Below are 115,343 nucleotides of genomic sequence, written 5' to 3'. Positions count from 1 at the left end.
TTTTTCAGACATCTTTTCCGCACCGATGACAAGAATCCTCTTTGCATCACCCGATTTGATGAGCGATGATGCTGCAAGAATTGCGCCGCCTCCGCTGCCGCTAGTATTGTCTACGCGCATTGATGGCGTGTCGTCAATCGAAAGGTAGGTTGTTGCCAGATTGTTAAGCCCCGACACGCCGTTGAATTCTCCCGAATAGGAGTTCGACAATATGACAAAATCTATCTCATCCCTGTATTTCCTCACAATCGGAAGCGCCGACTCTGAAATGATGCTCAGTATGCTGTCTTCCCTCTTTCCAAATCTGGAAAAACCCGCTGAAACTATTGCCGGCATGATATTCCCTCGGGTCTATGGGATGATATTATTTCAATCAGCAGGTAGCTATGGGATGATATTATTTCAATCAGCAGGTAGAACAAGGCTGGACCAGACAGGAACCCGGGACCTGCCAGGTCAGGCTGTGCTGCCATAACGGAAGGTGCAGGATTCTGCAACCCGGCAGTGCAGGCAGTTTGCAGCGGACGGTCTGGGAACGAAATTACGCGACGCATATGAATTAAGCGCTTCCGCAAGGAATGCGTCGAACGTTCTGATATCTTCTCCGGTAACGGTATAGTTTTCAACCTCCTTCTCCCTGTCAAGATAAAAGTTGAACAGTTCAATGTCGCAGGGACCGTAAATCTTTGCAGCCGCGGATGCGTAAATCATCAGCTGATATCTGTTTTCCGCCTCGCCGCCTTCGAGATTTCCGCTCTTGTAGTCTATTATCAGTCTCCGTCCATCCGTTTCCGCCAGCATGTCTATCTTTCCGTTCAGTATGAAACGGCCGTACCTGGAGCTGAACTGCACTTCTCTCCTCAATCTGCCTTCAGCTGCGGCCTTTCCGGCAAGTGCTCCGAGCCGGGAATCGATGAATTTCATAGACACTCTGAGCGCCTCTCCGTAAAGATCGCCGGATACCTTCTTCAGATATTCCGGCATTGTACCTTTAATGTAGTCGTAATGTTCGAGAAAGAGGTGTATCATACTCCCTCTCTCCTTCGCCTTCATACTGTCTTTGCTGTCTCTGCTCCCTCCTGACTTTCCGGCTGAAAGTGCTATGCGGTAGGGGCAGGTGAGGAAGTTTGCAACTTCGGACGGCGTCAGGCGCAGCCATTCCTGTTCCCTGAGGCGTTCGATATCCAGCGTCAGCGAACTTTCATTCAGAATCGGCATGCCGGCGAGATTATACCCTCTGGTTTCCCGGATACTCTCTCTCCTTTCCGGGCTCCTGACCACGCGCAGTGTGATATCTCCCTGTCTCACCTCAGCATCATGACCAGCGGGAATTGTGAAATTCCGCGACTTCAGGAATCCCAGGACGAGTGTGGCCCAGCTTCCGTTTCTTGCTGTGCCCTCCGGAATGGAAATATAGAGTCTGTCCCTGGCCCTTGTCATCGCCACATACAGTATTCTCCTCTCTTCGCTGTCAACCCTTTCAGTCTCCGCCGCATTCACGTCGCTCATTATGTCTACGGACAGTTCATGGAGGGGGTTGAAACCGTCGTCACGGACTCTGAATACCAGGCCGTACATTTTGTGTATCAGCATGTCTCCGAATCTCGAGCTGTTTGAGCGGATCGAATCCGCTATGAATACCACCGGGAATTCCAGCCCTTTGGACGCATGGACCGTCATCAGTCTGACTGCGTCGCTTCTGTCGTCGTTCAGTGGTGCTTCTTCGCTGCCGCCTGCCTCCTCCAACGAGAGGAGAAAGTCGATTACACCCTTTCTGTCGGGAATTTCCCTCTCTGCTTCCAGGACCATGTCCATGAATTTCAGCACGTTGGCATATGCCTGGACGCCGCCGGCCGAGGAAAGCACCAGCAGGCCGTATCCGCAATTGTCGACCGCAAAATGCATCAGTTCCGAAATTCCGGCATTTTCCCTGCTGTTCAGAATGGCATGAAATTCCCGGAAATACATCAGCCCCGGTGATTTCTGCAGCTCTTCCTCTCCGAACACGCTCCCGGGTTCGAAGCCGTTCATGCTGAGCCGGAGCAGTACATCGTCGTCAACATCGAAAACAGGGGAGCGCAGGACAGCTATCAGGTTCGCCGGATCCCGGGGGCGCTGAACAAATCTTACCAGATCCATCATTATCCTGATTTCGGGCTTTTCAAAAAACTGCCTGCTGTGGAAATGTATGTACGGTATGTTGCGCTCTCTCAGAGCCTCTTCGTACAGATCCATGCTTTTCCTGCTCCTGAAGAGAATTGATATGTCCGAGTAACTCACCCTTCCCACTTCGTCGGCCGGCGCATTTCCGGGCAGTGATGGGCGGACGGCGGATGATGCGAGTCCCGCAATCTCCTCTGCAATCATTGCCGCCTCTTCCCTTCTGATATTGTCCATTCCATCTCCACGCGGGACAAGAACGGTCACCAGGCCGTCCCCACCTGAATTTTTCCCCCTGCTGTCTTTCCTTGACGGAATCATTTCGGCGTACCTGCTGCCGCCTGAAACAGGGAAACTCGAAAAGAATGCATTGATAAAGCGTATGATGTTCGTACCGCTCCTGAAGTTTTCATTCAGGCTGACGATCTCAGTCTCATGATCTTCGGCATAGGCAGTGTTCTCCTCCGTTGTGAGTATGGACGGATCCGCGCTTCGCCATTCATAGATGGACTGCTGCGGATCACCGACAAAAAACTGTTTTTCCTTTTCAGAAATCATATTGATTATGCTGTACTGAAGGAAGTCGGTATCCTGAAATTCATCCACCAGGACGCAGTAAAATCTCTTTCTGTATTCTGCCCTTATCGCGTCAGAATCCCTGAGCAGTCTGTAGGTGTAATAGACAATGTCGCTGTATCCTATGCTCCCTTCCTGCCTCTTCAGCTGCTCGATTTTATGCCAGAAAAGGGATACATATCTGCTGATGACATCGCGTGCCCTCCACTGCATGCTGATGTATGAATGCAGACCGTCGCTGTCTCCGAATTTAGTCCTGAGATGCTGTTCGAAAAGATCCCTTCCTTTATCCAGCTCTGCAAGCCCCTCTCCCAGTTCCAGACCGTGGTCCCTCATCCACCCGTAGACTTCAAAAACCATCTCCCTGAAACCGTAACCACCGCTGTTGCTTCCGTCACGCAATCCGTATGCCGTCAAAAATTCCCGCAGTTCCGTGTCTGAGGATATGTGTCCGAACACTACAGTATTCAGAGCCCGCTCCATCATGTTCCTGATATGATTCTCTTCGACTATCTGATAATCGGAAGTCATTCCGGCTTCGGCAGCATTCTCATGGAGGATGGAGTTGCATAAGGAGTGGATGGTCGATATATTCGAGGTGGTTAAGCTCCTGATGTCGTAGCCGGAGGATTCAAACACCTCTTTCCTCAGTTTTGTTGCCGCTTCGTTCGTGAAAGTTATCGCCAGCATCCTGCCGTACGGATTTTCATCGGGGTGCATTGTTCTGATGGCCTCAAGTTTCATCATATAGGCTGCGATGAGTGTAGTGGTCTTGCCGCTTCCGGCACATGCGTTTACAACGACCTTTCTGTTTTCGCGTATTGCACGCACAGCCTTTCTCTGCAGTTCGGTGAGCCTGTTTTCATTCATCTGAAGTAAGCCCCCTCCAGTTTCTGCATATCGTCATGAAACTACAGTTGCCGCATTCCCCCTTTGCAGGTCTGACCGGAAAGCGGTTTGACCTGATTTCCGACGCAAGCGAAATTATATTCCTCCTGAACTTCTCAATTTCCGCATCAAGTTCCCTTTCTGGCATAACGCGCAGCTGAACGGTTTTTCTGCGTGGTAAATCCGGAAATACTTTTCCGGCCGACTCCTGAACCACTATGCCTGCACGATCGGGCAGGCCGTTCGATTTGAGAATCGAATAATATAAAGCAGCACGGATTTTGTATCCGAGTTCATCCCTGAGGTAAATGGAATAGACGGGTATCTCGAAATCAAGCGGCAGGTCTGCATCTGTTCTGAAATAGCTTTTCAGCCTCGCGGGCGTGGTGAATTTATAATCCAGCAGGATTGCACCGTGATCTTCCAGCGGTACGGTATCTACCCTGTCGATGATACCCCTGAACTCAAATTCTCCAATCCTGAATATACCGCCGGGTGTGCCGAAACTGTGTTCCGTAAGTTCTATTGTGCTGCATGTCAGCTTCTGCAGCTCCCGTTCCCTGCTGAGGAACAGGAAGAGTGCCGATTTAACCCTGTCAGTTCCGGTAATGGCCACTGGCTCACTGAGATAATCATCCGTGTACTGGCGTGAATAGTAGGCGTCAACTGCCGCTTCAATCGCGCGTTTAAGCATCCGGGCATCCATGTCTCCGATGCTCTCCCTGTCCGGCAACTTTAAAAAAGTCTTGAGTATGGCATGAACGTCTCTCCCGATTCCGATTTGTTCGAAATCGCCGTAAGCAGCGGAAAGTTTCATAAGTCTTGTCAGGACGAATCTGAAAGGGCATTTCGCATACTGGTTCAGATCTGTCGGTGAAAGGATTCTGTCTGATGTAAGGGGTGCTATACTGGCGGCGGAAAAATTCCATTCGAGATATTTTGAGTCGAATCTTGAAAGCCTCCGGCTGAATTCACTGAATGGGACTTTGCATGCGCGTTTCCACATTTCGGCGAAGAAATCCTCCTCCGCATACCGACGGCTGCAGCCAAACCGGTACGCGAGCATCTGCCCGATCTCCGCAGGCGCGAGAATTTCCTCGCCGGGATCCTGAATATATTTTCCTGCCGGCAGGTTGCTGTCATATGCGATAGAAATTGGATCTCCATCGTTCCCCCTCTTTTTGATCTCCTCGATTATGAACGGCGATGGAATTCCGTAACCAGCAACCTCCGGGTTGGAGATGAATGAAACCGTAAGTCTGTCGGTCAATCCCCTTGCCTTCAGGTAATACCATCTCTCTGCAGAATCAACCACTCTCGTGCATCTTCTTGTCTCTATGCCGCTTCGTTCGAGACAATCAAGTATTTTCACTGGCAGGAATGAATTCTGTTCCGCACCCCTCGGAAATATTTCGAAATTTGCTCCTACTATGAAGGTGCCTGCCGCCCTTCTGAAATATGTGATTCCGACGTCTGTGAGTAAAATACCGCTCCTTTCGCTGCGACCTTCACCGGTGTCACTCTTCCCCAGGCTGCGGAAAAGCGTCAGGAAATCACCGAGGGTGAGTTTTTCCAGTCCAGTCAAATTGCAGACTGCAGACCAGGAAACTGCAGCGGACATGAGTTCCGGAATAAACCTGGAGGACTCCGCTGAACCATTCGCTGCAGTAATTCTGTTTGCCGTCTCTTCCACTACTTCAACCCATTCGCCAACAGAGTGGGGAGTGCTCGACTTCAGTTTCAGGTCTGAGAGTACTGTTGCAAGTTCAGATGTGCGGGACCAGCAGCCATCAATATCATATCCGTTCCGTCTGAATGTTTCTCTTCGCCAGGATCTTAACATGGAAGGCAATCTCTCCAGCGACTTGGAGAGCCTGCTGTCCGACAGCAGTATCCTGTAGTCGGCCTCTGGTATTATGCGGAGAAAATCTTCCTTTGTTGCGTCCTCCTCCAGGCATCTGAAAAAATTTTCCACTCCGGCAAAGACCGGATCGTCCTCCAGCAGTCTTCTCCTCCCCCTTTCCACCGCAAGACCGTACTCATTCAGTATGTCCCTGGCCGCGCTGTCGTAATCGTCTATGTTCCTGGCCAGTATCTTGAAATCAGACTCTCTGCATCCACCTTCGGAAATCCTCCTCCTTATCGTCCTTGCGATCTGAATTATTTCTCTTCTCCTGTCCGGTGCGCCGAAGAATTCAATCTCAGGAGGCTGCCGGCAGCCTTTGATATTTTCTCCGTCCTCGTCTTTACGGACTACCACACCTTCAATGGAACGGAATCTGGAAAGGGCGGGGGACGACGATTCTGCCTGATCCATGCCGGCTACTAGTCTCACTTCAGCTGTCACTGCGAAGCCGAGTATGAAGGAGAGAACGGCAGGATCCGCAAAGTGCAGAAAGAAAAAATTCACCTTTCCGATGCGACAGGAATCTGCCGATTTGAGAAGTTCCGTGGCCTTCCTTATCAGACCGGTTCTATCGTATATTCCGTTTTCGGCAAGCACTTTCAGTCTTTCTTCAATCAGGGCTGAGAATTCATCAAGAACAGAAATCCTGAAATCAAATTTTCCTTTGTCAAATTCGGCCTCCGATCCTTCGAGGAGTGTTCTTATCCACTCCTTCCTGTCGGTCTGCAACGGACGAAGTGTTTCGTAATCCCTCACCAGGATATCCGAGTACTCCTCCGGGAGTCTCGTTCCGGCTGTTTTCATCCCCCTGAACACATACCTTGCGAGCAGTGCCTTCAGATCATCGGTCAGAAGCAGCGGCTGCTCACCGGTCACCTCCCTGACTACGTGGGAAGCGAGTCCCTCCAGCGTCATGAAGAGGGAGGAATCTATGGCGTCATGATGCCGGAGGAGCAAATCCCTGGCTTCGGAAATCGCGATGGTGTCCGGAAAGACGTAGACGGACCTTCCGGTTTGCAGACCGCGATCACTGTAATCTGCCAGGAGATACTTCTCAGGATCAGTTTCAAGAATGTGGATGCTTTTCATTTATCCTGTACCGCTCTTTTTTATTTTCCGGAATCCTGTCTATTGCGTCTATGCTGCAATCAATAAAAAAGATTTGGCACTTCGCTTAGCCGAGTCAATGAAATTTCCAGGCAGGCATATTGCTCAATGTTTATAACCATGGCTGCAATTCCGTTGTAAAAAAGGCGGTCTGCATATGAAAGAAGAACGCATGCCACTTAACGGCGTTGATCCTAAGCAGCTTTATGAGGATGTCAAGCAGCATCTTACCTCCGAGGGTCTCAAGATTCTTCTCGACGAGGGGAGGGAAGGCTTCTATGAAATTAAGGCTCACAAGGGTTCAACGCTCTCGGTCGCGGTAGGAGCAATACGTGACGTGGACGTCATGATCACGGGAAACAGTACTGTGTGCGATGTGACCCTGAGAACAGGCGCGTGGGGCAGGGATGTTGCCGTTCCGGCAGTGGAGGGTTTTATCATCTTCGGTGTTATCGGCGGGGCCGTCGCGGGTGGAGCAAGTTATTACATGGCCCATGAATTTGAAAAGAAATTCTGGGATTGGCTCAGGGCGGATGCTCACAGGCTGAGCCAGGGCACAGCTACTGCCGGGACTCCGTTCACTCCGCCGATGCTTCCTCATGACCAGAGGGCTTATGCCAATCTCAATCCTGCAGTCAGCTCAGCCCCGTCGCAGTACTGTTCCAGATGTGGCTCGAAACTGGTGGAAGGTGCCTCTTTCTGCGCATCCTGCGGTGCAAAGGTTTCCTGATAGTGCTGCAGGCAAAATACATGCGTCACCGCCGCGTGACCTCATTGCAGTTCAGTGCCGATGCCGGTTTTAATCGCGCTGTCGTAGACGTATTTGCCTATGGCCACATCCTCAAGCGCGATTCCAAGCGATTTGAAAATTGTTATTCCGTTTTCTCTCCCCTTGATCTTTTTTGCATGCCCGGATACTAATTCATGCACCTCTGTAATGTCCCGCCAGTCCAGGCAGGAAGAGGAAACGGCATCCACAATATCCCTGGCTTCTTGTTTAGCCTGTTCTATGGAATCCACAACGATTCTGCCTGCCGAGCAAACAGTCTCCGTTTCAAGCTCTTTCGATTCCATTCTGTTTGCACCGATCGCATTTATGTGGCACGTATCCGGAACGTCCGATGCTGATATCACCGGAGTCCTGGAGGAGGTAGCGGTTATCAGCACGTCGCACCGTTTCAGTTCAGAAACGCTTTCTGCGTGGATGGTATCAATTCCCAGTTTCTCCCGCATTCTGTCAGCGAATTTCCTCCTGTTTTCTGCTGTCCTGCTCCAGACTATTATCTTATTGATATCACGCACAGCAGCAACAGCTTCCACCTGCGTTTCAGCCTGGTAACCTGTCCCTATGCATCCGAGCAGGTGGGCATCCCTGACTGCCATGATGTCTGTTACAAGCCCGGACATTGCTCCGGTCCTGATCTGTCCGAGTCTTCCTGCTTCTATCACCGCAAGTGTCCTGCATTCCTTCGTCGAAAAAAGTATCACAACAAAACTCACTCCTCCCCTTCCGCCGAAGTAAGCCTTGAGTCCGGAAACGGAGAGGTCGTCTATGGTAGATGCCATGACATTGAGGGTGCCGTCGACGGATCTGATTCTGCTCCTGGGCAATATCCTGGCACGGCCTTCGGATTCCATCCTGAACGAGTCCCTGAGAATATCAATTGCTTCCCTGATGCCTACAAGCCGGTCGACATCGCTCTCTCTGAGAAAGACGGCCAAAAATTACACCTGCTTCCTGTTTTTCAGCGCCGATCTCCCCATCTGATCCCTCAAGGCATACAGTGTCTGCCTGCTGAGCTTGTTTGCGTCAACACTTCTGAATGCCTTTGTTATTCTTCCATCGGTGTTCACTACGCAGGCATATTTCCGAGGTTTCTTCACCAGAAGACCATCGAGTGATTTGAATTTCCTGAAAATCTCACCCGTCTTGTCCGAGAATATGGGGAAGGGCAGCTCATGTTCGCTGTGCAGCCTGCCGACATCCTCATCGGGTGCCCTGATTACTGTTATGACACTGGCTCGCAGCGCCTTGAACTCATTGAAGTCATCCCTGAAGTTTTCTACCACCGATATGGAGTCCTGGTGAGTTATGTCCGGAAGCAGAACAACGACTGCCGGACCGGCAGCCAGAGCTGTTTTCAGATTAACCAGCACTCCATCGGGCGATTTCAGCGTAAAATCCGGTGCATCGGATCCACTTGTCAGCGGTTTCATTATTTTTGCCTCGTTTAAATTGCCCAAATCCCGGGCACAAATCGGGTCGTTTCTAAACTGTAGGACGGAAAGACTTAATATCAATTTCGGATAGTTCAGCAGTCCCGCACATTAGGTGTCGCAACGGGCCGGAGCATGATGATGCCTGTGACTTTGCAGATTTCAGAACATGTTTCAGCATGAACATTGTGAAGCATGGGCTGAACGGTTGCGTCGTGCAACGGAGTTCAGCCGTCTGATTCCTGCATTATGCGGTCATGAAGCGTTTCACGTATCATTGTTAATGGCATATCAGGGAAGGCTGTACGCCGTCGTCCATTCGATATGCCTGAAACGGGGGCCAGGTGCCGCATTCACCTCCCGTTCTATTCTGTCATCTGTTTTTATGGGCATCAGGTAGTAGACTGACATTGGTATGATTTCAGGTGTCGGAGTAGCGTCGTCAACTACAAAATGTTTAAATTAAACAGCTCAATTCGAAAGGTCGGGCTGAATATGGCTACAATAATGGAACATGTAATTGCCTCCGAAGAGGAAGATATACCTGACTTTGAATTAAGTCCGAATGCAAGGTTCAATTCCAGGTCTGAGGCCTGGAGTGCACTCAAGCATCTCCTCACGGGGGACATGAGGCCGCTCAGGGTAACGATGAGCCTGTGCCCAGAATGCACAGCCGACAAGAAATGGGATACCATGAAGGTACCGGCTGTTGTTTATGCACAGAACGGCCTTGTCAACATGGTCAAAGAATGCAGGGAACATGGCGTAGTCCAGGACAAGTACTGGGAGGACTTCGACATGTATATTTCGGCTGAGAGGCACAAGGATCCCGGCATAAAACTGCTCAATCCGCAGGTTGATTTCAAAGCATCCAAGATCGACTGCCCGAAGCACTGCGGTCTGTGTGTAAAGCATAAATCACACACCGGACTGGGCAACATAGTGGTCACCAACAGGTGCGATCTTGCCTGCTGGTATTGTTTCTTTTACGCAAAAGAGGGCGAACCCATCTACGAGCCGACCCTTGACCAGATCAGGAAAATGCTTCTGAAAATGAGAAATGAGAAGCCGATTGGCGCAAACGCAGTTCAGATTACAGGCGGCGAACCTACGCTCAGGGAAGACATAATCGACATCATCAAGATTGCCAGAGAAATCGGTTACGAGCATGTCCAGCTGAACACAGATTCGGTGAATTTCTCCAGGAAGCCGGAGCTTGTAAAGGCGGTCAGGGAAGCGGGCTCGAACGTCGTTTACATGAGCTTTGACGGTGTAACGCCTGAAGTCAACAGAAAGAACTACTACGAGGCACCTCTGGCTCTCGACAACTGCAGGAAGGCAGATCTGGGCGTCGTTCTGGTTCCCACAGTCATAGGCGGTGTGAACGACCATCAGCTTGGATCGATAGTGAGATTCGGCGCAAAGAACAGCGATGTCGTCAGGGCAGTAAATTTCCAGCCTGTTTCTCTTGTCGGCAGAATGCCGAAGAAACAGAGAGAAATGCAGAGAATCACGATCCCCGGATGTATCAAAAAGATCGAGGAGCAGACAAACGGCGAAATCGGGAAGGAGGATTTCTTCACAGTTCCGTCGACAACCAAACTGACAAATTTCATCGAGGCATTTACCGGTGAGGACAAGTACAGACTGTCGATACACTTTGCCTGCGGTGCAGGGACATACGTGTTCAGGCAGGATGACGGCAAACTCGTCCCGGTCACAAGATTCATCGATGTGGACGGACTGTTCGATTACCTGCAGGAAAGGGCGGACGACATAAATAATGCAAAGAACAAGAAGATTGCAAGGGCAAAGGCAGGATTGCAGGTCATCTCAAAGATCAACTCGTTCATAGATTACGACAAGGTACCTCCCGAACTGCACATCAGGCGGATGCTCGTCAAGGCACTTATGAGCGGAAACTATGACGGCCTTAAGGATTTCCACAAGAAATCGATCTTCCTGGGCTTCATGCACTTTATGGACCCGTACAACTACGATGTCGACAGGGTTGAGAAGTGTGACATACACTATGCAATGCCGGACGGCAGGGTTGTTCCCTTCTGCGCTTTCAATGTGATTCCGGAGATGTACAGGGACAAAGTGCAGAGGAAATACTCGATACCTGCAAAGGAATACGAGGATAAAACGGGCAAGAAACTCAGGTTCGACAAATTCAGGAGAGACTACACAGAAGAGTACAAGAAACAGATAGCACAGAAGTATTACATTGATGTGCTCGGCAAGGAAAACATTCCGACTGCCCTGCCTGTTATCAGGGCAAAGTAGTCCCTGCCCCGGAACCTCAAACCATTTTTAAAAATCCATTTCCATCTATCTTTTCAATAAATTCAGTTTTTAGGGCGCATAACATTGAAGTGCCGTTGCCTGAGACATTCCTGTATTCCGCTATTCTAATGGCTTTCCTGTGTATCGGCGAATCGAGGACGAATGTTTCGTATTCTCCACCCTCACCGCAGAGATTCACGCCGTATCTGTCATGGATGGCTGCCAGTTCTGTAATCATCCTGTTGTCTATTGTCCGTCCGAGGAATCGCCAGTCAAGTCCCTCCGCACCCGTGGAGACGATAATTGCCTTTATTCCCGAGGCAACGATATCGTTGAGCAGCATAAGCTCGTCTTTCCTCCAGAGAGGCGAAAAGCATCTGACCCCGGTGTCGTGACAGATTTCATCTATTCTGGTATACTGGTAATCTGACTGAATCGCGCCCGTGATTATGCCTTCCGCTCCACTGTCGCAAGCATTCTCTATGAGTTTCCGTAGTGAGGAAAGCTCCCGGTCGGATCGCGCCTTCACCGTCAGGTGCCGTATTCCCATGCATTCCGCAGAAGCGGACGCGAGTCCGATATTGGGTGTGTGAAACATCATCGAAGCAGGATCGGAAGGAATGACCGTCAGCAAAGAATCTATATCGTGTCCCTTCTGCAGCATTATGTACATTGCGTACAGCGAGTCTTTTCCCCCGGAAAACAACGCAGCTAGCTTCATGCCGACGGTACATTTATGCGCTGCAGGTTTAAAAACAATGCATTTATCAATGAGTGAACAAATCAGGTAACAATGTACTGCCCCAGGTGCAACAAGAGCATCCAGGATGACAGACTGGATGAACTGAAAAAATCATTGAAGGAAATCGGCAACGAGCATCTTATGCATGGCAGGTGTCCTGTGTGCGGCACAGAGCTATTGAGCGTGGGCGTAAGGAAAGTGGCGGCCGAAAGCGGCAGCAGGCCGGTATGAATCGGGCTGTGTGATTTCCATGACTATGCTGTATGAGGAATTGAATCTAAAGTCATTTGCAGAGAGGGTGAAGGAAGATCCCGTTGTCTTCCTGCCAGTAGGGGCAACAGAGGAACACGGCAGCCATCTTCCCCTGGGTTCCGACACAATCCAGGCAAGGGAGGTATGCAATCTTGTAGCCCAGAGGGTCAATGGCATAGTACTTCCGGCACTCCCTTACGGTGTTTCAACGTCACTGCGTGATTATCCCGGAACGATTTCGATAAGTTACCAAGCACTCTATGCCGTTGCAAAAGACATATTGAGCGAACTCGTCAGGAACGGGATACGGAAGATCGTTGTCCTCTCGGGGCATGGCGCCCAGACACATATGTCAGCCCTGAGGTCGGCCTGTGAAGAAGTTGCCGAATCAGGCGACACGAAGATTATCCTTCTCTGTGATTATGATATTGCCTACAGACTGAGAGGCAAGCAGGACATTCCTCCCGACGACGGCCATGGCGGCGTAATTGAAACTAGCAGGGTGCTTGCATTCAGGCCCTCCCTTGTATCGGACAGCCGGCCAAAGGGAAAGGACCAGACGCCTGATTTTTTTATCCCCAGGCATAAGAGCAGATACATGACCGAAGGGATAATCGGAGACAGTTCAAAGGCGACAGCCAACCTGGGCAGCCAGATTAACATGTATGTTGTAGAGGAACTCGTAAAGGCCGTCAATGCGGTGATGTAGACGGAATCGTCGCAGATTGAAAAACAGAGGAGAATTGCCGCTGAAACAGCCGTCGGTGAATTTGTAAGGAGCGGAATGGTCGTCGGCCTCGGTACTGGCAGAACCGCAAACTACGCAACAACTGCCATTTCAAAACTTGTTTCGGAAGGCATGGAAATAATCGCCATCCCGACTTCAGATGCCACGGCGGATCTCGCACGCAAACTCGGAATCACGCTGAGCTCACTGGATGAACATGACGACATTGAGGTGACTATTGATGGAGCGGATGAGGTTGACAGATCTCTCAACCTGATAAAGGGAAGAGGCGGTGCACTGGTCAGGGAGAAGATCGTTGCAGCCTCAACCCGGAAGGAGATAATAGTTGTCGATGAACAGAAAATTGTCGACATCCTGGGGCATGGCCAGCCCGTCCCGGTGGAAATACTGAAATTCGGAAGCAGGTGCACATTGAATCATTTATCGGAACTGGGTGCTGATGCAGTGCTCAGGGAATCAGGCCGGGCAGTATATGTAACGGACAACGGAAATTACATCGCAGACTGCAAGTTTGACAGTATAGCCGATCCGCTCAAGCTGGAAAGGGACATTGACAGCATACCGGGAACAGTTGAATGCGGTCTCTTTGTAGGCATTGCGCACGCTGTAGTCGTCGGCTCGGAGAGCGGTGCAAAAATCTTGAGGAGGAACGCTTCCTGAGCGCTCACCTGGAGCTGTAGTCGCGGAGGCTCTTCAGGTTCAATTCAATTTTCTGAATACGCCTGGCCTCTTCGTCTTCTATTTGTTTTATGATGGATTCAAACGGTAATGCGAGTCTGTATGAGTGAACCGGTCTCCCCTTTCCTTCCTTCTTGATATCCCTTTTCACGACCCACTTCCTTCTCCTCAGATCCTGCATTGCTATGGATACTTCGGGCTGCCTGAGGGCAGTGGATGTCTCTATCTCCACAGAGGTGGTTTCGTTTTTCTTTTTCAGGAAAACAAGCGTCTTTGCAATGTTTTTTGCCATTCCGGTGTTAATCAGATACTCAACGAGCATTTCATCCTGCTTTGTAAAACCCCTGCTTGGCATCAGACTCATTCTGATTTAAACAGTCGCGGATATAAATTTCTTTCTATATTCATGTGTATTTATATATTCGGCGGCCCGGACTAAGACAATTGCAGTATCGTGCCATGGGCTGATGGCAGGACAGGACGCAGAGTGCGACTGACAGGCAGCCGATATGAACCGTCCTTGAATCGATAATCATTTTATATGTGGTGAATCTTTGAAATGACAAAGTTAGATGGAGCTGTAACAGTTGAAGATGCCAAAGATCATACAGGCTTATTGCCCTTACTGCAAGGGTCACACGCCTCATGACGTCGAGAGGGTCAGAAAGAGAAAAGCTTCCGAACTCAGGGCAGGCCAGAGAAGGTTCCGGAGAGTCACAAGCGGTTATGGCGGTTTTCCCAGGCCGAAGCCGGAGGGGAGGGAAAAGCCGACCAAGAGGGTGGCGCTGAGATACAGATGCAAGACCTGCAAGAAGGCGTATCCCGTGTCCGGATTCAGGGCAAGAAAATTCGAACTTACGGAGTGAGACAGCAATGCCCGGTAACAGAAAGAGAGCAAGATTCGTTGTCATAAAATGCCCGGACTGCAGTTCCGAGCAGATTGCATTCGAAAGAGCGACCACTGTAGTTACCTGCAGGATATGCGGAAGCACGCTTGCAACGCCTACCGGAGGAACAGCTAATTTTCGCGGAGAGGTTTTGAGGGCCGTGGACGATGCCGTCAGTTCCTGAATATCCGGAAGAAGGCGAGCTGGTAGTCTGCACTGTTCAGAGCGTCAAGAACTTCGGTGCCTTTGTTTCCCTTGACGAATACGGTTCCAGGGAGGGCTTCATCCATGTGAGCGAAATCGCCACCGGCTGGGTGAAGTACATCCGGGATTACGTGAAGGAGGGGCAGAAGACCGTATGCAAGGTCATCGAGGTGGATCGCAGCAAAGGGCATGTGAATCTTAGCCTGAAGCAGGTGAACGACCACCAGAGAAGAGAGAAGATACAGCAGTGGAAGAACGAGAACAAAGCCAGGAAGATACTGGATATACTGGCCGAAAAGCTGGGCAGAGAACCAGCAGCATTCTACCAGGAGACCGGCCTCAAGCTGATCGAAGAATTCGGAACACTGTATGCGGCATATGAGGCTGCCGCAGGCGAAAAGGCTGCCCTGAAGAAGGCCGGTTTCAGCGGTGACTGGGTCGAGCCGTTTGAAAAGATAGCCAAGGAAAACATAACCCCCCCTTCAGTGACAATAGACGGCCTGCTTGAGCTCACGACACAGAAACCCGAAGGTGTTGAGGATATAAAGAGCGCCCTCAAAGAAGCGCTGAACAGCGGTGAAAATTTTGAGGTCACAGTCCAGTACATCGGTGCCCCGAAATACAGGCTGCTCGTTACCGCATCAGACTACAAGAAAGCCGAGGAAGAGATCAGAAAGAGTTCTGAGAAAGCGGTAAAGACAATGACAAAGCTGGGCGGTGCAGCCAAATTCACAAGAAGTCAGTAGATCCCTCAGCTTGCAGGATCATCCGGCAGCGGGAAAAATGCTGGACCGCTTTGACTACAGCTAGATTAAAATAGTTATACCCGGGTTAATAGAAAATGCCCCGGAAATAAGCACGCCCCGATGGGAGAATGAGCTGATCGGTTTGAGAAGCCTGATATTCAAGTGTCCGAAATGCGGTGCATATACAATGTCAGAAAAATGTCCTGTGGACGGTAACGTTACGAGGACCACTATCCCGATGAGATATTCCCCCGGGGACAAGTACGCTGCCTACAGAAGGGCGCTCATTGAGAAGGTAAGCAGAGAAACGGTTGAGAAGGAGGAATGAGTCTTGGACGATATACATTTAAAACTCATTGAAAAGCCTAAATTGAAAAATCCGATTTTCATAGAAGGACTTCCAGGCGTCGGGAACGTTGGAAAGCTGGCGGCAGAGCACCTGATTGACCAGCTCAAGGCAGTTAAATTTGCTGAAATCTTCTCGAAATATTTTCCCCCCCAGGTACTGGTCCATGACGACGGTCTGGTTAAACTGGTTTCAAACGAATTTTACTATGTGACAAGGCCGGACAGTGCCAATGACATTGTTTTCCTTGTAGGCGATTACCAGGGAATTTCTCCCGAAGGACAGTATCTGCTTTCCGACAGGGTTCTCGCATTTATAAGCGAACTCGGTGTCCAGAAAGTATTCACGCTTGGCGGATATGGAGTCGGAAAGATGATAGAGAAACCCAGGGTCCTCGGGGCAGCTACAGATCTCGACCTCGTGGAGGAAATGAGGAATCTTGGCGTCGTTTTCTCCAAGGGGGAGCCCGGAAGCGGCATAGTCGGAGCGAGCGGACTTCTTCTTGGCCTTGGAATTAATTACGGGATGAGGAGTGTCTGCCTTATGGGTGAGACTTCCGGTTATCTTGCGGATCCCAGGGCTGCCGAAGCAGTTCTGAATATACTGGTGAAGGTCGTCGGCGTAAAGATAGACTACGAGGCATTGAGACACAAGGCTCAGCAGATAGACCAGCTCACTGCGAGAATCAGGGATTTCGAAACGCAGCAGGGCCAGGAACCGGGAACAGAGCGGAAGGAAGATCTGGGCTACATCGGCTGAGCATCAGAGAACCATCGAAGCATCGAGGGCGAATAAAAAAATAAAGAGGGTTCTGAACTGTAATCTGAGTCCCTCAGAGCGCATCCCATCCATCAGGGCTCAAACTTCCCTCCTTTGGGTTCCCTTTCTCACTTGTTGAGAAATTTTCTTTCAAACTCCTCAAGTTCAGCAAGTGTCCTGTCAGCTTCGGATAGTTTCTTCAGCTTATCCATTACAGTCTCTACACGCTGATATATCAGGTCTCTGACCGCACTCCTGATGGCTTCAGAACGGGACGGAAAGTCGTCTACCTTGACCAGGAAGTCAAGCGCCTGAAGATAGCGGGGCGGCAACCTTATTGTTACTTTCTCAAGATCCTGTTCGTCCACTACAATCACTCGCAGGTCTATTAGACCTCTTATGTCAGACAAATACGAAAGGCATATTTAATATTTCACTTGCAAAAGGCTTTGTGAAAAAACTCTCATTTGTGGAATACGCTCAGTGCGATGAATTTGCCCGGGTTGATGTGAAATGAGTCTTTCCGGGGAATGCCTCTTTCATCGTGCGGCCACTGCATGCTTCACCTCCTAAGTTTCCAGCGGTTAAATGTTTCTCCCCACCGCGATGTCCACTCCGCTTCTTATGGCACCAGACAGATGCTGCTGTTTCAGCAAAGCAGCAGAAGCGTGATACGCCTCTACACCATGCTGAAATCTTTTGAGAGCAGCAGCATGTATTGGCAGGAGTAACCTGTCGGGAGACAGCCGGCGTTCCACAATCCACTGACACGCAATCTCCGCGGTTACCCGTGTTCCTTCCTCGGACCGATATTGCCTCTCTGTCTTGAACGCAGACAGCGGTCACGTCGATATGAAACGGAAACCATCAGATATCACTGCATTCCGGTGTTATGGAGTGTGTGGCTGAATTTTGCCGGCATGAGTGATTTCAGCAAATTGTTCAGGCATATTTTGCCGTCCCGCTGTCTCCCAAATGAGTCTGGCAGAAATTCCGCGTTCCCAAGGTGTGCAGAGAGTTCTTTCGCTACATTTCAACTGAAAAGCCGCTTTGTTACACAATAAATAATTAATATTAATTGCAATTCCTTCTGACCCGACTTAGCTTAGACTGGAAGAGCGGCTGACTGTAGTTGTGTTGTCGGCAAGTCCGATTTTAGCCGCTGATATCAGCAGGTCCCCGGTTCAAATCCGGGAGTCGGGACTTTATGCTCACGATGGCTGTCGCTATTGGCATATGCAGACGTTTCCGGCCCGAGTTTAAGCGCGAGTTTAAGCGCATTTGATGTCTGCCTGTTTCGGTCTGTGGCAGTGTTGCAGGATGATGAATAAGTCATGGAAGGGCATTTGTAAAAACATCAATCAGATTTTTATTAGATGAGCTCATTTGAAACTGCGGTGATAACTTTTCACGCAGTGTGTGCCGGACATGCTTACGCCAAAGCACGAGTCGATAGCACGCACAGGAATGTAAAGCCACCGTTCAACTCCATGTACAGGCTGCAGTTCACCCCGGAATTCGGATTCGCAGATGCCGCGATTCTTGTGGATTATTTCTCAGGATTGGGAATCTCCGCAATTTACGCTTCACCGATTTTTGAGTCAAGGAGATTGAGCAGTCATGGCTATGATGTAACCAATCACAGCAGGGTAAGAGAAGAGCTAGGCGGAGAACGTTCATTGCGCAGACTCATTGATGCGCTGCAAGACAATGGGATAGTCTGGGTTCAGGACATCGTTCCGAACCATATGGCTTTCGATCCTGCAAACGAGATTCTTACCGATGTCCTGATCCATGGCAGAAAGTCCGTGTATCGGAATTTCTTTGACATTGAGTGGAATCATCCGAATGCTGTCATTCGCGACAAGCTCATCGCTCCTTTTTTCAACCGCTCAGTGGACGATTTGATCAGGCACAGGCAGGTGAAGTTGTGTGCATCCTATCCCATGCTCGTTGATATCGGAGGATTCAAACTGCCCGCCTCCTCTCTGACATATTCAATAGTTACAGGAGCAATGAAAGGCTACAACATCCCTGCTCTCTGCAGTATTCCTCTGGATGAGCTTTCTTCAGAAACTGGCGTGTCTGTCAGCTTAATTTCGAGTCTGATTCCGGGAGGCATGGAATACGCTGCTTTTGAAAATGCCGTCAAGAAAATAAATTCAGACGTTAATGCCATAAGACGTCTGATGCAGCTGCAGAATTTTGTGCCACGTCACTGGCAAAGTTCGAGAAGCGAAATCAATTACAGACGTTTCTTTGCTGTCAACGACCTGATATGCTGCCGCATAGAGGATGAGGAGAATTTCGCCACCGTAAACAGCCGGCTGGCCGAACTGTGCAGGGACGGATTGTTCGCCGGCACAAGGGTGGACCATATCGACGGAATATCCGAACCTGCCGAATACCTCGGAAGACTCAGGAAGGCTACCGGTAACAGGTACATCGTGGTGGAAAAGATCCTTTCAGGCAATGAAGTGCTGCCGCATGACTGGAACGCAGAGGGAACTACCGGATATGATTTCCTGAACTGGTCAAACCTGCTTTTGCACAAAAGCGACGGTGTTCGCAGGATTCGCAAATTCTACCGTTATCTGACTAAATCGCGGCCGGGCGGAGACGAGGAGACTGTGTCGCTGAAGAAGGAAATAATGGCGAGGTATTTTCAGGGTGATATAGAAGTAATTTCAGCCAGAATGCTGTCTCAGGCCAGGGCTGCAGGTATTTCTGATTACCCTACAGGCACGGAAATGGGGGAGGCTGTTGTGGAAATGCTTGCCAGAATACCGGTATACCGGACGTACGTTGCTCTTTCTTCCGCCGAGGATGTTAATGAAAACGGGAAGTCACGCATGAACGTGGCAATCAGGGCTGCCGCCAGGCACCGCCCCTGTCTCTTGCCTGCACTTAGCTGCATTGAACGGGTGCTGCAGAAGTCCCCCCTGGACAGTGGCTGCCTCTCGGCCGTAAGCCGTCTCCAGCAATTTATGCCGGCAGTTTATGCAAAGGGCATCGAGGACACTCTTTTTTACAGGGAGATTGCTCTTCTTTCCGTCAATGCCATTGGTCACTCGCCTGATGGAGATGCAATGACCGTAAGCGCATTTCATGAAAAGGTGCTCAGGCGCTTTCGCGAATCCCCTTATTCGATAAACGCAACCTCCACGCACGATACAAAAATCGGAGAGGACCTCAGGATGAGGATCAGCGTGCTCTCCGAACTGCCGGACCTCTGGATAAGGAATGTAATAAAATGGTCTGCCCGGAATAGAAAGTTCAGAAGGAAGGCGAACGGAGCGATCGCACCGGATAGAAATGACGAGTACCGGATATATCAGGCAATAGCAGGCTCCTTTCCGTTCACGAAAAATGAACGCAGGCAGTACAGCAGGAGACTTTCAGCCTATCTTGTGAAGGCAATGAGGGAAGCATCGGTCAATACTTCATGGGATTCGCCATGTCCCGCTTATGAGAAGGCGTGCATTGAATTTGCCCGTCGTGCTCTGAAGGAGTTTGATGCAGATCGCAGCAACGGAGTCTCCGGCTTTCATGAAAGGATAGCTTTCAGGGGTTATCTCAAATCGCTGTCCCTCGCTGTTCTAAAGCTAACCTGTCCGGGTATACCGGACATCTACCGCGGAAGTGAATCTTGGAATTTCAGTTTCGTCGATCCCGACAACAGGAGGCCCGCTGATTTCAGAACCCTCCGCAGGCACATGTCACGCTACAGAAAGCTCGTCGACTCGGGAAAACAGCCATCGTGTTCACGCTCCGATTTTACGAGCGGTTTTATCAAATTTTACACTACTGCCCGTCTGCTCTCTCTGAGGAAGAACAATCAGGACTTGTTCGTCGAGGGCGAATACATGCCGGTGAAGCTCACACGTAATAACGACAGTTTCATTTCGTTCTGCAGGCGAACCGGGAAAAAATGGATCGCCGTATGTTTGCCTCTCTTTTCATATGATTTGGAATTCACGGGAGCGCCCAGGTTTCTGCCGGGCCACATGAAGAAATGCAGCCTAATTCTTCCTGAAAACCATCCTTCATCTGTAATCAGCATATTTGGAGACGGAACGGAGATCACGATAAACCGGGGAACCGAAGACACCGTGGATATTGCAGACATGTTCCGCAGTTTCCCCGTTGCAGTGTTAGCCAGTGAAGAAGTGGAGGGTCTGGTCAATGACTGAATACAATTTTTCAATGGGACCGCAAGCTACTGCGGAAAGAACTGTCTTCAGAACGTGGGCTCCGTTCAGAAGCAGTGTGTTCCTGATTCTGGGCGACGGAAAAAAATTCGAAATGCACGCACTGGACGACGGTTTCTGGGAGTACGCGCTGGAGGGGAAGCACTTCGGAGCGAGATACGCATATGTGCTGGATGGGGATGGTCCGTTTCCTGATCCATCTTCGAGATACCAGCCAGACGGTGTCCTTGGTTTCTCCCAGGTGGTTGACACCGGTTCACTGAAGGCGGAATTCAGATCGCCAGGTTTGGATCTGGGGGAAATGGTTATTGAGGAAATACATGTCGGCACATTCACCGGTGAAGGCACATTCAGATCTGCCGAAGAGAAGATACCTCATCTTGTGGACATGGGTATCAACGCAGTCGAACTTATGCCGGTCGCCCAGTTCTACGGCAGTAGAAACTGGGGATACGACGGTGTCTATCTCTACGCCCCCCAGAACAGCTACGGGAGGCCGGAGGATCTTGTGCATCTGGTGTCTGAGATGCACAAATCCGGCATATCTGTAATACTGGATGTCGTGTACAACCATCTGGGTCCTGTCGGAAACTACTTTTCAAAGTTCGGGCCGTTCTACAGTGAAAGGTACACCACACCCTGGGGCAGGGCCATAAATTACGACGGTCCGTACTCGGATCCTGTCAGAAATTTCATGCTTGAAAACGCATCCTACTGGCTTACACATTATTGTTTTGACGGTCTGCGTCTCGATGCAATTCATGGTATAATCGACAACTCGCCGAAACACATACTTGCGGAATTGTCTGAGAAAGTGGAGAAGATTTCAATTGCGACAGGCAGACGCCTGCTGCTGATCGCCGAAAGCGACCTGAATGATCCGCGCGTCGTAAACGATATAAAACACTGCGGTTACGGACTGACGGCGCAGTGGAACGACGATTATCACCACTCCATACACACCATGCTGACCGGTGAGCACCTGGGCTATTACGGGGACTACACGGGCGCGCATATGGTCTTAAGAGCACTTCGCAATGGTTATGTCTATACGGGCCAGTATTCCCGTTATCTGCACAGGCTTAGGGGATCTGAATGGGGGAATCGTTCATTTTCCAGGCTGATAGTCTTTTCTCAGAACCATGATCAGGTAGGAAACAGGGCGTTTGGCGAACGTCTTTCGTCGCTTGTGGATGAAGAGAGGCTGAAGACAGCGGCAGGACTTGTGCTGCTCTCCCCGTTCACGCCGATGCTGTTCATGGGGGAGGAATACGGTGAGACGGCGCCGTTCCTGTTTTTCGTCGATACAGATGACGCTGCCTTTGCAGCTGCGATCAGGGAGGGCAGAAGAATGGAATTCAGCAGGTTTGGCTGGGAGCAGACGCCTGATCCGAATGCCTTATCCACGTTTGAGGCATCAAAGCTAAAATGGAATACTGGCGGGGATGCAAATCTTCGAATAATGCAGCATTACAGGGCGCTCATAGATATACGCAGGAAGTTCATCATCGGGCACACAGAGAATGTCAAATCCTCCCTTTCTGACGAGGGCATGCTCGAAATAACCTATTCAAGCGGTCTGAAAGTGCTGGTCAATACGGGCAGCAGGGAAACTAAGGTTCATGGAGGGTTCAGAAGGATGCTTCTGGATTCCGGCCGTAACGCATTCGGCGGCCTGAATGCGGAAGAAAACTATGATATGTTTTCCCTGAAGCCGTTCTCACTTGCAGCGCTTCTTCTCTAGCTTCTCCTTCCGCGCAGTACGGCTGCTCCCCCTTCCCTGATGGTGATCTTCTTCCAGTCCATGGGGATGGGATACCTCCCGGCGTTGTTCTTTTCGCTGTCGATGAGTATCTCCTGTGAAAACCAGTCGGCGGGAACATTGAATTCAACCGGCTTCCTTTCTGGATTGAAGAGTATGAAAAGATCATCCTCCGACACTTCCTCGCCTTCGTAGCCTATGTCCTCAATCCCTTTTCCGGATAGCAGTACACCGATTGCCGCCCTTCCCGAATTCCAGTCCTCCGTTCTCATCTCCGTTCCGTCAGGTCTTATCCATGTCACATCCTTGATGTTTGTGCCCGGCATGAGTTCCCCACGCAGGAAATTTCTCCTCCTGAGCACATGGTAATGAAGCCTGATTTTAATCATCCTTTTAGTAAATTCAAGCAGTGCGGCCTTCTCCCTGTCCAGATTCCAGTCATACCAGCTTATTTCGTTATCCTGGCAGTAGGCGTTGTTGTTTCCCCTCTGTGTCCTTCCTATTTCGTCCCCCCCGAGCAGCATCGGCGCTCCCTGAGAAGTGAAAAGCGTGATCAGGAAGCTCCTTATCCGCCTCTGCCGCTGTTCGTTTATGACCGGGTCGTCAGATGAGCCTTCGACCCCGAAATTCTCGCTTATGTTGTCGTCCATGCCGTCTCTGTTTCCCTCCTGATTGGCTTCGTTGTGCTTGACGGAATAGCTTACGAGATCATTCAGTGTGAAGCCGTCGTGCGAGGTGATGTAGTTGATGCTTGCATGAGGCGTCCTGCCGTTGTCCTTGTAAAGATCCGGAGATCCGGATAGCCTTGTTGCAAACTCCCCGAGGTTGTTTCGGTCATGTTTCCAGTAGTGCCTGACTGCATCCCTGTATTTGCCGTTCCATTCGGCCCACAGTATGGGGAAGTTTCCTACCTGGTATCCTCCGGGACCGACATCCCACGGTTCGGCTATCAGTTTCACCTGCGAGACAACAGGATCCTGGTGGATGACATCAAAGAACGAAGACAGCCTGTCGACTTCGTAAAACTCCCGGGCAAGCGTAGACGCGAGATCGAATCTGAAACCGTCGACCTGCATTTCTGTCACCCAGTACCTCAGGCTGTCCATAATGAGCTGCAGAACCTGCGGGTGGCTGGCATTCAGGCTGTTTCCCGTGCCTGTGAAGTCTATGTAGTATCTCGGATTGTCCGGATTCAGCCTGTAGTAAGTGGGATTGTCTATGCCTCTGAAGCTGAGCGTCGGTCCCAGATGGTTGCCCTCGGCGGTGTGATTGTAGACGACATCGAGTATCACCTCGATGTTGTTTTCATGCAGGGTCCTCACCATTTCCTTGAACTCTGTTATCTGGGCTGCTGCTTCAGTTCCGGAAGCGTACCTGATGTCAGGCGCAAAGAATCCGATGGTGCTGTACCCCCAGTAGTTCACCAGTCCACTGTCCACAAGATGCTTTGAATCAACCTTGTGGTGCACCGGCATCAGTTCAATCGCCGAAATGCCGAGGTCTCTGAAATAAGCTATCATCTGGGGGGAAGAAATGCCTCTGTATGTTCCTCTCAGGCTTCTGTCAAGATCCGTTCTCCGGAACGTCAGGCCCTTTGTGTGCGTTTCGTATATCACTGTACGGTTCCACGGCAGAGACGGTTTCTCCGTACCCTTCCAGTCAAAATCATCGCGGCAGACAATGCATTTCGGGATGAATGACGCGTCATCGCTGGCGTTGAAGGTAAGATCTTCTTCCTTCGCGCCCATCTGGTATCCGAATATGTCGTTATTCCAGTTTATGACGCCGGTAAGCGCCTTCGCGTACGGGTCTATCAGCAGCTTGTTCCTGTTGAATCGAAGCCCGGCTTCGGGCCTGAAGGGTCCTTCAACCCTGTAGCCGTAGAGATCACCGGCACTGATTCCGGGCACATAGACATGCCAGACGTAACCGTCAACAGCCTTCAGCTCTATGGATTCCTTCGGAGAGGATGCATCGTGCCTGTCGAACAGTTCGAGCGTAACTCCCGTTGCATGTTCCGAATAAACGGCAAAGTTGGCGCCATGTTCGTCAAGCGTCACGCCCTGAGGATATGGCCTCCCTTTCCCAGCCCTGACCATGCTGATTCTCCACCTATTCGATCAGAATCTGTATTTAACAGTTCCCTGTTCCGGCTTCGGCATTCGATAATATTGCGTTCAGCGGTATGCCGGCCCAACCGGGCCTGTTGTTAAGTTCGTAGCTGAGCTCATAGTATGCTTTCTCCAGCATGAAGAAGCCGATTGCCCGGGCAGCCTCACTCCCGGTGTCCGGCAGATATTCGCATACGGGAGAATAATTCTTCCAGTAGGCATCGATGAAAATCTTCTGGCAGAGGAGCGACATCTCAGCCACTGCCGACGCATCCTTTCCTTCTGCCATCGCTGCATACGAGAAGGCGTAATCTATGGACCTCAGCATTCCGCTTACGTCCCTGAGGGCGCAGTGTCTTTTCCTCCTTTCCTCGAGACTCCTCATCGGCTCGCCTTCAAAATCTATCACAATGAAGCTCTTTCCTGATTTCAGGACCTGTCCGAGGTGATAATCCCCATGTATCCTTATCTTGTATTTCCGTCCCTTCAACAGGGAGGCAATCGCATCTCTCATGTCACCGGCCCGACGACTCCCCTCTGCGTATAAGGCGGCTACCTTCCCCGCAAGAATGCTGGTCTCCCCGTCAGGAAGCGGCATCGCAGCCCTGAGTGTTGCAAGCGCATCCGCCCTGACGGACTCAAACTCGCTCATCCAGAGGCCGATATCCTGCTCCGTTATCGGCTCGGGCTCAAAATCGGCCTTTCCCGTACCGGCTGAGAGGGTGTTATGGAGGTCGGATGTTACTGCGGCGAGTTCTTCAACGGCGCCTGCCATCTCCGAATCAGGCGTGCTGGCCCCTTCGCCAACAAGCGAAGCGATTCTGGAGGTGAGGTATGACCAGCAGTCGCCCTCGTTTTCAACAAACTCCGAAAGGCAGCCCAGCGAGTACTCACCGCCGCCGACGTATCGGCAGTAAACCAGCGGTGCGGGAACGATTTTCCTCTTCGACCTCTCCGCAACAAACCGCGGCACCTCGAAATCAGGGTTGACGCCACTGTTCAGCTTCCTGAAGCTCTTGTAGACAGCCCTCCTTCCGATGAGGAATGAGGAATTGCTCTGCTCTCTCCCCATCGGATTTATTTCGTCGTTAAGATCGATATTAAGCTGTTCAAATTCGGGAGTTGTCTCGAATTCAACTCTTCCGGAAATGAAACCGATCCTGCCGCTGTGTTTTGCCGCTTCGAGCCAACTTCTTATGTAACCGGCATGGCCCAGTGCGTCCCCCACGCTGTATTTTTTGCCTTCCTTCGAGAAAGTCAGCCAGGAGTTATTTTCATTTTCACTGTTTTCGCTTATGGCGATGGGCACGTGGTACAGTTCAGTGCCGCCGTCGCTGAACGTGAATCTCAGTATTGCGGGAATGAAGAGGTTGTCGCCGGGCATTCCAAAGGCGCAATCGTAGAAATCAACATTTTCCAGCTGCCTGGTCTTGCTTCCAAACCATCTTTCCCTTGTAATTGCTTTCTGCAGCTGCTGGAGCTGTTCCCTGTCCAGGATATCCGTGCAGCGCAGGGTCACTGCTGACCATCCCTGTCTTCTTTTTTGAGGCTGAGCCAGAAGAAGGATCTGGGATGGAGTGTAAAGAAATAAGGCAATTCGCCGATTGCAGGGAACGGCACATCTGTTATGATTTCGACAGGGGTGTAGCCGCTGTATTCCTTCAGTGAAAGCTCCAGGAATGTCGGCTTCCTTGAAATGTTGAATATGCAGAGTATCTTTTCCTCTTCGTACTTTCTCAGATAGGCGAGGACATGGCGGTTGCCATTCTCAAGAAACTGAATCTCTCCCCTGCCGAACGCCTTCGAGTACTTCTGCCTCACGCGTATGATCTTCCTGACCCAGTGCAGGAGGGAGGTATTCAGCCTGCTCTCAGACTCCACGTTCACGCTCTCGTAATGGTAGTTGGGGTTTGTTATCGGAGGGGAAAAGAGCTGTTCCGTATCGGCCCTTGAAAAACCGGCATTCCTGTCGTATGACCATTGCATCGGTGTCCGGACGCCGTTCCTGTCTCCCAGGAAGATGTTGTCGCCCATTCCTATTTCGTCACCGTAGTACAGTATCGGTGAGCCGGGCAGTGAAAAGATCAGCGCATGCAGCAGCTCAAGCGTTGCCCTGTCGTTGTCGACAAGCGGCGCAAGCCTCCTCCTTATGCCGAGGTTTAGACGCATCTTCGGATGCCGTGCATATTCTGAATACATAACGTCCCTTTCTTCGTCAGTGACCATTTCGAGCGTAAGTTCGTCATGGTTTCTCAGGAATATGCCCCAGTCGCACTTTTCAGGAATGGGAAGCGTCTGCTTCACTATGTTTACAATGGGGAAATAATCCTCCTTTGCCAGCGCAATGAATATCCTGGGCATAAGAGGGAAGTTGAATGCCATGTGGCATTCATCCATGTCGCCAAAATACTGCTTTGCCTCGGTGGGCCACTGGTTTGCCTCTGCAAGCAGTATCCTGCCGGGATAATCTGTGTCAATCATCCTGCGTATCTCCTTCAGGTATGCATGCGTCTCGGGCAGATTTTCGCAGTTTGTCCCTTCACGTTCGAAGAGATAGGGTACTGCGTCGCACCTGAAGCCGTCAAGTCCCCTGTCGAGCCAGAAGCGCATAACCTTCTTGATTTCCTCCCTGACCTCGGGGTTGTCGTAGTTGAGGTCCGGCTGATGGCTGTAAAATCTGTGCCAGTAATACTGTTTTGTCCTGGGTTCCCATGCCCAGTTTGATGTTTCGGTATCGACGAATATTATCCTCACGCCTTTGTATCTGGTGTCGGTGTCGCTCCATACAAACCAGTTCCTCTTCGGGCCGTGAATGTCCGAAATCGCCTCCCTGAACCACGGATTCTGGTCCGAACAGTGGTTAAGAACAAGGTCAGCTATTATCCTGATGCCCTTTGAGTGCGCATCGCCTACAAGCCTGTCAAAATCCTGAAGCGTTCCGTACTCCGGCTGTATCGAATAGTAGTCGGAGATGTCGTAGCCGTCGTCCTTCATAGGCGATTTGTAGAACGGGAGGAGCCAGATGCAGCTGACTCCTAGTTCGGCAAGGTAATCAAGCTTAAGCCTTAGCCCGTTGATGTCCCCTATGCCGTCGTTGTTGGAATCGAAAAAAGACTTGATGTGCAGCTCGTAGAAAACGGCATCCCTGTACCAGAGCGGATTGCTGTCGATAACCATCAAATCCCCACCTTCAGGATGTGTCCCGGCCTGATGCCCGGGACAAGTTCAACGTAGTTCGCGCCCTCGTTCCATTCGTACCTTTCGCCTGTAATCGCATCAGTGACATAGAATTTTCCTGTTCCCTTAATACCGAGTTTTTCCCATGGTATGTTCACAAATGCCGCCTGTCTTTCAAACGGGTTGACGTTCACTATAACCAGCAGTATATTTTTCCTGTCCTCAGATATCCTTGAATAGCAGACAAGATTCGGATTCTCCATCCTGTGAAATTCAATATTGCCGAGTTCCTGAAGGGCAGGGTTCTCCCTTCTTATCCTGTTCAGCGTAGAAATGAACTCTCTTATGTTTCCCGGTGCGTCGGCATTCCTGTTCTTCAGCTCATATTTTTCGGAATCCATGTATTCCTCCCTTCCCTCCAGCGCACTGTTTTCGCACAGCTCGAATCCGCTGTATATCCCCCACAGCGGTGAAAGCGTTGATGCAAGCAGCGCCCTGGACATGAAAGCAGGCTTTCCACCGTTCTGAAGGACAAAAGGCAGTATGTCAGGGGTATTTGTGAACAGCATAGGTCTGAAGAACCTGGATTTATCGCTGTTTGACAGCTCGCTGAAATAATCCTCTATCTCCCAGTTGAAGTTCTTCCATGTGAAGTATGTATACGACATGGTGAAGCCTATCTTCGAAAGTTCGTACATCACATCAGGACGCGTGAAAGCCTCGGCCAGGAAAATCACGTCCGGCCTGTTCTTCCTGATTTCGCCGATGACCCACCTCCAGAAGGGAAAAGGCTTCGTGTGGGGATTGTCCACTCTGAATATCCTTATTCCGGCTTCAATCCAGAAGGTGAAAATGCTCTTAAGCTCCTGCCATAGCCCCTCCCTGTCGCGGGTGTCGAAATTCAGGGGGTATATGTCGTAATATTTCTTGGGCGGGTTTTCAGCGTACCGGATGGTCCCGTCCGGCCTTCTGTAGAACCATTCCGGATGCTCTGTGACATAGGGATGGTCCGGAGAGCACTGAAACGCAATATCCATCGCTATCTCCATCCCCTTCGATTCAGCGGTCTTTATGAGGTGCCTGAAATCGGCCATTGTGCCCAGGAGCGGATTAATTGACTTGTGCCCCCCCTCGGGGCTCCCGATCGCCCATGGGCTGCCTGGATCAGAAACTTCCGCAGCCGTCGAGCCGTTTTTCCCTCTCCTGCTGGTCCTTCCGATGGGATGAATCGGCGTTATATATACGACATCGAAGCCCATGGACTTCACATAATCAAGCGATTTTTCGCAGTCGACGAATGTGCCGTGCCTGCCCGGTATGCCCGACTGGGATCTTGGAAAGAGTTCATACCATGATGAGAAAACAGCCCTTTCCCTGTCAACGATTATTTCAATTTCAGGCTCAAACCTTGCGGCTTCGCTCCTCAGCTGGTATCTGCGCACAAGCGCAAGGGTCGATTCATCCGTCGCAAGGCGTACCGCATCCTCTGCCGGCAGGGTGCTCAGATCCGCAATGATGGTCCTGAATTTGTCCCTGTCTCCCTTTGCCCTCGACGATATGTCGCCGAGCAGCTTTATCCCGTCCTTCAGATCAGCGGATACATCCTCTCCGGAGGACAGCCATTTGGACAAATCCCTGGCCCATGTGGCGTATCTGTCCACCCACGCCTGGACAGTGAAGCGATACACGTCATTCCTGGCAGGCGTAAAAGCCGCTTCCCAGAGATCCTCTCCGGAACCCTGCATGGGAACGGAACTCCAGTTTCTGCTGCTGTCCCGGTATATGACTTCGGCCGAAAGAATCTCCGTCCCATGCCTGAATATTTTTGCTTTCACTTTCACAGGCAGACCAACCCTGCTTTTTGACGGATAGCTTCCGCAGTCGACGCGCGGCTCAATGTCTGTAATGACAATGGAGTTTTCCTGCTTTGGCATGCTTACTTCCCCTCGTACCTGAACACCTCTGCGGCCAGCGGCGGAAGGACGATCCTGAGCGACTGACGGTGCCCATGCATGGGAACTTCCTCGCTGCCTGTGCCTCCATAATTGCCCATTCCGCTGCCTCCGTATTCGGCTGCATCAGAATTCAGCAGCTCGGTGTAATGCCCTTTCCACGGAACACCTATCCTGTAGTCATACCGGGGCACGGGTGTCATATTGTAAATGAAAATAAGACTGTTTTTCCTGTCTTTCGAGTGCCTGATGAATGAAATCACGCTGTTGTCGGAATCGCTGAAATCGATCCACTGAAATCCTGAGGAATTGCAGTCGAGTTCAAAAAGCTGTCTCGACGATCTGTACATCCTGTTGAGGTCGCTGACAAAGACGGAAAGTTTTCGGTGCATGTCGAAACCAAGGAGGGCCCAGTCGAGCTGGACATTTTCATTCCATTCAAGCCACTGCCCGAACTCATTTGCCATGAAGAGCAGTTTTTTGCCGGGGCTTCCGAACATATAGGCATAGCACAACCTCAGATTTGCAAACTTCTGCCAGTAGTCTCCGGGCATCTTGCCTATCATCGATCCCTTGCCGTGGACAACCTCGTCGTGGGAAAGCGGGAGTATAAAACTCTCGCTGAATGCATACCAGACAGAGAACGTGAGATTCCTCTGATGGTATTTCCTGTGAACAGCATCCTTTGAAAAATATTCCAGCGTATCGTGCATCCAGCCCATGTTCCACTTAAAGTCAAAGCCAAGTCCGCCGTACGCGGTGTTTCCCGTAACGCCGCCCCAGGCGGTCGACTCCTCAGCTATGACCATCACTCCCGGAAAACGTTCGTGCATCGTGCCGTTGAGCGTTCGGATGAAGTCTATCGCCTCCAGATTTTCCCTTCCCCCGTACTTGTTTGGCAGCCACTCCCCCTCCTTTCTGGAATAATCAAGATAGAGCATTGATGAAACAGCATCTATCCTCAACCCGTCCACATGATATTTGTCTGCCCAGTAGAGCGCATTTGATATGAGATAGTTCCGTACCTCGTTCCTTCCATAATTGAATATATTTGTGCCCCAGTCAGGATGCTTTCCCTTCCTCGGATCCATATGGTCGTAGAGATGTGTCCCGTCGTACATCGAAAGGCCGTACTCGTCATCCGGGAAATGGGCAGGAACCCAGTCGAGAATCACACCGATGTCGTTGAGATGACATTCGTTGACAAACCACATCAGGTCGCCGGGTCCGCCGTACCTTGAGGTTGGGGCATAATAGTTTATGACCTGGTACCCCCAGGACGCATCCAGCGGATGCTCCATGACCGGAAGCAATTCTATGTGGGTGAAGCCAAGAGCTTTCACATACGCTATCATTTCCTTTCCTATTTCCCTGTATTTGAAAAAATTGTCTCCGGCAGGCTTTTTCCACGATCCGAAATGTATTTCATATATGGAAACGGCTTCCTCCCTCCGATTCCCTCCCTTTCTCCTGCCAATCCAGTCGTGGTCTGACCAGCCGAACGAAAGATCGGCGACAATGGCGGCGGTCCTCGGTCTCATTTCCGTCTGGAACGCGTAAGGATCTGTTCGAATCCTTACATTGCCGTCGGCGCTGGATCTGATTGCAAATTTATACAGTTCGCCGGCACCGATATCAGGCACGAACAATTCCCAAATCCCGGAGTCGGCGACGTTCTGCATGGGGTGCATTCCTTCTGTCCAGTGGTTGAAATTGCCGACGACCGAAACAGCCTTTGCGTTTGGTGCCCACACGACGAATCTCACGCCGCCGATACCGCCGGCATTCAGAGGATGCGCCCCGAACGAGTTGTACGACTCCAGCAATTCTCCTTTCCTGAAGAGATATATGTCGAAATCCGACAGTTGCGGCCTGAAGCTGTATGGATCGTGTCTCCTTTCCACATAACCGCTGGCATCCCTGTAACAGACCAGGTAGTTCTGCGGCAGACTGCCGCTGTCAATTGTCGCAGAATATATTCCTGTATCTTCTAGCCGAGTCAGTCTGGTGACTATTCTCCCTTCGTTGTCTTCCACCCACGCCTCCGTTGATGTCGGCAGGTAGCATCTGATCTCACTTAAAGAAGTGCTGATCTCATGCATGCCGAGAATATCAAACGGTTTTTCGTTTGTGAACTCCACCACTCCTTTCAATGAAACATCCTTCAAGCGCATCACTCAACTTTTCGCATGTGCCCGATGTCCAAATCCGCCCGGGGTGTTGCGTGTCGGGCACAACCGGTATGAAACCGGAATTCGCCTTTTCTGTCTGATCCCGAATTTGAATAAATCGCATGTGATTTAAACCTGACTGAATGCATTTGATTCCTGATATCGGTGCGGGCAGCGCTATCCGGCGCTTCATGGGTACGTGGCGGTGAAGTCAGTCGCTCACGGTTGCATCTACCTTGCCGATGCCACCTCGTATGCGGTCTGCAGCCTGGCTCATTTCACCGTCCGTCATCCTGTTTCGCCTTACTCTGAAATCCAGCCCGTCGTTATGATTCCTTGGTATCACATGGCAGTGAACATGAAATATCACCTGTCCAGCGTCTGCTCCTTCGTTGACGAAATAGTTGACGCCGCTGTAATTCATTGCATAGAATGAACTGCCGATCTTCCTGCAGAGGTTGAACATTTCCGATGTCAGGCGCTCGTCAAGGTCCACGAGCGTCGGAACATGCTTCCTCGGCATGACCAGCGTATGCCCCGCGGTGATGGGGAATTTGTCCAGACAAGCAAATATGTTGTCGTCTTCATAGACGCGGTATCCTGGCGCCTTCCCGTCAATTATCTGGCAGAAGACACAGCTCTCTCTTCCGCTGTTCTGGTTCATGGCTGTCCTGACATAACGGCGGGGTTAATTATTTTCTCTTTCCGGGATATCGAAATTCTTTGCTGAAAAAAGCAATTGCGACAATAAAGGCAATAAGTCTCCTCTCTTTCAGTCAGTACGATGAAGGTCGGTGTCGTTGCGGTTCAGGGAGACGTCAGTGAACACATAAGTGCATCGGAAAAGGCGATGCGTGAACTCGGAATCAGCGGAAGTGCGGCAAACGTCAGGAAGATCGAGGATATGACCGATGTCGACAGGCTGATCATACCGGGCGGTGAGAGCACCACAATTTCAAAACTTCTCCAGAAGTCAGGCCTATTCCGCATCATCGTAAAAAGTGCGCAGGAGGGAATGCCTGTTATGGGAACATGCGCGGGATGCATACTGCTTGCAAAGAAGGGGGATGAACAGGTGGAAAAGACAGAGACCAGACTTCTCGGCCTCATGGACATGAAGGTCGACAGAAACTTCTACGGCAGACAGAGGGAGTCGTTCGAGGCAGTGCTCAAAATAGACGGTGTTTCCGATCAATTCAGGGGTGTATTTATCAGGGCACCTGCTATTGTGGAAGTCTGGGGAAAATGCCGCAAACTGTCATCACTGGAGGGGAGTATCGTCATGGCCAGGGAGGACAATCTCCTGGGTCTTGCCTTCCACCCGGAACTTTCCGGTTCGACGGATGTTCACAGGGCATTTCTGGCAATCTGAGGAGCGACTGCCTCAACGCTGCCCGAAACGACGCTGTTCATTGTCTTTTGATGACCGATCGGATTATGCTGCCCAGTGTCTCCAGTCCGTTTTCGCTTTCCACCACGGTACCTGTCACAACAACATCCGCTCCTGCGCCTGCAACCTCCGATGCGGCAGCCGAGTTCCTTATCCCCCCGCCGACAACAAGCGGTATGGCGATTTCCCTTTTCACCGCTTCAATCATCCGTGCAGGAACGTGTACGGGGGCTCCACTCCCGGCCTCCAGATAGACAAGTTTCATGCCGAAATACTCGGCCGCAAGGGCGTAGCCGACTGCCCTGCCTATGTCCTTCCTCTGGACGGGATCGGCATGTCCCACCTCCCCGACCTTCATTCCCGGCTCGATTATTATGTAACCCATGCCAATCGGCTCGATGCCGTATTTCTTCGTTAGGAGTGCGCCGGCAGCCTGCTCTCCGGTTATGTGGCGGGGCAGCATCGAATTCATCATCGAAAGGAAGTACAGTGCATCCAGCAGAGGACTCAGTCCGCTGACTCCGGAGGGGAAACCGATCAGCGGAATGCTTACTCTTGCCTTGATACACCTGAGCGTTTCGTCCAGTCCATGTCTCTCCACCCCGGTAGATCCGCCAACCATTATGGCGGAGGTGCCGCACCTGAACGCCTCGAAGGCGATCTCTCCGGCATCTTCAGGTTTCTGCTTGTCGGGGTCTATCAGCGTCATGTGTATCGGGCCGCTTTTGACTTTCTGATAAATATAATCGGACACCTTTCCCGTTTTCATACCCCCAGTGCGCCTACAAGGAATGCAAGAAGAGCGGCATACATCGCAACCTTGGTCGTGGACTGGGACCGCGCCGGGTTCCGATGCCGCTGAATGATGGAAGCGAGGAAGATCAGATCCGCGGCAAGCACCACCGCAAGATAACCGAGACCGAACTGGTGAAGCAGGTAAGGGAACGGGCTTACTATTATTGCGGAAGCGATGGCGGCGGAAGCTGCGCGCCCTGCGTTCTCCCTCCCAATCTCCATCGGGAGCGTTTTCCTTATTCCCTTGTCAGCATCAATGTCCTGGATATCTTTGATGATCTCCCTTCCAAGCGTCGCCATGAATGAAGTTGCAAACAGAGCCCACACTGTAAGTGTTTCGCCTACAGACAGCGCGCCGAACAGAAACAGTGATGCCGTAAGCCATGAAATGGACAGATTTCCCGCAAGGCCAGTTTTTTTGAGCCTGAATTCATACAGCATCATTATAAACAGGGAAAAGAGAACAAGCAGAAAAGCAGGTATATTTATCACAAGTGAAATAAGCACAGAAAATGTGAAGAGAAGGACGGAGAATCTCTGTGCATTCTCCCTGCTTATTCTGCCCGACGGGATCGGTCTGCCGGGATGGGCATTTGCATCGATGGTTGCATCAAGATAGTCGTTCAGCGTATTTCCGGCACCGGTAAACAGGAATACGACTGCGCCTGCTGCCGCAGCATCAAGCAGATGGCTGGCGAACATGGTCTTCGAGGACACGAGCGCCCCGAGTATTGCGGCAACCGCGGACATAACGCAGTTCCCGTATCTCATGAGCTTAAGCAAGTCGGAAATGGAAGTCATCTGTCGACCTTTACTTTCAACGGGCAACTGTTATTAGAATTTAAGAGCATCGAATTTTACAGGAAGCAGGTACCGGAGGAATCCGGATTTCTGTGCAAACACCTCGCGAGCAGCCGCACGCACCGCATTTTTGTTTTGTCAGGCAGCAGAACCTTCAATGAAAACATTGCCTGAACGCCTGTGCATCACCGGACTTCAATTCGGCATCTCCGTCCGCTTCCCGTCTCGGCTGCCTGCAGATTGCGCCGAAAAGAACAAACGGCGCTGTTTATGCCAGCACTGGCGAGATTCGCGGGTTCGGGTCATTGTTCCTGAGCACTGTAATACGGCACTCTGATGAGCATGGCGGGCAGTTCCCTGCGACAGGCATCGCAGATCCCTGATGCAGATCCCTGATGCAGATCCCTGATGCAGATCCCTGATTTTGCCCGAAGTCCGTAAAAACCGGGGAGGCCTGTTTTCTACATAATACTTAATTACCATAACATGCTTAATTTTTTACGTGGACTACGGTCAGTACGGACGAGCTGGATCTCTCGGCGCCGAAGTTGAAGAACTGAAGTCAGTCGTTTCAAGATATTTCGACATCTATGATATCAGGGTCACATATCAGGCAGTTGCTTTCTTCGTCAACTGCAATCCTTCGGAACTGGAGGAAAAATTCGACGGAGTAAGGCTCGCCATGGTTCCGAAAAATTATATACCGTTCCTGCAGAAAAGGGGCGGAGAATACTCCATAGTCGTATGGAAGCGGAAACCTGTCGGAAAGAAGGGAAACGTTGCAAACATAATTCTGCTCGCAGTCACGCTTGTCACGACAACAATCACAGGTGCAATCCTATGGTCCAATTATTACCATCTTCCGCAGCTCTTCACGCCGTCGACGGTGCTGAACGGCATTGTTTTCTTTGTATTCCCGCTCATGCTCATTCTTGGCTCCCATGAAATGGGACATTTCGTTGTCGCGAGAAAATACAAGGTGAGCGCATCGCTGCCGTTCTTCCTGCCCTCCATCCCTCCCCTGGGGACGCTTGGCGCTTTCATCTCCATTCGTGATCCTTTCCCGAGCAGGAAGGCGTTGCTCGAGGTGGGGATAGCAGGGCCTATTGTCGGTTTCCTCGTTTCAATTCCTGTGGCAATTGCGGGCTTCATGCTCACACAGGTCAATCTGGTCCATGTCATTATAACGCCCGGGACACCTGTCTTCAAGGCCCCTTACCTCTACAATGTCATGATGTCACTTTTTCCATTTTCAAGCGGTTCATACATAATTTTCCCCACTGCGTTCGCGGCATGGGTAGGTTTCTTTGCCACCGCACTGAATCTGCTTCCTGCAGGGCAGCTTGATGGCGGTCATGTCGCAAGGGCCCTGCTGGGGGACAATTCAAAATATCTTGCGTGGGCGACCCTTGCCGGAATGATTGTCCTGTCTATCTACTTCACCAGCTGGATACTCATTGCGCTGTTTGTCATGATCCTTGGCGTCCGGCATCCTCCGCCGCTCAATGACATATCAAAACTCAGGATAAACAGAAAGATGCTCGGAGCAGTCGCCGCTGCCATGTTCCTCATCTCATTTACACCGATCCCTGTGACAACAAGTCCTGCAAACCCTAATTTCATGATGACATCGACTGCAACCTCCGTGAATGTGAACAGCACAGTGGCAGAGACATTCATAATCACGCTCACAAACCAGGGCAATCTGGCTGAGAACATTTCCATCTCTGCAGCGCAGAATTCATCGGGCTATGCGTATTTTGAGACGCAGTTTGCGCCCGGCATTTCCACTGTCAACGGCACACGTTTCGGACCGTCGGCTCAGGTGCTCGTGCCCATCGGGCAGTCCGCCAATGTCACCGTCAAGATATTTGAACTGAACCCGCAGACCGTGAAGGTGCCTGCCGGAACATACAGCATCACAATACTCGGCAAAAGCGGCGGCATAACCAGGACATTTACCATACGTGTCATCGCCGGATGACACTTGCCGCACATTTCAGCCGCCTGCTTTCCTGAATATGAGAAAATTCCTTGTCAGCGAACGGTGTACCTTCTGTCTGATGGCTTTCTGAAGTTTCAGTCCCTTTGTTTGTGGAACCAGGGAGACATCCGGGACGACGATGCCGAGTCTCCCGCCCTCTACAAGCGATTCCCCGATTGCGGCAAAAGCCCTGCTGTAAAGACGTTTCAGGCCTTCCCCTCCAGTTGACGAGGATCTGCCATACGGCGGATCTGTCAGGACAGCGTCAAATTTTCCCAGCTCCGCTATCTCAGATACGTCGCAGCGGAAGAGTTCGAATTGCCCGCGGATGCCGAATTTTTCAAGGTTTTTCCTGGTTCCGCCGATCATTCTCCCGTCTATGTCAGAACCCGTAATTGACGCGCCTGCCATTGCAGCCTCGATCAGTATTCCTCCGGTACCGCAGAAGGGATCCAGCACTCTTTCCCCCTCTGAAACTTCGCAAAGGTTAACGAGTCCGAGCGCATATCTAGGCGGCAGGGAGACGGGCGAAAAGAAAGGCCTTCCGGAAACCTTTCTGCTGTCGAGTGACTTTCTGTCCGGCCTGCACCGCATTACGGCGGCGAAAAACATGCTGCTGAGGGCGAACACCCTTATTTCCACTTCTGCACCCTCGAGATCCACACTGCCGTATTCCGACAGTCTCCTACCCAGTTCCCTTTCCATTTCCTTTGTTTCCGCCTTCATGTGCCCGACCCTGGTAGAAGCCCGAATGCGAAACCTGCTGCCGGAAACTGTTTCACGGAGGGAGTGACTGCTCCCGAGGAGATCCTTCCAGCTGCTGTATGCCCCTTTCAGGACGGAAACCGAATGTGCAAAAGCCAGCCGCCTGCAAAAAAAGGATGCAGCATTCTCATCCCTGCACTCGACCACTGCGATTCCGTCCGCTGCATTCTCGTATTTGATTGTGCAGTGCAGCATTGCCGAAAGGGCCCTCACTTCCTCCAGCGGGAATTCGCTGTGCTCGAGGGAAAGCTCTATGATCAGGGATGTGTCGGCCAATGTATACCATCACGTCCGGTCAATCCCTGATTCCCTCCTCGCTGACAGTGATAACGCACTCGGCTTCAGGAAGACTCGGGGAATCGACAAGTCTTGCTATTCTCTTGCCTGCCTTGCTCTTCCTCAGGTAGATCCGGTATGTTGCTGTATGGCCGACTATGTGACCGCCGATGGGTCTGGTCGGATCACCAAAGAATGCATCGGGCTTAGCCGCAACCTGGTTGGTACACAGGATTACCGCATTATTGAGATCGCCAAATCTGAGCAGCGCGTGCATATGCGTGTTCAGGGCCTGCTGCCTTTCCGCCAGTGAGCCTCTGCCCACATACTCCGCCCGGAAGTGCGCTGTCAGAGAATCGACAATAAGCAGCTTCACTGGTTTCTCCTTTGCGAGCTCTCCTGCCTTGTCGACAAGCAGCATCTGGTGCGCAGAATTGTAGGCTCTCGCCACATGAATCTTCTTGAGTGTTTCTGCAGGATCGAGATCCATGGCGGTCGCCATCTGGGCGATCCTCTCGGGGCGGAATGTGTTCTCGGTGTCAATCACAAGCGCCTCTCCATTCAGGCCACCGCGTTCAGGCGGCAGTCCGACATTCACGGCTGCCTGATGGCATATCTGTGTCTTGCCGCTGCCGAACTCTCCGTACATTTCGGTTATCGCCTGGGTTTCCAGGCCTCCGCCGATAAGTTCGTCAAGCGCCTTTGAGCCTGTGGTGAGGCGGCCTATGCTCCTCCTCCTCTCCATTATCTCGTCTCCTGTTTCAAAGCCGCCTATATCCACAGCCTCCTTGGCCTCGTTTATTATCTTGGCGGCTGTAGACTCGCCAATCTCGCAGATTTCCGCGAGGTTCCTTGGAGACTCAATCGCTATTGACATGAGATCGCTGTATCCTGCCTCCCTGAGTTTTTCCGCGGTGGCAGGCCCGATTCCGTTGATTTCCTCAAGTTTCTTTTCCTTCATTGAAACGCCTTTCATTCTTTCAATTGTCATTGTATGTTGTTATTTAAATTGCTATCAGGGGGAGTAGACCGAAAGCCGTCCCCCTGTGTAATCTGCACCTCTTCCCTTGAATAATGTCTTATCCTGACCGCTTCGCCCTTCAGGCCGCTGTTCATTTCCCAGGAAGACATTCTGGCCACGCCTACGCCTGTCACCTCATTGCCATTCTCCACTATTACTTCATCGCCCTGCCTTATGGCATCGCCAGCCCTTTCCACGCCCACGTTGAACAGGTTGCCCCTGAGTCTGAAGTCACGCATTGCGATGCAGTAATCCCTGACATGCGCCCTGATATGCTCCGCCCCCTCGATTGTCAGAGAGAAGATGCCCCTCGCATCTGTCAGCATTCCGAACTGTATCTTCCCTCTCATTATGCGCAGTAGCGGAAACCTTCCCCTGATATCCGCCCCCTCGGCGAGACTCCTTCCCCCTTCGCCGAACTGGTACGCCAGTATGCCTGACGCAAAGATGCTGTTTCTCTCCTTCCAGCCGATCCCGGCATGATCCATTTCACAGCACGCCGATGCCAGCCTCTGCAGTGCAGCCCTGCTTCTAGTCTGCCCGCCCGAGGTGTCCGTGTAATCAATCCCCTCTTCGGAGAGCGCCTGATTTACGAACTCCCTTTCATCCTCCAGATGCGAGATTACCATCTCGTACTTTCCCCTTCTCAGTATCCGAAGCAGCATTTCTGTCGACCTGCTCTTCTCATCCGGAGACCACATTCCCGTGACCGGTATGTCATAGTGAGCGGCAGGATACACAGTCTCAAGTTCCTCCGGAACGACGCCAAGCGGCGAAGTGACTGTGAGCAGATGAACGGATGTCGCAGCGCGCGACTGAGAAATTGCATCATAAAAGAGCCGGTGTGACTTTGAATACAGATATGGCTTGATGTTGGAGCACGGAACAAGAACCGCGATCTTCATCGCTTCCGGAGGCCTGTAGCCGTTCATTATCCTCCTTGTGTACCGTGCGATATCCGCCCTCCTGAGCGATATGTCTGAAATTGCACTAATCCTGCCGTTGTTCCCGGCCATACGCTCAAAGTAGTCAAAATGCTCTATATCGAGGTGCCGCAGAAATTCGGTATTCCAGGCTCCGACTGCGGAACATTTTTCTACCTCCTCACGGATTCTTCCTTCCCTTATTGCAATTCTGGCCCTGTTCAGCTCATCCAGCATCATCAGCCTGTTGTGCTCGAAAATCGGGCTGTCGGACCGGGAGACGCAGGCAGAACAGTGGCATAGCCCCTGTCTGAATGGTTCTCCCCTGTGCAGTCTGCCGCCGACAAATGAGTTGCCGCGGAAGGACTCCATGTCGGTGAGTGTGGAGTCTACAATGTCTATGCCGGCGTAGAAGAGGAGCTTCAGGTTGTCAGGCGTGGCTATTCCCGGAGCGTATATCAGCGGACGCCATCCGACCAGGTTGCGCATTGTTGTTACGGCAGCGGCAAGGACGCCCGGGCGTATTGAAAATTCGGGTGCAGCGGTAATGACATAGATGCTCCTCCCGGCTTCAAGCTCCTGCGCCATTTCCGCTGGAGAGGCCGATGACATGAATACTTCTCCGCCGGCGGCATGGCCGGCCACTGGGGCCACTCCCTCCAGGTCCGGCGAAAACGGTATGCAGTTCGGAAGCCTCACCATTCCGTCAGAGACAAGTGACTGCGATTCGCCGTCAATCATGCTGTTGTGCGACGAAATGAATGTGAAAATATCAGTTTCCGCAGGTTCGGCCGCAAGCAGTGCTTCGGCGTCGTGCGGGAATACCTTCCCATGCACGGCTGCAAAAAGAACGGCGGGCAACCTCAGTGACTTGCCCCCGGTGACGAATGCACCCGTTCTAGCCGCAAAGTTTCTGCTGTCAATCTCAGTGTATGGCTGCATTTAAACTCCTTCCTGTCTGAAAATCTGTGGACAGATAGAGGTATTCTGCTTCTCGTTAAAAACTAATACTTCAAAGTTATGTCGCTTTCTGGTTCCGATGGCCCGACCAGAATTTGCGGATTTCGTTTCGATCAGGGATTTTTCCAAGGAACAGATGCTTTCCGTGATAAGGAGGGCGTTGCAGATGGTTCCATACGCGAGCGGCGAAAAGCTCACCCAGATTTTAAGGGGCAGAATACTGGGCACCCTCTTCTACGAGCCTTCGACGAGGACAAGACTGTCTTTCGAAGCGGCGATGCTCAGGCTCGGAGGAAGCGTAATGGGCTTCTCCACATCCGTCGGCACTTCGGTGGAGAAGGGGGAGAGTCTTTCCGACACAATCAGGGTCACGGAGTCTTATGCAGACATACTGGTGATAAGACATCCGCTCGAAGGAGCGGCGAGGCTTGCGGCCGATTTGAGCTCAAAGCCGGTAATCAATGCCGGTGACGGAGCGGGCCAGCATCCGACCCAGACGATACTGGACCTTTACACTATGCAGGAATCGAAGGGCAGACTTGACGGTCTCAATGTCGTGCTCGTCGGTGATCTCAGATTCGGCAGGACGGTGCACTCGCTTGCAGAGGCTCTTTCACTGTTCGGAGTCAACCTGACACTGATAGCACCGCAATCGCTACAGATGCCCAGAGAGGTACTCACGCAGATAGAGTCGAACGGCATAAAGCCCAAGACGGGGATTTCGCTGGAAGATGCAGTGAAGGAGGCGGACATCCTGTATGTCACAAGAATTCAGAAGGAGCGTTTTGCGGATGCCGCCGAGTATGCGAAGGTTGCGGGAAGCTACCGGATAGACGCGAAACTGCTCGCACATGCAAAATCTTCGCTCTCTGTGATGCATCCGCTTCCACGCGTGAATGAAATTGCTCCGGAGGTAGATCAGACGGAGCATTCCCTATATTTCAGGCAGGCCGCCAACGGGATACCGGTGAGGATGGCCATACTTTCAATGCTTCTGGGGGCCGAATTATGAAGGAACTGAAGGTCCAGCCCATCAGGAACGGAACTGTCATAGACCACATCGAAACGGGGATGGCCCTCAACGTCCTCAGGATACTCGGCATCACTCCGGAGAACGTCAAAAGCACGGTCAGCGTCGCGATGCATGTCCACAGCAAGAAAGAGGAATGGAAGGACATCGTAAAGATCGAGGACAGGGAGCTGTACGCGAAAGAGGTCGACAGAATTGCCCTCATTGCTCCCCGCGCCACAATAAACATAATCAGGGATTACAACGTTGCCGAAAAGAGAAAGGTAAAAGTGCCCGAAGTCATACGCGGGATTGTAAGGTGCGCGAACCCGAATTGCATAACGAACGGCAGCGAACCTGCCGAAAGCCATTTTTCTGTTATAAGAGAAAGACCGCTGACGCTGAAATGCCATTACTGTGACAGGATACAGTCAAAGATAGAGGAATATATTCTCTGATCCCGCAATCGGCTCAGTTCAGCCAGGGGGCTTCCTTTCTCAGTTTCGCGGCCCCCTCCTCCAGTGCCTTCAGCGATCTGCCTTCCCATTCAGGCTGTTTCGTCACTCCGACGAGAATGTAATTCTGGTTAATCGGCACAAAGACAATTCTGCTGCTCTGGAATGTGGCGACAATATTTGTTACCCCGCCGTCCTTCACGTCAGACTTCAGCGCCTCCGCTGCGCTGAAAACAATTGCCGACATTGCTGCAAATGTCTCTTTCTTCTGGGTGCTTTCCGTGTCGACCGCCACAAGCAATCCTGTTTTGGAAACGATAGAACAGGATGACAGCTGGGCATCGGCAACTATGCGGTCAAGCGCCCTTTCCTCAGTTTTTCTGTTTGCTATCTTCCCCTCAGCCATCGACTGGCCAACTCCCGCTGACATGGATGATTATAATGTTCAGATATAATATTCCTATCATGTCTGCACAGAGCATGCCGGCCGGACAATGGCTACCTCACCTTTGCGCCGCATTTACCGCAGAACATGTCGCCTGTTTCAAGAGCGGCGTCGCACGCCTGGCATCTGTATTCTATCTTTGCGCCGCAACGCCTGCAAAACGAATCTGTCTCGCGCAGCGGTGAGCCGCATGCCGGACATGCCTCATCACCGCCGGAAGGTGCCTTGCCATTATCAGTCGCGGCAGGAGATACGGCTGTTCCGCCAGGGCCGTCAGATATCTCCTTCCTGGCCCTGATGGCGAGATGCAGCGATTCGCCGTATTTACCCTGCCTGAACGCCTCTTCAGCCTGCGCCAGTTTCAGGACTGCGGATGCGATGTCCCTGCCTCCGGACTGGGCTGTCGCAGCCTCGTCCTTCAGAAGGGAGATAGCGAAACTGGCTTCCGCGTAGTCCTTCGGCAGCTTTTTCTCGGCAGATCCTGGCTGTTGCCTTTCATCCTGCTTCGTGAACACATCCCCGGATGCCGCCTTTTTTCCGTAACCTGAATCTGCAGAAGCAGATTCACCCGTTCCTCTTTCATGCCGGCCCTGCCTCTGCTTTATGGCGAAGAGTGTCTCCCTGGCACTCTCAGCGTATCTCTTAGCATCCGAGAAATTTCCCATACTGATTGCAGCATCGGCCCTGCCGATCAGCTTTTCCGCCTCCGTGACATCGTATCCCTGCGTCTTCAGCGCCCGTGATATTGCCCTTGAGGTGACTGTCGCATTGTATGCCTCGTCCTTTGAGCGGACAGCTGCAAGCCTCGCGTTCTTTCTCCTCATGAGCCTTCCCTTTGCGCTGCTCCACTCGAGATAGCCGATGAAGACCACCACCGCAATCAGCAGGGCAACAAAAAAGGAAGTTTCCGCACTGATAGCCAAATGTACACCGTCACGGTTACTCAGAACAGATTACAAAATAAACGTTACCAAACCATTCTCAAGCGGTGACTTCAGTGGAATGGCCGACAGCGCTCTATGAGTATGTGGCCTTTAAAACGGTAAACTTCACCGATTTCCCGAAGGATCTCGGCTAATTTGCCTGGGCCACATACTGCATAACCCCTTGCGGGGCCAAGCTTCCCGTTGGCTCGCGCACAACAGTACCACAGGGAACGTAGGTGGACTTAACTTCTGGGATCGGACGAGACCAGGTGTGTCACCACCACTTTGGCCGTCGTACCATTCCTGAAGACTCTGAAATAAACAACCTATTTATGCCTTTCCAAGTGTTCGGCTTTGATCCTGAGAAGTCCATACTGGCAGAATTTGGAAGCAGATTTTTGATTTTAGGCGCAGAGGCCGGGCGTTCCTCTGATGTTAATCAGGGCTTAGGCTTTTCCACACTCCCCGTCCTCGATGATTTCCCTCGAACTCATCTGGTGCTTTCAGCCGCTTCCTGACAACCTTCAATCGCCACTGTGTTCGCAGATCATTTCCTGACAACCCGCAGCAGCCATTTCAGGCAGATGACCGCAGGGTGAATCCTCCGCGACTCACACGAAGAGCACGATGTACGCAAGCAGCGAAACAATGACGATGGACGAGACGTTGTTTGTCTGCTTGCCTATCAGTCCCCTCCTTTCAAGCGTAGCCCCGAGGAGACTGTCAACCATCGAACCGAGGAATCCGAATAAGACAACAGGCGGGAGCAATGAAACGGGAAGTTGAATGCCGGACAGAAAGAGAAGCGCATAGCCGGTCAGTGCAATAAACACCGCACCGCCCAGCGCAGCGGCAGTTCCAAGTACGGAAATTCCGCCATCTGTTCCGGTGGGAACCTTTCTGAATGTCGTGATCAGACGCGTGTTGCGATCTATGACACCTATTTCGCTTGCGAGCGTGTCCGAAGCGGCAGCGGCGATTGAGACTATGAAGAGAAGCGCATATTCGGCATGTGTTATCGAGCCGGGCCCGAAGGAATTGAGCAGTGCAATTACAACCCCGGGCAGGCTGTTGGCAACCACATTCATTGTGCCGCGTTCCCCCTTCCTGCCTTCCTGGAGTCCCCTTCCGGCTTTTTCAAGGATCCTGAATTTCGTGGTCAGGAAAGCGGCAACAACAAACGCCAGGATGGTAAGCAGCCATGGAATGCCGCCAAACACGCCAATGGCCGAACTCACCAGGAACGCGGAGAGCGAGCCACTCGCAGTGAGCATGCGGTGCATGTATGCCAGGGAACTTAGTCCGGCGCTGAGAACAAGTGATATGGCCGCATCGGCTATGGAAATGATCATCTTGACGCTTCCGTCATCTTTGTCTCAGATCGCCTCTGCCCTTTTGAACGAATCGGTCATTTTCCTGTCCTGCACCAGCAGGTCAAAGAGTCCCCGCGCAGTCTTCAGAGCTTCCTCCTCACTGCTGCACGGCGTCACCAGAAGTCTCCCCGTCCTGTACAGTGTGCAGCTGTGACCGTTGTACATTACATTGATCATCATGTCATCAGGCTTTACCCGTATTCCTTTCCTCTTCAGTGCAGATGCGCATTTTGCCAGCGGCAAATCATAAACCGTGGAGGGGTAGACGACATATGCATTTCCCGTGCATGGCCTTACAAAACCGAACTCGATTTCAGCCAGAGTCTTCACCTGTCCTCATTTTATGAATCCGGCCTCCCTGAGCAGATTCATTATGTTCTTCCTGAATTCATCCATTGTCCCTTCATTTCCCAGAACCATGTCGGAAAGCGCTATGGCATTCCCGAGTCCCCAGCCCAGTTCCCTTCTGTCTCTCTCCTCAAACTCGCCCCTTGTCAGCGGCGTATCGGACCTTGCGCGCGACTTGAGCCTCTCATACCTGATCCTGGAGGAAGCATAGATATTCACAACCACCGCATTCATACCGAAATACTGCCTGAAATACGCAACTTCGGCCTCACTCCTTGTGCCGTCTATCACACAGTCCCTGTCTCCGTTTTTCACGTTCCTGGCGGTTCTCCTCGCCCATATGTCACTGCCGTATTTCAGTCTTTCAACGCTTGCCACCCTGCCGATGTTGGTACCTGTCGGTTCCAATTTCAGCTGACTTACCCTTGACCTGACAATATCCCCCATCTGGAAGACCGGAATGCTCAGGGATGTACAGTAATTGGCAAACTCGGTTTTTCCTGCTCCTGCCATTCCTGTGAGAACAAGTGCCTTCACTGAATCACCGCCGTATGTGCACATCTATGCATTTGTCCATCGCCATGTGATGGACCGAAATAATTAAAACATTGCCTGTTTCCGACCGGCGGTTGCGGGGAAACTTCGCTCTCCGGCAGTTTAAAATAATGTTTTAATAGCTGCACAGTTCTATGTGTCTGGCACACCGGATCAAAAGCAATAATTAAACAGGACGTGAATACAATGGCAGAAGACAACATTATATACATCGGAAAGAAGCCAGCCATGAATTACGTACTGGCCGTCGTTACACAGTTCAACAGCGCCGGTCAGGATGTAACCATCAAAGCACGGGGAAAGTCGATAAGCAGGGCTGTCGACGTGGCTGAAATAACCAGAAACAGATTCCTCAAGGACGCTTCGGTGAAGAATATCAAAATTTCGACCGAATCGCTGAAGGATGAGGACGGAACCACATCAAACGTCTCCTCGATAGAGATTGTCCTAGGGAAATAGGTGCTTCGTCGCCTTCCGTATGCGGCAGGAATGCCCGGCCGGCAGGCCCAACTGCCAAATTCGCATGGTGCAGCGCTGTTGTGCCGGTACGCATCTCATGCAGAAATTAATTTTTCAGTCCGCCAGACATCCGCCGCCGAGGGACGGTTGTCTAACCTTTTTGTAATCGTACCGTATACGGTCCAATCAGGTGCCCTGCAATGGTCAAAAGAAAAATGGTATATCTTTTTGAAGAGGGAAGCGCGGAAATGCGCAATCTGCTCGGTGGAAAAGGCGCCGGTCTGGCGGAGATGACGCGCCTGGGCCTGCCGGTTCCGTCGGGTTTCACCATCACCACGGCTGTCTGCAACGCATACTACAGGCTGGGCAAGAACCTGCCCCCCGGACTGAGGCGGAGGGTTATGGAGTCGCTGCACGTTGTCGAGGTAAAGATGGAAAGGAAGTTCGGCGGTCGCGGGAAACCGCTGCTTGTTTCAGTGAGATCAGGTGCCAGAGTGTCAATGCCGGGAATGATGGACACCGTTCTGAACCTCGGTCTCAATGACGCAACAGTTTCATCGATAATTGCCGAGTCGGGCGACAGCAGATGGGGCTTCGACACATACAGGCGTTTCGTCCAGATGTATGGCAATGTGGTAATGAGTGTCGATCATTCTGTTTTCGAGGATATCATACAGGAGGTCAAGGCTGCAAGGGGAATAAAACTGGACACCGAGCTCAACGCCGATGAACTGTCAAACCTTGTCAGGCGGTACAAGGAGAAGATCCTTGAAGTGACAGGCAAAAAATTTCCTGACGATCCGTCCGAACAGCTGTGGAGTGCCATAGGGGCTGTCTTCGAGTCATGGAACAACAGGCGGGCTGTAACTTACAGGAAGCTCAACGGCATACCGGAGGAATGGGGAACCGCGGTCACAGTCCAGTCGATGGTATTCGGAAACATGGGCGACGACTGCGCCACCGGTGTAGCATTCACGCGCAATCCGTCGACAGGCGAAAACAGGCTCTACGGCGAATACCTCCCCAATGCGCAGGGGGAAGACGTCGTTGCAGGCATCAGGACGCCCCAGCCGATAAACAGTGATGCCGGTAAACCGGGTCTTTCGCTCGAAGAGAGGATGCCCCAGACACATGCGGAACTCCTCAGGATCAAGGACATCCTGGAATCACACTACAGGGATATGCAGGACATTGAATTCACGATACAGAAGGGAAAACTCTATCTTCTCCAGACGAGAAGCGGAAAGAGGACTGCCCAGGCAGCTGTCCGCGTGGCCGTGGAAATGGTCGGGGAGGGACTGATATCCAGGGAGCAGGCCATCCTTTCGGTGAATCCTTCGGCGCTGGACCAGCTGCTCCACCCCGTCTTTGATGAAAAGTCGCAGAAGCAGCTGATCGGCAGGGGACTTCCCGCATCCCCAGGAGCCGCGACCGGCAAGGTCGTGTTCGATGCCGCAGATGCAGTCAGGCTTTCTGCGGCAGGCGAGAAAGTGATACTGGTACGAACAGAGACGTCGGCCGAGGATATACATGGCATGGCTGCGGCCCAGGCTATACTCACTGCCACGGGCGGAATGACTTCTCACGCTGCGGTGGTAGCCAGGGGAATGGGGAAGTGCTGCGTTGCAGGCTGCTCCGACATCGCCATCAGCTACAGTGAACGGAAATTCACCTCCGCAGGAGGGGCCGTTGTCTCTGAAGGCGATTACATCAGCGTCGACGGAACAAGCGGCCAGGTCTTTCTCGGGCAGCTGCCCACCAGGGCTGCTGAACTGACAGGGTATTTCGAAACATTCATGGAATGGGCCGACGAACTGAAGAGACTCGGGGTGAGGGCCAATGCGGATCTCCCGGAAGATGCAAGGGTTGCGAGGAGGTTCGGTGCCAGGGGCATAGGCCTGACAAGGACTGAGCACATGTTCTTCGGCGAGAACCGCCTCCCACACATGCGCCGGATGATACTTGCCGGCACAACTGAAAAGAGGAAAGAGGCGCTCGAATCCCTTTTGCCGTACCAGAAGGAGGACTTCATGGGCCTTTTCCGCGAGATGAACGGCTACCCCGTGATTATAAGGCTCCTGGATCCGCCGCTCCATGAGTTTTTGCCGAAGGGAAGGGACGAAGCGGAAAGGCTGGCCGGCGACATGGGGATAAGTCCTGAGGAGGTCATGGCCAGGACCGAATCGCTGAAGGAGCTCAATCCCATGCTCGGGCACAGGGGCTGCAGACTCGCCGTGACCTACCCGGAGGTGTATGAAATGCAGTACAGGGCGATATTCGAGGCTGCCTGTGAACTCAAGAAGCGGGAAAACATCGACGTCGTGCCCGAAATCATGATACCGCTTGTCGAGGGGAAGGAGGAAATAGAGCTTCTCAGACCGCGGATAGATGCGGTCGGTAAGGAGGTCATGGACGGATACGGCATAAAGCTGCAGTATATGGTCGGAACAATGATCGAGCTTCCGAGAGCAGCACTGCTGTCCGATTCCATAGCCGGTGTGGCGGACTTCTTCTCGTACGGAACGAACGACCTGACGCAGACCACGCTGGGGCTCAGCCGTGACGACGCCGGGCGTTTTCTTCCGGAATATGTAGGAAAGGGACTGCTTCCCGAGGACCCGTTTCAGTCGATAGATGTACAGGGTGTCGGTCTCCTGGTAAAGATGTCGCTGCAGAAAGGCAAGAAGGCAAAGCCGGGACTCGAGGCGGGCATATGCGGTGAGCATGGCGGAGATCCCCGGAGTATCGAATTTTTCCATGCAGCCGGCCTCGACTATGTCAGCTGCTCCCCCTACAGGGTACCTGTCGCCAGGCTCGCGGCTGCGCAGGCCGCTCTGAAATCAAAAAAGAGTGAGGGCAGGGCTGAGGGTCCCGGAAAGGATCAGGATTGAACCGTCGCTCAGACGGTAAGTGTCATCTCCTTCTCTAGGAGCCTGTAGTCTCTTTCATCGAGACTCCGGTGATCTGCTGTTATGATGAGATACCCCCGGCTGTACTCCGCCTGCTCGGCGATCATCTGAATGAATTTCAGCACCGGCCGGAAATCGAACTGCGTTATCAGGTATTCCATCCCTTCCAGGAGGACTGCGCATCCCTCCTGCTTTCCATAGAACGAGCGTATTCCGGCTGCCAGATTCGGAAGGCTGTTTCCTATACCGTAGCGCCTGCCGTTCTGTACGATTTCCTCCTTCTCTATCCTGGTAAGCCAGATGAATGATATTGCGTCCGCATTCAGGCCGTATTTCTCGATAACTCTTGAAGGCTCCGTTCTTGTCACGGACAGTCCAGAAGATCCCCTGGCCAGCAGCGAACCGAATATCGAGAATCCCCTGTCCGGCCTCTCTTCCCGCACGAGAACGGAGCTTCCCGGGCTCATAGTGATTGTAGTGACGTCGCCCTTCTTTTCGGAAGATATGGCGACACCCAGCAACCGTTCAAGCTCGGTCCTTTTCGCGCTTACTGCCTGCTGAACCGTCCCCTTCCTGGTCCTTGCAAGCATCTGGAGTTCCTGTGAGGAGTACTGCCTGCTGCCGAAGGACATTACCTCCGCCCAGACCTCATTCAGGGCATCCTCAAAGCCCCTGAGATAGCCCCTTGCGTAATCCTCACGTTCACTCATTTGAATCAATCACGAATTCATGTGCTCTTAATACTATTTATTTTCCCTTCGGGCGCTTTGTCTGTGCGCACGACACGCAGATCTGCCGCCATGTGATCCAGAAGGGCCGAATAGCCCTTCACCCTCCTGATATTCTCCACAGCCACACTCTTGCCGACGCCCATTCCCCGTCCTTCTTCGATCTCACTCCTCCATTCGCTTACGTGTCCTCTCCGGACAGCCTGATGGAGGTGAATTGCGCCACCGATCCTGCACATGCTCAGTGCCTTCGGCAGCCACGCAAGTGTGTTTTCAAGATAGCCCATTATAATCCTGTCCGCTTCCTCAACATGGAGCAGGCGGTTGTCCGTATTCTCGGCCCGGAATATCTCTCCCGCATCATTGGCTTCAATTGTCCTGAGCAGATATGTAAATGTGTCTGCGTCCGCCTCCGCGGCGATTATCATTGCGGGGGAAGAATGTACCGCAACAGGCATCGACAGGTGTCCGATCCCTGCGAACATATCCACGATTGTTTCGCCCGTGCAGTCCAGGTTTGCCATTCTCATACGCTCATCATGATTTGCGGATGAGAACATTACCTTCGACACATCGAGGACATACCTCACGCCGTTCTCGTTGTGGACCGTCTCACCATCCTCGCCGTAGATGAGTTCCAGAGACGGCTTCCTGAACGGCCCCGAGATCAGCCCCCTGACTGCATAGACGCTCTGCGCCTTGAGCGCACCGGCATACGCCTCCCCTATCTCGTATGAATAGCTTTCGAGTTCCTCCCTGAGCTTGAGCACCGCAACGCTCCCGATCATTTCCCATCTGGCAGGCAGAAATTTCTTCAGTTCTTCCGGCAGTTTCAGCGATCTGACCGCAATGTCCCTGGGGGTTGGCCTTGTCATGCTTTCTTCCTTTCTTTCCCGGTTCCTTACCACACATATGTGATTCGTTCAGTGTATAAGTCTGCTTCCCGCACCACTGAGTATTTTTAATAGCGGACATGGATGTCCTCGACGTGCATCCTGCAAGACTCGCAGACATACTGGTTATAATGCTGATTGTCCTCAATTCGGCGATTCCGGCATCAGGGCAGCAGTCATATGCGAATCTCATTGTGAAGAGCGTCACATCCCCGGATATAAATCCCGGGGATTCCGGGACATTGAAAATGCAGCTGTACAATCCGTACAACGCTACCATGGAAAATGCCACTCTCTCCCTTTCAATATACGCTTTTTCATCCGGAAAAGAATACACAAACATGTCTGCCATCGGAATACAGGACAGGCCGTATTTCCTGTCAAGCGGCGGCCAGTCAGTTACGGAGAGATTCAGCCTGGTGCCGGGTCAATCAGACACCTTTGCGCTTGCGCTGCAGACAAATTACACCACTCCGCACGGCTCTTTCTTCAATGAGGGCACCTACTTTGTGTGGGAATTCATGTCTTTCTATGTCGGTCAGGAGCATATGCGCATGGCCTCCAAAGGGTTTTTCACGGAAGCTGAATGGAAAAGCATATTTGTTCCTGTTTCGGGCGGAGTGAGTCAGCTGAACTTCACCTATCTGAATGAGACGCTCGGCTTCTCGGGCATACTTCCGGATGTCTCCTTCGGTGTCAACACTCCCTCCCCGACATATCTCTTTTTCGCCGCCGGTTCTATCGCATTCATAGTTGGCGTCGCGGCCGTGGTGTCCTATTTCCGGGAGAGGAGAAGTGCCGGGCGTTAAGGACCGAGCGTCTACATCAGTGCCCTGATGAGCTGCGGCGAGAACCGCAGAAGAGACGGAGCCCGTGAAAGCACCAATGGTGAAAGCTCTGTCGGATAGTCGATGTCTCCCCTGCTCAACAGATCCTTGATACGGCTCTCATCCAGTGTACGGAAGAGACTGTCAAGATTTCCGTCATTCATCTGCAGGAATATCCTCCTGACAAGTGCTCCCCTTTCGAGCTCCCGCCCGATGCCCCTGTTCCACTCCTTCTCGTACCTTGACAGGACGCGTGCGCTCATGTCGCCGCAGGCAAAAGCCTCGGCTGCAACGGAGGCTGCGAGATCGGCCGCCGCCATGGATGTGAATATTCCGCCGCCAGAGATGGGTTTTACATGCCCTGCAGCGTCCCCCACAAGCATTACGTTGTCTGCGACCATCCTTCCCCTGTTTCCCAGCGGAATCGGACCCGCAGTGAGGTTCAGCGCCTTCCCGCCCCCAAGCTTTGCGAGCAGCCTTTCGTAATATTCGGCTGCTGTCCTGCTGCCCGAAGTGATTCCAAGGCCGATCCTTGTGAATTCCTTCCCGGGAATGGCCCATGCAAAAAAACCCGGCGCTGTCTCGCTTCCGAAATAGAGGGAGACGGCATCACTTTCATTGAGTGAAGGGACATAGACATCTGACTGTACGCATGAGACGATTTCGCTGTATCTGCTCAGTCCGAAGATCCTTGAAACGGTCGACGACATGCCGTCTGCCCCGACAAGCAGCGAGCACCTGACTTCCCGGAGCTCCCCCATTTTCTTGAACTGTATTTTCAGCTTTCTTCCCTCTCTTTCGGCGCCGACAAATGTTGAACCAAGCATTATTTCCGCACCGGATCTTGCGGCTCTTTCCGCAAGCGTTATGTCGAGTCCGCTCCTGTCGATAACATATCCTTTGATGCTGTTTCCCTCAATTGCAAAATGGACGCCTCCGGGCGAATAGAAATTCACGGATCTGATTGTATTGTGCCATGATCTGAGGCCGCTCATCTCAATCACGCGCGGACTGACAAGTCCGGAACACTGGACCGGTTTACCGATCTCATAGTTTTCTTCCAGAAGGAGCACATCGTTTTTCTGAGATGCGCCGGCAGCAAAGCGGCTGCCGGCCGGGCCGCCCCCGATCACAACCATGTCATATTCGGTCTTTACCATGTGCGGGCAGCCTCAATCATCAGAAGACGGGCACAATCTCGTCGCCGTCAACGTCGCCGACATCCTCGCCGGATATGCCCAGCTCAGGTATTTCCGGCAATCTGATTCCGTATTTTTTCATCGAGGCTCCGACCTTCATTACAGCCGATCTCCACGCATCCTCCTTCTCGGAGATGAGAGGAACGCCAAGGCCTGCGTCCCTTGAAATGTCTTCCATCTTTTCGTTTACTTCCTCAAAATATCCGGGCAGTTTCCAGAATGTGTTTGATTTTGCCGGCAGCTTGTATGTTATCAGCGAAAGGAAAATGAAGCCTGCCTTGATCTGCTTTGTGACCAGTCTTTTTCTTTCTTCATTCATCTTCTTGGCGCCGTCTGCCATAACGAGCTGCGTAAAGGCATAATGCCTCGTTTCATCCTGTGCTATGTTCCTGAAAGCTTCCCTGAATGTTTCTATCCTGGAATTCCTAGACATCTGAGTGAAAACGGTGGTGGCCGCGGCCTCGCCCATCATGAATGATGTGAACAGAACGTCCGTCGTGTATTTGTTGTACGATTCAAGATATGCCTTCCAGTATCGTGCACCATTGTACCACGTCCACAGTATGTTTGCCTGTGCTTTTGCCTCCAGGTCGTTCATCGGCTTGAATCTGGTCGGGAAACCGGGGCACAGCTTGTTTATGCACATGCCGCAGATTATGTTGTGCCTGTTCTCGTCGAATGCGATGGTGTTTAGAAGACACCTGACCGCCGTCTTCTCCTTGAGTTCATGCGCCTTGACTACGGCATATGAAAAAACAGGATTTGCGTTGTCAAAGGTGGAGAGGAGCGCCCACCAGTAAGCCATCGAGAGTCTCTCTTTTCTGTCCAGCCCGGATACAAACTCGTCCAGTTTCGCCCAGTCCAGCTTTGACTCATCCCACTGTTCCTTCTTCGATCTGCCATATAGCCTCCATTCCAGATCATTGGCAAAGTCCCATTCGGCAGGATAGATATTGCCTGGAGGAAATTCCGGCAGCTCGATTTTATCTCCGGATCCATTTTTCATTTTTCCGTCCTCTGTACTGTTCAGCCACTTATTTATACCCGCTTTAAAGGTGCCGACTTTGAGCAGGTGTTCAGCCGCAGCCCGATACCGGTCTGCAGCCTGCCTCGCAGCGGCCGGCGGAAACCAGTTTCCAGTTAGCATTACATATTTCAAACGGCATCACCCTCTGTGTTCCTATGGCAGGTACCGTAATCGTTGAAAAAACAGGCAGGACAGGCGTGATACGCCTCAACAGGCCCGAAAAACTTAATTCGATAAATATGGAGATGGTCGCCGATATGATTGCCGCTTTCGACTCATTTTCGGCAGATGCAGAAACAAAGGCAGTCATAGTGACGGGAAACGGCAAGGCGTTTTCGGCAGGAGCGGATGTCAGGGAGCTTTCCGGTATGAGACTCGATGAAGTGGTGAGGGGAGGCCATCTTCCTCTGTGGGAAAGAATGAGATCATTCAGGAAACCTGTGATTGCGGCTGTAAACGGTCCGGCAGTAGGAGGGGGCCTGGAGCTCGTCATGGCGTGCGATATTGCCCTGTCGGCAAGAAGCGCAAAGTTCGGCCAGGCCGAAATAAATCTCGGTATAATCCCCGGTGCCGGAGGAACGCAGCGCCTCGCAAGGGCTGCCGGAAAATCGAAAGCAATGGAGATGGTGCTGACAGGGAACCTGATCACTGCTGACGAAGCGGAGACGATAGGCCTTGTCAGCAGGGTTTTCGATGACGAAAAACTGATGGAAGGAGCCCATGAAATGGCATCGCGGATATCCGATCATTCGCTTTTTGCGCTGGAACTCGCCAAGGAAAGCGTAAACAAGGCATTCGAAACAAATCTTCTCCAGGGTCTCGACATCGAACGGAGGAATTTCATAACATCGCTGGTCCACGCCGACGGGAAGGAAGGCATCGATGCATTTCTCTCAAAGAGGAAGGCTGTGTGGCAGGGATGAAGACGATTGAATTCGGAATGGAAGGTTACGTCGCGACAATAACGATGAACCGCCCGGAAAAGCTTAACGCGCTTAGCAGAGAAATGCGCATCGAATTCATAGATGCGCTGCGGAGGGTGAATTCGGACGACAGAATCAGGGCTGTTGTGATTACAGGCGCAGGAAACGCCTTCTGCGTCGGCGCTGACCTCGATTCAATGCCCGGGAGTCTGTCCGCCGATCTTTATGAAACATTCCATCCGATTATGCGCGGCATAAGATTCAGCCCCAAGATATATGTGGCCGCTGTGAACGGTGTTGCCGCAGGTGCGGGCATCAGCATCGCGGTCGCGTGCGACCTGAGGTACTGCTCAAAGGGAACGAGGTTCGTGACCGCTTTCCACAGGATTGGCCTCGTTCCGGATACGGGACTGTCATACATGCTTCCGAGACTTGTTCAGCCTTCGTCCGTCTATGAGCTTCTCCTTGCCGGGGGCGAAATGACTGCAGCCGAGGCGGAAAAGCTTTCTCTCTTCCGCATATCCGAGGATCCGCTGACTGACGCTGTTCATAGGGCAAGAGCGATATCGGAAGGGCCGTTTCAATCATATTCTCTGAGCAAAAAACTCCTGAACAGGGCAGTATTCGGCGATGGGGACGCATTCCTGAAGGAGGAAGCTGAGGCACAGGAGGAACTCGGGAAGTCATCCGATTTTCGTGAGGGGGTCAGTGCGTTCAGGGAAAAGCGAAAGCCGGTTTTCAGCGGGAACTGACCGTTACCGGGCAAACTCATATTATCTTCAGGTAGAAAAGGAATGCAAGGAGGACGAGGATTATGATGGCGATCACAATTAATTTTACTGCCCAGGTCCCTTCCTCCTCCTTCCGTGCAGTTTCCCTTTCAGCGATCTCCTCATCGCTCATCTGTTCCACGCCTATCAGCCGATCCAGCTCATCCACCCATTCATCAAGGCCGTCCTTCGGTTCGTCCTGGACCTGTGTTTCCTCTCCCTCTCCAGTCACACAGTCACCCCTTACTTGGGCACCTTTTCCCAGTCCTTTATGAACCGTTCAAGTCCAGTATCGGTGAGTGAATGCCTGATCATCTGCTTCAGGACGGCAAACGGAAGTGTCACAATATCCGCGCCGAGCATTGCTGCATCAACAACATGAATCGGATTCCTGACGCTTGCCACAAGAATCTCGGTATTGAAGTCGTAATGACTGTAGATTTCTGTTATCTCCCTGATGATCTGCATTCCCTCGTTTCCGATGTCGTCCAGTCTGCCGATGAAGGGGCTGACATAGGAAGCGCCAGCCTTTGCCGCGAGTACCGCCTGGTTCGCAGAAAAGACCAGCGTCATATTCGTCATGATGCATTCGGAACGGAGAGCCCTGCATGCTTTAAGTCCTTCGGCTGTCATGGGTACCTTGACGACGATCCTCCTGTTGATCTTCGCAAGCTCCCTTCCTTCCTTCATCATGCCACTGAAATCAGTGCTTAGCACCTCAGCGTTCACGGGTCCATCGATGATGCGGCATATCTCCCTGAGCACTTCGCTGAACTTCCTGCCCTCCCTGGAAACGAGCGACGGATTTGTCGTAACGCCGTCAATTACCCCGAGTTCCCATGCCTCCCTGATTTCACCGATGTTTGCGGTATCCAAGAAGATTTTCAACTCTTTCACCAGCTATTGTTTAATTTTAACCAGTTTCTCCGCCCTTTGGGCGATATTCCGGGGTGTCAGGCCGTATTTTGCCAGAAGCTCGTTAGCCTCGCCAGACTCACCGAAAGTATCCTCAGTTCCGACCTTGTCCACAAGGACAGGGTATCTCTGTGCGACAGCCGAACAGACGGCGTCGCCCAGGCCGTTGATCACGCTGTGCTCCTCGGCCGTTACGATGCAGCCTGTCTTCCGCGCATATTTCAGCAGGGCATCGGCGTCAAGCGGTTTTATTGTGCTCATGTTGATGACCGAAGCATCGATTCCTTTTCCGGAAAGTATTTCAGATGCGTTCAGAGCTGAATGGACCATCTGACCGGTGGCGACAAGCGTTACGTCTCCCCCGTCTCTCAGCACGGATGCTCTGCCCAGCCTGAAGTCTCCGTTGACATCGCCGATGGACGGCACATCGGCCCTTCCGAATCGCATATATGCAGGTCCACGGTATTCGGATAGGGCATAGGTTGCCTGATATGTCTCACGGGCGTCCGCAGGAACGACAACGGTCATGTTCGGGAGACCCCTCATGAGGCCTATGTCTTCAAGCATCTGGTGTGTTGCGCCGTCCGGTCCGACCGACAGGCCGGCATGGCTGGCCGCAATCTTGACGTTGGATGACGGATAGGCAATCGACTGCCTGATCTGGTTATATGTCAGTCCGGTGGCGAAGACTGCAAAGGTGGAGGCGAAGACAGTCTTTCCGGCCATTGCCAGGCCGGCAGCAATCGTTACCATGTTTGCCTCCGAGACACCGCAATTGTAAAATCGCTCCGGGAAAGCCTTTCCGAACTCGCCTGTTCTGGTGGAGACGGAAAGATCGGCGTCGAGAACAACAAGATCCCTGTTCTTTGAGCCGATTTCGGTCAGGGCTCTTCCGTATTCTTTCCGCTGGCTCTCCATTTTCGGACTGCCAGAATCCATTTTCATTTCACACCGTCCAGCTCCCTGAGAGCCCTCGCAAGTTCTTCGCCGTTCGGTGCCTTTCCATGGAATGCGACGTTGTTTTCCATGAATGAGACGCCTTTCCCCTTCACTGTCTTTGCTATGATCGCCGTGGGAGCGCCTCTGCACTGCAGTCCCTTCCGGTATGCATTGATTATCTGGCTGAAATCATGTCCGTTGATTGATATGACGTTCCATCCGAACGCCTTCCACTTTTCGTCAAGAGGTGTGGTATCGAGTATGTCCTTGGTGAAACCGTCATTCTGAATACCGTTTCTGTCCACAAAGACGGTTATGTTATCAAGTCGCCTGTGCGAGGCGAACATTGCAGCCTCCCAGGTCTGTCCCTCATCATTCTCCCCGTCGCTGAGCAGGGCCACTATGCGCCGGCGGCTGCCGTCAAGTCTGGAGGCAAGAGCAATTCCACAAGCTATCGAAAGACCCTGTCCCAGGGAACCAGTGGAGACCTCAACACCGGGAACCCCTGTGTGGGCATGCCCCTGCAGTCTGCTTCCGATCTTTCTCAGTGTGATGAGTTCGTTCTTTGGAAAATAGCCAGCCGCGGCAAGAACCGAATAAAGGGCCGGCGCGGCATGTCCCTTGCTGAGTATGAAAATATCCCTGCCATCCCACCTGGGATTCGCCGGATCGTGCCTGAGCAGGCCGAAATAAAGCGCTGTCAGAATGTCTGTGCTGGACAGCGACCCGCCGGGATGACCGGAGCCTGCTGCATTTGTCATCCTGACTATGTCCTTCCTGACCTCTCTGGCAATTCTTTCAAGTTCAGGAATGGAAGGTGCCTCGGGGGTTTGTTCAAACAATTGATTTCACACCTGATAAATGCGATTGTATCCGCATATTTAACCTTTTGAACCGGCCGGCTCATTTTCCACAATACAGATTGTAACAACCACATTTTCTTGAAACAGGGGAGTTCCCTTCGATATCGCGTCGATCCCGCAGTAAAAGCACGATGCAGGCCTCTACCATACCACTACCGCGGCACGAAGCCATCTTCCATCACCATCTTTATGGCACTTGGATATGCCTTGAGTTCCTCCGCATGCACCCTGCTCATCAGTGTTTCCGGGGTGTCGCCGGGCAGAACCTGCACCTGTCTCTGGACTATTACGGGTCCGCCGTCCACGTCGTCGGTAACGAAGTGGACAGTGCATCCGCTGACTTTCTCCCCATTTTCGAGTACCGCCTTATGTACCTTCAGGCCGTACATTCCCTTCCCGCCGTACCTCGGCAGGAGCGAAGGGTGTATGTTTAGTATACGCATCGGAAACGCAGACACTGTCTCGTGCGAAAGTATGCGCAGATAACCTGCCAGGCATATAAGATCCGGTTTGAGGGCAGTGAGACGGGAATGGAGTGAGGAATCAAATTCCTCCTTCCGCATGCCCTTCCTGTCTATGACCGTGGCCAGTATGCCTTCGCGCTCGGCCCTGCGGATGGCGAATGCAAGCGGATTGTCGGTCACCATCTCCACAACTCTTCCTGAGAGACAGCCTGTGCGGCAGGCGTCTACTATCGACTGCATCGTGCTGCCATTGCCTGAAGCAAGGACGCATATGCTGTATTTTCCATCGCTCATGGAGTTTCAGCTTTCAACGCGTGGTGCGAGAAGATACTTGACGTGTCCGCTGCCGCCTGCAATTTCGAACTCAAGCTTGACAGGATAATTGTTTCCGAGGTTTATCTTCACTTCGCTTCCGCCTGAAATGGCCTTTGCCATATTGGAAAAGTAATCCAGGGGAAAGAGACTCCTCACTTTTCCCTTGGACTCCAGAGTGATCAGTTTCTCTTTCGGCAGTCTGAAATCAACCGAATCGGAATCACCTTCTGAACTCATTTCAAAATAGTCGTCATCCGCCACAAGTGCGATATGATCCGAGACACTCTCAGATGCCCTGATGCCGTAATTCAGTTCTTCAGCTTTCAGCTTGATTGTTGTGGGCAGGTCTATGTTAGGCACCTTGGGATCAGACATTCCTGCAGTGTCCACCAGGCTCATACGCCTGGTTACATCCCCTATCTTTACAATCAGCTGATTCTTGTCTTCATTGTGTTCCATTTTCACAATGTCGCCTGAATGCGCGAGTTTCAGTATTTCCCTCAGTTTTTCCAGATCAATACCGAGTTCAGTGTCCTCGCCAGCGAATTCCTCAAATGCCTGTTTGCCCAGCGACATCTCCACCATAGCGACGTGCGCCGGGTCGACCGCCTTCAGTGAGATGCCGTCTGCGTCAACATTGAATTTTGCTTCATCGACAAGCGTTGATATTACATCGACTATCTGTTTCAGAACTTCTGCCTTCGCGCTGGATTTGAACATTTGAGATTCCTTCGGGCGGTTAAAATGCTTTGAAAATATAATTGTTATGTTGGTCTGCAGTCGGGTTGCCCGGTTCACCTGCTTCAGTACTCCCTCCAGGAGTAACTGCAGTTTGTGCACCGGTATATCCTTGTCTCCGGCTCGTCTGCGGCCCGCGTCTGCCTGAGCACCCAGTAGGCCTCGTTGTTGCCGCATTTGGGGCACTTCACATCAGTCTTGGGAAGTGTATCCGATCGCCCTTCAACAACCAGAAGTTCTCTGTTTGCATTCATCTCGGACCTTATGGTTCCTGAGGATGCCTTTGCCACAGACCCTTCATATCCGCATCTCCTGCATTTCATCTTTCCATTTTCAGGAAACATAAGCGACTTACATTTCGGGCAAAACATGATTACATACCCAACTTAAGATGTACTGCTTTAAAATCCTTTTGACCACTTCAGCCCTCAATTGAAGGTCCGCTCGTACGTTCGTGTCTCCACCGTTCCAGCCTTTCATCATGACACACAGATTTGAGTACCTGGCAGGGAGAAATGCCATGGCCAACCGGCATCCAGCCGTGTTCCGCGCGGACGGCAGCCGGCAGCAGTTTCACAGTACTAGCCGCTCATATATGAAACCCCTTGACTAATGTGCATATAAATGTCTGTAATGGTGCAAATGCGAACAAGGCACATTGGGGGAGGGCATCTCGGGGAAAAGTGTAATTTTTCGTACGAACACAGCAGTCACAGCAGTTCCCATTCGCTCGTCTTTCTTGTACCTGACTTCAGGTTCTCACCGGCAGAAGCCGTCTTGGACGCGAGTTGTGAGAAGTTGAAATCCCTGCCATTTCCATTCTGCTGGTTGTGTTTCCTGTTGAGACTGGCCATGTAATCCTTGCCCAGTGCCCGTTCAACGAGCTTTCTGGTGCTTTCCTCCTTTATCTTGTTTTTTCTTATGACTGACATATCTGAAGTGTTTCCTTCAGCTCTGTAAAGCTTTACGATGGGCGGTCCCTGGTAACCGGAGGCATTCGCAGCGTTCTGCCGGTAGCTGCTTCTTTCACCTCTATAGCTGGCCGCTTCGTTTCCTGCGGTACCGCGATAAACGTTTTGTCTGATCTGTGAGGTTCCGTAAACATCGTCCCAGGACGAAGGCCTCCGAACCTGAGGACGGGGTATCACTTCGGGCCGTTCAGGATAGTGTAGCGGTCCTGTCCTGTATGAAATCGGCGTTTTTTCGCTAGCCTGATAGGCTGAAGGAACAGGCGTCATGCCCGACGACGCGGGATAGAGCGCTCTCATGTTCTCAAATCCTGCAGCAGCTCTTCTCCTCGCCGGCATCAGCGAGTGAATAAAGCCTGCAGGCTTCGAAAGGATGGCATGTGCATATGCATGGTCGTTAGGCTGCTGCCCTCCCGAAACGAGTATGTTTGTTGTCGGAGCGCCGTACCTGGACACATATTCGAGCTCCCTCCTGCTCTGGGACGAAAGTATGCCTCCGACGTAAGCAAATGCAAGTGTAATCAGATAATTTCCAACCTTGAAAGAGGCAGCTGTCCTGAGCTCGTCTATGAACGAACCAACATAGGTGGTGGCGAAACTTACGTATGGCGCCGCGATCGGCAGTCGCTCTAGCGCGTCCTTTACGAGCGTATAGGTGAGTATGGTGGCGTTCTGAAATCTTATTGGTATGACTCCGGCCTGGAGAGCACTGGAGAGACCAAACAGCACTATCACAGGCAGCAGTGCGGCAAGAATGGCGCGGAACGGTGAGCCCGCGCGTCTTCCCCCTATGAAACCGCCGATCATCTGTCCGAGAAGCGGGAGCCAGTAGAGCATGAGTGAAATCATCAAGATGTATTTTGAGGCGCTCAGAATGCTGTAGGGTTTGCCCGAGCCGCTCTCTCTCTTTCTGGCGTTATCGCTTTTCGGAAGCTGGTATACAGAAGGCTGTGCGATCATTCCCTGCGGTATCCTGTACATGTCCTCTGAATTGAACGGCTCCTGATAATAGCGTTTCAACTCGAATCACCGGTCTGACATCTGTCAGACAGTATGTGTACGGTTGTATTTAATGTTGTTCAGAAGTTCGGATTCCGCTACGGAATCCTTTCTGCCGGGGATATGCAACTGCATTCAGGCGCTCTTGGAATTTGTCCTTCCTGCACGGTGGTGCCGTTTCCTCTCAACACCGAATCCAGCAACACTGTGCTTCACGGGTTCTGTTTCAGGATTTCAGGAATACAATCAGTTTTAATTCCAATAGTTGTTTATGCTTAGTCATCGAGGGGAAGATCAGTTTGAATCTCCTTATCAAGAACGGCCTTGTCGTCACCCAGGACGATTCACGTTCCGTAGTGAAGGGCAGTATCTACGTCGAAGACGGGATTATCACCGAAATCGGTAGCAAAGCGAGAAAGGACGACTATGTTATTGATGCGGGCGGAGGGATTGTAATGCCCGGCCTGATCAATACACATACCCATGTCGCGATGACTGAGTTCCGTGGTAAACTCGACGACATGAACCTCGAGGCTTTTATCGAAAAAACTTTCAGTCTCGATAACCACAGGACCAGGGCTTCGATTGAGTTCTCGACAAAACTTTCGATCCTGGAGATGATAATGTCCGGGACAACTGCATTCTTGGACATGTATTATTCGGAGGACATTATCGCCGATATGTGCAAAGTTGCAGGCATAAGGGCATTTCTTTCTTGGGTTGTCCTGGATGAAGACAAGACCACCCAGAAAGGAAAGCCTCTGTCAAACGCCGAAAATTTTGTAAAGTCGCACGGGAACAACCCTCTGATAACCCCTTCAGTTGGACTTCAGGGGGTCTATGTATGTTCGGAGGAGACATGTAGGGCTGCCAGGGATCTTGCATCAAGGTATACAACACTGCTGCACATGCATTTGTCGGAGACAAGGGCGGAGGTTTATAATCATCAGAGGATCTTCGGAAAGAGGCCCGTCGAATGGCTGAACGGCTTTGACTTCTTCGAAGGCTCCCCGGTAGTGGCGGCGCATGGTGCCTGGTTGATCAAGAGTGAAATGAGAGACTTGTTGAACGGCGGGGTGAGTGTGGCTCACTGCGCGCGATCGAACATGAAGCTGGGTTCCGGCATTGCGCCGGTCAAGGAAATGATGGATATGGGCATCAATGTATCGGCAGGAACAGACAGCGCAACGACCAGCAATAATCTTGACATGTTTGAAGAGATGCGCACCGCCTCTTACCTCCAGAAGGTATCAAAATGGGATTCGAGCGTCGTAAACGCCATGCAGACGCTGGACATGGCTACCAGAAACGGGGCAAAGGCACTGCGTTCGTTCGACAAAATTGGTTCGCTGGAGATAGGCAAGAGAGCCGACATAGTCATTCTTTCTCCCAGGAGTATAAGGATGAATCCACTTAATGCCTCCAGCGCAATAACAAACATAGTCTACTCCGCACAGGGAAGCGATGTTTACACAACAATTGTTGACGGAAAACCGCTTCTGCTCGAAGGAAGTCTATCGAACGAGCTGAATAGAATGAACCCTCTGAACCGGTGATCTCGCTCTGGAAAACAGTAAGATCCTGCCATCGCACCACATGCCAGTGCAATCTCCTTCCTTTTTTTCCGAATTGCCTTGCGGCCGGATGCTGCTTGAGAAAATGATTGCCGATCTTCAAATTACACAACTGCCGACTGTAATTCATTCCATTTTGAATTATTGAAACCTGCGGTTGCGCTAAAATCTGAAACCTCCTCTTTCCAAATCTCGGTAATAATCAGTCGGCTGCTATGCCGCGCATCCTTTACGCAGCTGGCAGGTTTTCATTCTGTTGCAGGGCATACCAACACCAAATTCATGAAAATCCAGCGGCCAGACGAATATGCTGGTCCCGCACCGCATGGGCACTGCATGACATGCCGGCATATTCAACGTTTCCGAAATTCACAAAATGCCTGAAAATGCGGCATGAAATCTGCCGGTGTCATTACGGAGCCTGCGGAGTCTGGTCCGATACCAATCGACTCAACCCGCTTTCGGCGTCATAGTTTGTGAGTGATGTTTCCGGAACTGCCTCAGAATCGCGAATCGGTGGAAACTACTTATATATGAATAGTGCAATTGTATCGTAGTCAAATGGCACAAAAACGCAAAGTTTGGCTTCTTGCCCATTTTCGAATAGGGCTCATACGCGAAGGCATTGAAAAAGCGGACGGTCTTAACCGCCTGGCCAGGGTAATAGGATACAGGTCAAGAATACATCCTGCCTGGCCGCTGAGACAGATTCTGGTGGGAAGGCAACCGTTTCCGTTCGACAGGCTCGAAAAGCTTGCTGCTTTTCTTGAATATGATATCGATACAGTGCTCAAGTATGAAGCGGCTACACAGCGCCTTGCGAATGAGCAAACAGACAGCGCACTGAGATCCAACGGCTTTTACGCGGCATCACTTTGAACCGGATAGTCTCAGTGGCCAATATCAGACATGGTATTGCACATTGCGTATTGCTTTCGATGTCCGGTCCCGTCTCAACCATCAGGATTCAATCTTATTCCCATTTTTCCTTATCAGCATGGGTAAGACCAGTGCCTGGATAACTGTTCCAAAAATGACAACTGAGTACAGCTGATGGTCAATCAGAGAGTAGCTTAGAGCAAGGCTTGCAATCACAACACCGACAGCTCCCCTGCCCCCCAGTATTCCGGAGGTTGTGGAAGGATTCGTTTCCAGACCTAGCCTGGTACTCATCCGTCTGTTCAGGAATGCGGAAAATCCACCGGTTACTGCGAGCAGGACCGCCAGGACAACTAGCAAATCGAAACCTGGAACGATTGTGCTCAGTCCTATTATTGTGAAATAGAGCGGTATGAAGAAACTTTCGTTTATCCGATTCATTGTGCGGGTTATGATGCCGAGGAGGTTCCTCCCTACTACAACTTCGCTGATCAGCATTCCGGAGAAGAAAGCGCCAAGGACATATGTTATCCCTATGTACTGAAAGAAAGTGGAAACAAGCAGCCCGCTGAGTATAATCATTCCAAATATGATCTTTTCTCCATGCTCGCTCGCGCGCAGCCGCTCAAATGCCCTTACCACCTTTTCGGAATTCCTTGCGATGATGTAATCCAGGTAGAAGAGAAAAGCCACGAACAGAATGAAAACGACTACTTCGGGAACAACATTTCTGTCACTCAGAAAAGAGGAAAAAATAAGGAATGCAAGAAGGTCTGAAATAACGACGCTCGCAAGTATGATGGAACCGGCAGATGTCTGCAGTAGGCCGTAGCTTCTGACCAGAACTGATGCTATCGAGATAGACGGGACACCGATTGAAATTGCTATTATGATGGAAACCTCGGGATTCATCCCGAATGCCAGATACATTAGTGCCGACATTATGAACAGCGGAATCAGAAAACTCGTCGTAGTCAACGGCAGCGCTCTTGCGTATGACTTCTTGAGCAAATCGGTCGTCATCTCTATCCCGATGAGCAGCACAATGAAAAAAAGTGCCACCTCGGAAATACTCAGTAGCACCGGAGTCGGTCTTACAAAATCAAGCACGGCGGGTCCAAGGACAATGCCCCCAATGATCTCTCCCGCAACGCTCGCGAAGTCGTAATGCTCGAAAATCTGGCCCAGGACCAGTCCTGCGCTGAGAAGTATGAGTATTGCCGTTATTATGTCCATCCCACAGGGATTGCCTATTTTCTATAATAATTTATTATCTGCAGCACTTGCGATTTGAAGAAACACTGCATGTTGAACCTTCCTGTTGTCTGAAAGCTCACATGGAAATCTTTCATGATCTAAGACATAGAACGCGTATAAGGGATCGGATATGTTCCTTGTTCCTGCCTTTTTCACTCGGTATTGCAATTGACTGCGAACTTGCAAACCCGCCGGCAATTCAGCCTATTGTGCTGCCAAGTTGCTTCTTTTGGGATGGAACAACTCGGCTACTTACATTAACCACAAATTCCCGCCTCGAGCTTTTCGAAAGCAGAACGTGTCTCGTTCACCGAACGGGTTATTGGCGGCTTCCTGGCAGCGTTCTGATGCAATGTTGTGTCAAATTTGTTTTCAGATATGGAAAAATGAACCTTCTGTGATAGTGATTCTCATGCTTCACTCCACAATAAGGTTTAAATCGCATGAGAAATATGCTTTGCCGAATCCTTATCAAGGATCATAGGGGAGTCAAGTAAAAATGAACAGTAGAACGTTTTCGTTGTTGAACGCAGCAGCAGGCGGTCCGTCACCAGGCGGAGTTCCATCGGCATCTCAGGGCATAACGCCCCCGCAGATGCCCAAGCGAAGATCCAGAGGTGCATTGATTGCTGTTGTTGTTGTTATAGTGCTGATTATAGCCGGCGTGGGCATCTATTTGTCCATATCGAAGCCCGCGCCGAAGGCGACTGCATTTACAATGCCTGCCTCTGCCAGTTACAGCATAGCCGGGCAGGGAACGCCAATAACATTCTATTCGGGAACATCTCTGTCGAGTTCCTCGATCAGTTATACAGTCTGGAATTTCGGCAACGGTGTTGTGAAAAAGTACAGCGGGTCATCAGGATCCACTGTTTCATACACATACCCGAGTCCGGGGAATTATCTGGTTTATGTTGAGGTTGTGTCGACATCGAACAAAGCGTACGACAACAGTCTCAATCTTATACCCGTTTCAGTGACGCCGAGCACGACATCTACCAGTCTTGCCCTCCAGTACCCTGCGGAAATACAATTCACTGCCACTTCTGCTAACACTGAAAATATAACTGCCGGATACCCGAACGTTGTCAGCACGGGCGGGTACCTTAATGCCACCTCACTCCTGCCGGCAAGCTTTGCTAGCTACCCTATTGCATCAGGCTGGAATCTCAAGGAAATGACTTTTTCAGCAGCGAAACATTCAGCCACCTTTAATGCGACCCAGATCGCAAACGGTGTCAACTACCTCAATTTAAGCAGCAAAGATCTGGGGACGCCGGGCATATACCCCTTCACGATGAGTGTTGTCACCAACAACACGACCGCAACATCAACCTGGACATTTGTTTCCACTACGGCTGTAGGCACTTTTTCAGTTAAGCACTCCTCTTCACCCTCAACGCATACAGGCATTGTCGACGCCACATGGATACCGGGAGGTTACGCCACACTTGACCCTGCGATAGCCTACGACACTGTGAGCTACGAAGCAATCTTCAATCTTTACCAGCCGCTCGTGCAGTATGCGCCAGGAAACAGCGCATCCTCTTACATACCGGTTGTGGCCACTCAGGTTCCAACAAAAGCAGACGGATTAGTAGCCAGCTCTACCGTCGGCAACATAACCTATGTCAATTACACGTTCAACGTCAATGCCACGCTGAAGTTCGCCAACGGCCAGCCTGTCACTCCCTATGATGTATACTTCTCGGTGCTGCGCACCCTTCTCTTTGCAAACGACCCCGGCAGGCCGGGATGGCTGCTTGCACATGCCCTTATTCCCGGGGTATCAATTTACGGACCGTTTAACACAACCCCGTTCTGGGTCGACCACGCTGTCACCTTCAACTCTACCTCGGTTACTTTCCACATCCTGCCAACAACCAACCAGTCTGTATACGGTGTCACTCCGATAAACGGCACCAACGCCGCCTATATGGCTACCGGCACCGCATTGAGTTCCACTGCTGCGGCAAAGAAGAGTCTTGCTGCAACTGAGTATTCCAGCTACGGTTCATCTGTATACTTCCTCCAGCTGCTCACGCAGCCTGTCGGTTTTGTTATGGATGCAGCATGGGCGAATTCCAGCGGTGCGTCGATTGGCACATTTGCTACGAATTACACGGCAGCTGGTCTTGGCTATTCGACAGCCTTCTTTAATTATCAGCAGTACGGCAATGCAGCCAACTGGAACACGAAGCTTCAGTTCGGCAGCATGGGATCGGGACCGTACATTGTCCAGTCAACCCTTCCAGGTCAGGTCATAAGCTTTGTTCCGAATCAGAATTACTCCCAGACTATGGACTACCCTGCTCCGAGTGCACTCCAGCCGAGAATAACCATTTACTACTACACATCGGAATCGGTAGCACAGGAAGCATTCCAGACCGGTGCTGCTGACTTTGCCGAGGGTGCATTCCCGCCAAGCTCCACGCCGCTGGTACTGAAAATGATAAAGGCCGGTCAGGCCAATTCCATAACAACCCCCGAACTCGCACTGTTCACATGGTTCTTCAATCTGCAGACGAACGTCACAGATCTTCAGTCGGTATCCTCTGGGACAGTGTCTTTCCCGAAGTCATCCATAATATATGAGAACGCCACGGGCGTGAACTCCACTTCGAGCGGCACGGGAATTCCGGGCAGCTGGGAAGTTTCTCTCTTCTTCGCAAACCTTAGCGTGAGGAGGGCATTCACATACGCGTTCGACCAGGCGCAGTACATGTCGATGAATACGAACAGCGGAATCAAGTTCGCTGAGAATCTTACCGGTTTCCTTCCTTCGGGCCTGCTTGACTATCCCGGGAACATATCAAACATGACCTATAATCACTGGGTACCGTATTACAACATGACACTCGCCAAGTACTACTGGAGTCAGTCACCATATGCGAACGCAACGGCAGGTTCGATAACATTCCCGATATTCTCCATATCCGGCAGTCCGATACAGGACTCGATGATAGAGTCCTACTGGATACCTGCCATTGAGAATGCAACCAACAACGCTGTCAAGCCGTTCCTTCAGGACATCAACTTCGCCACGCTTCTATCAGTCACTGCTGTTCCGGCAGCCCAGAATCCGCTGCCCCTGTACTTCCTCGGATGGATAGACGACTATCCTGACCCGACAGACTTTGCGGCGCCTTTCGTCCAGCCATACGGAATATACTCGTATCCTGACGGACTGTTTTCGGGACCCGGATTCAACGCTACGACAAATCCGCACCAGTGGAAGATGATTAACGAGATGTGGAATGCGAGCGCAGCAGGCGCTGGCGAGCTTGTGCCCACACAAAGGGCAAACGACTACTGGCTTGCGGACTACCTCTCGGTGAAACTGGATCTTCTGGTCGGTGACTACCAGCCAATAGCCATCGCCTACTACAGGTCATGGATACCTGCTTCCTCGATGAAATGGTCGGCGTCCCCGGAAGCATCGCTGAGCTTCCTGATACTGTTCCCGGTGACGAAGACCTGAATTCTGAACCAGCGGTCAAACGAATGTAAATCTTTTACCCAAACATCTTCCCTAACTTTTGATTGATTGACAGCAATTACAGCGGCGATTACTTTGATGTTGGACTTCAGGTTTGAACCGGATCTGAAGAAACGCTCAAAACGATTAAATATTTCAGCAATTTAGGGAGGGTCTGCATTCGTCATGAGCATCAACCTTCCGGACGATTCTGATATTCTGCTGAGGATCGAGGACCTCAGGACATATTTTTTCGTCTATGATGGTGTTGTAAAGGCTCTCGACGGCGTAAGCCTCTACGTCAGGAAGGGAGAAACGCTCGGAATTGTCGGTGAGACAGGATGCGGGAAGAGCGTCACCGCATTCTCAATACTCAAGCTCATACAGGATCCTCCGGGAAGAATTGTTTCGGGTAAAATAATTTACAAAGGCGCGGATCTTACGCGTTATCTTCCCTATGAGGCGAAATATGTAGAAAGGGGAAGCAGAACCAAGGTCATCAGGAATAAGAGGATTATCAAGCTCACGGAGAGAATTTTCCAGGGTATCCGCGGAAGGGAAATTTCCATGATATTCCAGGAGCCAACGACCGCGCTCAATCCTGTCATGACGGTGGAGAGGCAGGTAGGGGAAGCGCTGCTCATGCACAGAAAATCGGAAATTGTCGATTCCATACTTTCAAAGGGTTCTGTTAACTTCGACGGTCTCAGGGCTGAAATGCAGAGGATCGCCGAAGAGTTCGATCTTGCCGAAAGCGATAGTGAAAAGCTGCGTTCAAATGCCATGGATTCACTTTCGAAATATGTCAGGGACGAAAAACAGAGAAGCCAGCTGTGCGATATCATACTCTCGCGGGGAAAGAAGAGAAGCAGGAGGATCAGGGAAGCGATCCAGACGGCAAGGATAGGTTCCATTTCCGAGGCAGCAAAGCATCTGCTGGAACTGGAGAAGGAGTTAGACCGCCTGGCCAAGAATGAACGCAATGAGATCCTTCTCGGAAATGACCTTGCTGTGCTGAATGGGATAACATCGCAGGTGAGGAAGAGCAGGCGCAGACTTGCGATCCGGAGACTCAATATTGCCGCCAGAAGGCAATGCGACATGAGCATCAGGTCGGAAGTCGCTCTCTGGGTGGAAGGTCTCCTCAAGCAGGTAAGCATACCGGACGCTCATAAAATACTGAGCAGTTACCCGCATGAGCTGAGCGGTGGCATGCAGCAGAGGGTGATGATCGCGATGGCCCTGTCATGCAATCCTTCGCTGCTGATTGCGGATGAGCCAACCACTGCCCTCGATGTAACTATCCAGGCGCAGATACTCGATTTGATGCGGAAATTGAAGAGCACCACCAATTCTTCCATTGTGCTTATAACGCATGACCTCGGTGTGATATCCGAGATCTGTGACCGGGTGGCAGTCATGTACGCAGGTCTCGTGGCCGAAACAGGGTCTGTCAGGGAAATATTCAAGAATCCGCTTCACCCTTATACCAGGGGACTGCTGGCTGCGATTCCGCGTCTCGACATGCCCGGCAAGAAACTGACCACGATATCGGGGAACGTTCCAAATCTCCTTCATCCTCCGGATGGATGCCGCTTCCATCCGAGATGCCCCTTCGTAATGGACATCTGCAGAACAACAATACCGATGCCCGTGGAAGTGACACAGAATCATACAGTAAGCTGTTTCCTTTACGGCGGTGGTAATCATCAGCCATGATGCACTTTACATGGATGTAAGACACCTGAAGCAGCTCTTCCCCATTAAGGCAGGGGTAATGTCAAGGAATATAGGCTATGTTCATGCTGTCGATGATGTCTCCTTCCAGATATACCGTGGCGAGACAGTGGGACTGGTGGGCGAAAGCGGCTGCGGGAAGACAACAACCGGCAGGACGTTGCTCAGGCTTCTTGAACCGACATCCGGACAGGCTTACATCGATGCGCCGCCCGAGATATTCGATGAGATCGGCGAGTTGTATCGAAGGCTTGAAGAGAGCGGAAATATCTCTGAGGAGGAAACAGACAAGATCGTCGGTAAACTGAACAGTTATGCCAGAAGCTATTCCATATTCAAGGCAAAGAGCCATCGCCTCAAAGAGATCAGAAGAACAATGCAGATTGTATTCCAGGATCCATTTGCATCACTCGATCCAAGGATGCTGGTTAAGGATATAATCGGCGAACCGCTTCGCATCTACAAGCGCGGGACATGGGTAATGAACCCTGACGGCGAATCAGCAAGCCGGGGACGGACGCCTTCCGGCCCGAAAATGACGAAGAGCGAAATAAAGGAACGTGTTTCATCCCTGATAACAGACGTCGGTCTCAATGAGGAACACCTTTATCGTTTCCCCCACGAGTTCAGCGGCGGACAGAGACAGCGCTTATGCATAGCGAGAGCTCTTGCCCTCGACCCGAAATTTGTCGTTCTTGATGAACCTACATCTGCGCTCGATGTGTCGGTGCAGGCGCAGATACTGAATCTGCTTCGAAATCTGCAGGCCAAGAATAACATGTCCTACCTTTTCATATCGCACCATCTCAGTGTCATAAGAGCGATGTGTAACAGAGTTCTCGTGATGTATCTGGGCAAGATAGTCGAGGTCTCTGCCACAGAGGAACTGTTCATCCATCCCCTTCACCCGTACACGCAGGCGCTGATATCCGCGATCCCCATACCTGACCCCCTACTCAGGAGGGAAAGGATACTGCTTTCGGGGGATGTTCCCAGCGCCGCGTCTCCGCCGAGCGGCTGCAGGTTCAGAACGCGGTGCCCCTATGCCGAACAGATATGCAGGGAAAAGGAACCAAAGCTGGAGGACTGGAATCACACAGGGCATCTTGTTGCATGCCATCTCATCCACAGGATGGACAGCAGGATAATCGGCGCTGCAGAAAGGGCGAGCGTAATAGCAGGCGAGCATTTCGACGAATCCGTTCTCAAGGAGGCTGCCTGAATCCACGGCTACCGGTATTTTACTTCTGGAAAAATGAAATGTTATATAGTTCGATTACAGTCAGAGTACTGTGGTAAGGGTTCCGCCTGCTATACCAGCCCGGCTTCTCCAGGATGAGTGAGACATAAGATGAAGATGAGTACCTACATCATTCGCAGGCTGCTGCTTCTTATCCCCGTTGTTCTTGGAGTCACGGTTTTTACCTTCCTGCTTACAAGGGCGGACATCGGTCTCTGGGTGAGTTCCCTTGTAGGAAGAATAAGGACTCCCGCTGCCAGAGCGAAGATAATCGCGGAATATCATCTGAAAGCGCCTGTTTTCGTCCAGTACTTCTACTATATGCAGGGACTTGTTACCGGTCACTGGGGATTCACCAGCGGCTTTGACGTCCTTGTGGGCACCTACAGGCCAGTCCTTCAGGTTATGGAGGAACGCCTTCCCAATACCATCGAACTGGCTATAGCATCGATAATCCTCATCATCATTTTCGCCATCCCCCTGGGCGTAATTTCCGCAGTGAGGAGGGACAAGTTGCCTGACCATGCATCGAGGCTCTGGGCCATGATCAGCTACTCGACGCCGACATTCTGGCTAGGTCTCCTTATAATCTTCGCAGTCGCTCCCTACATTCCCATAACAGACATTTCCGGCGCACTGAATTCATCGTATTACTTTACAGCGTCAGGCAGATTTGAACCCTGGGTTGTACACCAGGGTGCATTGATTCTCGGCACCAGACCGACCGGATTCCTGATTATTGATACACTCCTTTATGGCGATTTTCCGGCATTTCTGAATGCGCTTGGCCATATTGCACTTCCTGCCCTGACGGTAGCACTGACGAGCATGGGGGCAATAGTGCGTTTCCTGAGATCGAGCATGCTGGATGCCATGGGGCAGGATTACGTGCGCACGGCAAAAGCAAAAGGTCTGCCGCAGAAGCGCGTCATCAACAAGCATGTCAAGAGGAACGCGTATTCAGCGACGATTACCATCCTCGGGCTGCTGCTGGCATCCCTGATGGGCGGCGTGGTGATCACGGAGGACATTTTCTCGTGGCCCGGGATTGGATACTGGCTGGCCGAGGCCGCAATAGTGGATGATTTTGCGTCTATCATGGCATCGGTCTTCGTATTTGCAATCATCATTGTCGTTGCAAACCTTATTGTCGACATAATCTACGCATACCTCGATCCAAGGGTCAGGCTGGGGTGACAGGGCAATGGCAGGCGCGTACGGCAAAAAACAAAAGACAGTGATTGGCTCGCTTGCGCCAAGAATCGACCAGTTCAAGAGGCAATTTTATTATTTCAAGCAGAGTCCGCTTGCACTCGCGGGTCTCATAATGACCTCCTTCTTTGTCTTTCTGGCAATTTTTTCACCTGTGCTTACAACCGGAAACCCGTACCAGCTCTATCCCATAAACAGCCTTCAGAACAACTTCATTCCATGGTTTCAGTCATGGAAATATCCCCTCGGCACAACGTATTTCGGCATCAACCTGCTTCCAGCCGTCATTAAGGCGGCAAGAGTGGATCTGGGCATTTCAGTTTCTGTCGTGGCGTCGGGCGCACTGATAGGCATACTGCTCGGTGCATTTGCGGGCTACAAAGGCGGGGTCGTCGACGACGTCCTCATGCGTATCACCGATGTCTTTTTCTCCATTCCCTTTATTGTGCTTGCAATTGCCATGATCGTTGTTTTCAGGGAGGATTTCGCTCATGTCCCGGGCGGTGTTCTCACGCTCCTGGTGGCTTCCCTCATCATAATATGGTGGCCGACATACGCAAGGCTGGTCAGGGGACAGGTGCTTTCTGTAAGGGAGCTGAAATATGTCGAGGCGTCAAAAGCATCCGGATCCGGCGCAGCCAGGATTATCTTCAAGCATGTGATACCAAATTCAATTTACCCTGTGTTTGTTCAGATGTCGCTCGATGTAGGCAGCGTCGTCCTGCTGCTTGCAGCGCTTGACTACATAAACATAGGCATAAACTTCATTTACCTGCCTGAATGGGGAAATCTGGCAACATACTTCCAGTACAAGAGTGTCGGCATAATAGAGGCACTTCAGTACCCCTGGACATTTGTCGTTCCCGGACTTGCCATTCTCCTTTATTCTCTCGGCCTCAATCTTCTCGGTGACGGTCTGAGGGACATACTCGACCCGAGAATGAGAAGATAATTTCGGCAAAATGTCAGAAAAGATTAATACCAACCTGTTGCTGGAGAGTCCCGAAAGCTGTGCGGGAAGGACATGCTGAAGTTTTCTGATGCCGCCTTCCTCCGTCAAGCTTTCATGATGTGAAGAGCGCATGACAGACGTATTTCAAGGGAAATGTATGAAAGATATTGCAGGAACTTTTTCGACTGCACGGGTGATGTAAATGAAATTCCATTTTTTCGGCGGTGCCGATGAGGTCGGAGGACTCGCAGTGATGATGGAGGACGGCTTCGGGAAGGTCATGTTTGACTATGGTCTCATACCCCGCGATCCTCCTGTCTACCCCCTGCAGGCTCCGCGTGTCGACCAGATAGTGCTCACGCACGCCCATGTGGACCACTCCGGCATGATTCCATGGCTCACAGCCATGTACCAGGTTCCCGTGCACGGAACAATGCCTACAAAGGACGTGGGCCGCATCCTGATGCTGGACAGCATAAAAGTCGCAAGGATGGAAGGGTACAGCGAACCGTATGATTTCTCGGACGTGGAGGATGCAATGAAGCTGTTTTCCGTCGAGCGGTTTGGAACACCGTTCGAAATTGGCGGGACCGAGTTTATCCCCAGGAAGGCGGGTCACATTCCCGGCGCGGCAATGATTGAGGTTCGCGGAGAAAAGAACGTGCTTTTTACAGGCGACATACACACGGCCGAAACAAGGCTGGTCGGAGGCGCGGAGTCGGTAAAAACGGATGTGATGGTTGTCGAATCGACCTATGCCGGCAGGGAGCATCCGGACAGGAAGGATGTCGAAGACCGTCTGATTGACAAGGTCAGTGAGATTGTGGACCGTGGCGGCCAGGCAATTCTTCCTGCGTTCGCAGTCGGAAGGACACAGGAATTGCTGATGATACTTGAAAGGACCGGCCTCAATATCTGGGTCGACGGGATGGGGAGAAAGGTCAACTCAATTTACATGCGTTCGAAGAATTATGTCGCCTCTGCCGAAAGTCTCAGGAAGGCATGCCTGAAGGCATATGAAGTGGAAACAGGCGAGGACAGATACCACAGCGACAGGGCGGATGTGATTGTCACCACCAGCGGTATGCTGGACGGCGGCCCCGCGCTCGGCTATATAGAACGGGTCAAAGACGATCCGAAGAGCGGCATACTGATAAGCGGATTCCAGGTCGAGGAGTCAAACGGGCACCGCCTTCTGACCACGGGTTCCCTGGAAATAAACGGAGTCATCGAAAAGATACAGTGTGAAGTCGACAGGTTCGACCTGTCGGCCCATGCCGGCCACAGCGAGCTGGTTTCGTTCGTGGAGAAATGCGATCCGGAAACCGTAATCCTGGTTCATGGGGACGGAGAGAAGAGGAAGCTTCTGGCAGACGCCCTTGACGTAAAGACCGTTCTGATGCCGAAGAAAGGGGAAAGGCTGGAAATCTGAAACTCACAGGCTTTCGCTGACCTTACGTGCGATTTCGTCCGCCATCTGTGAGCAAGTCGACGGCGCGACAGGCTTCCTGGTATACCCCGGAAGTGCAAGGTCGTATGTTACAAACTTCTTCTCCTTCACCGTGTCGTATACGGCATTCCATATCCTTTCCGCGGCCTTCCGTTCACCGAGATATCTGAGCATCATTTCGCCTGAAAGGATGGTGGCAACGGGATTGACCTTGTTCTGCCCGGCATACTTTGGAGCGGAGCCATGCACTGGTTCAAAAAGCGCTATCTCGTCGCCGATGATTGCACCCGGCGCAATTCCAAGCCCGCCGGCCAGCCCTGAACAGAGATCTGAAAGTATGTCTCCGAACAGGTTGGTTGTCACTATGACATCATAATCGTTGGGCTTTTTGACAAGCTGCATTGCCATGTTGTCAATGAGCCTTTCCTCGAACTCAATCTGCGGGAAATCCCTGGCAATACGCTGTGAAACCTCCTGGAACAGCGCGCCGGTTGTCTTCAGTATGTTTGCCTTGTGAACGGACGTAATCTTCTTTCTATTTTCCTTCACTGCATATTCGAAAGCGTACCTAACAATACGCTCTGAAGCCTTCCTGGTCACTACCGAAATGCTTTCTGCCGCGGAGTGTTCGCGGTCTATCCAGTGCTCAATGCCGGAGTAAAGTTCCTCGGTTGCTTCCCTGACGACAACCAGGTCTATGTCGCTGTAGAGTGTCCCCTCCCCTGCTATAGAGCGCGCGGGTCGTACGCTTGCATAAAGATCCAGCATCTGGCGGAGGGCTACATTGACGCTCCTGAATCCGCCGCCAATCGGCGTTGTCAGAGGTCCCTTGATGCCTACCCTGTTTCTCTTCAGGCTGTCCAGCACGTGCTGTGGCAGCGGTGTCCCCTCTTTCTGGATTACCTTTTCTCCTGCCTCGTGAATGTCCCATTCAAATTTTATGCCGGTAGCCTCCAGCACCTTAACAGCGGCACCTGTTACTTCCGGCCCTATACCGTCGCCGGGAATGAGTGTTATCCTGTATGAAGACAATAAATCACCATGGCCTGCTGCACTACATGGAACTGATTATTAATCTGTTCTTATTGACTGGCTATATTATTGGCCGGCAAATACCTTATGGGCCGGGGATGCGGGCAGAATCAGTTTCACATTCTTTCATTCAGCCCGCCCCTCTGATGGAGCCTCAGGTGGAATGTCTTTATTATGCTGTAAAGGACGCCGGGCATTTCCTCGTAATTCTTTATCTCGTACATTTTGCCCTTTCCCTTCTGCGCCATGCCGCTGCATATGTCCTCCCTGGCATCAAGCCCTGTGGTCATGACTACATGCAGTTTGGGGAAGACAGATGCCAGCTGCCTTGGATCGTGGCCCATGGTATAATTTCCGTCCGTCACAATTATGCCTATTTTATTTGTGGTTTTCGCCTTTTCAAGTTCAATTATGCCCGCACGCAGTCCTTCCTCTATATTCGTGTAGCCCATGGCATTGAGATCGAGCAGATCCCCGATGAGTTTTTCAAGGTCTGCCTCACTGTCCATCTTTTTTATGACGGTGGATCTGTTTTCGAAAAGTATAACTGCATATTCGATGCCTTTCAGCCTGTGTGCAAGAACGGCAATGGAACTCGTAGCCATCGCCAGTTTTTCACCCGTCATTGAAAGGCTCGCATCGATCATAAGGACACATGCTATGTGCTTGAGTTCCTTGCGTTCAAGAATAATGCTCTTTGAATCGATGCTGTCTATTGAGTGAACGTTGTCTAGCGTTCCCGGCACATCTATTTCCCCTTCCTCCCCGGGTGAATACTCTATTCTCCTGTTCACCATCGGCATTCTGGTGGGCCCGAGCTGATGCAGTGTTCTTTCGATTATCGCCCTTATCGCTATCTTCTTTGCAGCCTGGACCAGGGAGGGATCTTTTGCCTTGAGCCTTATTTTCTGATAGTTCTTTGCGATTGACCAGACAACATCGTCGCTGGAGCCCGACGGCAGATCAACAATGCCCTTCAGCCTCTGCATCAGATCAAGGGCATTTTCAGGCTCCAGACTCATTTCCCGATCGTTTTTTTTTCGCTGTCACTTCGGCTTATTTCCTCTGCTGAATGGGATACTTCTGCTTCGGGACTTCCCACAAATAAAGGATTGACTGCCCTGTCTATTATTTCGTCAATGACTTCATAGACGTTTTTCTTGGAATCCTCACGAAGCTCAATTCTTGTCGGAATGGCGAGATATGCAGCCCTCCTGTAATCCTCAATGCCCCTCCCCATGTAATTCATTATGGCGGCCATGCTAGTTGCGGCCCTGACGGAGGCGCCGCGTCTCACAGATGGATGAACCCTTGTCTCCCTGATTATTGATACAATGGGTCCTATGGCATCCGTGTCAGAGATGGATGTCCTTGTCTGTACTATCCTTCTCTCCTCCTCCTCGCTCTGATATGAAAGGGGGAGCAGTTCGAACCGGTCGGACAGTGCCTCAGAAATGGAGCTCGTCGCAATGAACTCCCTCGGGTTTTGCGTGGAGATTATCAGAAATCCCTTCTGTGCGAATATCGTTCCAATTCTAGGTATCTCAATCTTCATTTCGTCCATGGCTGGAAGGAGGACATTCTGCACTCCTTCATTGAGGCGGTTGAGTTCGTTGATGAAAAGGATGCCGCCCTTGGTCATCGCCATCGTAAGGGGGCCGCTTATGAACGACTCCTGGTTGTAGCCCTTCTGCATTACTACGGGCGGATCAAACCAGCCTGTGAGTTTCTGTTCGGTATAGCGTTCGTCGCCGTCAACTCTGAAAATCGGCCTGTCAAGATAGTCTGAAATTGATGCGGCCAGAATAGTTTTTCCTACACCTACGGGCCCCTCGATAAGTATGTGTTTTCCGGCGGATGCACAGATAAGCGCCTGTTCGAGTTCATTGTCCCTTCCGATTATCGAATGCTTCGCTTTGATTTTCCTGACAGCATCCTTCAAAGAGTCTCCTGTCAGCGATATCTCACGCAACGCCTCTCCTCCGGGCAGTTCAAACGCCCATTTAACATTGTTTTCGTCTGACTCTATGCCATTTTATTAATTAAATTGTCGGTATTTTGATTTGCGGTCTGAGGGACAGTTTGCGGTCGGTGGAAGGCTTCAGCCGCTTTCTCTCCTGATGCCCTCTGCCGCAAAAATAATCAGGAGCATCGCGAAACCAACTACCGGTACGACGAGCAGTAGGGTGTCTATGCTGACACCAATCTGAAATGACAGAATTTCAGAAGCCATTGCCACCGCAGTCGAGACAATAAACAACCCGGTCAGCTGAAAAAGGAAAAACCGCTCAGCGCCTCCGCGATTCTGCATGCTGCTGCCAACGGAATTCTCCTTTTCAGGCAAATTGTCCAGTGAAGCGATGACCAGCACGAGGAAGGCGCCGACAATTTCTGTCATCAGGTTTCCGGGCCTTAAGCCAATGAACACCAGCAGAGCAGAAAAGCCCAGAACAGTGGCGGCGCTTCTGTGCCTGTGTAACCTTAACATGGAAGTGGCGGCCGCGACTGCTGCAAATATGGCAATGTACCATCCCGAAACCAGTGATGCCATCACGAGCCCCGGGATCGCGAAGGCTGCAACCGTTGCCAGCGCTGCAGCTTTGTCCATGTTCACCCTCCCCGCCTCCTTGTAAATGCCGAACCGGAAAAGGAAATGTCTCCCAGATTTTCGCCATATTCCCAGACTACGGTCCTGCAGAACCTGGATGCGGCCATGGCATTATTCTGCTGATGCAGCCTCAGCAATTCCATCGTGATGTTTTCCGGAGTATCCGCGGCAGTCCTTCTGAAGGTCATAGGTACGACGAGAAGCAGGTCTCTGTGGGAAACTGCCAGCTCGGCAAGGGACTCAACCGATTCCCTGTCAAAGACAGGGCTGACCACAATGAGCTGGGCGGACGGGTGTACGTACCTGGAAGCTGTCCGATCAATCAGCAGAGGATAGCTGGTGACAGGTGTGTTCAAAAGCATGAGCGCCCTTGTTATGCGATCAAACTGTCTCCTGCCGTACCCCGCCTTTATTGAAGTCAAACGGTCCCCTATGACAACCAGTCCAACGGCATTTCTCTCCATTAATGAGTGGTAAATCAGCGAGGTGGCAGCCACAACGGCCCTGTTCATGAATGCCCTTGTAATGGCCATATCAGAAAGCATGAGCCTTGTATCGAGCAGGACCACAACCGAGCCGCTTCTCTCACTCAGGAACTCATTCATCCACAGTTCATCAGTCCTGGCAGTGGTTTTCCAGTTGATCCTTCTGGTACTCTGTCCCTCTGTATATCGGCTGATGGAATGGAATTCGTACCCTTCTCCCCTGGCTCCCGAAACGATATTCCCGGACACCTGTTTATACTTCAGCGGTTTTATCATGGAAGCATCGATCCTGTCAATCCTGTTCACAACTTCAATTTCCATGTCGCTTCCAAAACTGCCTGTCAGACTCCTCATTCCAAGTATGTCTGAAATGGTGAATGAAGGCGGACAGAAAGTGAATACGCCGCCCTGGTTCAACGCAAATTCGAAGTCGATGTCCTTCTCCATGCGCAGGTAGCATTCATGGTGAAAATGCCTGATGCCTATTCCCTGAGGCATCTTCTGGTCTATGCTGAGGCGGAAGACAAGCCTGCTGCTGCAGCTCAGATGATATCTCAGTTTCAGTACGTCGCCGGTATAGTGACGTTCGGACGGGATTTCGTATTTCGCAGTGATATTTCCGGAAGAAGGAAGAATAAACAGGGATACCGTCATAAGCACAGTTGTCGATGCAAACAGCGCAATGTACGCGGCATTACCCGTGAGCAGTGCACCAACAAGCAGGAGCGAGTCGAAAACAGCGAATACAGTCAGATTTCTTTCCGTGTTTCAGTTCACCTTCGGCACAGCTGTTTTTTCGATGGTCTCGAGAATAATGGTCTCAGGTTTTAACCCCCGCAACCAGGGATCCGGTTTCAGTATCAGTCTGTGTGAAAGCGCCTCAACAGCAAAAAGTTTTACGTCGTCCGGTGTTACGAAATCTCTTCCGTTCATGCAGGCGCATGCCATTCCCAGCCGCATCAGAGACAGGGCACCTCGCGGAGAAGAACCTATTTCCACCGAAGGATGCCTCCGTGTTGAACGGACTATGTCAACTATGTAGTTCTGGAGATCATCGGACACGTATACCGACTCCGTTGCCTCCTGTATCGAAAGAAGCTGCCTTCTGTCAATGACCCCTGATACGTCATTCCGTTCCTTCTTCCTCTGCCGCCTCCGTCTCAGTATTTCCGTCTCATGCAATCTTTCGGGATACCCGACCGAAATTCTCATTGTGAATCTGTCGAGTTGTGCTTCAGGCAGCGGATATGTTCCTTCATACTCTATCGGGTTCTGAGTGGCTATCACGATGAAAGGCTCCTGTATGGCATAGGTGCTCCCCTCGATCGTCGCCTGTCTTTCCTGCATCGCCTCAAGGAGTGCGGCCTGTGTCTTCGGCGGTGCCCTGTTTATCTCATCTGCAAGCAGTATGTTTGTGAAAACCGGTCCCTTTCTGAGCTGAAATTCGTTGGTTGCCCTGTTGAGAACATTCGAACCTGTGACATCCGACGGCAGAAGATCGGGTGTGAACTGTATTCTTTTGAATTCACATCCGAGTGCATGGGAAAAACTCCGCGCAATGAGCGTCTTGGCCAGGCCGGGAAGATCCTCAATTAGAATATGCCCGTCCGCGAAGAGTGAACAAAGCATCTTGAACAGTATGTCCCTTTTTCCGACAATGGCACTCTCTACCTCTTCTATTATTCTGTCTGCGATCTTTTTTACTTCATCAGGATTCAAAAAAACCACCATCAGTAATTTTCCACGTCGTCAAAAAATCTGAGCAAGTCCTGCTTGAAAGACTGGCTAGCGATCTGCATGGCAAAACCGTTTTTGCTCATCAGATAGTATTTTCTGAGGATATCTGATTTTTCCGTGTCGTCAAATTCACTCCAGGCATTGCTTTCCAGCAGCCTCCTCAGGTCGGACTGGCCGGTTGACATCTTCATGGACGCTCTTTCTATCATGACTGACCACAGTTCCTTCAATATGAGTTCCCGGCTGTATTCCTTTCCCTCAAGCGCCATACCGGCACGTCTGACGATCCGGGAGTATTCTGTATCCGGAAACACTTTCAGGCCTTTCCCGTCCCCCGTTCCAGTCCCCAAATTCTTTCTGTATGCCCATGAAACGAGCTCTATTTCCATTAACAGGATTGCGATTATCCCCAGAGCGAAGATCAGCAATCCGCCGTAATGAAAAAACAGATGCCATATGAGGTACAGCAGGATAATAGATATCGAAAGGATCACTATGATGCTGACTTCCTTCCCTTCTTGTCCTGCAGACGTAGTTTCAGGTGCTTCCTCCAGATCCATCACCCCCGCCCCGCCTTGATATCAGTCACCAGACTTTCAAATAGTTCAACCGCCATGCTTCTTTCCCTTTCGCCCATTTCATGCCTGCTGTACTTTGCCTCCTCAAAGAGCGATGTAATATCTGTAATCGTGCGTTCCCTGATGGAAAGCAAATCCCTTGCTCTCTCTTCGAATTCCCTGGCTGTCCAGTAGGATCTGTCGGTTGCTCCCATCCCGGCAAGGAATTCGTGCATTTGTCTGTATACCTCAAGTATGGCGTTTCTCGGATCGGATCCTGTCTTCAGATCAGCGATCTTTCCCTCAATTATATCCGCCAGCTCCTCTTTCGTGTCTGCTGATTGAGGTACGGCACTGCGCCGTTCGGCTATCATGGCGGCAACCGCAAAGAATGCGACAGCTGCGGCAAGAACAATGCCGATTGCGAGCACGGGTTGAATTGAGCCTGCGAGTGCATTGTTGCTGAGCCGGATGCCATTCAGCGCACCTGTGGAGTTGATTGACGATGTCGGAGCCGTACGGTTGAAACTCAGCACGTCATGGAGTTTCCCGGCAAAAAGCAGATAGGCGCCCAGGAGTGCAAAGAGAAAGAGGAGAGCAATAACCGTGTTCTGAATAAAGCGGCTCTTTCTGACTCCCGTGACAGGGGCGATGAAACCAAGTCCGCTTCCTCCCTTCATCAGGATCCATATAAAGTCAAAGACGATGATGCCTATGAATAGAGCCAGCAGTAGAACGACGGCGGAAGCGACCGCGTCGGGACCCAGAGTTGCAGGACTCCCGGTTATTTGAAACAGCCTGTTTCCTTTTCCCAGAGAGCTGATCAGAATCGATGAAACAACGATTGCCGCAAAAATCAGCAGCACGGCCTCAATCCGGATCAGGACTGGTGCCTTCCTTTCCATTAAGTTCGGCCCCTTTGTCTACGGCTACTCCGCTGGTGAGATAATGAATAACGATATATAGAGCTGTATGGGGTATGACAGATCGTGCAGATCACCGTCATAGGAGGCGGCTGCTACGGCATATTTCAAACCCGGCGCCTCCTGAAGGCAATGGATGCGGGTAAGATACCTGAATGCAGCATAGTCGTTGTAGACAGGAACGTTGCTCCGCCGTCATCGCTGGAATTCAGGGAGGATCGTCGTGTCAGAGTAGTCAAGTCCGACTGGTCTGAATATCTTGCGGATTATTTTCTCCACGCGGATGTTGGCAGGGAGGATCAGCTGATTCCGGCCCACATCGCGCCGCATCTGCTCTTCAATCTCTGTGGCGCCTACCTGAAGAGCAGGGGCATCAGCAATATCGAGCAGGTTCCCGTAACGGTAGAATTTGGCCTCCCTTTCGAAAAGCTGTCCGGAGACATGAGATTCATCAGCGCGGCGGCATGGCTCTGTCCGTTTTCATGCATAGAACCATCGGTCTGCCCGGCCATCAAGTCAGAGCGAACCTGGGATCTTTCAACAATTGTCCCTGACAAAATGTCGAATTCGGCAGACAGGATCATTGTATTCAAGACGACACACTATGCCTGGGGTGTGGGAAGCATTTCTTCCTCTCATATAGCAGAATCCTGCAGAAGACTAGCCGATGAAATTCGATCTTTGAGTAACATTGACATGATGATCGCCATCGCAACTACAAGCAACTGTCACGGAGTTGTCGGTATGCTCAGGGTTAGCAGATAATCGCAGTTAAGCTACCAGGCCATGGTGCAGAAGCGCTGTTCATTCGTCACAAATGTGGCACAGGTCGATCTCAACTTCAGGGTCGATGTCATGGTGGATGGCACACATCAGCCTGTTGCGCCTTATGAAATCAGTAAGATCCGAAAGACCTCTTGCCGCAACACTGCTGTCTGGATTTCCGCTAAGAGAATTTGCAATACCCGAAACACGGGTTATTACCCTGGGATCGCTGAGATTGACAATTTCCCTTCCCCTGTTTCCAGACATGTAGTTGCTTACGGCTGCTTGCGTAACACCAAGCAACGACGCAACCTGCGTCTGATTCAGTCCTCCCTGGCGCAGCAGTTCGCGCGCAAGCATTGACCTGAGTGCTGGAATCACGGCGATTGCTTCAATTTCGGAAGGCAGATGCATAAATGGTTTAGGGCGCCGTATCTCTTTAACTTTTCGAATCGGTGTGGTACAGTCTGCAGCCGGGCAAGTCAGGTCCCCGAGCCTCAGTTTCCCCAGAACGGATCACTTTTTCTCTTTATCTGCTTGAGTTCTTCAAGAACGGATGTTTCATCAAGCGTCAGCTCGACTTTCACGATCTTCCTTGCATCCGCTTCCGGCAGATCTGCGTAAAGCACATCTCCTTCGGAGATCTGTCTTCCGACCGTTGGCCCCTCGATGGCTATGGCCACCTCCTCTCCTGCGCCTGCTACGGTCTTGGCCTGTTCTCCGGCCCTTATGCTTTTAAGCCTGCCCACCTCCCTTCCGTCGCTCCTGATGAGGTTGATGCCCTGTGAAATCTGCCCTGCCAGGATCCTGACGCCAACAATTGCAGGCTTGCTAAGTCTGAAAACATGGTTTGGCATGATGAGCATCTTGGCAGGAAAGACCATTTCCTTCCTGCTTTTGAGAAGTTCCTCCCTCCTTTTCTCATCACTCCATTTCAGGAAATTGTCCAGAAGGCTGTAAATCACATCACCGGAAATAACCTTGACATCGCTTCCCGGAACAATCTCTGCCGCTTCAGGCAGGACAGGTACATTGAAAGCAAGCATGGCCCTGTCAAGGGCCTCTTTCTTGGATGCACGGTCAACAATGTCTCTTCTCGTTACCGGTCCCACCTCTCCCTTCTCAATCCTGATTCCCCTGTCCTTTGCCTCCAGCAGAAGCGCCTCAAGGGATCCGACCGCATCTGTCTTGACAAGTATCCCTGTTTCGTCATAAAGAATGTTTACCTCATTTTCCCGCATGATCTTTTCGCTGACTTCGGATGGATCTTTCCTGTAAACGAACAGTGACGATCCTGCAGAAACACCCTCCATGTCCTGCAGGAGCAGTTTGACGCCTGCGGCCGCGGTAACACTATCGAACGGGGCAAATCTCTCTTTTGGATCCTTCGTCTCGCCAAGGGGCCTTGCCTTGAAAATCCCCCTGATTCTGGTTACCTTTATGTCGTTCCTGACGCCAATGGCAACCCTGTCTCCGATCCTGAGGGTACCAGAATAGATTATTGTATCGGCTGTTGCGCCGAATCCTTTCTCCTCTTTGACCTCTATGATCGTGCCCTCTGCAGGTCCGTCTTCCGTATCTAGTCTTTGCTCCAGGTATTTCTGTGCGAGACCTGTCAGCACAAGAAGAAGGTCGGGTATCCCGTCCTTTGTCTTTGCGCTCAGGGGAACAATGGCTATGTTTTTTGTGAAATCCTTGATCCTGTCATACCGCTCTGAAGAGAAACCGAGGGAACTAAGATCGCCGACTATCCTGTATAACGCCTCATCAAGTTTCTCCAGCGTTTCCTCCCGCTGGAGCGCAAGGAGCGTGACGAAAGGTTCGAATCCGCCGCTTCTCCACCCCTCTATGAGATCAATTTTATTGGCAGCGATGACAAACGGTGTCTTGTATGTTCTGAGCAGCTTTATGGATTCAATTGTCTGCGGCATGACGCCTTCCCGAATGTCGATTACAACCACGGCTATATCGGACAATGCACTGCCTCTGGCGCGCATGGAAACGAATGCTTGGTGACCCGGGGTGTCTATGAAGAGCAGGCCGGGTATAACAAATCTGGTATTACCCATGATTTTTGTGCATAACTTTACCACTCTGTCTATTGGAACTTCCGTTGCACCGATTCCCTGTGTTATGCCGCCCGACTCGCCTGCCGCAATATAGCTCCCCCTAATGCTGTCCAGTATAGTTGTCTTTCCATGGTCCACGTGACCCATAACAGTCACGATAGGCTGTCTGACAGGCATAGCCAAACCTCATTCTACTAACCACTCAGCATCTATTCTCTTATAATCTATTAGTTCATAGTCGTTGAACAGGAGATTTATCTCACGTTTCGCGGAAGCCTGCGAATCAGAACCGTGAATGACGTTCCTTCCCGGATGCAGTGCAAGATCCCCCCTGATGGTTCCGGGGAGAGCTTCGGCAGGATTCGTCTTGCCCATTGCCGTTCTTACGACCGAAACTGCCTCCTCCCCTTCCCAGACCATGCATATCACCGGGCCGGACGTGATGTAACTGATGAGACCGTCATAGAACTGTTTCCCTTTGTGTTCGCCGTAGAACCTTTCGGCTATGTCCCTGGGTATCCTGTACACTTTCATTGCTACAGGCTTCAGTCCCTTCTTCTCAAGCCTTGAAATTACCTCGCCCACAAGCGCGCGCTGCAAACCGTCGGGTTTTACCATCACAAATGTCCTTTCGTTCATGTACGGTCACTGTTCCGGATGTTCTGGGATCTTCTCCGTTTCTGTCTCATTGGAGGCTGCTGCAGGTGAATCGTGTGCCTCTTCCACCTTTTCTTCCTGCTGCCTACCGTCACTTGACGGCGTTTCTTCCTTTGTTGCCCCCGGTTCGCTTTCCTTCCGCAGCCTTTCATGCTCTTTTTTCAGCCTGGATGCAAGATCCTTCGGTACGAACCTCTTCGGCGATGCTCTTTTCTGCTTTCCGGGTTTGTCCTTCCACCTGGACGCCGTAGAGCTGAGACCGGACCATCTGGTTTCCCTGGGTATCCTCCTGAGTTTTATAAAATTCGTGTAGCATTTGTGCCTGTCGAAGTAGAACACCGTGCCGTCAGTTCTTATGTAGATCCTTCCGGTCCCGGGTTCTATGTTATTGCCGCAGAAATTGCAGCTTCGCCTCTCCACCATGTAAATCACACTCACCTGATCGAAAGTTTTCTTGCCTCTCTTGCAGTTTCCCTGAGCATCAGCGTGTCTCCCACCCTGACCGGTCCCATCACATTCCGTGTGATGATCCTTCCCTTGTCCTTTCCGTCCAGGACCCTGACCTTGACCTGTGTGGCTTCACCGGTCATTCCTGTCCTTCCTATGATCTCGACGATCTCAGCCGGTATACTGTCATCAGGCAAGAGAATCACCTATTTCTTCAGTTTCCTGAGTTCTTCAGTCACCGCATCGACCATCTGCTTTGCCTTTCCGGGATCCACAATTGCGACAGAAGCGGTGGGCTTGTCGAGACCTGCTGCAGTGCCGAGTTCCGCCTTCTTGGGGACATAGGCATAGGGAATATTCTTTTCTTCGCACAGGAGGGGAAGATGGGCGAGTATTTCAGGCGGATCCACGTCTTCCGCCATCACTATGAGGCTCGTTTCGCCGCGTTCGATGACCTTTGTCACCTCATTCGTCCCTTTCCTGAGCTTCCCGCCCTCTCTCGACAGTTCCACGATCTGATAAACCTTTTCAGAAAGTTCGGCCGGTACCTCAAATCTTACATAAATTGGCTTTGCCATTTTTATTACCTCGTTCCGATGCCCTGCATCTTCATCATTCATTGGCACCTGTAATACTCAACGACACATCTACTTCAATATAAACATTTCTTGCTGCCGGACTGGAACGAGCAGGACCGGCCCGGCCGATTACAATCGTTTGAATGGGCATTACAATGCAACATTTTAACCATTGGAGTCATATGACGGCCTGTATATGTTTTCACCACCTCAGCACCATCTGACCAACAGGCAGGGAATGCTGTTCATCGATGGGGTTAGTGCAGCCGAAATTACCCGCGAGTTTGGCACACCCGTATATGTAACCTCGGAGGCAAGGATAAGGGAAAATTACAGGCGGCTGCACAGTGCATTTGACACGGTGAAGAAGGAATTCAAGATCAACTATGCCGTCAAGGCAAACAGCAATCTCAGCATAATGAAAGTCTTAAAGGAGGAGGGCGCGGGCGCGGACTGCGCCTCACCCGCGGAGATATATTTCGCCGGGCTGGCTGGCTTCGGCAGGGAAAGCACAATGTACAGCGGCAATTACAATTCAGATGCTGAACTGCAAACGGCTCTGGATTCTGGTGTCATCATAAACCTTGACGATGGGCCCCTGCTCCGGCGGCTTATGAATTTCGGAAAGCCGGAACTCATTTCATTCAGAATCAATCCCGGAACAGGGAAGGGCAGGTATGCGGGCATAACAACGGCTGGTTCTGAGGCAAAATTCGGCATGATGGAAAGGGAGGCACTTGCCGCATACAGGGAGGCCAAGCTTGCGGGCATAAGCAGGTTCGGCATGCATATGATGACCGGCTCGAATGTGCTGGAAGCGGATTATTTCAGTCTTGTCACGGGAAAGTTGATGGATATCGCCTCAAAGATATCCAGGGAACTTGGAATCTCCTTTGAATTTATAGATATAGGAGGTGGCCTGGGTGTTCCTTATGAACCGGGGGAAAATGAACTCGACATAAAGAAGGTTGCGCGTGGTGTCGTCGATGTATTCGACAGGGCACTTTCATCCTGCAGGGGCCTCGGCAATCCGACGCTGATTATTGAGCCGGGAAGATATCTGGTAGCCGATTCCACTGTTCTCCTTTCCACAGTTACATACGTCAAACACTCGGGGAGAACCTTTATCGGCTGCGACGGCGGAATGAACGTGCTGCTCAGACCAGCGTTGTACGGCGCCTATCATGAGATACTTGTCGCCAATAAAATGGATTCTCCCCTGACTGAAAGGGTGAACATAACAGGCCAGATATGTGAAAATACGGATGTGATGGCAAAGGACAGGAAAATCTGCCATGTGGAAGCAGGGGATGTTCTCGCAATAATGAATGCCGGAGCGTACGGATTTTCAATGGCGAGCAGGTATAACGGCAGGCCGCTCCCCTCTGAGGTAATGATTTCGAACGGCAGGGCGAGGCTCATCAGGAAAAGGGAGGACAATACTGACATGCTTCGAACGCAGGAAATTTCACCCCGCGATTTGTGACTCTGCTGTCTGCCTGAACAGTGTCGTTCATGCGGGACATGGCCGAGGCTGTGGCATCCGCGGATTCCGTAATTTTCCATCCATTGCACAGTCCTTCGGAATAACACAAAGGATTTAAATCAGAATGATAAAGGCAGGTCGGATGAATGCCAGAATATTCGCAGGATCGTCGCTTGCGGTCATGGCGGCATTTTTCTGGTCAACATACTATATTTTTCTTCATATGATCGGCGGCGCTGACGCGTTTACCGTTTTCATATATCCGTCTCTTGTAGGCGGTTTTCTCTTTGTGCTGTACGGTTTTATGTCTGAGGGAAATATCAGTCTGCCAGGAAGAAGGGCAGACTTGCTGATCCCGGCATTGGGATATCTCTTTTCTCAAATCGTAATTATATTTTCAGCCAGGATCAACGGCGGGGTCCTGACTTCCACATTTGTCCTTGTCGGCGATGCCATACTGTCGCCTCTTATCATTTTCGCACTGGGCAGAAACAGGTTCATACCCAGATTCTCCCTTTTTATACCAGGTCTGCTGGTTCTTGTTATTTCGGCGTTCGTGCTTTCTGCTTATGGAGGAAGATTTGCAGTCCATTCACTAGCGGGCCTGGTGCTGATTGTAGCGGATCCGATTCTGATATCCCTTTTCTATGTATACCTGAACGGCAGAATAATGATTGATGGGATGGCACGCATACTCGCTCCCACTTTTCTTGTTGCATCGCTTATTTCTCTTCCGGTCTTCCTGTTTCTTTATCCAGTTTTTTACATCGGCATCCCTGACCCCATCGAACTCCTCGTTCTCGTTGTAATCGGGGTGACATCAATGTTCGGCGGCTACTTTCTGTTCTTTGCCGCTTCCAAAATTTCCGGATTCACTCTCTCCTCCATTCTGATGTCTATGATACCTGTGTTCACGCTGCTGCTGAGCGCTGCGTTCATCTCGATACCACTCACCTTCTCGTCGGTGTTACTTGTGTTTCTTGCTGTTTTCGGGGCTTCCCTGTGCACCCTTTCCTTCAGCGAAGGCAGGAGCAGCGAGACTGCAGACAGTGGCAGCTGATGCCCTCTGCCGGTCTCCGCATATCCACTGTTTGACGGACAGCCCCACCATCTTAAACGGAGTTGGGGCGAATGGACTTATGCAAATTTCTTAATCATTGATGCCCATCAGCTAATGTGCGTTTTCGTTACAGAATTCCAGAGTCCGGTGTCTTGGAAGCGGTTGGGTTCATCACAGGTCTCGGTTTCGCCGTGTCGCGGCAACCCTACGTGACGGTGCTAAGGAGAGAAGGAATCACTGTCTCCGTTTATTCGACGGGCACGGTGATATGTGAGCTCGGTCCGGATCAGTATTCCAAAACACTGAAGCATTATTTTGAAAACTTCAGGTTTGATTACACCGCGTACGCGGATGCTTCTCTGGGTCTCAGGCTCCGGGACAGCTGGATCGGCACCGATGAGGCGGGAAAGGGGGATTATTTCGGTCCGCTGGTTGTCGCGGGTGTCTGCGTGGACGCAGAAATGGCCGCAATGCTGTTCAGATCCGGCGTGACCGACTCAAAAAGACTCGCAAATTCAGAAATAGAGAAAATGGCAAAGGTGATAGAAACACTGATTCCACGGAATAGAGTAGAAGTCGTATCGATTTCGCCTGAAACATTCAACAGAATGTATGACAGAATGCAGAACATGAACGATGTCCTCATATGGGCGCACAGTAAGGTAATACTGAATCTTTCAGGGAAGAACAAATGCAGAACTGCTGTGGTGGACAGGTTCTTTCCGGAGTCGAGGGCAGGCGAATTGCAATCGTCCGCCGGTGGAATTGAAATTATCCCTCTTGCGCACGGAGAAAGGGAAATTGCCGTAGCTGCAGCATCCATTGTTGCGTCGGCTGCCTTTACCAGGAAGCTTCTCCAGCTTCAAGGTGTCGCAGGCATCAAACTGCCTTCAGGAGCAGGCAGCGAGGCACGCTCGCTGTTCAATTCAATACTCCTTGAGAAGGGGACTGAGTTTCTCCGCAAAGTAGGAAAAACGAGCTTCAGGAGCTGACGCGCGCCTAGGCCCGTGTCCTGTTCAACAGGTACTCCGCAACTGACTCTGCAGGGACTTCTTCCTGTTTTCCCGTCTCCATGTCACGCACTGTCAGTTTCCCGGACGTTAATTCCTTGTTTCCAACCATGACTGTAAATCTCGCATGTCTTGAAGAAGCATATTTCAGGCCCTTGCTGATGTTTCTACCCATCAAATCCATCTCCGTGCTGATGCCTTTTTTCCTGAGCGCCGTTGCAATTTTCAGCATCTCGATCTTCTCTACGCTGGAAACAGCAAGCACAAAACAGTCCACAGAATCCAGGTCATATTTCCAGCCGGCCTTTTCTCTTGCAAGGATAAGTCTGTCGAAACCAAACGCGAACCCCGTCGAGGGAACTGCATTCCCGCCAAAGAGGCGTGACAGTTCATAGGAACCGCCGCCGCAGATCTGCTTTTCGGCCCCAAGATCATTGGCGTCAATCTCGAACACGATTCCCGTGTAGTAGTCGAGGCCCCTTACGACGCCCAAATCTATCTCGTAGGAAACGGTGCCTGTTGCCTCCAGGAATGAGATCACCTTTCGCAGATATTCGGCATTCATGCCGCCCAGCTTTCCGAGTATTTCGCCGTTTCCCGTGGTTTCACACAATTCGATCAGCTCCCTGGATTTTGAGGCATCTGTTCCGAGGGTCAGAAGCAGCTTCAATGCCTCTTCCTTTTTCTTCTTGTCAATAAGCCGGAGAAAATCCGCCTGCCTTTCCTTCGGAACCCCTGCAAGATCGAGTTTTTCCCTTATAATTCCGACATGTCCTATCCTGATCTTTATGTTTTTGAGACCAAGTCTGGTGCACAGATCATTCGCCAGGATGAGGAGTTCTGCATCCGCTTCCGGCGTATCAGATCCGATTGTTTCCACGTCGTACTGAGCAAATTCCCTGTATCTTCCGCTCTGCGGTTCCTCATACCTGAAGACATCCGAAATACAGAATATCTTGAGCGGCAGAGGGTAGTTGGACAGTTCGTTGACAAAAAATCTGATAATCGGCGCGGTCAGCTCAGGCCTCAGGGATATCTGCCTTCCGCCTTTGTCCTCGAATGAGTACATCTCTTCCAATATACCCGGCCCTGACTTCAGCACGAAAAGTTCAGAGCTTTCCATAACAGGCGTCTGTATCTCCCTGAAACCGTATTCCGCTGAAATTTTTCTGAGGAGAGCCTCCAGAGTCCTTCTCTTTGTCATCTCCTCAGGCGTAAAATCTCTGGTTCCCCTGAGACGCTGGATCATGCGGTTTAATCACCGTTCGGTCATATTTAAATGAAGCGCTGTCGGTCGTGCAACCCCATCGCCATAATCGACTGGACAGGGCATCAGTCAAAATGCTGCCCGGGGCATGGAATCTTATTTAGCAGGTATACCGATGCAGGCCGTTAATGTCAGGCGGGATTCCGGAAACTATTGCGCTCGGCGTTTTCATCTTCACATATGCGCTGATATCGTTCAACCGCAGGGGGAAAAGCCGGGTAGAACTCCCTGCTGCCGCGCTGATCGGTGGTGCGCTTATGCTCATTTTCGGCATTGTCAGACCTTCCGCCGCGCTGGCCGGCATCAACTGGAACACCATAATTCTCATACTTGGAATGATGCTCATTGCTGCGGCAATGGATGCCACAGGATTCTTCGTCTGGGTTGCCTCCATTGTCTCCAGGTCGAGGAGTCCCGCGAAACTGCTTGTCGTCGTCTGCGCCGTGACTGCGCTCCTATCCGCACTGATACTGAATGATGCTGTCGTTTTAATATTCAGCCCTGTCGTCATACTCACTGCCAGAAGGATGGGCGTGAACCCCGTGCCTTACCTTATAATGGAGGCGATGAGTGCAAATATAGGCAGTGCCGCTACGGAAGTTGGCAATCCGCAGAATGCGTACATAGCAAGCGTTTCGACCGTGCCGTTTCACACCTTTACGATCCTTGCTCTTCCTCCAACCGTTCTTTCTCTTGTTGCCGCGATCATTATCGCACTTTTCATCGGAAAGGTTCACTTCAGCAATTCGGATTTTTCAGCGAAAGACAGGACTGAAGGTGAAATTGTCATCCGCAAGGGACCAATCGAATTTATGCTTCTGTTAGTCTCGGCTGTGTTCGCTGGATTCTACGCATCATCATTTACGCACTTTCCCATTGCAATGACTGCGCTGATTGGCGGAATAGTCTCACTTGTTGCAGTACCCTTCATGTCTGATGCCACGAACCAGCAGATACTGCAGAAGGTTGACTGGGGCATCATACTCTTCTTCATTGGATTGTTCATACTGATTTCCGGCGTCCAGTCGTCCGGCCTGCTGTCAACGATAGTTGGGTATTTCCAGAATGCATCCGGTGGCTCCGCGGGCACAGTTGCCGGGATGACAGTGCTCACGGCGATACTTTCAAACCTGACGAGCAATGTTCCCGCCGTTCTGCTTCTTGCTCCGGTCGTTCAGAACATCGCACCGACGACCAGGATGTGGCTGACGCTGGCTCTCAGCTCGACATTTGCCGGAAACGCAACGATTATCGGGGCGGCGGCCAACGTGATTGTGGCAAGGGCGGCGTCGAAGCAGGGAATTCATATCTCGCTTTCAGAATTTGCAAAGTACGGTATTCCGATAACACTCGTTTCACTTCTTCTCACGGTTGCGGCGCTGTCGTTTTAGGCCCCGGCTACCTGCGGGCGATTATCGTCAGTATGTCTCCGTCCTCCAGATCATGGTCGAGTCCAACAGTCTGACCCGGAAATCTGGAGCTTGGTCCCCATACCAGCGCATATCTGAATTTTTTTCTGAGATCCCGGTGAAGGGAGTCGCATACCTCACCGATGGTGCTGCCCCCCTTTATCAGGAGCGGTTCCTTCATATCCGCCTCCCTTCCCGGCGGCTTCAGGTACACTCTTATGAAACGCAGCTTGTTGTATATTCTGGCTTTCAGGTCTTCTAAACCGATCTCCTTTTCAGCTGAGATTGCTATCGGATCGAATTCAGAAAATCTGCCGATGAGTTCTCCCACAAACTTCTCGCCTGCGAGATCCACTTTGTTGATGCAGACGAACGCCCTGACATATGTCCTGTTGTCGGTCAGTGCATCAATGAGCCTGTCGTCATCCGCATCCTCCCTGATGACGACATCTGCATTATAAATCTGGAATTCACCGAGAATCGATTTAACGTCCCTCTCCGTCAGATGGGTATTTCTGACGGTGAAGCTGGCCGTCACCCCGCCCCTGCTCCTCCTGCTTATGGAAATGTTCGGCCTGGACGTGTTGACCCTGATGCCGCTCGCATAAAGTTCATCGAGCAGTACGGACAAGTTGTTTTCAAATACATCTACCATGAGAATAATGAGATCGGCCGTTCTGACAACGGAAATAACCTCCCTCCCCCTTCCCTTGCCCTTGGACGCATCCTTGATCAGTCCTGGAAGGTCAAGTACCTGGATCTTTGCTCCTTTGTATTCAAGCAGACCTGGAATGACAGTCAGCGTCGTGAATGCATAGTCAGCAACCTCGCTCTGCGCATTGGTAATTCTGTTGAGCACCGTGGACTTCCCTACGGAGGGAAAGCCGACCAGCGCGACTGTGGCGCTTCCACTCTTCCTCACTGCGTAGCCTTCAGATGAGCCGCCGGCAGATTTCCTTTTTTCAGAGTCCATTCTCAGTCTGGCCAATTTTGCTTTGAGTATGCCTATGTGATGCTGGCTTTTTTTGTTGTAGGAGGTATTCTTGATTTCCTCCTCGACTTCCCTTATCTGCTCCTCTACGTTGGCCATCTTATCTGTGACCCGCCCTCCTACGACTGCGGCGAACCTACTTAAATCCGTTCTTCGGCTGCCTTGCCCCGCAGATTGGAGAGCTGTCACGCGGTCGAACCCGCACAGTCGGCAGGATGACCGACAGCCCGGCATGCACCACTATAGTCGCAGTCGCGTGCCGCAGGACATTTCGCCCGCAGCATGTGCCGGAACAGAACAACAGCAGAGAGACAAACTGCGGCGGGTGGAAGAGCATCGAACAGTCTGGGGAAGAGGTGCCCCGTAGGTCAGATGTTTCCCTGAGACCGTCGAATCTGCGCATCTTTGCAGACCGCACGGGCCTCCTTCAGTTAAACCGGAACGCATCACAACACCGCCAGTAAATAGTTATATTGTGTTAATATGTGAAGAAATGCAGCGGAGAAGTGTCTGATGGAAAACGTGCCGCATTCCGGCGAAGGCCACAAGGGGCTCTATGGCAGCTTCGCCGCTGAACTCAGCAAACTGAAAGGAAAGAGGTCCGGCATACTGCTTTCGATTGTAATGACAATCGCGTTCACTGCGGTAATGCTGTTCATCGCTCCGTTTTTCATACTCACTTACCTGCTGATCCCTGTTGTTGCGTTCGCTCTTCCCTACTACATGGGCAACAGGAGGATACGCAACATACTCGCTCTGGGCCTTCTCTTTCTGCTCGTTGTGGCGCTGATGACAGATGTCAGCTACTCCAATGTCATCTATTCAACGCACGGTGTAGTGGAAAGCGGTGCCATTTCATCAACAGCCCCATCATTTCAGGGGGGAAACGTGACGCCATATCTGGGAGGTTCCAATACACTTTTCAGATTCAATGCCCATGTTCTGTCTGCAGTGAATAATTCTTCTTCAAATCAGATTCGTCTGGTTGTTTTGAAACTTTCGGGGCTGGGCGTATATCTCAATTCCAGCATGGTTCCGGTGTCAAATACGCCATCAGTCGGAGGCAAGGTGCTCACAGCGTACGTTTACAATACAACACTTTCACCGGATTACGTATACATATACTATTTCGAAGAAAATTATTCAGGGTCATGGATCAAAACGTCCGTTTCCACAGTATCCACCGCATCACCCGCAGCCACATACCTGGCACTCATGTCTTCAGGCATAATAATTTCGGACAGCGTCGGCACATTTATTTTTGTAGGTATTTTCTATTTTGGACTGGTTTTTGTGTTTCTGCTGATAAGGCAGAACAACAGAAGGAAGGACGCTATTCTCGCAATGAAGAGCAAATCGCAGCCTGCTGACAGGAGCGTTGCGGCGAAAGCCGGCGTCGCGGGGCGGCACAGTGGAGCAAAAGCATACAAATCTCCGGAAAAAACGGTCAAGAAGGAGAAGTGGGTCTGCAGCTCCTGCGGTGCCGAAATCCCCCCCGATGCCGAGGTTTGCAGCAACTGCGGCGAGAAATTCGACTGATACAACGTGATGGAGCCGGCACGCCTTCGGCGATGTAATACAACACCTGGTGTTAGATGTCCAGTTTCATCTCGTTTGTCTCTATGAAGCCGGCTCTTTCGTACAGTCCTCTGCCAAACCTTGAGGCGTGCAGCACCATTCGCCTGCATCCGCTTTTTCGCGTGAATTCTATCGCCTCTCCTAGTAAGGCGGAGGCAACGCCGTTTCTCCTGTTCTGCGGTTCGACGTACATGGACATGAGATAAGCTATGGTGCCTTCAGGATTGTGGGGTGTCGGTCTTGAATCTTGGAACCACAGGGACCCGCTGCCCAAAATGTTTCCTGTTCCGTCTACTGCGGCAAATGCAACGACTTCGCCCGAAATCAGCCTCTTCAAAAGCCATCTTTCGTAGTTTGTCTGTGATTTGTTTATCTGTTCTTCTGTGTAGTCGCCTATTTCTCTCCACATGGCCTCCCTGTGCCTAAGGAGTATGGCGATGGAACCTTCCCCGATACTTTCAATCCTGAAATTTTTGGTTCCTTCCGGCATCAATCACACGACAGGTTGCTTGAAACACAGTGCTTCCTATAAACATTCTGTCAGGCTGACGAACGAGCTGGAAAGAAGATTGTAGCTATCAACCCCATCTTAGAAAATGGATCGCAAACCAGGCACAATGGCATTTGCCGAAGGACGAAGCTAAAACCGTCGTTTTTCAGGAGATTTTGTTAACCACTTCCGACGTTCGCTTATCAGGCCTGCTGCATCCGTGAACATGGTATCCGATTATTGACCTGCTGCGGCAGTTGCGGCAATGACTGACAGGATACAGCGACTGCTGCTCATACGATGCACTGGAACGGTCGATCGTCGATGCATCCTGCCCGTATATGCATGAATAGTTACAAGCACTCAGATAAACAACGACTGTGTGACAATGCGCGGAAAAGCACGTGAGACCACGGCGCATAAAAACATGTGTCTCAGCATCTTTCGGGTCACGAGCTTCCATTGAACTCCCGGCGTGGCATATATATATGATGTTTCATCTACTTCACCCGAAAAAAGCATGGTAATGTGCACCGTGCAGTCAAGGTCGGATGGGATGGCTACAATCGCAGAGGAAATGGCCAGAAAACAGAAGGAAATTTCTGTTTCTGAATTCTTTGAGAGAAACAGGCAGATACTTGGTTTCGACTCCACAGTCAAGGCACTCATTGTCGCTGTCAAGGAGGCGGTAGACAACTCGCTTGACGCTTGCGAAGAGGCAATGGTACTGCCTGAAATCTACGTTTCGATATCGCGCCTGAATCAGAACGAATACAGGGTTTCGGTGACGGACAACGGACCCGGTGTTGTGAGAACTCAGATTCCAAATGTTTTTGGCCGGCTCCTCTACGGCTCGAGATTCCATGCCATCAGGCAGTCGCGTGGACAGCAGGGCATAGGCATTTCCGCTGTCGTGATGTATTCGCAGCTGACGACGGGCCAGGCGACGCACATACGTTCAAAAATATCCGAATCGGACGTTGCCAATGATATTGATCTGACTATAGATACAAAGAAGAACAAGCCAGTAGTCTTGAGGGAAGACCATCTGATCTGGGAGGAGGATGGAAAAAGGGTGGAACACGGCACGGAACTGGAATTTTCGATGGTGGGAAGGTATGTCACCGGAAAACAGTCCGTAATGGAATATCTGCGAAGCACTGCAGTCGTAAACCCGCATGCACTGATCACCTACAGAGATCCCGAAGGCAGGGTATTCAGGTTTGAGCGCGCAACACAGACGATGCCCCCAAAAGCAGTTGAGATACAGCCGCACCCCTACGGTCTGGAAATCGGCACGCTGATCAACATGCTGGCTTACACCCAGGAGAAGAGGCTGTCCTCCTTCCTGCGGAATGAATTTTCACGCATCAGCGACAGGGTTGCGAAGGAAATATGCGAAAAGTCGATGATATCCCAGGAAAGAAGGCCGAAGGATATCACTCTGGAACAGGCAAAGGCTCTTCTGAACGCCATTTCTCAGACCAGGATAATGGCTCCACAGACAGACTGTCTGAGTCCGATTGGCGAATCCCTTATAAAGAGAGGACTGAAGAATGTACTCGGCAGCCTCAGACCGGAGTTTTATGCACAACCGGTCACCAGGTTGCCGGCAGTCTACGGCGGAAACCCGTTTCAGGTGGAAGTAGGAATAGTTTACGGGGGGGAACTCCCCCCGGATCAGCCGGTGTCAATAATGCGCTATGCCAACCGCGTTCCGCTGCTCTATCAGCAGGGAGCATGCGCGATTACCCAGGCTATTGAGAATGTTGACTGGCGGAGGTACGGCCTTGAGCAGAGGGGAGGGACAGGAATACCGTACGGCCCCGCTGTTGTTCTCGTCCATGTCCTTTCGACGAAGGTGCCTTTCACATCGGAATCCAAGGAAGCGGTCGCGGCCATTCCGGAGATAATGCAGGAGATAGATCTTGCGCTGAAAATATGCGCAAGGAACCTGAAATCGCATCTGAATAAGAAGGAGACAAAAAGCAAGGCGGCGGTCAAATTCGACATAGTCACTGAAATAATACCCAAGATTGCGGAAAAGACCTCGGCCGTGCTCGGGAAGCCTGTTCCGGATATATCCAAGACCATTACCAAGATAATGAATGTCATTTATGTCGAGGACTCGGTCGAATACGATGCCAGGAAGAAGATTGCAACCGGTTCCATCAGGATAAGAAACTATACCTCGAAGAAGCAGAGCCTGAAGCTGCATGCACTGGTCCCTTCAGTCAACATCGACATAAAGTCCATAGTTCCGCAGCCCACCGAGATAACTGAGGACGGGAAAATCAGCTGGGAAATTGCAAAGCTTCAGACACTTGAGACAATTGAGATAAGTCTTCCGATCAGGGATGTTGAAAGGGAAGACTATACGGAGAATGAGATATACGTGAGCGAAATAAATCCGGCGATGGTGATAGGAGCCGAGCCCCTGCCGGGCGACTGGGGGATCAAGACATTCGAATTCGAAGAGGAAAAGGAGGATTCAGGCGATGCCGACTACGATGAGGAGGGAGGGGAGCTGAGTGAAGAGTGATGAAGGTCACACAACGATAGCGAGACAGAAGCTGATCGAGATTGCGGGCGAGGTCTACGACCAGCTTGATCAGGGGGAGATACCGAAAATGGTACTTCCCCTCAGGACAAAGGCCAATATACGATTCGACAGCAAGGCAAGCGTATGGAAGTACGGCAGGGCGATGGGTATACGCAGCGCTAAAAAAGCGGTCGGTGCCTACATGCTGCTCAGGACAGTCCACATGCTTGAGTTCATAGAGCAGATGATCACCGAATCCAAGTCCTCCACGCTGAGGGAGATGTATTACATTTCCGAAGGCTGGGGAAAGGCAAAGTTCAATTCGCAGGATGAATCGGACAAACTGGCGGAGGATCTGGAAATCATAACAAAGTGCCTCAGGGAGGATTTCAAACTCAGGCCCGAGGAGGACGGTGCGAGAGTTATTGGAAATCTCACTGTCCAGGAGAAGGACAGGAAGGGAAAGATAAAGAAGATAAACTGCAGGGACGACGTCGGCGACTCCGGCTACAGCATACCGTATAACGTGGAGGAGGACAAGATAAAGCTCCTGTCATCGGATGCGGATTTCGTGATTGCGATAGAAACAGGCGGTATGTTTGACAGGCTGGTTGAGAACGGTTTTGATGAACAATTCAGGGCAATACTTGTTCATCTGAAAGGGCAGCCGGCCAGGAGCACCAGGAGATTCATAAAGCGCCTCAACGAGGAGCAGAAACTTCCGGTTGTCACGTTTACCGATGGCGATCCATGGTCTTTCAGGATACACGCCTCGATTGCCTACGGCGCAATAAAGACGGCCCACATTTCCGAATATCTCGCCACTCCAACCGCCGAATTTGTCGGTATCACGGCATCGGACATACTGAACTACGATCTGCCGACGGACAAGCTTTCCGACGTGGATATCAAAGCGCTGGAGGCGGAACTCACCGATCCGCGATTCAACGATCCGTTCTGGAAGTCGGAGATCGAAACAATGCTTCAGAACAGGAAGAAGGCGGAACAGCAGGCTCTCGCAAAATACGGGCTGGACTATGTCACCGACACATACCTGCCGGAAAAGCTGACCCAGGCGGGCATTCTGTAGGCGCTGCCTGCCGGACCCTATCCGCTGTTCTGCGGATGGATGCGCGGAGATATGTTGGCTCCTATCAGGCTGGAATTCGACTTTATGAATACACCTTCCCCTATAACTGACTTCTCGATTTTGGCATTGTCTCCCACCCTGCAGCCGGGGGAGAGAATGGTTCCGGATATGTCGCATCCTTTACCGATCCTCGTGCCGTCAAGGAGAAGGCTTCCGGAAATTCTTGTTTCCGAACCTATGCGCACGCCGTCATAGAGGCATGAGTCGATTATCGTATTCCTGTCTTCAAGGCTGACTTTTCTGCCCACGTAGCACCTTCCCCGGAACTCCACGTCGTTTCCACAGGCAGGCTTTTCAATCAGTATCATCCTGCCCGATGCCTCGCACCCTTCTATTTCAGGCTCCCTGCCCTCGGCATCGACTATCGCCAGATTCGCCCTGTGAAGATCCGCAGGCCTGCCGATATCGAGCCAGATGCCGTTCACCTTGTGTGTCTTGATCCTTTTTCCCTCCTTCATCAGGAGGGGAAAAAGCTGCTTTGCAAAGTCATATTGAGTCCTCTCGGGGACAAGTTCCATCACATCCCTTTCTATCACGTAGACTCCGGCGTTTATGAGTTTTGAAAATGCCTCCTCCCTTTTCGGCTTCTCCTGAAATCTTGTGACGAATCCCTCCCTGTCGGTTGCCACGACGCCGAACTCAGATGGATCATCGACCTCGGTTACCGCCATCGTTACGGAGGCGCCGCTCCTTACATGGTCATCGTAAATGGATCTGACATCAAGATCCATCAGCGTGTCACCGCTCATCACAACAAATGTCCTGTCAAGGAATGGCGAAAGTATCCTGACGGCGCCAGCCGTACCCGCCGGCTCAGGCTCAAACGAATAAAGGATGGACGCGCCTATCTGTCTTCCGTCTGAAATTCTTCTAATCAGGCGGTCAGAAAGGTAACCTGTGGTGACCACGATGGAATTGAAACCGCTCTTGACCAGCGAACGGAGTGCGTACTCAACACACGGTCTGCCTGCTACCGGAATCAGCGGTTTGGGTATATTTTCAGTGAGTGGTCTCAGCCTGGTGCCCTCTCCGCCGGCAAGAACTACGGCCCTCATTGGCTCACCTCAGGCTGACCTTACCCCTCTTCAGAAGTTCCTGCAGCTGCTTTTCCGCCTCTTCCTCGCTCGCCCTTTCGTCGAAGAGGGTTTTCCTGACACTGAGATTCTGTTCCCTGAGGGCCTGCCTGCTTTCGTTTACCTTCTCCCTGCGTTCACGTCTCCTCTCCAGTATCAGCCCCCTCATTTCCATCGCCTCTGCGTGACATTTGTCGGCCTCTCCACGCTTCTCCAGATATTCCTTGTGCCTCTTGTTTGATTCACTTACCAGAATGGAAGCTTCGGCGAGCTTTGACGACATCTGTTCTCCGGATGCCTGCACTTCCGCATAAAGCGAAATCACAAACTCATGCTCCTTCCTTGCTTGCTCAAAAATGGAATCTATCTGTGCGTTGAGCTCCGATAGTTTGCCGGCGATCTGTTCTCCCTTGTGGGAGACCGAGAGTAGCCTGTTCCTCTCCGCAAGATTTGTTCTCATCTTCTGTATGACTTCATTTTCCTCTGGTATCGTGAGCGTTTCAGTCTGCTGTTTTCTTTCGAGTCTGTCAAATTCCCTGTTTAGCCTGTCAATTTCACGGTAAATATCATTGTCAGGCGCATTCTTGTAAAGTTCCCTCTTGAGCTGTATGAGTTCCTTTGCCCTTGCGTTAAGCTCATTTCTCAGCAGCTTGTGTGAACGCATTTCAGCGGCTTTTTCATCCTTCTGCTTCTTGATTTCGAGCACTTCGTCGAAAAGTTTTTCTTTCTGGTCGTTCAGCATGTCCCTTGCTTTTCTTATTTCCGCAGCGTCATCATTGAGCATGTTTCTCTTTTCGATTAATGCAGAGTACTTTTCTTCCGCTCTGTCAAGCTCGCTGATTGTTCTCCTGGGCATTCACTCTCTCCGCAAATCAGGTCTTGCCCGCTGTCTTTACGGGCGGGATTGCTCTGCATGGCCGTGCAATTTCCACCGCCATGCGATAACAGAAATCGAATAGACACATCATGTATATAATTAGACGCACGGAAGTGTACCCGGCGCATCGCCATGTCTGTCCGTCATTCTTTCAGTCGCCGACATAAACTATCCTGCTACCCATGGCGTCTATGGATATGTTTTCCCTCTTGAGATCCACAAGGGCGTTTGCAACAGCTTCTTTTCTTGCAGGATCCGCCAGCAGGAGAAGGAATCCGCCTCCGCCGGCGCCCGTGATTTTGCCGCCATATGCGCCTGCTTTCCTTGCTCTCTCATAGATTCTGTCTATCCGGTCGTTGGAAATGCCATTGCTCAATGATTTCTTGACCGCCCATCCCTCGTCAAGCAGCCGGCCAACGCCACCGATATCGGATTTCTCAAGAAGTTCCGCACACCTGTAAGCCATTTCCCTCATCCTGTCATAGTATTCCATCTTGCCTGTGATATCACCAATCTGGCTGTTCAGTATGGATGAGGAGCTTCTCGTAATTCCCGTATAGTACAGCATCAGGCTGTCGTCAAGAGCTCTCTTTCCTCCGTCGTTCATGAGAACATGATGGGCGTGTATATCGCCGTCTGTCCTGAATTCGAACATTCTCAGTCCGCCGAATGCAGCAATGTACTGGTCCTGCATTCCGCCCGGATCTCTGACGATATCCCTTTCGATCCTGCATGCTTCCTCGGCGAGCTGTTTTGCAGGTGTGTGCTCGCCGAGCCATGCATGCAGTGCATTGAGCAGACCAACCGTAAAGCTGCTTGAAGATCCAAGTCCTGTCCCCTCGGAGGGTATGTCAGATATGCTGACAATCTCAATTCCCTTCCTTATGTCAAGCAATTTCAGAGCCTCTCTTACAAGCGGATGAGCCAGCTTTTCGACGCTGTCAACAATTTCGGTCTTTGAGTATGAAACCCTTATGTTGTCGTCGAACTTCCTGTTGACGATTATGTGAATGTATCTGTCTATTGCAGCCGAAACAACTGCACCGCCGCGTTTGAGATAATATTCCCTGATATCCGTACCGCCTCCGAGAAAACTGATCCTCAACGGCGTCCTCGACATCATCATTCTGGCACTGCCGCGCAACCTGACCTCACTTCCTCCCCTCATTAATTACAGAACGCAAAATCCACGAGGTTATATCTATTATTTTGCACAGAAGGCATGTGATTCTGCAGGAAAACAGGAATGGCGAATGCAATTATCGACTTTTGAACTCGCCGTAAGGCGTCTCAGTGCATTTGCATCTGCTCGATTGCGCTTCCTTCAAATGATGTCCTGTGCATGGATTCACGACTGCAGACGGTGCGATTTATTTTTCAATTGTGACGGCATCGCCGCCATCAGCCAAGGAGCGGCATTCGGCGGGACGCAAACGAGGATATTGGACGCAGCTGTTACAGCGCATAATGTTCTCCGATGGCGTGTCAGGCAGATGCGTGTTTGTTGCCGTCGTGATACGCTGTTTTCCGGTAAATTAGCCGCCCAGAATTCAGCCGAAACTGCAGGAGGCATGACCAATAAACAGCAATCCTGGGGCAGGAATGGTTCAGAGTATGTGCTCCGGCTTCACCGGTGTTTCACGTATGCGTTTTCCCGTTACCTTTTCAACCGCCCTGACAACAGCGCTCGGCACGCCGATGGTCGGGCTTTCTCCAAGCCCCTTTGCGCCATGGGGAAGTGTGGATCTGTTCTCTGCCAGCTTAATGTTGAATTCGGGAATGCCGACGGCCGTCTGCAGGCCCGAATCTGAAATTGATGCGGTCAGGAGCTGCCCGTCTTCGCTGTACGCGATTTCCTCATAGAGTGCCTGTCCAATTCCCTGTACGGAACCGCCGATTATCTGGCCAATCACGACATCCCTGCTGAGCGCATTTCCTACATCATAGTAGCTCCAGCACTCTTCGACGCTGATATTACCGTATCTGTCTGTTTTGACAGTTGCGAGATTTGCACCGAACGAATTGAGGGAATCTTTGTATTTCTCAAAGTGGAATTCGTCATATTCGTTGGAGAGCAGGAGCTGCGGTGAGTACTTTCCGAATTCCTTCTCCGTCTGGTCCCTGATTTTCCTTGCCACCCTTATGAGCGCCGTCCCTGCCATCATTGCAGATCTGCTTCCCCACGCACCGACGCCTGATTCAAGCATGTCTGTATCGCCCGGCTCAAGTTCCACCAAGTCTTCCTGAACACCCAGTTCCTGACTGAGGAGTTTCTTTACGAATAAATCATGTCTCTGGCCATGCGAATTGCCGCCAAGCCAGACTTTTATTCTGCCGTCTTTCACCAATATCCTCGCACTTTCACCCGGCTGCGTTGCGGGAACAAGCACAAAGCAGGCAAATCCCGCGTTCTGTTCCTTCGTCTTCTTCCTGTACTGAAGCTCATCCACGGCCCTCCTGATGAAATCGCGGGAAGCATCTATCTTCATTCCGAGCGGGGATCTGAACGGCTCGGCTGAAGAGTTGAGTATTCTAACATCTGCCGCGTCCAGGTGCAGCTCATCGGCGAGAAGGTCCATCATCCTTTCAACGAAAAATGCAGCCTCCGGTCTTCCGGCACCGCGATACGGTCCCAGTGGCGGCTTGTTCGTAAATACGGAAGCAGTCCTGACGTGTGCGTTGGCTATTGCATACGGTCCGGTCATCTGGTATCCTATGAATCCCGGTGCAAATTCTCCCATGCCGCCTGCATAGGCGCCTCCGTCAACGAATACCTCCCCCTTCAAGCCAAGGACCATTCCGGATCTGTCCGCAAACAGCTTCATCTTTGCTTCGGCACCCCTGCCGGGGTGGCTGGCTGAAAGATGTTCCCTCCTGGTCTCAATCCACCTGACAGGCTTCCTGAATTTCATTGAGGCATATGCCGCGATCACGTATTCAGGGTATATGCCCCCCTTCAGGCCAAAGGCTCCCCCTGTATCTGCCTGAATCACCCTGACCTTTTCAGGCGGAAGATGCATTGTTTCACACAGTCCTTCCTTGATGCTGTGTACGGATTGAGTGGAAATCCATACTGTCAGGCGGTCGTTCGAGTAATCCGCCAATACTGCTCTCGCCTCTATGGGGTTGGTAGCCACTCTCCTGTTTACAAAACTGTCCTCAAGGACAACGGGGGCGTCTATTTTAAAATCCTTCCCAAGCCATCTGTCAGTCATAATGTTCGATTTTGCTGTCCTGTGAATGGGATCCGAATTCAATGCTTCCCTAATTCCTGTCACAGGTTTAAGCGGCTCATATTCCACGTCGACGGAGTCCACCAGATCTTCGGCTGCATACAGATCATCAGCGAATACCGCAGCCACGGGCTGCCCGACATAGTTCACCATGCTGGTGGAGAGTATCGGCTCCTGAAGCTCCTGCTCCCCTTCTGTTGCGCCTTCCCCGACAGAGCTCATGCTTCCGATGATATCATGGCCGTTAAGTCCGCCTTCGATTTTGAGGATCCTTGCCCTCGCATATGGACTTCTGATCACAACCATCCTGAGCGTGCCTTTCAGTTTTATGTCCTCAACAAACCGACCTCTACCGGTTACAAGATTTTCAATTTCAGTCATTTGAATCAACTCTTACAGACGTGTCTCCCTCATTTCCGTTCATCCTTTCGGAAGCGAGCCTTATTGCGTCGATAATACTTCTGTAGCCAGTGCATCTGCACAGATTGCCGCTGATGGCATTCCTGATTTCCGTTTCGGAGGGATGGCTGTTTCTTTTGAGCAACCAGAAGGCTGCTATTATCATGCCGGGGGTGCAATAACCGCACTGAAATCCCTGTTTCTCGATAAATGCCTTCTGAATAGCATGCAGTCCTCCTGAACCTATGCCTTCTATCGTCGTCACTTCTCTTCCGTCAGCCTGAAGCGCAAGGACAGTGCACGATTTTACAGCTTCTCCGTCAAGCAGGACAGTACAGGCGCCGCAGTTGGATGTATCGCATCCGATGTGAGTACCTGTCAGACCCAGATTTTCCCTAAGAAAATGAACCAGAAGTGTTCTTGCCTCTATGTCCTCCTCCCTGACCTCGCCGTTTACCACGATGTGGCATCTGGTCATCTCAGACTCCTCCCGTGGCTCTTCTGACAGACAACTGCAGCGCATCCGAACAGAGCAAGCCGACAACCTTCCGTTTGAAATCGGCCGTTCCATAAAAATCATCTGCCGGCATTGCCTCCCTGGCGGCTATTTTTCCGGCCTCGTCAGAGATCTTTCCGTCAATTGTTTTGCCGACGAGGAATCTTTCCGTCTCTGATGCTCTGGCTGCCTTGGGCCCCACTGATGTCATCGCAACACCGGATCGCACACACTTTCCGCCATCGTCGAGGATCACGGAACATGCCACGCCTGCCACTGAATAATCGCCGGCCCTGCGCTTCTGTTTGATATATGCACTTCCATGTTTCCCGGTTTCAAAGGGCAGTATTATTTCCTTCAATATTTCTCCCGGCCTGATCGATGTTGTGAATGTGTCAATAAAAAAGTCGGCCGCCCTGACGACTCTTGTGCCTCCATTTCCGGCAATCGAGAATTCCGCGTTAAGCGCAATTGTGACGGCAGGCAGATCGTTCCCCGGGTCCGCGTGGCAGACGTTACCGCCAACTGTGCCCATGTTTCGCACAAGTGGATCGGCGATGTGCGAAACAGCATCGTGAAGAGCGCCAAACCGTTTCTTCACCTCTGCGGATTTTTCAATTTCCGCGGTTGTAGTCATCGCCCCGATCTTCAGGCCGTCCGCTTCAAGCCTTATGTATTTCAGCTCTTTGATATGCGAAAGGTCGATGATGCTGGGAAATGACGCGAATCTCAGCTTCATCAGCGGAATCAGGCTCTGTCCTCCGGCAAGAAACTTTGCGTCTTCTCCGAGTCTGGCAGCAAGGGATATCGCCTCAGTTATGGATTTCGGCGCATGAAATTCGAACGAGTTGGGAGTCATAATTTAGGGAAATAATGCCCACGTATATAAGGGAAATTTTTACAGTGCAGATCTGACTGCAGCTTGACTCCAGTCTATCGCAGACGCAGTCAGAATCATCCTGCTTCAGAAATTTTCATTTCTTTGCTTCCGATGACTTGCGTCTTCTCTCGCTTATGAGTTCCGCTGCAATGCTGAGTGCAATTTCCTCAGGTGAAATCGCACCAATATCGATGCCTATCGGGGAATGAATGCTTCCCAGGAAGTCTTCCCGGACCCCTTTGGCTCTGAGCTGTTCAAAATCCTCCTTGATCCTTTTTCTGCTCGCAAGCATTCCGACGTACTTCACCTGACTTGGAGAAAGGCCCAGGAGTGCGGGAATATCGTATGCGCCCTTGGTAAGCAGAACTACAAAGTCCGTGGGTTTGAATTCGAAATTTGACAGGTCGTCCTTTATGTCCCTTAGTATCTTATCCGGCTGCTCCGAAAGCACTGGTGTCCTGTCGATGACGACAACTTCAAAATCAAGGAAACGGCCCATTCGGACGAGTGCGTCTTCCACTTCATCCTTCCCCCCCTGGCCAATTATTACAAGTCTATCAGAAGGCAGATAAGGTTCAACGTACACTTCCATCATCCCCCCGCAAAAGGTTTCGACATATATTTCATCTTCACTGCCGGATTTTGCCATTCCTGCAATCGCTCTGCCCGCTTCTTCAAGGAAGATCCTCACCGTTCTTGGCCTGCCGCTTTCGATGACCTTTTCTGCTGTGGAGACGATGGCAGACTCGGGGCAAACCCCGCCCAGGCTGCCGAAGAGGACAGCTTCACCCGTCACTATTGCCTTGAATCCGGGTTTGCCCAGCGATGATCCTTCTATTCTGACGACAGTTGCTACAGCGAAGGACACTCCCTGATCCGTGAGTTCATGAAGTCTTTTGATGAAATCAAGATTTTTCATTACGAACGTTGCAAGCATCAGATTGTATAAATTGTTTCGCAGAAACCGTTCTCAAACCCCCTGAGAAAATGAACTTGCCTGTAATATTGTCGCATTCTGCATATTGACTGGCCTGTGACTTCAGTCTGGTTTTCGCAACATATATCATATCATTTGACCTTGCTGTAGCGGATCAAGCAATGAAGTTCGATGGAACATTCGAAATCAGGGCAGGCGATAAGAAAGTGTTTGAATTCCTAATGGATGCAAGGAGGATGGCTTCACTTGTCCCCGATGTTGAAAATCTGCAAATTTCCGATGACGGAGAAATCAGGATGTCCGTGAAGGTCGGTCTTTCGTTCATAAAGGGAAAATTCAATCTGAAGATGACGGCGCTCAATGCAAATCCAAACACTCATGCTGAATTGTCGGGCCGGGGTTCCGGTTCCGGAAGCTCCGTTGACTTTCACGCATATATTGACCTCGGAACCAGTGCCCCGGGTATGACGGTTGTTAGCTGGAAAGTTGACATGACCATAGGCGGACTTGCCGCCACGATGGGGAGCAGACTGGTTCAGAACGCTTCGGACAAGTATATTCAGCAGCTCCTGGAATCGTTTCGGAAGGCAGTTGAGGACTGAAGAAGTACTATGAGTGCATCCAGCGCTTCGGATACATGCATCATTCTTCTGGGGGCCGGAAGTTCCAGAAGATACGGGGATAAGAAACTTCTTCAGCTTCTTGACGGGAAGCATCTGTTCAGGCACGCTCTGCTGGAAAGTGTGCGCTCAATTTGCATGCAGGTAGTGTTTGTGGTCGACAAAGATCTGAAAAGGATCATATGGGATGAAATGCAGGATTACGGCGGAAGGGTAATGTTTGCTGTCAATCGCGAACCGGAGAAGGGCCTCAGCAGCAGTATAGCAGCCGGAATGAAGAAACTGCCGCGCTGCGGAGCAGTGCTTCTTCTTGCGGCGGATCAGCCCCTGGTTTCTTCAGCGCTTCTCAACAGGATCATTTTAAAACATGCCTGCGATCGTGAAAAGATAGTTGCTGCATGTGTGAATGGAGAAGCCAGGAATCCTGCCCTTTTTCCCTCCTCCTGCTTCTCAGAACTGTTGAAACTCAAGGGTGACAAGGGTGCAAAAGTCCTGATGAATGCACACAGAGAAAATGTTGTCTGTATAGCGACTGACGCCGATGAGCTCATGGATGTTGATACGATGCAGGATCTCGAATTGGCAAGGGAGCTTTATCGCAGGGCAAAGTAATAAGTTCAAAGGATGCAGTTGTCAGTCTGAGCTGCACAATGATCATCTACTTTGACAGTCTTTTCCTGGAGCACAGACACGCGTCAGGTCATCCCGAGTCGCCGCAGAGACTTGTCCCGTTAATCGATTCACTGAAGAAGAAAGGGCTGGCTTACAACATCAGAGTCCCTGAATGTGCCGATACTGCAGAAATTCTCAGCGTACATTCGTTACCATACGTCGAGAGCATTTTGAACAGAACGGTGGGAAGTCTGGATCCCGAAACGCCTGTTTATCCCTCAACATATCATATTGCCTCCTTCGCCGCGGGAGCCGCGATCTCCTCCGTTTCCGAGGCATTGGCAACCCGCAGTACGGCGCTGGCGCTTGTAAGACCGCCGGGTCATCATGCCGGCAAATCCGTCGGCGGCGGTTTCTGTTATTTCAACAACGTGGCAGTTGCGGTAAGGAGCAGGCAGGGAATGAAGACTGCAATCGTGGACATTGACGTTCATCATGGAAACGGGACAAGTGAAATATTCTATGACGATGGCAGTGTGCTCTACGTCAGCACTCACCAGATGGGTATATACCCCGGAACCGGCAGTATGGAGGAAATTGGCAGTGGCCGAGGGAAATACTTCAACGTGAATATACCTCTTCCCGCAGGGGCGGGTGACTCTACCTTTGACGTAGCATTCGAGGATGTTGTTATTCCCGTGGTGAGCAGATTCAATCCGGATTTTATAGTGATCAGCCTGGGCACCGATGCTCACTATATGGATCCGCTTGCGTCGCTCACACTTTCCACACCCGGATACCTGCGATGCATCTCCATGATTCAGGCCATCGGCAAGCCAGTTGCGATCGTACTTGAAGGTGGCTATCATCCGGATGCGCTTTCGGATGTTGTCTGCGGATTGGTTTCCGCCGCCGACAACGTCGATTTCAGGCCGCGATTCGACAGAGTTTATGATACCAGCTGTGCCGGCAGAAGGCAGTTGCTTGATGTGATTCGTATTCTTTCAGAATACTGGGATATCGTCGGCTGATTCAACAGGCGCCTAAGGTCTCAGAGATCCGATATCAGTCTGGTTGTTTCGCCGCTTGCTTTTTCAACTTCCTTGATTTTTGACTTAATCAGCCGGTTGAGATGCTCATTCTCCGTCTTCTTTGAAATGAGCAGTACAAGGTGCTCCAGTTCGGATTCCAGAACAGATGAGAGCAGCCTCAGCTCTTCCACTCTTGATTCGCTCACTTTCATCCTTCTGGATGATATGAAACAATCAAGATGGATTGGTCCGCCTTTTGTGAAGGTGAACTTGTCGCCAGTGATCATCAGTCTCGAACAGTGGTAGCACTTGAATTCGGCCATGCGTCCTTATATCCGCCCCGCACATTTATAGCTTTCAGGCAACAGCATTTCAGTAACGGCAATATCGGCCGGTGCCCAGTCAGGCCAAATTTGCAGGCAAAGCAGATGCCCTGTGAAAAGTCGCTGGATTACCGCACCTACGTCATGACATCAGTAGCACAGCAGAATATGACATCCTTCCCGGTGTTACGACGTCGAATACGACATGCCACGATGAATGTTTGACTCCGGCGTTGCAGATGCGAACAGCGGGAAAGGAACTGCCGGGCCTATTTGCCCACAGTTTCTCCCACTACCGGTGTCATTGTGAAACCCGTTGACGGCGAGCCGTGTATGGACTGTGCACTGTCGAAGTCGAGCGTTATCGATGTCGTCAAGCCCTTGGTTATCGCGAACTGGCCCGCTACGAAGACTGTTGTACTGACAAGTTGGATTGTGTAGGTGCTTGTGCCGGTGCTGCTTTTGTATGTGCCCGTGACAGTCCCGCTCAGGTTCAGCCTTATCATCTGATAGTGCCCGGGTGGAAGAGTGACGCTGCCCAGAAGTTCTGGCATTACAGCAACATTAACGAGGTCGACAGAGATGCCGCTTGTTGACATCGGAAGAGAGTGCCATCCGCTCGTGGAATTGTGTATCGATATGCCGGTAATGGTGACATATATCGCACTCCAGTTGGCCGGAGGCGGATCCTTGATGTACACGGCAGCACTCCCCTTTGCGGGGGAGAACATCCCGGAGGCAATCGCATAGCCGCCGGATGCGACAGCTATCAGAACCACTGCTGCAACTGCAATTAATTTTACCTTCATTGTATTCGCAACCAATCTTAGCCCGGCTTATAGGCATTTTATTTGACAATTATCGAAAGCTGAAATAGTCCGCACAGTTTCGGAACGGACCGCCAATCCAGGGAGATGGGATGTGAATGAAACATATGGGCAATAGAATGCGATATGTAGAGGCAATTCGTTTTGACCGGCCTTTTGTCTACTGTTCAACCTGAAACGCGTCCCAACAGTGGAACGGAAGATGCCGGAGTCTTCAGGATGGACACATCCCCTGACAATGTGCAAATTCAACACACCGCAGGATAAATATGCGGAGGAGGACGTCCGGCAAGTGCGGTGCGCGGGAAGAGAGTTGCCCGTTACCGCGATCGCGCCCGCATTGAATACGGAACCGATGACCACGGTATTCATCTCCGCGATGACTGCAATGCCGGCGATCAGACTATCACGAAGCTGTAGACGACTTGTATTCGTCGGGAAAAGCCATGCCAGTTAATTTAGCTGATGTTTATCGCCGCGTTCGACTGCGTTGCGTCTAAGTTGACGTTAGAAACGCTTTTTTGTTATACAGATAAGCACGGAAATCCAGGCTGCGCCCTGGCCGGGATTTGAACCCGAGTCCCAAGCTATCTGCCTGATGCCGACAGGCTTGGATGATAGGCCACTACACTACCAGGGCTTCAGTTGTGGCAGAATCATCACTGGTATTTAACCTGCACAGGGGCAGCTTCTCATCTCAGTTGCCGGTCAGTATTTTTATGATGGCGTCTGCCGGCTTTCCGTCAGTTTTCATTAATGCCTGCTTCGCCTGATCCGGCGTGCATCCCGTCTGCCCCATTACCAGTTCGATATCTTCCTGGCTGATTACGGGACCCTCATTCTGCCGTTGTCCGGAAGCAGAGGCACCGCCTTCCGAAATTGTAGGTTCCCCGGTGACCTGGTAAATCTGCTGTCCTGACACTTTGACCATCACGACTGAAGGCCTGACAAAGTGATATTCCTTCGACGCTGTCCTTATTATCACCTCGGTCACATCATCCATTTCCTCGGTCTGGAGGCCCATTCGCTTCATTGCAATCTTCATCTGCCGCGGATCAACCCTGCCGATTCCCGGTATCATAAAATCACTGAACGTTGTCAAATGAAGTAGAGGATACAACGATATATATCTGCCTTATTATTTCGAGCCTTACCGGGCTGTTTTTGCCGACAGCCTGCATAAGAAATGCCGATCGGCCGTAAACAAAGCGGAGATTGAATGATTTGGGAAAGAGGTTAACAGTGATATCGGGCATTGTTACCGATATTGACGGCACGCTTACCGGGAATGACAGGAAACTGGATTTCCGGGCTGCTGAAGCGCTCAGGAAAGTCCATTCGGAAGGTTACAGGATAATATTTGCAACAGGAAATGTGCTTCCTATTGCCTATTCATTCCTGAAAATGATCGGGCTGGACGGACCCATTATCGCCGAGAACGGCGGAATTCTATATTACAATCAGAAGGTGGAGTACCTGAACAGCATCAAGGAACCGCAGAGAGCTTATGACTTCCTTCGCAAACAGATGAGGGTTGAAAGACTCTTCACCGACAGATGGAGGGTAACGGAGATTGCACTGGAGCCGGGTGCAGATCCTGACAGGATCAGGCATATTCTCAAATCATTTGACGTCAATGTTGAATTCAGTGGATTCGCCATTCATATTCAGGGCAGGAATCACAGTAAATTCAGCGCGCTGCAGAAGGTGGCTGCGCAGATGGGCATCGACACGAAAAGACTCGCCGCCTTTGGAGACGGTGAAAACGACATTGAGATGCTTCAGGGATGCGGTTTCGGCATAGCTGTGGGTAATGCTCCTCCGGGCGTGAAGGAAACAGCTTCGTATGTATCGGAAAAGGTAAACGGTGCTGGTTTTGTCGATGGCCTGAGGTGGCTCGGTTTCGAAGTCTGAACCGGGCGAGGAGTCAGGGATGCCCGGCTTTCAGATCCTCCTTCCGCTCCTGCAGGAGGTGCATATGGTCCCTGCCGAGGACAGATGTTCGGCGCAGGTTATCCTGCCGCACATTCTGCATGAAGTGAAAGACGGTTTTCCGCAGATGTGGCAAAGCCCCTCCAGATTCAATTCAGCACTTCCTCGTGGCTAAAACCGTTTCCTAGAGCAGCCTCTTTGCAGTTTCCTCATCCATCATTATGGATTTAAGTGCGTATTTCAGCGCTTTCCTCTGTATCATTTCTCTCGTCTTGTCGTCCAGAAATTTTTCCATGAAGACGGGTGCCTTTTTGGCATATTCGGCGGCAAATTCGGAATAGAACTGCGAGGAGGAATCAGGATCAAGTTCCGCAGCCCTGTTGTAGGCGGACTCAGCGTCGTTGAATCTCCCGTTCTCGGCACAAAAGAAACCGAGTGAACTCTGGTAATAGGCATTTCCCGGGTCAAATTCTATCGCCTTCTTGTAAAGCACGAGTATTTCGTCTATGGAAACCTGGGCAAGTGCGAGAGACGCCTCCGCCCTCCAGAAATATGCTTCCGCGTTTTTCGGGTCGTTCTTAATCACCTTTGCAAATTTCCTGACCGCTTCCTCTGCCCTGCCCTCGTTGAGGAGCTGGATCCCGTCTTCCATGTCCTTTCTGTTATCTTCCGACATTTTAACCACTGTGCATCCTTTCATTGAGTATTGCTTTCAGACTGGACGGCAACGCGCCGCGCTGACTCATACATTAGACGGGTTCTTAAAATTTGCTTGTCCGATGGGTATTTCTTCGCAGTTTTTCTTTTCAGCCTTGATAAGCCGACGACAGTTTTGGTACAAAATTCCTCAGAAGCCCGGCAGAAACGGGTCGCACCGGCGGCAATGAGCACACGTATGCACTCGAAAATTTAACGTTTGTGAATAAACCATTCACAAAGCAGAAAAGGGCCTTTGCTCATTACCCTGTTCATTGAGTGAAGACAGCAGTATCAGGAAAGGGAGGCATCTCCGGTCGAAGGAACTGAGGGCGGTGGCATCCTCGGTCAGGAACGGCACATTCACATATGAAGCGAGGCCGAAGAAGTCGGTGGACTGGGCCACATATGACGAGGCACAGATCAACGAACTCGCGGACATGCTCAATTCCATCAGGGATATCGTGGATGAGGCATGCGCGAGAATTGCTGAACGCCCGCCGGAAGTGAAGACGGGTCCGGGAAGGCCGCAGGTGCCTGCATGCGACCTTGCGAAGGCGCTGATGCTCCAGAGCTACTTCGGAGCGGGCAACAGGGTTGCTGCGGGACTCGTACGCGTGTTTGGCGAGAAGCTGCACATTTCATCGGAGTTCTCGTACAAAACAATTGAGAGAGGCTACGATCCTGGCAGAGTCACACCCATACTCGAGGAGGTGTTACGCATAACCAATGAGATGGGCAACGGTAACGAGAACACATTTGCCGCAGACGGCAGCGGCGACCCCTCCACCGTCAAGGTCAACTATGAGAGCAGGCGCTCTGAACAGAGGAAGGAACGGAAGGAAGAGAGCGGCAGGGAGCTGTCCCTGTTCCCTGACAGCACTGTGAGGAAACACGATTTCCAGTATCTCGCGCTCACTGCGGGTGTACACACGA

107 protein-coding genes, 2 tRNA genes, 1 rRNA gene and 1 pseudogene (1 of these 111 running past the window's edge) are annotated in these 115,343 nt (G+C 51.3%); 44 read left to right on the top strand and 67 right to left on the bottom strand.

Annotated elements, in window-relative coordinates:
• The 3 genes from KIS29_02250 to KIS29_02240 all read right to left on the bottom strand — a co-directional run.
• On the bottom strand, nt 1-336 hold the start of the coding sequence (locus tag KIS29_02250) for a thiolase family protein (protein ID MBX8639145.1). Its footprint begins 795 nt before the window's first position; 336 of the gene's 1,131 nt are visible here — the first part of the coding sequence; it begins with the start codon at nt 334-336; its stop codon lies off the left edge, out of view.
• A gap of 120 nt (nt 337-456) precedes the next feature.
• On the bottom strand, nt 457-3,606 hold the full coding sequence (locus KIS29_02245) for a UvrD-helicase domain-containing protein (GenBank protein MBX8639144.1): 3,150 nt from the start codon (nt 3,604-3,606) through the stop codon (nt 457-459).
• Nucleotides 3,599-6,619 carry a PD-(D/E)XK nuclease family protein gene (locus KIS29_02240; GenBank protein ID MBX8639143.1) on the bottom strand — a complete coding sequence of 1,007 codons (3,021 nt, stop codon included), beginning with the start codon at nt 6,617-6,619 and terminating at the stop codon, nt 3,599-3,601. Before KIS29_02240 ends, KIS29_02245 begins: the two co-directional genes overlap by 8 nt.
• Nucleotides 6,620-6,794: 175 nt before the next feature.
• On the opposite strand from KIS29_02240, the gene KIS29_02235 reads away from it, so the two are divergent.
• Nucleotides 6,795-7,367, top strand: a complete 573-nt coding sequence (locus KIS29_02235) for a zinc-ribbon domain-containing protein (protein MBX8639142.1) — start codon at nt 6,795-6,797, stop codon at nt 7,365-7,367.
• 41 nt (nt 7,368-7,408) lie between these two features.
• On the opposite strand, the gene KIS29_02230 is transcribed toward KIS29_02235, so the two are convergent.
• The gene (locus tag KIS29_02230; protein MBX8639141.1) at nt 7,409-8,359 is read right to left on the bottom strand and encodes an ornithine cyclodeaminase family protein; all 951 of its coding nucleotides are present in this window, start codon (nt 8,357-8,359) and stop codon (nt 7,409-7,411) included.
• A 3-nt stretch (nt 8,360-8,362) separates the two neighbouring features.
• A complete protein-coding gene (locus tag KIS29_02225) occupies nt 8,363-8,881 on the bottom strand; it encodes a redoxin domain-containing protein (GenBank protein ID MBX8639140.1) in 519 nt (172 codons plus the stop codon).
• Between the two features lie 480 nt (nt 8,882-9,361).
• On the opposite strand from KIS29_02225, the gene KIS29_02220 reads away from it, so the two are divergent.
• Nucleotides 9,362-11,143: a radical SAM protein gene (locus tag KIS29_02220; GenBank protein MBX8639139.1), complete on the top strand. Its 1,782-nt coding sequence runs from the start codon at nt 9,362-9,364 to the stop codon at nt 11,141-11,143.
• 16 nt (nt 11,144-11,159) lie between these two features.
• Here the strand turns inward: KIS29_02220 and KIS29_02215 are convergent, their stop codons facing one another.
• A complete protein-coding gene (locus KIS29_02215) occupies nt 11,160-11,864 on the bottom strand; it encodes a diphthine--ammonia ligase (protein ID MBX8639138.1) in 705 nt (234 codons plus the stop codon).
• 72 nt (nt 11,865-11,936) lie between these two features.
• Here KIS29_02215 and KIS29_02210 point away from each other — a divergent pair, with 72 nt between their 5' ends.
• Genes KIS29_02210 through rpiA form a run of 3 tightly spaced genes read left to right on the top strand, consistent with a single transcriptional unit; the run spans nt 11,937 to nt 13,545 of the window.
• Nucleotides 11,937-12,116 (top strand): hypothetical protein, encoded by a 180-nt coding sequence (locus KIS29_02210; protein MBX8639137.1) that lies wholly within the window; start codon nt 11,937-11,939, stop codon nt 12,114-12,116.
• A 19-nt stretch (nt 12,117-12,135) separates the two neighbouring features.
• Entirely contained in the window at nt 12,136-12,846 is a 711-nt protein-coding gene (locus tag KIS29_02205; protein ID MBX8639136.1) for a creatininase family protein, read from the top strand.
• A gap of 15 nt (nt 12,847-12,861) precedes the next feature.
• The gene (gene rpiA, locus KIS29_02200; GenBank protein ID MBX8639135.1) at nt 12,862-13,545 is read left to right on the top strand and encodes a ribose-5-phosphate isomerase RpiA; all 684 of its coding nucleotides are present in this window, start codon (nt 12,862-12,864) and stop codon (nt 13,543-13,545) included.
• 4 nt (nt 13,546-13,549) lie between these two features.
• Here the strand turns inward: rpiA and KIS29_02195 are convergent, their stop codons facing one another.
• Nucleotides 13,550-13,918: an ArsR family transcriptional regulator gene (locus tag KIS29_02195; GenBank protein ID MBX8639134.1), complete on the bottom strand. Its 369-nt coding sequence runs from the start codon at nt 13,916-13,918 to the stop codon at nt 13,550-13,552.
• A 232-nt stretch (nt 13,919-14,150) separates the two neighbouring features.
• Between KIS29_02195 and KIS29_02190 the strand changes: the two genes are divergently transcribed.
• From KIS29_02190 to KIS29_02170, 5 genes are all read left to right on the top strand, one after another.
• Entirely contained in the window at nt 14,151-14,429 is a 279-nt protein-coding gene (locus KIS29_02190; protein ID MBX8639133.1) for a 50S ribosomal protein L44e, read from the top strand.
• Between the two features lie 7 nt (nt 14,430-14,436).
• Complete coding sequence (locus KIS29_02185) at nt 14,437-14,634, top strand: 30S ribosomal protein S27e (protein MBX8639132.1); 198 nt, start codon at nt 14,437-14,439, stop codon at nt 14,632-14,634.
• The gene (locus tag KIS29_02180; GenBank protein ID MBX8639131.1) at nt 14,618-15,400 is read left to right on the top strand and encodes a translation initiation factor IF-2 subunit alpha; all 783 of its coding nucleotides are present in this window, start codon (nt 14,618-14,620) and stop codon (nt 15,398-15,400) included. Before KIS29_02185 ends, KIS29_02180 begins: the two co-directional genes overlap by 17 nt.
• Nucleotides 15,401-15,542: 142 nt before the next feature.
• Nucleotides 15,543-15,728 (top strand): ribosome biogenesis protein, encoded by a 186-nt coding sequence (locus tag KIS29_02175; protein ID MBX8639130.1) that lies wholly within the window; start codon nt 15,543-15,545, stop codon nt 15,726-15,728.
• Nucleotides 15,729-15,731: 3 nt separating this feature from the next.
• Nucleotides 15,732-16,505, top strand: a complete 774-nt coding sequence (locus KIS29_02170) for a proteasome assembly chaperone family protein (GenBank protein ID MBX8639129.1) — start codon at nt 15,732-15,734, stop codon at nt 16,503-16,505.
• Nucleotides 16,506-16,633: 128 nt separating this feature from the next.
• Here KIS29_02170 and KIS29_02165 read toward each other — a convergent pair whose 3' ends face one another.
• Entirely contained in the window at nt 16,634-16,915 is a 282-nt protein-coding gene (locus KIS29_02165) for a ribbon-helix-helix protein, CopG family (protein ID MBX8639128.1), read from the bottom strand.
• A 684-nt stretch (nt 16,916-17,599) separates the two neighbouring features.
• Here KIS29_02165 and KIS29_02160 point away from each other — a divergent pair.
• The 3 genes from KIS29_02160 (at nt 17,600) to treZ (ending at nt 22,460) form a co-directional block, all read left to right on the top strand.
• Nucleotides 17,600-17,708, top strand: a tRNA-Tyr gene (locus tag KIS29_02160).
• A gap of 173 nt (nt 17,709-17,881) precedes the next feature.
• Nucleotides 17,882-20,698 carry a malto-oligosyltrehalose synthase gene (gene treY / locus KIS29_02155; protein ID MBX8639127.1) on the top strand — a complete coding sequence of 939 codons (2,817 nt, stop codon included), beginning with the start codon at nt 17,882-17,884 and terminating at the stop codon, nt 20,696-20,698.
• Nucleotides 20,691-22,460 carry a malto-oligosyltrehalose trehalohydrolase gene (gene treZ, locus KIS29_02150; GenBank protein ID MBX8639126.1) on the top strand — a complete coding sequence of 590 codons (1,770 nt, stop codon included), beginning with the start codon at nt 20,691-20,693 and terminating at the stop codon, nt 22,458-22,460. Before treY ends, treZ begins: the two co-directional genes overlap by 8 nt.
• On the opposite strand, the gene glgX is transcribed toward treZ, so the two are convergent.
• From glgX to KIS29_02120, 6 genes are all read right to left on the bottom strand, one after another.
• Nucleotides 22,457-24,577, bottom strand: coding sequence for a glycogen debranching protein GlgX (gene glgX / locus KIS29_02145; protein ID MBX8639125.1), 2,121 nt, complete (start codon nt 24,575-24,577; stop codon nt 22,457-22,459). The genes treZ and glgX overlap by 4 nt on opposite strands.
• A 34-nt stretch (nt 24,578-24,611) precedes the next feature.
• Nucleotides 24,612-26,108 carry a hypothetical protein gene (locus tag KIS29_02140; GenBank protein MBX8639124.1) on the bottom strand — a complete coding sequence of 499 codons (1,497 nt, stop codon included), beginning with the start codon at nt 26,106-26,108 and terminating at the stop codon, nt 24,612-24,614.
• Nucleotides 26,105-27,760, bottom strand: coding sequence for a maltose alpha-D-glucosyltransferase (gene treS / locus KIS29_02135; protein ID MBX8639123.1), 1,656 nt, complete (start codon nt 27,758-27,760; stop codon nt 26,105-26,107). The genes KIS29_02140 and treS overlap by 4 nt, the downstream gene beginning before the upstream one ends.
• Before the next feature lie 5 nt (nt 27,761-27,765).
• A complete protein-coding gene (locus KIS29_02130) occupies nt 27,766-29,700 on the bottom strand; it encodes a DUF3416 domain-containing protein (GenBank protein ID MBX8639122.1) in 1,935 nt (644 codons plus the stop codon).
• A 2-nt stretch (nt 29,701-29,702) separates the two neighbouring features.
• Nucleotides 29,703-31,892, bottom strand: a complete 2,190-nt coding sequence (glgB, locus tag KIS29_02125; GenBank protein ID MBX8639121.1) for a 1,4-alpha-glucan branching protein GlgB — start codon at nt 31,890-31,892, stop codon at nt 29,703-29,705.
• Between the two features lie 208 nt (nt 31,893-32,100).
• Nucleotides 32,101-32,553: an HIT family protein gene (locus KIS29_02120; GenBank protein ID MBX8639120.1), complete on the bottom strand. Its 453-nt coding sequence runs from the start codon at nt 32,551-32,553 to the stop codon at nt 32,101-32,103.
• Nucleotides 32,554-32,673: 120 nt separating this feature from the next.
• On the opposite strand from KIS29_02120, the gene pdxT reads away from it, so the two are divergent.
• The gene (gene pdxT, locus KIS29_02115) at nt 32,674-33,261 is read left to right on the top strand and encodes a pyridoxal 5'-phosphate synthase glutaminase subunit PdxT (protein ID MBX8639119.1); all 588 of its coding nucleotides are present in this window, start codon (nt 32,674-32,676) and stop codon (nt 33,259-33,261) included.
• A gap of 37 nt (nt 33,262-33,298) precedes the next feature.
• Here the strand turns inward: pdxT and KIS29_02110 are convergent, their stop codons facing one another.
• Both KIS29_02110 and KIS29_02105 read right to left on the bottom strand, forming a co-directional pair.
• Nucleotides 33,299-34,048, bottom strand: coding sequence for a geranylgeranylglyceryl/heptaprenylglyceryl phosphate synthase (locus tag KIS29_02110; GenBank protein MBX8639118.1), 750 nt, complete (start codon nt 34,046-34,048; stop codon nt 33,299-33,301).
• Complete coding sequence (locus KIS29_02105) at nt 34,045-34,875, bottom strand: UbiA family prenyltransferase (GenBank protein MBX8639117.1); 831 nt, start codon at nt 34,873-34,875, stop codon at nt 34,045-34,047. Before KIS29_02105 ends, KIS29_02110 begins: the two co-directional genes overlap by 4 nt.
• Nucleotides 34,876-35,377: 502 nt before the next feature.
• Here KIS29_02105 and KIS29_02100 point away from each other — a divergent pair.
• Nucleotides 35,378-36,859, top strand: coding sequence for a site-2 protease family protein (locus tag KIS29_02100; GenBank protein MBX8639116.1), 1,482 nt, complete (start codon nt 35,378-35,380; stop codon nt 36,857-36,859).
• 15 nt (nt 36,860-36,874) lie between these two features.
• Here KIS29_02100 and KIS29_02095 read toward each other — a convergent pair whose 3' ends face one another.
• Genes KIS29_02095 through KIS29_02085 form a run of 3 tightly spaced genes read right to left on the bottom strand, consistent with a single transcriptional unit; the run spans nt 36,875 to nt 40,786 of the window.
• A complete protein-coding gene (locus tag KIS29_02095; GenBank protein MBX8639115.1) occupies nt 36,875-37,900 on the bottom strand; it encodes an RsmD family RNA methyltransferase in 1,026 nt (341 codons plus the stop codon).
• 19 nt (nt 37,901-37,919) lie between these two features.
• Complete coding sequence (gene radA / locus KIS29_02090; GenBank protein ID MBX8639114.1) at nt 37,920-38,861, bottom strand: DNA repair and recombination protein RadA; 942 nt, start codon at nt 38,859-38,861, stop codon at nt 37,920-37,922.
• A gap of 26 nt (nt 38,862-38,887) precedes the next feature.
• On the bottom strand, nt 38,888-40,786 hold the full coding sequence (locus KIS29_02085) for a DUF5591 domain-containing protein (protein MBX8639113.1): 1,899 nt from the start codon (nt 40,784-40,786) through the stop codon (nt 38,888-38,890).
• Nucleotides 40,787-40,883: 97 nt separating this feature from the next.
• On the opposite strand from KIS29_02085, the gene pyrB reads away from it, so the two are divergent.
• A complete protein-coding gene (gene pyrB / locus KIS29_02080; GenBank protein MBX8639112.1) occupies nt 40,884-41,816 on the top strand; it encodes an aspartate carbamoyltransferase in 933 nt (310 codons plus the stop codon).
• Nucleotides 41,813-42,271 carry an aspartate carbamoyltransferase regulatory subunit gene (locus tag KIS29_02075; GenBank protein ID MBX8639111.1) on the top strand — a complete coding sequence of 153 codons (459 nt, stop codon included), beginning with the start codon at nt 41,813-41,815 and terminating at the stop codon, nt 42,269-42,271. The genes pyrB and KIS29_02075 overlap by 4 nt, the downstream gene beginning before the upstream one ends.
• A gap of 13 nt (nt 42,272-42,284) precedes the next feature.
• On the opposite strand, the gene KIS29_02070 is transcribed toward KIS29_02075, so the two are convergent.
• From KIS29_02070 to KIS29_02045, 6 genes are all read right to left on the bottom strand, one after another.
• Nucleotides 42,285-42,698, bottom strand: a complete 414-nt coding sequence (locus KIS29_02070) for a roadblock/LC7 domain-containing protein (protein ID MBX8639110.1) — start codon at nt 42,696-42,698, stop codon at nt 42,285-42,287.
• Between the two features lie 68 nt (nt 42,699-42,766).
• Complete coding sequence (locus tag KIS29_02065) at nt 42,767-43,636, bottom strand: zinc ribbon domain-containing protein (GenBank protein MBX8639109.1); 870 nt, start codon at nt 43,634-43,636, stop codon at nt 42,767-42,769.
• A gap of 181 nt (nt 43,637-43,817) precedes the next feature.
• Nucleotides 43,818-43,936 (bottom strand): 5S ribosomal RNA (rrf, locus tag KIS29_02060).
• A gap of 314 nt (nt 43,937-44,250) precedes the next feature.
• Entirely contained in the window at nt 44,251-44,991 is a 741-nt protein-coding gene (locus KIS29_02055; protein MBX8639108.1) for a DUF92 domain-containing protein, read from the bottom strand.
• Between the two features lie 24 nt (nt 44,992-45,015).
• Nucleotides 45,016-45,342: a hypothetical protein gene (locus KIS29_02050; protein ID MBX8639107.1), complete on the bottom strand. Its 327-nt coding sequence runs from the start codon at nt 45,340-45,342 to the stop codon at nt 45,016-45,018.
• A gap of 6 nt (nt 45,343-45,348) precedes the next feature.
• Nucleotides 45,349-45,897 (bottom strand): AAA family ATPase, encoded by a 549-nt coding sequence (locus KIS29_02045; protein MBX8639106.1) that lies wholly within the window; start codon nt 45,895-45,897, stop codon nt 45,349-45,351.
• Between the two features lie 204 nt (nt 45,898-46,101).
• On the opposite strand from KIS29_02045, the gene albA reads away from it, so the two are divergent.
• Complete coding sequence (albA, locus tag KIS29_02040) at nt 46,102-46,374, top strand: DNA-binding protein Alba (GenBank protein MBX8639105.1); 273 nt, start codon at nt 46,102-46,104, stop codon at nt 46,372-46,374.
• A 200-nt stretch (nt 46,375-46,574) separates the two neighbouring features.
• A complete protein-coding gene (gene ppdK, locus KIS29_02035; protein ID MBX8639104.1) occupies nt 46,575-49,265 on the top strand; it encodes a pyruvate, phosphate dikinase in 2,691 nt (896 codons plus the stop codon).
• Nucleotides 49,266-49,273: 8 nt separating this feature from the next.
• Here the strand turns inward: ppdK and KIS29_02030 are convergent, their stop codons facing one another.
• The gene (locus tag KIS29_02030; GenBank protein MBX8639103.1) at nt 49,274-49,993 is read right to left on the bottom strand and encodes a DUF835 domain-containing protein; all 720 of its coding nucleotides are present in this window, start codon (nt 49,991-49,993) and stop codon (nt 49,274-49,276) included.
• 17 nt (nt 49,994-50,010) lie between these two features.
• A complete protein-coding gene (locus KIS29_02025) occupies nt 50,011-50,886 on the bottom strand; it encodes a class I SAM-dependent methyltransferase family protein (protein ID MBX8639102.1) in 876 nt (291 codons plus the stop codon).
• Nucleotides 50,887-50,984: 98 nt separating this feature from the next.
• On the opposite strand from KIS29_02025, the gene KIS29_02020 reads away from it, so the two are divergent.
• The gene (locus tag KIS29_02020; protein ID MBX8639101.1) at nt 50,985-51,713 is read left to right on the top strand and encodes a hypothetical protein; all 729 of its coding nucleotides are present in this window, start codon (nt 50,985-50,987) and stop codon (nt 51,711-51,713) included.
• Nucleotides 51,714-51,724: 11 nt separating this feature from the next.
• Here the strand turns inward: KIS29_02020 and KIS29_02015 are convergent, their stop codons facing one another.
• Nucleotides 51,725-52,891: an NAD(P)/FAD-dependent oxidoreductase gene (locus KIS29_02015; protein MBX8639100.1), complete on the bottom strand. Its 1,167-nt coding sequence runs from the start codon at nt 52,889-52,891 to the stop codon at nt 51,725-51,727.
• 19 nt (nt 52,892-52,910) lie between these two features.
• Nucleotides 52,911-53,936: an aminobenzoate oxygenase gene (locus KIS29_02010; GenBank protein ID MBX8639099.1), complete on the bottom strand. Its 1,026-nt coding sequence runs from the start codon at nt 53,934-53,936 to the stop codon at nt 52,911-52,913.
• A gap of 176 nt (nt 53,937-54,112) precedes the next feature.
• Between KIS29_02010 and KIS29_02005 the strand changes: the two genes are divergently transcribed.
• Both KIS29_02005 and KIS29_02000 read left to right on the top strand, forming a co-directional pair.
• Nucleotides 54,113-54,880, top strand: coding sequence for an enoyl-CoA hydratase/isomerase family protein (locus KIS29_02005; protein ID MBX8639098.1), 768 nt, complete (start codon nt 54,113-54,115; stop codon nt 54,878-54,880).
• The gene (locus tag KIS29_02000) at nt 54,877-55,632 is read left to right on the top strand and encodes an enoyl-CoA hydratase/isomerase family protein (protein MBX8639097.1); all 756 of its coding nucleotides are present in this window, start codon (nt 54,877-54,879) and stop codon (nt 55,630-55,632) included. The genes KIS29_02005 and KIS29_02000 overlap by 4 nt, the downstream gene beginning before the upstream one ends.
• Before the next feature lie 16 nt (nt 55,633-55,648).
• Here KIS29_02000 and KIS29_01995 read toward each other — a convergent pair whose 3' ends face one another.
• The 8 genes from KIS29_01995 to KIS29_01960 form a co-directional block, all read right to left on the bottom strand.
• Nucleotides 55,649-55,882 carry a hypothetical protein gene (locus KIS29_01995; GenBank protein ID MBX8639096.1) on the bottom strand — a complete coding sequence of 78 codons (234 nt, stop codon included), beginning with the start codon at nt 55,880-55,882 and terminating at the stop codon, nt 55,649-55,651.
• An 11-nt stretch (nt 55,883-55,893) separates the two neighbouring features.
• Nucleotides 55,894-56,538, bottom strand: a complete 645-nt coding sequence (fsa, locus tag KIS29_01990) for a fructose-6-phosphate aldolase (GenBank protein ID MBX8639095.1) — start codon at nt 56,536-56,538, stop codon at nt 55,894-55,896.
• A gap of 12 nt (nt 56,539-56,550) precedes the next feature.
• Nucleotides 56,551-57,483, bottom strand: a complete 933-nt coding sequence (locus KIS29_01985; GenBank protein ID MBX8639094.1) for a transketolase family protein — start codon at nt 57,481-57,483, stop codon at nt 56,551-56,553.
• Between the two features lie 23 nt (nt 57,484-57,506).
• Nucleotides 57,507-58,316 carry a transketolase gene (locus tag KIS29_01980; GenBank protein MBX8639093.1) on the bottom strand — a complete coding sequence of 270 codons (810 nt, stop codon included), beginning with the start codon at nt 58,314-58,316 and terminating at the stop codon, nt 57,507-57,509.
• A gap of 203 nt (nt 58,317-58,519) precedes the next feature.
• Nucleotides 58,520-59,125, bottom strand: a complete 606-nt coding sequence (gene purN / locus KIS29_01975; protein ID MBX8639092.1) for a phosphoribosylglycinamide formyltransferase — start codon at nt 59,123-59,125, stop codon at nt 58,520-58,522.
• 6 nt (nt 59,126-59,131) lie between these two features.
• Nucleotides 59,132-59,866 carry a proliferating cell nuclear antigen (pcna) gene (gene pcn, locus KIS29_01970; protein MBX8639091.1) on the bottom strand — a complete coding sequence of 245 codons (735 nt, stop codon included), beginning with the start codon at nt 59,864-59,866 and terminating at the stop codon, nt 59,132-59,134.
• 83 nt (nt 59,867-59,949) lie between these two features.
• Nucleotides 59,950-60,255, bottom strand: a complete 306-nt coding sequence (locus KIS29_01965; GenBank protein ID MBX8639090.1) for a transcription factor S — start codon at nt 60,253-60,255, stop codon at nt 59,950-59,952.
• A 339-nt stretch (nt 60,256-60,594) separates the two neighbouring features.
• A complete protein-coding gene (locus KIS29_01960; protein ID MBX8639089.1) occupies nt 60,595-61,872 on the bottom strand; it encodes a hypothetical protein in 1,278 nt (425 codons plus the stop codon).
• A gap of 278 nt (nt 61,873-62,150) precedes the next feature.
• On the opposite strand from KIS29_01960, the gene KIS29_01955 reads away from it, so the two are divergent.
• Both KIS29_01955 and KIS29_01950 read left to right on the top strand, forming a co-directional pair.
• On the top strand, nt 62,151-63,407 hold the full coding sequence (locus tag KIS29_01955; protein ID MBX8639088.1) for an amidohydrolase family protein: 1,257 nt from the start codon (nt 62,151-62,153) through the stop codon (nt 63,405-63,407).
• A 579-nt stretch (nt 63,408-63,986) separates the two neighbouring features.
• Nucleotides 63,987-64,304 (top strand): hypothetical protein, encoded by a 318-nt coding sequence (locus KIS29_01950; GenBank protein MBX8639087.1) that lies wholly within the window; start codon nt 63,987-63,989, stop codon nt 64,302-64,304.
• A gap of 81 nt (nt 64,305-64,385) precedes the next feature.
• On the opposite strand, the gene KIS29_01945 is transcribed toward KIS29_01950, so the two are convergent.
• Nucleotides 64,386-65,540: a cation:proton antiporter gene (locus KIS29_01945; GenBank protein MBX8639086.1), complete on the bottom strand. Its 1,155-nt coding sequence runs from the start codon at nt 65,538-65,540 to the stop codon at nt 64,386-64,388.
• Nucleotides 65,541-66,060: 520 nt separating this feature from the next.
• On the opposite strand from KIS29_01945, the gene KIS29_01940 reads away from it, so the two are divergent.
• From KIS29_01940 to KIS29_01910, 7 genes and pseudogenes are all read left to right on the top strand, one after another.
• Entirely contained in the window at nt 66,061-69,042 is a 2,982-nt protein-coding gene (locus tag KIS29_01940; protein ID MBX8639085.1) for a PKD domain-containing protein, read from the top strand.
• A 183-nt stretch (nt 69,043-69,225) separates the two neighbouring features.
• Nucleotides 69,226-69,690 (top strand): annotated as a pseudogene (locus KIS29_01935) (ATP-binding cassette domain-containing protein).
• Between the two features lie 132 nt (nt 69,691-69,822).
• Nucleotides 69,823-70,758 carry an ATP-binding cassette domain-containing protein gene (locus tag KIS29_01930; GenBank protein ID MBX8639084.1) on the top strand — a complete coding sequence of 312 codons (936 nt, stop codon included), beginning with the start codon at nt 69,823-69,825 and terminating at the stop codon, nt 70,756-70,758.
• 10 nt (nt 70,759-70,768) lie between these two features.
• On the top strand, nt 70,769-71,998 hold the full coding sequence (locus KIS29_01925) for an ABC transporter ATP-binding protein (GenBank protein MBX8639083.1): 1,230 nt from the start codon (nt 70,769-70,771) through the stop codon (nt 71,996-71,998).
• Between the two features lie 129 nt (nt 71,999-72,127).
• Nucleotides 72,128-73,213: an ABC transporter permease gene (locus tag KIS29_01920; GenBank protein MBX8639082.1), complete on the top strand. Its 1,086-nt coding sequence runs from the start codon at nt 72,128-72,130 to the stop codon at nt 73,211-73,213.
• 7 nt (nt 73,214-73,220) lie between these two features.
• On the top strand, nt 73,221-74,180 hold the full coding sequence (locus KIS29_01915) for an ABC transporter permease (protein MBX8639081.1): 960 nt from the start codon (nt 73,221-73,223) through the stop codon (nt 74,178-74,180).
• 202 nt (nt 74,181-74,382) lie between these two features.
• A complete protein-coding gene (locus tag KIS29_01910) occupies nt 74,383-75,612 on the top strand; it encodes an MBL fold metallo-hydrolase (GenBank protein ID MBX8639080.1) in 1,230 nt (409 codons plus the stop codon).
• A 3-nt stretch (nt 75,613-75,615) separates the two neighbouring features.
• On the opposite strand, the gene KIS29_01905 is transcribed toward KIS29_01910, so the two are convergent.
• The 8 genes from KIS29_01905 to KIS29_01870 all read right to left on the bottom strand — a co-directional run bounded on the left by KIS29_01905 (nt 75,616) and on the right by KIS29_01870 (nt 82,954).
• On the bottom strand, nt 75,616-76,662 hold the full coding sequence (locus KIS29_01905; protein MBX8639079.1) for an isocitrate/isopropylmalate dehydrogenase family protein: 1,047 nt from the start codon (nt 76,660-76,662) through the stop codon (nt 75,616-75,618).
• Between the two features lie 116 nt (nt 76,663-76,778).
• The gene (locus KIS29_01900) at nt 76,779-77,684 is read right to left on the bottom strand and encodes a VWA domain-containing protein (GenBank protein ID MBX8639078.1); all 906 of its coding nucleotides are present in this window, start codon (nt 77,682-77,684) and stop codon (nt 76,779-76,781) included.
• Complete coding sequence (locus tag KIS29_01895) at nt 77,681-78,634, bottom strand: MoxR family ATPase (GenBank protein MBX8639077.1); 954 nt, start codon at nt 78,632-78,634, stop codon at nt 77,681-77,683. Before KIS29_01895 ends, KIS29_01900 begins: the two co-directional genes overlap by 4 nt.
• 129 nt (nt 78,635-78,763) lie before the next feature.
• Complete coding sequence (locus KIS29_01890; protein ID MBX8639076.1) at nt 78,764-79,270, bottom strand: hypothetical protein; 507 nt, start codon at nt 79,268-79,270, stop codon at nt 78,764-78,766.
• Nucleotides 79,271-79,272: 2 nt separating this feature from the next.
• Entirely contained in the window at nt 79,273-80,409 is a 1,137-nt protein-coding gene (locus tag KIS29_01885; protein MBX8639075.1) for a DUF58 domain-containing protein, read from the bottom strand.
• A gap of 114 nt (nt 80,410-80,523) precedes the next feature.
• The gene (locus KIS29_01880) at nt 80,524-81,486 is read right to left on the bottom strand and encodes a MoxR family ATPase (protein MBX8639074.1); all 963 of its coding nucleotides are present in this window, start codon (nt 81,484-81,486) and stop codon (nt 80,524-80,526) included.
• Nucleotides 81,486-82,052 (bottom strand): hypothetical protein, encoded by a 567-nt coding sequence (locus KIS29_01875; GenBank protein ID MBX8639073.1) that lies wholly within the window; start codon nt 82,050-82,052, stop codon nt 81,486-81,488. The genes KIS29_01880 and KIS29_01875 overlap by 1 nt, the downstream gene beginning before the upstream one ends.
• Nucleotides 82,052-82,954, bottom strand: coding sequence for a DUF4129 domain-containing protein (locus KIS29_01870; GenBank protein MBX8639072.1), 903 nt, complete (start codon nt 82,952-82,954; stop codon nt 82,052-82,054). The genes KIS29_01875 and KIS29_01870 overlap by 1 nt, the downstream gene beginning before the upstream one ends.
• 84 nt (nt 82,955-83,038) lie before the next feature.
• On the opposite strand from KIS29_01870, the gene KIS29_01865 reads away from it, so the two are divergent.
• On the top strand, nt 83,039-83,737 hold the full coding sequence (locus tag KIS29_01865; GenBank protein ID MBX8639071.1) for a hypothetical protein: 699 nt from the start codon (nt 83,039-83,041) through the stop codon (nt 83,735-83,737).
• Nucleotides 83,738-83,776: 39 nt separating this feature from the next.
• Here KIS29_01865 and KIS29_01860 read toward each other — a convergent pair whose 3' ends face one another.
• From KIS29_01860 to rpl7ae, 6 genes are all read right to left on the bottom strand, one after another.
• Nucleotides 83,777-84,151 carry a helix-turn-helix domain-containing protein gene (locus KIS29_01860; protein MBX8639070.1) on the bottom strand — a complete coding sequence of 125 codons (375 nt, stop codon included), beginning with the start codon at nt 84,149-84,151 and terminating at the stop codon, nt 83,777-83,779.
• Nucleotides 84,152-84,234: 83 nt separating this feature from the next.
• Nucleotides 84,235-85,983: a translation initiation factor IF-2 gene (gene infB / locus KIS29_01855; GenBank protein ID MBX8639069.1), complete on the bottom strand. Its 1,749-nt coding sequence runs from the start codon at nt 85,981-85,983 to the stop codon at nt 84,235-84,237.
• A 9-nt stretch (nt 85,984-85,992) separates the two neighbouring features.
• Nucleotides 85,993-86,445: a nucleoside-diphosphate kinase gene (gene ndk, locus KIS29_01850; protein MBX8639068.1), complete on the bottom strand. Its 453-nt coding sequence runs from the start codon at nt 86,443-86,445 to the stop codon at nt 85,993-85,995.
• A 6-nt stretch (nt 86,446-86,451) separates the two neighbouring features.
• The gene (locus tag KIS29_01845) at nt 86,452-86,886 is read right to left on the bottom strand and encodes a hypothetical protein (protein ID MBX8639067.1); all 435 of its coding nucleotides are present in this window, start codon (nt 86,884-86,886) and stop codon (nt 86,452-86,454) included.
• 11 nt (nt 86,887-86,897) lie between these two features.
• Nucleotides 86,898-87,107 (bottom strand): 30S ribosomal protein S28e, encoded by a 210-nt coding sequence (locus KIS29_01840; GenBank protein MBX8639066.1) that lies wholly within the window; start codon nt 87,105-87,107, stop codon nt 86,898-86,900.
• A gap of 9 nt (nt 87,108-87,116) precedes the next feature.
• Nucleotides 87,117-87,488, bottom strand: coding sequence for a 50S ribosomal protein L7Ae (gene rpl7ae, locus KIS29_01835; protein MBX8639065.1), 372 nt, complete (start codon nt 87,486-87,488; stop codon nt 87,117-87,119).
• Between the two features lie 172 nt (nt 87,489-87,660).
• On the opposite strand from rpl7ae, the gene lysA reads away from it, so the two are divergent.
• The 3 genes from lysA to rnhC all read left to right on the top strand — a co-directional run bounded on the left by lysA (nt 87,661) and on the right by rnhC (nt 91,026).
• On the top strand, nt 87,661-88,974 hold the full coding sequence (gene lysA / locus KIS29_01830) for a diaminopimelate decarboxylase (GenBank protein MBX8639064.1): 1,314 nt from the start codon (nt 87,661-87,663) through the stop codon (nt 88,972-88,974).
• Between the two features lie 142 nt (nt 88,975-89,116).
• Complete coding sequence (locus tag KIS29_01825) at nt 89,117-90,034, top strand: DMT family transporter (protein MBX8639063.1); 918 nt, start codon at nt 89,117-89,119, stop codon at nt 90,032-90,034.
• A gap of 152 nt (nt 90,035-90,186) precedes the next feature.
• The gene (rnhC, locus tag KIS29_01820) at nt 90,187-91,026 is read left to right on the top strand and encodes a ribonuclease HIII (protein ID MBX8639062.1); all 840 of its coding nucleotides are present in this window, start codon (nt 90,187-90,189) and stop codon (nt 91,024-91,026) included.
• Between the two features lie 7 nt (nt 91,027-91,033).
• Here the strand turns inward: rnhC and hisS are convergent, their stop codons facing one another.
• Entirely contained in the window at nt 91,034-92,293 is a 1,260-nt protein-coding gene (gene hisS / locus KIS29_01815) for a histidine--tRNA ligase (protein ID MBX8639061.1), read from the bottom strand.
• A gap of 146 nt (nt 92,294-92,439) precedes the next feature.
• Here hisS and KIS29_01810 point away from each other — a divergent pair, with 146 nt between their 5' ends.
• Entirely contained in the window at nt 92,440-93,702 is a 1,263-nt protein-coding gene (locus tag KIS29_01810) for an anion permease (protein MBX8639060.1), read from the top strand.
• Between the two features lie 7 nt (nt 93,703-93,709).
• Here the strand turns inward: KIS29_01810 and KIS29_01805 are convergent, their stop codons facing one another.
• On the bottom strand, nt 93,710-94,810 hold the full coding sequence (locus KIS29_01805) for a GTP-binding protein (protein ID MBX8639059.1): 1,101 nt from the start codon (nt 94,808-94,810) through the stop codon (nt 93,710-93,712).
• Nucleotides 94,811-95,224: 414 nt separating this feature from the next.
• Here KIS29_01805 and KIS29_01800 point away from each other — a divergent pair, with 414 nt between their 5' ends.
• On the top strand, nt 95,225-96,250 hold the full coding sequence (locus KIS29_01800; protein ID MBX8639058.1) for a zinc-ribbon domain-containing protein: 1,026 nt from the start codon (nt 95,225-95,227) through the stop codon (nt 96,248-96,250).
• Nucleotides 96,251-96,302: 52 nt separating this feature from the next.
• On the opposite strand, the gene KIS29_01795 is transcribed toward KIS29_01800, so the two are convergent.
• Nucleotides 96,303-96,779: a GNAT family N-acetyltransferase gene (locus tag KIS29_01795; GenBank protein ID MBX8639057.1), complete on the bottom strand. Its 477-nt coding sequence runs from the start codon at nt 96,777-96,779 to the stop codon at nt 96,303-96,305.
• A gap of 526 nt (nt 96,780-97,305) precedes the next feature.
• Here KIS29_01795 and KIS29_01790 point away from each other — a divergent pair.
• Together KIS29_01790 and KIS29_01785 are read left to right on the top strand one after the other, a co-directional pair.
• Nucleotides 97,306-99,321, top strand: coding sequence for a DNA topoisomerase VI subunit B (locus KIS29_01790; GenBank protein MBX8639056.1), 2,016 nt, complete (start codon nt 97,306-97,308; stop codon nt 99,319-99,321).
• Nucleotides 99,311-100,411 (top strand): DNA topoisomerase IV subunit A, encoded by a 1,101-nt coding sequence (locus KIS29_01785; protein ID MBX8639055.1) that lies wholly within the window; start codon nt 99,311-99,313, stop codon nt 100,409-100,411. Before KIS29_01790 ends, KIS29_01785 begins: the two co-directional genes overlap by 11 nt.
• A 17-nt stretch (nt 100,412-100,428) precedes the next feature.
• On the opposite strand, the gene KIS29_01780 is transcribed toward KIS29_01785, so the two are convergent.
• The 7 genes from KIS29_01780 to KIS29_01750 form a co-directional block, all read right to left on the bottom strand.
• Nucleotides 100,429-101,526, bottom strand: a complete 1,098-nt coding sequence (locus KIS29_01780) for an NDP-sugar synthase (protein MBX8639054.1) — start codon at nt 101,524-101,526, stop codon at nt 100,429-100,431.
• 4 nt (nt 101,527-101,530) lie between these two features.
• Nucleotides 101,531-102,400 carry a hypothetical protein gene (locus KIS29_01775; protein ID MBX8639053.1) on the bottom strand — a complete coding sequence of 290 codons (870 nt, stop codon included), beginning with the start codon at nt 102,398-102,400 and terminating at the stop codon, nt 101,531-101,533.
• A 172-nt stretch (nt 102,401-102,572) separates the two neighbouring features.
• Nucleotides 102,573-103,547, bottom strand: a complete 975-nt coding sequence (locus tag KIS29_01770; GenBank protein MBX8639052.1) for a kinase — start codon at nt 103,545-103,547, stop codon at nt 102,573-102,575.
• 481 nt (nt 103,548-104,028) lie between these two features.
• A complete protein-coding gene (locus KIS29_01765) occupies nt 104,029-106,035 on the bottom strand; it encodes a xanthine dehydrogenase family protein molybdopterin-binding subunit (GenBank protein ID MBX8639051.1) in 2,007 nt (668 codons plus the stop codon).
• A complete protein-coding gene (locus KIS29_01760; GenBank protein ID MBX8639050.1) occupies nt 106,028-106,531 on the bottom strand; it encodes a (2Fe-2S)-binding protein in 504 nt (167 codons plus the stop codon). The genes KIS29_01765 and KIS29_01760 overlap by 8 nt, the downstream gene beginning before the upstream one ends.
• Before the next feature lies 1 nt (nt 106,532).
• Nucleotides 106,533-107,408, bottom strand: coding sequence for a xanthine dehydrogenase family protein subunit M (locus KIS29_01755; GenBank protein MBX8639049.1), 876 nt, complete (start codon nt 107,406-107,408; stop codon nt 106,533-106,535).
• Nucleotides 107,409-107,523: 115 nt separating this feature from the next.
• Nucleotides 107,524-108,348, bottom strand: coding sequence for an XdhC family protein (locus KIS29_01750; GenBank protein MBX8639048.1), 825 nt, complete (start codon nt 108,346-108,348; stop codon nt 107,524-107,526).
• Between the two features lie 179 nt (nt 108,349-108,527).
• Here KIS29_01750 and KIS29_01745 point away from each other — a divergent pair, with 179 nt between their 5' ends.
• From KIS29_01745 to KIS29_01735, 3 genes are read left to right on the top strand one after another with little or no spacing between them, the layout of a single operon-like run.
• Nucleotides 108,528-108,968 carry a carbon monoxide dehydrogenase subunit G gene (locus KIS29_01745; protein ID MBX8639047.1) on the top strand — a complete coding sequence of 147 codons (441 nt, stop codon included), beginning with the start codon at nt 108,528-108,530 and terminating at the stop codon, nt 108,966-108,968.
• Between the two features lie 9 nt (nt 108,969-108,977).
• Nucleotides 108,978-109,598 (top strand): nucleotidyltransferase family protein, encoded by a 621-nt coding sequence (locus tag KIS29_01740; protein MBX8639046.1) that lies wholly within the window; start codon nt 108,978-108,980, stop codon nt 109,596-109,598.
• Nucleotides 109,599-109,636: 38 nt separating this feature from the next.
• Nucleotides 109,637-110,629: a histone deacetylase gene (locus tag KIS29_01735; GenBank protein ID MBX8639045.1), complete on the top strand. Its 993-nt coding sequence runs from the start codon at nt 109,637-109,639 to the stop codon at nt 110,627-110,629.
• A gap of 20 nt (nt 110,630-110,649) precedes the next feature.
• Here the strand turns inward: KIS29_01735 and KIS29_01730 are convergent, their stop codons facing one another.
• The 4 genes from KIS29_01730 to KIS29_01715 all read right to left on the bottom strand — a co-directional run bounded on the left by KIS29_01730 (nt 110,650) and on the right by KIS29_01715 (nt 112,860).
• On the bottom strand, nt 110,650-110,952 hold the full coding sequence (locus tag KIS29_01730; protein ID MBX8639044.1) for a DUF2175 family protein: 303 nt from the start codon (nt 110,950-110,952) through the stop codon (nt 110,650-110,652).
• A gap of 269 nt (nt 110,953-111,221) precedes the next feature.
• On the bottom strand, nt 111,222-111,776 hold the full coding sequence (locus KIS29_01725; protein ID MBX8639043.1) for a DUF4382 domain-containing protein: 555 nt from the start codon (nt 111,774-111,776) through the stop codon (nt 111,222-111,224).
• A 557-nt stretch (nt 111,777-112,333) separates the two neighbouring features.
• Nucleotides 112,334-112,419, bottom strand: a tRNA-Asp gene (locus tag KIS29_01720).
• A 57-nt stretch (nt 112,420-112,476) separates the two neighbouring features.
• Nucleotides 112,477-112,860, bottom strand: a complete 384-nt coding sequence (locus tag KIS29_01715; GenBank protein MBX8639042.1) for a Nascent polypeptide-associated complex protein — start codon at nt 112,858-112,860, stop codon at nt 112,477-112,479.
• Between the two features lie 143 nt (nt 112,861-113,003).
• Here KIS29_01715 and KIS29_01710 point away from each other — a divergent pair, with 143 nt between their 5' ends.
• The gene (locus tag KIS29_01710; protein ID MBX8639041.1) at nt 113,004-113,693 is read left to right on the top strand and encodes a phosphoglycolate phosphatase; all 690 of its coding nucleotides are present in this window, start codon (nt 113,004-113,006) and stop codon (nt 113,691-113,693) included.
• 202 nt (nt 113,694-113,895) lie between these two features.
• Here KIS29_01710 and KIS29_01705 read toward each other — a convergent pair whose 3' ends face one another.
• On the bottom strand, nt 113,896-114,387 hold the full coding sequence (locus KIS29_01705; protein ID MBX8639040.1) for a tetratricopeptide repeat protein: 492 nt from the start codon (nt 114,385-114,387) through the stop codon (nt 113,896-113,898).
• A gap of 295 nt (nt 114,388-114,682) precedes the next feature.
• On the opposite strand from KIS29_01705, the gene KIS29_01700 reads away from it, so the two are divergent.
• The coding region (locus tag KIS29_01700; protein MBX8639039.1) for a hypothetical protein at nt 114,683-115,343 on the top strand (661 nt) is incomplete at its 3' end.

Source organism: Candidatus Sysuiplasma jiujiangense, assembly GCA_019721075.1.
In the GTDB taxonomy this organism is placed as follows: domain Archaea; phylum Thermoplasmatota; class Thermoplasmata; order Sysuiplasmatales; family Sysuiplasmataceae; genus Sysuiplasma; species Sysuiplasma jiujiangense.
Note: the sequence above shows the minus strand (reverse complement) of the source record. Positions and strands in the feature narration are given on the sequence as shown.

Excerpts from the sequence above, each read along its gene's own strand:
- KIS29_02055 (MBX8639108.1), bottom strand. The coding sequence starts at position 44,991 with ATGATCATTTCCATAGCCGATGCGGCCATATCACTTGTTCTCAGCGCC.
- KIS29_02020 (MBX8639101.1), top strand. The coding sequence starts at position 50,985 with ATGGATGTCCTCGACGTGCATCCTGCAAGACTCGCAGACATACTGGTT.
- pdxT (MBX8639119.1), top strand. The coding sequence starts at position 32,674 with ATGAAGGTCGGTGTCGTTGCGGTTCAGGGAGACGTCAGTGAACACATA.
- KIS29_02210 (MBX8639137.1), top strand. The coding sequence starts at position 11,937 with ATGTACTGCCCCAGGTGCAACAAGAGCATCCAGGATGACAGACTGGAT.
- KIS29_02205 (MBX8639136.1), top strand. The coding sequence starts at position 12,136 with ATGACTATGCTGTATGAGGAATTGAATCTAAAGTCATTTGCAGAGAGG.
- KIS29_02070 (MBX8639110.1), bottom strand. The coding sequence starts at position 42,698 with ATGTCAGCGGGAGTTGGCCAGTCGATGGCTGAGGGGAAGATAGCAAAC.
- KIS29_01705 (MBX8639040.1), bottom strand. The coding sequence starts at position 114,387 with ATGTCGGAAGATAACAGAAAGGACATGGAAGACGGGATCCAGCTCCTC.
- KIS29_02215 (MBX8639138.1), bottom strand. The coding sequence starts at position 11,864 with ATGAAGCTAGCTGCGTTGTTTTCCGGGGGAAAAGACTCGCTGTACGCA.
- albA (MBX8639105.1), top strand. The coding sequence starts at position 46,102 with ATGGCAGAAGACAACATTATATACATCGGAAAGAAGCCAGCCATGAAT.
- KIS29_02130 (MBX8639122.1), bottom strand. The coding sequence starts at position 29,700 with ATGCCAAAGCAGGAAAACTCCATTGTCATTACAGACATTGAGCCGCGC.
- KIS29_01910 (MBX8639080.1), top strand. The coding sequence starts at position 74,383 with ATGAAATTCCATTTTTTCGGCGGTGCCGATGAGGTCGGAGGACTCGCA.
- KIS29_01880 (MBX8639074.1), bottom strand. The coding sequence starts at position 81,486 with ATGGTGGTTTTTTTGAATCCTGATGAAGTAAAAAAGATCGCAGACAGA.
- KIS29_01965 (MBX8639090.1), bottom strand. The coding sequence starts at position 60,255 with ATGTTTTGCCCGAAATGTAAGTCGCTTATGTTTCCTGAAAATGGAAAG.
- KIS29_02120 (MBX8639120.1), bottom strand. The coding sequence starts at position 32,553 with ATGAACCAGAACAGCGGAAGAGAGAGCTGTGTCTTCTGCCAGATAATT.
- pyrB (MBX8639112.1), top strand. The coding sequence starts at position 40,884 with ATGGCCCGACCAGAATTTGCGGATTTCGTTTCGATCAGGGATTTTTCC.
- hisS (MBX8639061.1), bottom strand. The coding sequence starts at position 92,293 with ATGATCCAGCGTCTCAGGGGAACCAGAGATTTTACGCCTGAGGAGATG.
- infB (MBX8639069.1), bottom strand. The coding sequence starts at position 85,983 with ATGCCTGTCAGACAGCCTATCGTGACTGTTATGGGTCACGTGGACCAT.
- KIS29_01900 (MBX8639078.1), bottom strand. The coding sequence starts at position 77,684 with ATGAGTCTGGAGCCTGAAAATGCCCTTGATCTGATGCAGAGGCTGAAG.
- treY (MBX8639127.1), top strand. The coding sequence starts at position 17,882 with ATGAGCTCATTTGAAACTGCGGTGATAACTTTTCACGCAGTGTGTGCC.
- KIS29_01765 (MBX8639051.1), bottom strand. The coding sequence starts at position 106,035 with ATGACTGAAATTGAAAATCTTGTAACCGGTAGAGGTCGGTTTGTTGAG.
- KIS29_01875 (MBX8639073.1), bottom strand. The coding sequence starts at position 82,052 with ATGGATCTGGAGGAAGCACCTGAAACTACGTCTGCAGGACAAGAAGGG.
- KIS29_01885 (MBX8639075.1), bottom strand. The coding sequence starts at position 80,409 with ATGACGGTATCCCTGTTTATTCTTCCTTCTTCCGGAAATATCACTGCG.
- KIS29_01810 (MBX8639060.1), top strand. The coding sequence starts at position 92,440 with ATGTCAGGCGGGATTCCGGAAACTATTGCGCTCGGCGTTTTCATCTTC.
- KIS29_02220 (MBX8639139.1), top strand. The coding sequence starts at position 9,362 with ATGGAACATGTAATTGCCTCCGAAGAGGAAGATATACCTGACTTTGAA.
- KIS29_02075 (MBX8639111.1), top strand. The coding sequence starts at position 41,813 with ATGAAGGAACTGAAGGTCCAGCCCATCAGGAACGGAACTGTCATAGAC.
- pcn (MBX8639091.1), bottom strand. The coding sequence starts at position 59,866 with ATGTTCAAATCCAGCGCGAAGGCAGAAGTTCTGAAACAGATAGTCGAT.
- KIS29_01755 (MBX8639049.1), bottom strand. The coding sequence starts at position 107,408 with ATGACTCCCAACTCGTTCGAATTTCATGCGCCGAAATCCATAACTGAG.
- KIS29_01795 (MBX8639057.1), bottom strand. The coding sequence starts at position 96,779 with ATGCCGGAAGGAACCAAAAATTTCAGGATTGAAAGTATCGGGGAAGGT.
- KIS29_01945 (MBX8639086.1), bottom strand. The coding sequence starts at position 65,540 with ATGGACATAATAACGGCAATACTCATACTTCTCAGCGCAGGACTGGTC.
- KIS29_02240 (MBX8639143.1), bottom strand. The coding sequence starts at position 6,619 with ATGAAAAGCATCCACATTCTTGAAACTGATCCTGAGAAGTATCTCCTG.
- purN (MBX8639092.1), bottom strand. The coding sequence starts at position 59,125 with ATGAGCGATGGAAAATACAGCATATGCGTCCTTGCTTCAGGCAATGGC.
- treZ (MBX8639126.1), top strand. The coding sequence starts at position 20,691 with ATGACTGAATACAATTTTTCAATGGGACCGCAAGCTACTGCGGAAAGA.
- KIS29_01790 (MBX8639056.1), top strand. The coding sequence starts at position 97,306 with ATGTGCACCGTGCAGTCAAGGTCGGATGGGATGGCTACAATCGCAGAG.
- KIS29_02180 (MBX8639131.1), top strand. The coding sequence starts at position 14,618 with ATGCCGTCAGTTCCTGAATATCCGGAAGAAGGCGAGCTGGTAGTCTGC.
- KIS29_01870 (MBX8639072.1), bottom strand. The coding sequence starts at position 82,954 with ATGGAAAGGAAGGCACCAGTCCTGATCCGGATTGAGGCCGTGCTGCTG.
- KIS29_02010 (MBX8639099.1), bottom strand. The coding sequence starts at position 53,936 with ATGAAAAATGGATCCGGAGATAAAATCGAGCTGCCGGAATTTCCTCCA.
- KIS29_01740 (MBX8639046.1), top strand. The coding sequence starts at position 108,978 with ATGAGTGCATCCAGCGCTTCGGATACATGCATCATTCTTCTGGGGGCC.
- KIS29_01715 (MBX8639042.1), bottom strand. The coding sequence starts at position 112,860 with ATGATACCGGGAATCGGCAGGGTTGATCCGCGGCAGATGAAGATTGCA.
- KIS29_01950 (MBX8639087.1), top strand. The coding sequence starts at position 63,987 with ATGGCACAAAAACGCAAAGTTTGGCTTCTTGCCCATTTTCGAATAGGG.
- KIS29_01780 (MBX8639054.1), bottom strand. The coding sequence starts at position 101,526 with ATGAGGGCCGTAGTTCTTGCCGGCGGAGAGGGCACCAGGCTGAGACCA.
- rpl7ae (MBX8639065.1), bottom strand. The coding sequence starts at position 87,488 with ATGGCAAAGCCAATTTATGTAAGATTTGAGGTACCGGCCGAACTTTCT.
- KIS29_01845 (MBX8639067.1), bottom strand. The coding sequence starts at position 86,886 with ATGGTGGAGAGGCGAAGCTGCAATTTCTGCGGCAATAACATAGAACCC.
- KIS29_02015 (MBX8639100.1), bottom strand. The coding sequence starts at position 52,891 with ATGGTAAAGACCGAATATGACATGGTTGTGATCGGGGGCGGCCCGGCC.
- KIS29_01745 (MBX8639047.1), top strand. The coding sequence starts at position 108,528 with ATGAAGTTCGATGGAACATTCGAAATCAGGGCAGGCGATAAGAAAGTG.
- KIS29_01800 (MBX8639058.1), top strand. The coding sequence starts at position 95,225 with ATGGAAAACGTGCCGCATTCCGGCGAAGGCCACAAGGGGCTCTATGGC.
- KIS29_02105 (MBX8639117.1), bottom strand. The coding sequence starts at position 34,875 with ATGACTTCCATTTCCGACTTGCTTAAGCTCATGAGATACGGGAACTGC.
- KIS29_01925 (MBX8639083.1), top strand. The coding sequence starts at position 70,769 with ATGGATGTAAGACACCTGAAGCAGCTCTTCCCCATTAAGGCAGGGGTA.
- KIS29_01930 (MBX8639084.1), top strand. The coding sequence starts at position 69,823 with ATGGATTCACTTTCGAAATATGTCAGGGACGAAAAACAGAGAAGCCAG.
- KIS29_01860 (MBX8639070.1), bottom strand. The coding sequence starts at position 84,151 with ATGCATCTGCCTTCCGAAATTGAAGCAATCGCCGTGATTCCAGCACTC.
- KIS29_02030 (MBX8639103.1), bottom strand. The coding sequence starts at position 49,993 with ATGAGTGAACGTGAGGATTACGCAAGGGGCTATCTCAGGGGCTTTGAG.
- glgB (MBX8639121.1), bottom strand. The coding sequence starts at position 31,892 with ATGCGCTTGAAGGATGTTTCATTGAAAGGAGTGGTGGAGTTCACAAAC.
- ppdK (MBX8639104.1), top strand. The coding sequence starts at position 46,575 with ATGGTCAAAAGAAAAATGGTATATCTTTTTGAAGAGGGAAGCGCGGAA.
- KIS29_01805 (MBX8639059.1), bottom strand. The coding sequence starts at position 94,810 with ATGGCCAACGTAGAGGAGCAGATAAGGGAAGTCGAGGAGGAAATCAAG.
- KIS29_02195 (MBX8639134.1), bottom strand. The coding sequence starts at position 13,918 with ATGCCAAGCAGGGGTTTTACAAAGCAGGATGAAATGCTCGTTGAGTAT.
- KIS29_01825 (MBX8639063.1), top strand. The coding sequence starts at position 89,117 with ATGAATGCCAGAATATTCGCAGGATCGTCGCTTGCGGTCATGGCGGCA.
- KIS29_01770 (MBX8639052.1), bottom strand. The coding sequence starts at position 103,547 with ATGATGATGTCGAGGACGCCGTTGAGGATCAGTTTTCTCGGAGGCGGT.
- KIS29_02185 (MBX8639132.1), top strand. The coding sequence starts at position 14,437 with ATGCCCGGTAACAGAAAGAGAGCAAGATTCGTTGTCATAAAATGCCCG.
- KIS29_02000 (MBX8639097.1), top strand. The coding sequence starts at position 54,877 with ATGAAGACGATTGAATTCGGAATGGAAGGTTACGTCGCGACAATAACG.
- radA (MBX8639114.1), bottom strand. The coding sequence starts at position 38,861 with ATGAAGGAAAAGAAACTTGAGGAAATCAACGGAATCGGGCCTGCCACC.
- ndk (MBX8639068.1), bottom strand. The coding sequence starts at position 86,445 with ATGAACGAAAGGACATTTGTGATGGTAAAACCCGACGGTTTGCAGCGC.
- KIS29_02005 (MBX8639098.1), top strand. The coding sequence starts at position 54,113 with ATGGCAGGTACCGTAATCGTTGAAAAAACAGGCAGGACAGGCGTGATA.
- KIS29_02110 (MBX8639118.1), bottom strand. The coding sequence starts at position 34,048 with ATGAAAACGGGAAAGGTGTCCGATTATATTTATCAGAAAGTCAAAAGC.
- KIS29_01890 (MBX8639076.1), bottom strand. The coding sequence starts at position 79,270 with ATGGACAAAGCTGCAGCGCTGGCAACGGTTGCAGCCTTCGCGATCCCG.
- KIS29_01775 (MBX8639053.1), bottom strand. The coding sequence starts at position 102,400 with ATGCCCAGGAGAACAATCAGCGAGCTTGACAGAGCGGAAGAAAAGTAC.
- KIS29_02085 (MBX8639113.1), bottom strand. The coding sequence starts at position 40,786 with ATGCAGCCATACACTGAGATTGACAGCAGAAACTTTGCGGCTAGAACG.
- KIS29_01750 (MBX8639048.1), bottom strand. The coding sequence starts at position 108,348 with ATGAAAAATCTTGATTTCATCAAAAGACTTCATGAACTCACGGATCAG.
- KIS29_02025 (MBX8639102.1), bottom strand. The coding sequence starts at position 50,886 with ATGACAAGGCCAACCCCCAGGGACATTGCGGTCAGATCGCTGAAACTG.
- KIS29_02245 (MBX8639144.1), bottom strand. The coding sequence starts at position 3,606 with ATGAATGAAAACAGGCTCACCGAACTGCAGAGAAAGGCTGTGCGTGCA.
- KIS29_01730 (MBX8639044.1), bottom strand. The coding sequence starts at position 110,952 with ATGGCCGAATTCAAGTGCTACCACTGTTCGAGACTGATGATCACTGGC.
- KIS29_01735 (MBX8639045.1), top strand. The coding sequence starts at position 109,637 with ATGATCATCTACTTTGACAGTCTTTTCCTGGAGCACAGACACGCGTCA.
- KIS29_01985 (MBX8639094.1), bottom strand. The coding sequence starts at position 57,483 with ATGGAGAGCCAGCGGAAAGAATACGGAAGAGCCCTGACCGAAATCGGC.
- KIS29_01760 (MBX8639050.1), bottom strand. The coding sequence starts at position 106,531 with ATGACCAGATGCCACATCGTGGTAAACGGCGAGGTCAGGGAGGAGGAC.
- KIS29_01915 (MBX8639081.1), top strand. The coding sequence starts at position 73,221 with ATGGCAGGCGCGTACGGCAAAAAACAAAAGACAGTGATTGGCTCGCTT.
- KIS29_02235 (MBX8639142.1), top strand. The coding sequence starts at position 6,795 with ATGAAAGAAGAACGCATGCCACTTAACGGCGTTGATCCTAAGCAGCTT.
- KIS29_01920 (MBX8639082.1), top strand. The coding sequence starts at position 72,128 with ATGAAGATGAGTACCTACATCATTCGCAGGCTGCTGCTTCTTATCCCC.
- glgX (MBX8639125.1), bottom strand. The coding sequence starts at position 24,577 with ATGGTCAGGGCTGGGAAAGGGAGGCCATATCCTCAGGGCGTGACGCTT.
- KIS29_01940 (MBX8639085.1), top strand. The coding sequence starts at position 66,061 with ATGAACAGTAGAACGTTTTCGTTGTTGAACGCAGCAGCAGGCGGTCCG.